The organism is Sphingomonas sp. (assembly GCF_036388435.1).
Lineage (GTDB): Bacteria > Pseudomonadota > Alphaproteobacteria > Sphingomonadales > Sphingomonadaceae > Sphingomonas.
The window spans coordinates 1-110015 of the sequence record NZ_DASVRV010000053.1 but is presented as its reverse complement, the minus strand read 5'-3'; the positions used below and the strand labels follow the sequence as shown (position 1 = coordinate 110015).

Sequence of the window (110015 nt, the reverse complement as noted above, 5' to 3'; positions counted from 1 at the left end):
GCGAGCCGCAGCAGGTTTCGGTGCACGTCCGACCGGATGTCGGCGACCGTCCGCTCGCCGAGCCAGGACACGAAATAGAATCGAACCGCGGTCGCTATCGCCAGCACCACGACGACCGCGATCAGCCCTTCGAAATAGGGCGCGATGCGATCGGCGTCCGCGCCCGCCGCGAAGCCGTTATCGACCACCTGCTTGAAGGTATAGGGAATGAACAGGGTCGCTCCCGCTGCGACGGTCAGCGCGGTCAGCGCCGACGCGATCTGGAGCGGGTAGCGCGTCGCATAACGCCATACCGTGGCGAGGTTGCCCAGCCGGCGGCGGGGTTCGCGTGGGACACTGGCTTTGGCTGACATTGGACAGGCCTAGCAGGGTGGGCGAGGGGGCTCAACGGCATGGCGGCGCGGGTGCGCTGTTGCCCGGCGTGACATTTGCGTTACGGCTTTCGCAACCCATGTTGGGGCAAAGGATCCCGAATGCTCTACAACGCCTATGAAATGCAGCGCTCGCTGATGACCACCGCCGGGATGATGGCCGGTTGGGGCGCGGAAATGTGGCGGCATCCCGCCTATATGGGCGGCGGCGATGTCATGGCGTCGGCGCTCGAAGTGTTCGCCCATTCCGCCGCGCCGCGCGGCAAGCCCGAATTCGGGATCGATCGGGTGACGGTCGACGGACGCGAGGTCGCGGTCACGGAGGAAATCGTGCTCCGCAAGCCGTTCGGACAGCTCAAGCGCTTCCGGCGCGACGGCGTGGAGGGGGCGCCCAAACTGCTGATCGTGGCGCCGATGTCGGGCCATTACGCGACCCTGCTGCGCGGCACCGTCGCCCGGATGCTCCAGAGCGCCGATGTCTACATCACCGACTGGCGCGACGCCAAGCTCGTGCCGCTGGCGGACGGACGCTTCGATCTGGACGACTATATCGATTATCTCACTGCCTTTTTGGAGGCGATCGGGCCGGGCGCGCATATGCTGGCCGTGTGCCAACCTTCGGTCCCCTGCCTGGCGGCGACGGCGCTGATGAGCGCGGACCAGCATCCCTGCCGGCCCAGGACGCTGACGATGATGGGTGGCCCTATCGACACGCGCGAGGCGCCGACCGCGGTCAATACGCTCGCCACCGAACGTCCCCATGCCTGGTTCGAGCAGAGCGTGATCGCGACGGTTCCCGCCGGTCATCCGGGCGCGGGACGACGCGTCTATCCGGGCTTTCTCCAGCTCGCAGGCTTCATGTCGATGAACTTAGGCGACCACATGGTCAGCCATTTCGAGATGTACAAACATCTGGTGCGTGGCGACGGCGAAAGCGCGGACGCGAGCAAGGCGTTTTACGAGGAATATCGCTCCGTCTGCGACATGACCGCGGAATTTTATCTTCAGACGATCGACGTGGTCTTCCAGTCGCACGCGTTGCCCAAGGGCGAGATGCTCCACCGCGGGCGCCGGGTCGATGTCGGCGCGATCACCGACGTGGCGATCCTCGCGATCGAGGGGGAGCGCGACGACATCTCCGGACTAGGTCAGACGAAAGCGGCGCTGACGCTGGCCACCAACCTGCCCGACGATCGCAAGCGTTACATGATGGCGGAGGGTGCCGGCCATTACGGCATCTTCAACGGCTCGCGCTGGCGCGACAAGATAGCGCCGGTCGTAGAAGAATGGATCGTGACGCACGGATAACGGGAGGGGCGGCCTGAACGCCGCCCCTCCCGTTCGACGATCAGGCGATCGAGCCGACCTTGGCATGGCTCGACGACTCGTCGGGCTTGATCGTGCCGCCGAACAGCATCTTCACGCGGCCCGAGAGCGACACGTCGGTCTCCCACAGCTCGGCCGACTCCACGTCGAAGCGGAGCAGGGTGGCGTCAGCCTTGCCGTTCGGGAACCATGCCTCGACATGATTGTCCCAGAGCTTGTCGACCTGGGCCGGATCGTTGTCCTGGCTGACGGTGCCCGCCAGGCAGGCGAAGAAGTCGTGCCCTTTGCCGACGAACTGCACCATGGCGTCGCCGCCCTTGGCCGCGCGGTTGTCCCTGCCTGCGAAGACGAACAGGGTGTTGGGCTGGTCGTCGTCGATCTTGACGTTCATCGGCTCCGAATGCTCGCCGTTCGTCAGGCCGAGCATGATGAAGGGGCTTTCCTTCAGCTTGGTGATGAACTTGGCGGCGATTTCGCTCGGGCTGTCGTGATCGGCCATGGTCTAGCTCCCTTGATGAGGTCGGTTCGGGAGGAGAACGACGCGCGCGGGGGTTGGTTGCGCGGCGCAGGGGCGGACGGCATGGACGCGGATGGCGGCAATCCCGCCGCCAGCACGAGGTATGATCATGGATATCACGACCTTGTGTCTGATCTTGGGCGTACTCTTCGCCTTTGGGACCTTGGTCCTGAAGATAATCGAAGTGGCGCGTCACAAGTCAGGCGCAGAGTAGGAGCCCGGCCTGGCAGCCGGGCTCCGAAACGCGAAAGAGCCCCGGCTGCTGGCACAGCCGAGGCTCCACAAGGCGATATGGATATCGCGGTACATTTTGTATCGCAGCAATCCTAAGATTTCAAGATCACAGCACCTCGAACAGCCCCGCCGCGCCCATGCCGCCGCCGACGCACATCGTCACCACGACATGCTTGGCGCCCCGACGCTTGCCCTCGATCAGCGCGTGGCCGGTCATGCGCGCGCCCGACATGCCATAGGGGTGGCCGATCGAGATCGCGCCGCCGTTGACGTTCAGCAGCTCGTCGGGGATGCCGAGCTTGTCGCGGCAATAGAGCACCTGCACCGCGAACGCCTCGTTCAGCTCCCACAAGCCGATATCCTCCATCTTCAGGCCGAAACGCTCGAGCAGCTTGGGGATCGCGAAGACGGGGCCGATGCCCATCTCGTCGGGGGCGGTGCCCGCGACCGCCATGCCGATATAGCGACCGAGCGGGGTCAGGCCGCGCTGCTCCGCCAGCTTCTCCTCCATCAGCACCGACGCCGAGGCGCCGTCCGACAGCTGGCTGGCGTTGCCGGCGGTGATCGTGCCTTCGGGCAGGACTTCCTTGAGCGACTTCAGCCCTTCCAGCGTCGTGTCGGCGCGGTTGCCCTCGTCCTTGGAGAGAGTCACCTCCTTGTGGGAGACCTCCTTGGTCTCCTTGTTCACGATCGCCATGGTCGCGGTGACCGGGACGATCTCGTCGTCGAACTTGCCTGCGGCCTGGGCGGCGGCGGTACGCTGCTGCGAGCGCAGGCCGTACTCGTCCATCGTGTCGCGGTCGATGCCGTAGCGCTTGGCGACGATCTCGGCGGTTTGGAGCATCGGCATATAGATGTCGGCGTGCATCGCCAGCAGCTCGGGATCGGGGGCGACGCGCATCTGCGGGGTCTGGACCAGGCTGATCGAGTCCACGCCGCCGCCGACGCACACGTCCATGTGATCGACCACGACCTGCTTGGCGGCGGTGGCGATCGCCATCAGGCCCGACGCGCATTGCCGGTCGAGGGACATGCCCGACACGGTCGTAGGCAGACCGGCGCGGAGCAGCGAGGTGCGGGCGATGTTGCCGGCCTGGTGCCCCTGCTGGAGCGCGGAGCCGAAGACCACGTCGTCGACCTCCGCGCCTTCGATCCCGGCGCGCTCTACGGCGGCCTTGATCGCGTGGCTGGCGAGGGTGGGGGAGGGCAGGTTGTTGAACGCGCCGCGATAGGCGCGGCCGATGGGCGTGCGGGCGGTGGAGACGATGACGGCTGAGCGCATATGAGGGTCCTTTCAGATCGGTCTGAGGTCATTGAAGATCACGCCGAGGACTCCCGGCGTGGTGATGTCAGGCGAAGACCTGGGCGATCCATTCGGCGATCAGGGCGGGCTTGTCCGCGCCCTCGATATCGACGGTGAACTCGTTGGCTTGTTGGAACTGGCCAGGCTTTTTTTCCTCGAAGCTCAACAACTTGAAGCGGCCCCTTACCTTGCTGCCGGAACGTACGGGGGTGATGAAGCGGACCTTGTTGCCCCCATAGTTCACGCCCATCTTCGCGCCCGCGAGCTGCGGCGCGTCGGGAACTTTGGACGACAGCAGCGGCATGAGCGACAGCGTCAGGAAACCGTGCGCGACGGTGCCGCCGAACGGCGTCAGCGCGGCGCGTTCGGGGTCGATGTGGATGAACTGGTGATCGCCCGTCGCGTCGGCAAACTTGTCGATCATAGCCTGCGTCACCTCGACCCAGTCGGACACGGTCTCGGTGCCGATGCGGGCGGTCATCTCGGCGGGCGTGAATGTCGCCACGGGGTCCCCTTTCGCAAAGTTCGTCGCTAGATAGCGGCGCTTCTCTAGGCCGCGCGGGCGCCGTCCCGCAAGCCTCACCCGACCGGAAACACGAACATGGCCGATACCCTAGCGTCCGACCCTCGCCAGCACATGCGCGCCTTGCACCGCGCCGCCGAACCCGATGTTCTAAAACCGCTGCTGGAGCGCGCGCGGCTGTCGCCGGACGGCCGCGAGCGGGTGATGGCGACGGCGCGCGCGATGCTGGTCGACCTGCGCGCGGCCCAGGCCAAGGGGTGGGTGAACCGCTTCCTCCAGCAATATCGCCTCAACTCGTCGGAAGGCGTGGCGCTGCTGAGCCTCGCGGAAGCGTTCCTGCGCGTCCCCGATCCCGAGACCGCCGACCTGCTGATCGCCGACAAGATCGGCGACGCCGACTGGCGCGCGCATACGGGCAAGTCGAGCTCGGCCCTGGTCAATTCGGCGACCTGGGGGCTGGTCGTCGGCCGCGCGCTGGTCGGCGAGGGCGAGAGCGGGCCGCTGCGCCGCCTGATGAGCCGCGCGGGCGAACCGTTCGTGCGTCAGGCGGTCGGCGCGGCGATGAAGATGATGGGCGAGATCTTCGTCATGGGGCGCACGATCGACGAAGCGTCGAAGCGGATGCGCAGGCCCGAGCATCGCGGCTTCACCGCCAGTTTCGACATGCTGGGCGAGGCGGCGCGCACCAGGAAGGACGCCGGACGCTATTTTGACTCCTATACCCGCGCGGTCGAGGCGGTGGGGCGCGACGCGGGCGCGGGTCACTCGATCTCTGTCAAGCTGTCCGCGCTCCACCCGCGCTACGAGGTCGCGCGCTGGGACGAATGCGTGCCCGAGCTGACCGACATGCTCGAACAGCTCGCGGTCCAGGCGGCGGGATTGGGCATCGCGCTGACGGTCGACGCGGAAGAGTCCGAGCGGCTGGAGATGAGCTTGGACATCATCGGCGCGGTCGCCCGGTCGCCCAGGCTCGCGGGCTGGGACGGGTTCGGCATGGCGGTGCAGGCCTATAGCAAGCGCGCGCGGCCGGTGATCGCCTGGGCGAACGCGCTCGACCGGGTGATGAACGTCCGGCTCGTCAAGGGCGCGTATTGGGACAGCGAGATCAAGCGCACCCAGGTCGAGGGACTGGCGGACTATCCGCTGTTCACCCGCAAAGCCTCGACCGACGTGTCCTATCTGGCGGTCGCGCGCGACATGCTCGACGCGGAGAATATCCGTCCCGCCTTCGCCAGCCACAATGCGCTGACGGTGGCGACGATCGTGGAGTGGGCGGGCAATCGCCGGGACTTCGAGTTTCAGCGGCTGCACGGAATGGGAGAGGGGCTGTACGAGCGACTGGTCGCCGAGCATGGCTATCATTGCCGAATCTACGCGCCTGTCGGCGGGCATCGCGACCTGCTGGCCTATCTCGTGCGGCGACTGCTGGAGAATGGGGCCAATTCCTCCTTCGTGCACCAGCTGGCGGACGAGGGGCTTAGCGAGGAGGAGATACTGGCCGACCCGGTCGTACGCATCGCGGCGGTCGGCGGCACGCGGCATCCCTCGATCCCGCTGCCGGGCGCGCTGTTCGGGTTGGAGCGGCGGAACAGCGCGGGGCTGGACCTGAACGATCCGGCGGTGCTGGCGCGCGCGGTGAGGGAGGTGACAGAACCACATTCCGATATGATCGCGCGCACGATCGAGATGCCGGCCGATCAGATCCGCGACGCGATCGGCCGCGCGCAGGCCGCCTTTCCCGACTGGTCGACGACGCCGATCGAGGCGCGAGCGGCGGTGCTCGATCGGCTGGCCGACCTGATCGAGGCGCACCGCGACGAGCTGATGGCGCTGCTCGTCCAGGAAGCCCGGAAGACGATGGCGGACGCGGTCGGCGAGGTGCGCGAGGCCGCCGATTTCTGCCGCTATTATGCGGCCGAGGCCCGCACCGGGCTGCGACCGGTGGAGCTGCCGGGGCCGACGGGCGAGCGCAACACGCTACACCTGGAGGGTCGGGGCGTGTGGGCGACGATCGCGCCGTGGAACTTCCCGCTGGCGATCTTCTTGGGCCAGGCCGTCGCGGCCTTGGTGACGGGCAATGCGGTCTGCGCCAAGCCCGCGCCGCAGACCCCGCTGGTCGGACTGCGCGCGGTCGAGCTGGCCTGGGAGGCGGGGGTGCCCCGCGCGGTGCTGCAGTTCACGCCGGGCGGGCCCGAGGTCGGGCAGGCGCTCACCGCCGATCCGCGCGTTGCCGGGGTCGCCTTCACCGGATCGACCGCGACGGCCAAGCGCATTGCGCGGACCCTGGTCGAGGACGATGATCGCCCGATAGTGCCGCTGATCGCGGAGACTGGCGGGATCAACTGCATGATCGTCGATTCGACCGCGCTGCCGGAACAGGTGGTGGCCGATGTCGTGACCTCGGCCTTCCGGTCGGCGGGGCAGCGTTGCTCGGCGCTGCGGCTGCTGCTGGTGCAGGAGGACGTGGCGGAGGGGGTGCTCCACATGCTTTCGGGCGCGATGGATACGCTGCGCGTCGGCGATCCCGGCGATCCGGCGACCGATGTCGGGCCGGTGATCGACCGGGCGGCCTATGACCGGCTGATGACCTATCGCGAGCAGTCACGCGGGCGCCGGGTCAAGACGGTGGACGTGCCCGCCGATGGCCTGTTCGTGCCGCCCACCCTGATCCGGCTCGACCGTGTGGAGGACCTGACCCGGGAATGGTTCGGCCCGCTGCTCCATGTCGCGACGTGGAAGGCGGGTGCGCTGGAGGAGACGATCGCGCGCGTCAACGCCAAGGGGTACGGCCTGACCATGGGGCTGCACAGCCGCATCGCGCGCGCGGCCGAGCTGGTCGAGCGCGAAGCACGGGTCGGGAATCTGTACATCAACCGGTCGATGATCGGCGCCGTGGTCGGCTCGCAGCCCTTCGGAGGCGAGGGGCTGTCGGGGACGGGGCCCAAGGCGGGCGGACCGCATTATCTGTACCGGTTCTGCCTGGAGCGGGCGGTGTCGGTGGACACCACCAGCGCGGGCGGAAACGCGACGCTGTTGTCGCTGGACGAGGGCGGGGTCTGACTAGCCGCTCCCCCCTCCCTGGAACAGGGAGGGGTCGGGGGTGGGTGGACGGCATGCGGTCGGTGCGAATGACCGGTGTCGCGTGACGGCGGGTGGTTTCACGTCCACCCACCCCCTCCCAGCCCCTCCCTGTTCCAGGGAGGGGAGCGGTCAGTTGGCGTCCGTCGTCGCAGGCGCGGACTCGGGCTGAAACGGCGAGCCTCGGGCAGCGTCGAAGCGCACTTCCTGGATCGGATAGGGCAGGGCGATCCCTTCCTCCGCGAAGCGGCGGAGGATCGCCAGGCCTATGCGGTGGCGGGTGTCGTAATGCGCCTGGAAGTCGGAGGAGCCGCTGTCGAATTCGAGCTCGAAATTGAGCGCGGACGCGCCGAAGCCAACTAGCCCGGCGCGGTTGAAAGTGTCGCCCGCTCCTTCGACGATCTCGCGCAGGATCGTCGGAACGCGCTCCAGCAATTCGACCGGCGTCTCATAGGCGAGGCCCAGTACCCATTTGACGTGGTGACGTTCGCGGCGGGTGTTGTTGCGCAACTCCTTATCGAGCAGCACCTTGTTGGCGATCACCCGCAGCTCGCCGTCGACGCCGCGGACGCGGGTGGATTTCAGGCCGATCTCCTCGACGGTGCCGACCGTCTGGTCATAGGCGATCGCGTCGCCGCGCCGGAACGGGCGGTCGAAGATGATCGCCAGCGCCGCGAACAGGTCGCCGAAGATGCCCTGCGCCGCCAGGCCGATCGCGATGCCGCCGACGCCGAGACCCGCGACGAGGCCGGTGACGTTGACCCCGACATTGTCGAGCACCACGATCAGCGCGATCGCGAAGAGCACCACCGTCACGAGCAGGCGGATCAGCCCCATCGCGGAGCCGATCGCCTCGCCGTGATGCTCGCTTTCGGTGCGGCGTTCGACCGCGCCCAGGATCAGCTCGCGCGCCCAGATCGCCCCCTGGAAAACCACGGCCACGGTGAACAGGAAACCGACCAGCTCGGCGACCTGGGGCGGGGCGCCGCCATAGCGGGTGACCAGGCGCACCGCGACCATGACGATGAAGAAATTGTTGGTGCGCGCGAGCACCCGCCCGCCGATCCGGCCCCAGCCCCGCAGGCTGTCCTCGCGCGCGCAGAGCCGCTTGCCGAGGCCGCGCACCGCCTGGAGCGCGAGCACGATCAGCAGGCCGAACCCCGTCGCGATCAGCAGCTGGAGCCAATGCCCCTCCACCCAGGCGCCGATCTGGACGAAGAAGTCGCGGGTCTCGGCATAGCCGGCGCGGGCGTCGAGCGCCTTGGGCTTGGGCGTGCTCATCAGGCCGCGGCGCGCGCGTCGTCGGCGGCTTCCTCCAGCGCGGGCACGACATCGCGTTCGAGGAAGTGGATGAGCCCGCGTTCGGTGCGGCTGAGATACTTGGCGGTGCGCGGCAGGCGCAGCGCGGCGCGGAATTCGCGCTGGCCCTGCTTGACCAGGTCGATCAAATGCGGGTGGACATAGGAGCGGCGCGCGACCGCCGGGGTGTTGCCCAGCTTCTCGACCACGGGCGCGAGCAGGGTCTTTAGCGTCATGTCCTCCCGCGCTTCCGCCAGCGCCTCGAAGGCGATCAGGCTGGCGGCCCAGGTGCGGAAGTTCTTGGCGGTGAAATCCTCGCCCGTCGCCTCCTTGATATAGGCGTTCACGTCCGACGAACTGACGGGGTGGGCCGCGCCATGCTCGTCCAGATAGCCGAACAGATGTTGGTCGGGCAGGTCCTGGCACTTCTTGACGACGCTGGACAGCGACCGGTCGGTGATGCGCAGCGCGCGCATCTTGCCCGATTTGGCCTTGAACTGGAGTTTCAGCGTCGAGCCGCGCAGCTCGGCATGGCGCTTGCGCAAGGTGGTCGCGCCGTAGGAGGCGTTGGTCTTGGCGTAATCCTCGTTCCCGACGCGCAGATTGCCCCGGTCGAGCAGCCGCACCACGGCCGCGACGGCGCGGTCCTTGGTCAGCGAGCGCTTGGCGAGATCCGCCTCCACCTTGCGGCGCAGCTTGGGCAGCGCGCGGCCGAAAGCGGCGGTGCGCTCATATTTGGCGGCCTCCTGCGCTTCGCGGAAGCCGGTGTGGTAGCGATATTGCTTGCGGCCCTTCTCGTCCCAGCCGATCGCCTGGATATGGCCGTTGGGCTTGGGGCAGAACCAGGCGTCGCGATAGGCGGGGGGCAGGCCGATCTTGTTCAGGCGGTCGATCTCCGCCTCGTCGGTGATCCGCTTGCCCTTGGCGTCGGTATAGACCCAGTGGTCGCCGTGCTTCGCGCGGGTGATGCCGGGGGCGCTGTCGTCGGAGTAGACGATCTGGTCGGGGAGGGTGCTCATGTCGCGGTGGGAATGATCGACCCCGCTTCGGTGTTCCGGGCCGGATCGGTCGGTGCGCGCATCGGGCGAAAGCGTTCCGCGGCGCGCAGGCGCTCTAGATAGGTGTCGAGCCCGATCTGCGTGCCGACCAGCATGAACACGAACGGCTGAAAGGCGATCCCGACGAACACCGCCCCGAACAGGTAGATGGCGTGCGCGCCCTGGAGCGCGGTGGCGAGTTCGCCCGCCCAACGCCGATCGGCCGCGCGGTAGCGGCGGCGGAGCACTTCCATGCGGACCAGGCCGGTGAGGTTGATCGCGAGCCAGAGCAGCAGGCCGGGATAGCCCTGTTCGCCCAGCATCTCGAAATAGGCGGAGTGAAAGGCGCGTCCCTGGTCGACCTCCTGCCGCGCCTTGACGACGTTACCCGAGGTGTCGGCGGTGACGGTGTCGAAGCGCAGCGTGTTCTGGAGATACGAGTCGAACCCGCCGCCGAACGGATGCTCGCGCGCATAGTCGATCGTCCAGCGCCAGACGGCGAGCCGGGTCGAGGCGGAGCTGTCGGCCTGATAACCCTGGATGGTGCTCATCCGCTCGGTGAAGGCGGAGGGGAGGAAGGGCACCGCGAGCAGCCCCGCCGTGCCGACGAGCCCGAGATACAGCAATTTGCGCCTGGCGTCGCGAAGCATGAGCAGCGCGAGCAGGCCGATGCACAGGAGGCCGGTTCGTGCCGACGTGCCGATCGGGATTAGCAGGCACGAAAAGGCCAACGCCCAGGCGAACGCCTTCACCCGCCAGTCGGGGCGGAACACGGTGCCGTGACGGGTGAACCACAGGATCACGGGCACGACCGCGACCGCGATCGTGGCGATGGTGCTCGATTCGTACAGGCCGCTATTATTGTCGACCATCAGGTTGAGCTGGCCATAGCCGCCCCCCGACGCCAGCGTCTTGATACCCCCGACGATGATGATCGACGCGGCGGACAGCACCATGAACAGCAGCAGCGACTCGATCCGCAGACGGGTGCGCAGCGTCAGCGGGAGAAAGGCGGCAAAGGCGAGCGCCTTCCATACCCAACCCCATTTGTCGCGGGCTTCGACGGGGAAATCGGCATAGCTCGTCGTCACCCAGCAATAGAGCAGCAGCGCCACGATCAGCAGCTGGCGCGGCGCGACGCGGGTGTCGCGTTTGTCGTCCGCCAGCAGCCAGCCGCCGAACGCTAAGGCCACCGCGATCGCGGAGATCTGGATCGAGTTGAGCAGATAATAGGTCAGCCGCTGGGGCGAGACGATGTCGATATAGACATAGGCCAGCACGAACAGGAACGGGCGGCGAAACCCCATGCCGAACAGCGCCGCCAGGAAGCCGATAAAGGCGAGGTCACGCATCGGGCCCGGCTTTCGGCGGGCAAGGGTCGCGCACACCCTGCTCCCGGTCGAGATCGGGGCGGCGAAGAAGGCGCCAGGCGGCCAGTATCAGCAGCCCATGGGTCAGGCCGAGCGCGAAATTGTCGATCATGCGGCGCGGTCCTTCCCTTTCACCGGCCTAGGGCGACGCGGTTGACGCGGCGTTAAGCGCGGGCATGACAATAGCGATCCCGATGCGCATCCTCCACGTCCTCGATCACGGTCTGCCGCTGCAGAGCGGTTATACCTTTCGCACCCGCGCCATCCTGAAGGCGCAGGAGGCCATGGGCTGGACGGTCGCGGGGGTCACGGGGCCGCGACACACACGGGGCGGAGCATCGCCCGAGACGGTCGACGGGCTGGACTTCTACAGGACGCCCATTGCCGGTGGCGTGCGCCGCGGCGGCGTGATCGGCGAGGCGGCGGGGCTCGTCGCCTTTGCGCGCGCGATCGAAACGGCGGCCGACGCGTTCCGGCCGGACCTGCTCCACGCGCACTCGCCCGCGCTGGGCGCCTTGGCGGCCCGGTGGGTGGCGCGACGCCGCGGCCTACCGCTGGTCTATGAGATCAGGGCGTTCTGGGAAGACGCGGCGGTGGGCAACGGCACGGGGCGCGAGGGATCGGCGCGATACCACGCGACGCGGGCGCTGGAAAATCTCGCTGTGGCGCGCGCCGATGCGGTGGCGGTGATCTGCGACGGGCTGCGCCGCGATCTGCTCGCGCGCGGCGTGCCGGCCGACAAGGTGATGGTCTCGCCGAACGGGGTCGATCTTCGCCTGTTCGGCACGCCCGCGCCGCGCGACGAGGCGCTGGCGGCGGAGCTGGGTTTGCCGGGCGCGGAGGTGATCGGCTTTATTGGCAGCTTCTACGACTATGAGGGGCTGGACGACCTGATCGCGGCGATGCCGGCGCTCGTCGCCGACCGGCCGCTCGTTCGTCTGTTGCTGGTGGGCGGCGGACCGACGGAGCAGGCGTTGCGCGCCCAGGCGGCGGCATCGCCGGTCGCGGACGCGATCCGCTTCGTCGGGCGGGTGCCCCATGACCGGGTGGAACGATATTATGGGCTGGTCGACATCCTCGCCTATCCGCGCAAGGCGATGCGGCTGACCGAACTCGTCACCCCCTTGAAGCCGCTCGAGGCGATGGCGCAGGGACGACTGGTCGCCGCGTCGGACGTGGGCGGGCACCGCGAGCTGATCCGCGACGGCGAGACGGGCACCCTGTTCGCCCCAGACGATTCTGCCGCGATCGCGCGGGCGCTGGGCGGCCTGCTCGCCGATCGCAGCGGCTGGGCGGCTCGCCGTGAAAAAGCGCGGACGTTCGTCGAGCGCGAACGTAACTGGTCGTTGAACATTCGACACTATCAACCCGTTTACCAGCGGCTGATCGGGGCCGCGTCTAAGGTCAATCCATGGTCGCCACGCATTTTCGCCTGAACATGATCCCGCCCATCGGCGGCGCGGCGACCGGCGTGATCCTCGCGCTGGTCACCGCGCTGATGCCGGCCGCGACGGTCGACGCGCTCGTCGTCGGCAGCGGGTTGTCGGGACTCGCCGCAGCCGCCGGGCCGCCGATCGGAGCGACGGGGCGGCTGCTGCTCGCGATCGCGCTGGGCGGCATGGCCGGCGCGATCGCCTGGGCGGCGTTGTTCCTGCTGTTCGGGGCGGGCGGCCTGTTCGCCCGCGAAGGCGGTCGGGACGGGATGCCCCAGGTCCGCCGCGCGGACGCCCATCCCGACGCCCCGCCGCGCAAGCCGCTATCGGCTGCGGACCTGTCGCGCCCCGCCGCCCCTGATCACGACGTCGACGCGAGCGACGCAGACGGAGGCGGAGACGGAGATGGGGGCCCGTTGCCGATCGCCGGGCCCGCCGCGCCGATCGAGCGGCCCATCCCTGCCGATCTCGACCAGCCGCTCGCCGAGTTCGACCCGCGTGCGATCCCCGCCCAGCCCATGGCGCCCTCGCGGCCCGTGCCCCCGCTGGCGGTGCCCGCGGCGACGGTGCCGATCGGAAGCGCCAAGCCGGCGCCGCTCGCGCCGGGGGAGCGGATCGACAGTTTCGAGATCACGCCGCGCCATGCGGCCGAGGTGGGTGCTCCGTCGATCGAGGCGCTGCTCGCGCGGCTCGAGCGCGGGACGATGTTGCGCCAGCGCCAGATGAGCCGGGCCGGCTGAGCCCGGTCGCCGAGCCGTGTCCGCTGGTCAGGCGTCGCGGATCAGCAGCGCCTCGACCCGTACCGTCGCCGCGTTCATCGGTCGCGCGACGAGGTCGGCCACCAGATAGCCCCGTACGTCCAGGCCGGCCTCGCCCAGCGACGCGGTCCAGGCCGGATCGGCGCCCTGCGCGGATAGTTCGACCCGCTCACCCTCGAACGTCGCGCTCGCCCAAGGTCTCGCGCGGATGTCGGCGAGCGTGATCGCGTGCCCCAGGCCCTGCACATGGGCTTTCAGCGCGCGCCCGAACAGGGCCGCGGCGTCGCGCTTCGGTCGGGCGGTCAAGTGCCGTTCCGTTCGATGAACCGCTTCACGCGCGACTCGATCGACCGGCCGGGACAACGCCCGCGCGCCAGGTCGCCGACGAGGCGCGGGTCGTTGACCGACAGCCGCCCGAACCGGGTGGGCGGCATGTTCGTCCGCCGACAGTAAAGGTTGATCTCCGCCAAAAGCGACATCCCGCGACTCCTTGCTCGATACTGTTCATGATCTGTTCTGCAGAATCCAACTTGTCTAGGATATTTCCTAGAGGTAACGGGCGGGGATGATCGACGACGATCCCAGAACCGCGCTCATGCGGGCGGCGGCATCGGCGGGGCTGAGCCTGTCGACCTTGTCGGGCGCGATCCGGCGCAATGCGGCCTATCTCCAGCAATATGTGACGCGGGGCAGCCCGCGCGTGCTGGCCGAAGCCGATCGGCGGACGCTCGCGGCGATGCTGGGCGTATCGGAGGCGGCGCTGGGTGGACCGGCGAAGACCGATGCGCCGTTCGCGCTACCCCGGCTGGACGTCCAGGCGTCGGCGGGGCCGGGGGCCTATGCCGATGGCGAGCTGGTGTTGGGGATCGATGGGGTGGACGCGCGGCTGGCGCGCGCGCTGCGACTGAGGCCCGGCATGGCGGGGCTGATCACGGCGCGCGGGGATTCGATGGAGCCCGGACTGTATGACGGCGACCAGTTGATCGTCGACACGGCCGACCGGACGCCGATCGCGAGCGCGCGCGTCTATGTGATCCGGGTGGACGGCGCGGTGATGGTCAAGCGCGTGGCGGCGGGCCGGAAGAAGCTGGTCGCCACCAGCGACAATCCGGCCGCCGCGCCGGTCCCGGCCGGCGAGATAGAGGTGGTGGGACGCGTCGTCTGGCGGATGGGGGCGCCGCGTTAGGCGAACGGAGTTCGGGTCAGCGCGCCCGGTCGCGCAGCCAGATCGCGACCGCGAGCGCCGCCCCGGTGGCGATGCCGATGATCAGCCCGAGCGTCGGTTGCTGGCGAGCAACGCCGACCGCCGTACCGACGATCGCGCCGATCGCGATCAGGACGCCACCGGCGGCGGAAGGACGGGAACGGGCCATGCGCCGCTCCTGCCACGTCCCGTCGCGGGACGCCAGCCGGCCCGGCGCGGGACGGTCGGAACAGCGGTGGAGCGGGCATTTACCGTCGCGACCCGCGGCGCGCGGCGTTTCCGCCGATCGGGCATGGGACGTGCGAAGGAACCGGCGATGCCGATCTTGCCCCATATCACCGACGCCCGCGCGCTCGCCGACGCGGATCACCTCATCGCCACCTTCGGATCGGAGGCCGGGGCCCAGGCCGCCGAGCGCGCCGAGCGGAGCCGCGATGTCGGCAACAGCGTCCGCTTCTGCCACTGGCGGCAGATCGAGCGGCTGATCGATTTGCTGGCCGCGGAGCGGCCGGTCGGGATGGTGCACTGACCTCGTTATCCGTCCGACCGGCTGTGGCGCCGCAGCAGGTCGGATCGGGGCAACGATCGGCGGCCTTGTACGATCGCCGCCGTCACCGCGGAAAAGCGATGCTGCCGTTGACATGATGGTTTCAGCCGATCACGTCCCCAATGGCCGGTCGCCGGGCGCGGTCGAACAGGGCGACCGCCGCCGCGCCATGCCCCGCATCAACGCAGGAGCGGCCGCCTGAACGGCGGCCAGCGCGAACAACCCGATCACGCCGGCAGGCCGACCACCGTCTTTACCTCCATGAAGTCGGTCAGGCCGTAGCGACCATTTTCGCGGCCATTGCCCGACTGCTTGTAGCCGCCGAAGGGCGCCGCGATGTCGGGGCTCCAAGAGTTGATCGTGACCAGCCCGGCGCGGAGCTTCGGCGCGACCTCCGCCGCCCTGGCCGGGTCGCCCGAGATGGTGGCGGACAGGCCGTAGGGCGTGTCGTTGGCGATGCGGACCGCCTCGGCCTCGTCCGCATAGCTGGTGATCGTCGCGACGGGGCCGAACACCTCCTCCTGCGCGATGCGCATGTCGGGACGGACATCGGCGAACAGGGTGGGGCGGATATAATAGCCGACATCGCGCCCGTCGGGGCGGCCGACGCCGCCGGTGACGAGCGTCGCGCCCTCCTCGATCGCGGACTGGATCAGCCCCTGGATCTTGTCGAACTGCGCCTTGTTGACGACGGGGCCGATATGCTGGCCCAGCTTCGCCGGATCGCCGACGGGGGTCTGCTCCATCATGCCCTTGATGAACTGGGTCGCCTCGGTCACCTGACTTTGGTGGACGAGGAGGCGGGTCGGGGCGATGCAGCTCTGCCCCGAATTGGCGAGAACGCCCGTGACGGTGCCGGGCAGCACGGCCGCCAGGTCGGCGCCTTGGAGCACCAGGTTCGCGGCCTTGCCGCCCAGTTCCTGATGGACGCGCTTGACGGTGGCGGCGGCGGCCTGCGCGACGGCGATGCCGGCGCGGGTGGAGCCGGTGAAGCTCACCATGTCGACGTCCGGGTGCGCCGACAGCGTCGCCCCGACGCCGGGGCCGTCGCCGTTGACCAGGTTGAACACGCCCGGCGGCACGCCCGCCGCGTCCATGATCTCCGCCAGGATGATCGCGCAGCTCGGCGCTTCCTCCGACGGCTTCAGGACCATCGTGTCGCCGGCCGCGAGCGCGGGGGCGACCTTGGCGCAGATCTGGTTGAGCGGCCAGTTCCAGGGTGTGATCATCGCGACCACGCCCAACGGCTCGTGGACGACCTTGGCGCGGCCGACCTGCTCCTCGAACTTGAATTCGGACAGGGCCTTGAGCGTCGCCGCGAAATGGCCGAGCCCCGTCGGCGCCTGGGCGGCGGTGGCGAGGCCCATGGGAGCCCCCATCTCCTGGCTCATCGCCTTGGCGAGGTCAGGCAGCCGCTTCTTATATTCCTCGATGATGCGACCCAGCAGCGCCTGGCGATCGGCGACGGTCGATTGCGACCATGTCTCGAACGCGCGCCGGGCCGCGGTGACGGCCCGGTCGGCATCGGCGGGGCTGCCCAGCGTGATCTCGGTCACGGGCTGCTCGGTCGAGGGGTCGATCACCTGATAGGTGCGGCCGCCGTCGGAGGCGACCCAGCGGCCGTCGATATAATGATCGGGGTAGCTCTTCATCACCGCTCTCCAGCTTTCGTCGTTGGCGCGAGCTTTGCGACCGGCCGGGGTGGGTTGCAACGGGAAACGTGATCGGGCGACACTTGACAGAAAGATGGTACAACGTAACATACCTGTCACTCGGATCGGCCAAGTCGACCGGGCATGAGCAGGAGAGATGCCATGGCATATGCAGACCAGAAGCAGAATCTTGGCGTCGCGATCGGCTCCGTCGTCCTCGTCCACGCCGCGCTCGGCGCCGCGTTGCTGTCCGGGTTGGCGGTGACGATCTTCGAGCCGGTCGATCCGCCGTTGATCACGAAGAACATACCCATCGAGGTTCCGCCCGAGCCCGTCGAACCGCCACCGCCGCAGCCGCGCACCGAGCGGGAGCAGCCGCGCGAGACCATCAATACGCCGATCAACGTACCCGTGCCCGAGATACCGACGCCGAGCCCGATCGACCTGACGACCTCCACCATCATCTATCCGCCGCAGCCGCCGGTCCGGGATGTCGTCGCGCCGCCCCAGCCTCCGGTGCCGCCGCCCAGCGTCGACCTGGCGCGTGCGCTGCGGCCGCGCGGCGACCAGGGCGGGTGGTTCCCGCAGGACAGTTATCCGCCGGCCGCGCGGCGGGCGGGCGCGGAGGGGCGGGTCAGCGTGTCGGTCGATGTCGGCACCGACGGGCGCGTGACCGCTTGCCGCGTCACCTCCTCGAGCGGCAACACCGATCTCGACAACGCGACCTGCCGCCTGGCGACGCGCAACGGCCGGTTCGAGCCCGCGCGCGACGCGAGCGGGGCGCCGACCACCTCCACCACGGCGCTACGCAACGTCCGCTGGGCGCTGGAATAGCGGCGCTAGCCCGAGGTCAGCGCGTCGATCGCTCCCTGGAGGATATAGGCGGCGGCCATCTTGTCGACGAGCTCGGCCCGCCGCGCACGGCTCGCATCCTGTTCCAGCAGGGTGCGGGTCACCGCCTGGGTCGACCAGCGCTCGTCCCACAGCAGCACCGGGCCGAGATCCTCGACATTGCGGGCGAAGGCGCGGGTGGATTGCGAGCGGGGGCTTTCGCTGCCGTCGAGGTTGATCGGCAGGCCGATCACGAGCCCGGCGACCGACTGGCCGCGCATCAGGCCGACCAGCGCGGCCTTGTCCTGCTGGAACTTGGTGCGCCGGATCAGCAGGGCCGGGCTGGCGAAGCTCCACCCGGCGTCGCAAAAGGCGGTCCCTATCGTTTTCGTGCCGACGTCGAGCCCGAGCAGCCGCCCGCCGCCCGGCAGGGCCTCGCGATAGGTGTAGCGGTCCGTCGTGATCATCGGGCCTCGAACGCCGCCAGCCGCCGCGCGGCATCGGCTCGGACGTTCGACCAGAACAGGCTGTAATCATATACGTGGTAGTTGTTGCCCGGGAGGACATACTGCCCGACCTCGGGCGGGTCGCCGATGAGCAGGACGCCGCGCGCGCGGTCGCAACGGGCGGGCACCGCGTTCGGGACGAGACTGGCGGTGCTCAGGTCCGTGGAGGGCACCAGCGTTCCGAGATTGGCCGTGACGGGGGCGGCGGCATCGGGCGTGCCCGTCAGGGGATTGGTGCACACCATCGGCGTGCCGCGACGCGACCGGCCGTCGAAGCCCGTCGTCGCGTCATAGGTGTCGACCACCAGCGACGGATCGGCGGGCTCGCCGAAGCTCTGCCAGGACAGGACGCACCCCGCCTGCGCGGCGGCGCGGCATTCGGGCAGGCCGAGCGCGGTCAGGTCGGTGGTGCGCGAGACCGGCCAGCCGACGACATAAGCGGCGACGACCCGACGGCGTAGCGCGGGATCGGTCGCGACCTTCTCGCGCAGCAAGGTAGTCAGGTGAAGCGCGCCCTGGCTGTGGCCGGCCAGGATGATCGGGCGATCGGGCGCGACCTGGGCGAGGAACGCGTCGAACGCTGCAGCCACGTCCCGGTACGCCAGCGCGAGCGCGCGCTGCGCGTCCGCCTCGCTCGTCAGGAAGGCGCCGAAGGTCGCCTGGCGATAGCGCGGTGCGTAGATGTCGGCGACCGCGTTGAACGCGCTCGCCTGGCCGCGCACGAACACGTTCGTGCGGAAGTTCGTCTCCGCGTCGCCCGCGACCGTGCCGTTCCACGCGTCGCGTGAGACGTAGGAGGTGGGGTGGATGAAGAACATGCTCGCGCGCGGACGGGAAGCGGGCATCGAGTATCCGGGCGGAAGCCAGAGCGCGGGATTGCCGGGCAGGTCCGGGCGGGCGACCCACATCTTCGGGTCGGCATAGGCGCGCGCTTCCATGCCCGGCTGCGCCCGGAACGCCCCGCCGGGGACGAGCGCGGCACGGATGATGTCGTTGCCGAACAGGCGGTAGGCGAAGGCGCTCGCGATCGCGAGCACGATCAGGGTCGCCACGACGTACAGGAACTTGCGGGCCATAAGCCGGGCCCCGTGCCCGAACGCGCCCGCGCTTGCAACGCCGCCACCCGCGCGGTAGCCGCCGCGCCATGTCAGTCGACCAAGCAACCGTGAAACGCGTGGCCAAGCTCGCCCGCATCGCGATCACCGACGAGGACGCGGCCAGGCTCGTGCCCGAACTCAACAACATCCTGGGCTGGATCGAGCAATTGGGCGAGGTCGACACGAGCGGCGTCGAGCCGATGACGGCGGTGATCGCCAACTCGCTACGCCTGCGCGACGACGTGGTGACCGATGGCGGCGTGCGCGACGCGGTGCTCGCCAACGCCCCTCAGGCGGAGCATGGCTTCTTCACCGTGCCCAAGGTGATCGATTGATGAGCGACCTCACCGATCTGGGCGTCGCCGCCTTGCGCGACGGTATCCGCCTGGGGCGTTTCTCGGCGCGCGAGGTGGCGGACGCGTTCATCGTCAAGGTGAGCCGGGCCAAGCCGCTCAACGCGTTCCTGGTCGAGACGCCCGATCATGCGGTCGCCGCCGCCAAGGCCGCCGACGCCGCGCGCGCGGCGGGCGATACCCTGCGCCCGCTCGCGGGGGTGCCGCTGGGCATCAAGGACCTGTTCTGCACGGAGGGCGTAGCGACCACCGCCGCCAGCCACATCCTCGAAGGCTTCGTCCCGCCCTACGAATCCAGCGTGACGCGCAACCTATGGGACGCGGGCGCGGGGATGCTCGGCAAGCTGAACATGGACCAGTTCGCGATGGGCTCGTCGAACGAAACCAGTGCGTTCGGCGACGTGATCTCGCCCTGGCGGCGCTCCGACGGCGGGAACGCGCCGCTGGCACCCGGCGGATCGTCGGGCGGGTCGTCCACGGCGGTCGCGGCGCGGCTCTGTCCCGGCGCGACCGGCACCGACACCGGCGGCTCGATCCGCCAGCCCGCCGCCTTCACCGGCATCGCCGGAATCAAGCCGACCTATGGCCGCTGCTCGCGCTGGGGCACGATCGCCTTTGCCTCGTCGCTCGACCAGGCGGGCCCGATGGCGGCGGACGTGCGCGATTGCGCCATCCTGCTGGAGGCGATGAGCGGCTACGACGCCAAGGACGCGACCTCGCTCCGGCTCGACGTGCCGCGCTGGGAGGCGGGGCTGTCCGCGAGCATGGCGGGCAAGCGCGTGGGTATTCCCAGGGAGTACCGCGTCGACGGGATGCCCGAGGAGATCGAGGCCTTGTGGCAGGCCGGCATCGGCTGGCTGCGCGATGCGGGCGCCGAGATCGTCGAGGTGTCGCTCCCGCACACGAAATATGCGCTTCCCGCCTATTACATCATCGCCCCCGCCGAGGCGTCGTCCAACCTCGCCCGCTATGACGGCGTCCGCTACGGCCTGCGCGACCTGCCCGAGGGCGCGGGGCTCCAGGACATGTACGCGGCGACGCGCGCCGACGGTTTCGGCGCGGAGGTCAAGCGGCGCATCATGATCGGCACCTATGTGCTGTCGGCCGGCTTCTACGACGCCTATTACACCCAGGCGCAGAAGGTCCGCGCGCTGATCGCGCGCGACTTCGACCAGGCGTTCGAGCGCTGCGACGTGCTCCTGACCCCGACCGCTCCCTCGGCCGCCTTCGCGCTGGGCGAGAAATCGGCCGACCCGATCGCCATGTACCTCAACGACGTGTTCACCGTACCGTCGAGCCTGGCGGGGTTGCCCGCCATGTCCGTGCCCGGCGGGCTGGACAAGCAGGGCCTGCCGCTCGGCCTCCAGATCATCGGCCGCGCGCTCGACGAGCAGGGCGTGCTGAACGCGGGGCTGGCGATCGAGGAGCGGGCGGGGTTCCGGGCGCGGCCGGCGGCGTGGTGGTAGACAGGTTTTACCGTGGTGAGTAATACCGGTTCATGGGCAAGCTGACCAACATGACCGTCAAGGGACAGGTCACGATCCCCAAGGACGTTCGTGACGCCTTGGGCATGAAGCCTAACCAGCCAGTCGAGGTGAATTGGGCAGGCGGCGACGAGGTGGTGATCCGCAAGCCGCGCAATGTCGCGCTGGACCACGAGGCCGCGTTCGAGGCGGAGTTGCTGCGTCTTAAAGCGCTGGCCCACAAATGGCGCCACCTTAGGACCGGTCAGTCCACCGACGAGTATATGGCCGAAATACGAGAACCGGTTCCGACTCCACATCCAGACGACGTGTGATTCTACTCGACAGCAATATCGTCATCGATCTCATCCAAGATGAAGGCGAATGGTCCGAGTGGTCGCAGTCCACACTTGCGCGCCTACGTCTTGACCGGATGATGATCGTGAATGCGGTGGTGCTCGCCGAAACCGCTGACCGTTTCGCATCGGTGGCGACGCAAATGGCGTATATGCGGGAGTTGGGCGCGGTCCACCGGGATATCGACGCATCGGCCGCCTACCGGGCGGGTCTCGCCCATCGCGCCTACCGCAGGGCGGGCGGTACTCGCGCGGCCATACTGGCCGACTTCCTGATCGGCGGGCATTCGAGCATCCTCGGGGCAACGCTGCTCACCCGTGACCGGCAACGCTTCGCAAGCTATTTCCCCGAACTGTCCCTCATCACGCCCGAGACGCATCCATGACCGACACCAGCTATCGCATCCAGGGCGCCACCGGCGAGTGGGAGGTGGTGATCGGCCTGGAGGTCCACGCCCAGGTCACCTCCAACGCCAAGCTCTTCTCGGGCGCGGCGACCGCGTTCGGCGCGGAGCCGAACACCCAGGTGTCGCTGGTCGACGCGGCGATGCCCGGCATGTTGCCGGTGCCCAACCGCGAATGCATCCGCCAGGCGGTACGGACGGGCATGGCGATCGACGCGCGGATCAACCGCTGGTCGCGTTTCGACCGCAAGAATTATTTCTACGCCGACCTGCCGCAGGGCTATCAGATCAGCCAGCTCTATCACCCGTTGGTCGGCGAGGGCGCGATCGACATCGCGCTCGACGACAAGGACCCGGACGGCGCGAGCAAGCGCATCGGCGTGGAGCGCATCCATGTCGAGCAGGATGCGGGCAAGCTGATGCACGACCAGCATCCGACGCGCTCCTATGTCGACCTCAACCGCTCGGGCGTCGCGCTGATGGAGATCGTGTCACGACCCGACATGGCGTCGCCGGCCGAGGCCGGCGCCTATCTGCGCAAGCTGCGCGCGATCCTGCGCTATGTCGGGTCGTGCGACGGCAACATGGAGGAGGGCTCTATGCGCGCCGACGTCAATGTCAGCGTGCGCAAGAAGGGCGAGCCTTTGGGCACGCGCACCGAAACCAAGAACGTCAACTCGGTGCGCTTCGTCATGGCGGTGGTCGAGCAGGAAGCCAGGCGCCAGGTCGACGTGCTGGAGGAGGGCGGCGCGATCGTCCAGGAGACCCGCCTTTATGATCCCGACCGCAACGAGACGCGGTCGATGCGCTCCAAGGAGGACGCGCATGATTATCGCTACTTTCCCGATCCCGATCTGTTGCCCCTCGAACTCGACCAGGCGTTTCTGGACGAGTGCCGTGCGTCGCTGCCCGAGCTCCCGGACGCCAAGCGCAGGCGGTACGAGGCGGCAGGGGTGCCGCCCTATAACGCCGGCGTGCTGACCGCCGAGGTCGAGACCGCGCGCTGGTTCGACGCGCTGCTGGATGCGGGCGCCGAGCCCAGGGCGGCGGCGAACTGGGTCGCGGGCGAGCTGTTCGGCGCGCTCAACAGGCTGGGGCTCGACATCGAGAACAGTCCGGTATCGCCCGTCCAGGCCGCCGAACTGCTCGGGCTGATCGCGGACGGCACCTTATCGGGCAGCTTGGCGAAGCAGGTGTTCGAGGTGATGCTCGAGACCCGCCAGGACGCGGGCGCCGTGGTGGAGGAGCGCGGGCTGAAGCAGACGAGCGACACCGGCGCGATCGAAGCGGTGATCGCCGAGGTCATGGCGGGGAACGAGGCGAAGGTCGCCGAATACCGGTCGGGCAAGGACAAGTTGTTCGGCTTCTTCGTCGGCCAGACGATGAAGGCGATGGGCGGCAAGGCCAATCCCGGCGTCGTCAACGAGCTGCTGAAAAAGGCGCTTGCCTGAACGCGTTAGCTGCGTTTAGCCTCGTCGTCGAGATCGGCTTGGGAGTCGGTTCGAGGGGGATCGCAGGATGACGAGAGGGGGTTGGCCGCTGCTCGCGGCCGCGTTGTGCATGGGCGCCGCGCCCGCGCAGGCGGGAGGACAGGCCGCAGGGCCCGTGCCGGGCACGGGGCAGGCCAAGACGCCGGAGCGGGACGACGATCCCAGCAAATTCTTCTGGTTCAACAAGGCCGGTGCCGACCCGACGGTGGTTCGGACCGACATCGAATATTGCATCGCCCAGACCAGCGGCATGGCCGGACGCGTCCAACAGAATGCCGGGGCCGGCGCCGGGCTGATCGGCGCGCTGGTCGGCGGGATCATCAACGGCATCACCCAGGGTGTGGAGACGCGCCGGATGCGCGACGCCGGCCTGCGCAAATGCATGTCGCTTTACGGCTATGCGCGCTACCGCGTCGCGGAGCCCGCCTGGAACGAGTTGATGCGCGGCGACGGCGCCCTCGACCGGCTGGTCGCGTTCGCCACGGGCCCGGTGCCCGCGACCGAAAGGCTCGACGCATGAGCATCGCACGTCTTCTCGCCGCGCTGCTCGTCGCGGCCGTTCCCCTCGCCGCGCCCGTCCACGCGGCCAAGCGGATCAAGCCGGGCCCCGTCTCGCTCGATCCGAAGCTCGGCTATGTGCTCGTCCGGCTCGGGCCGACCCAGGGCAAGAAGGGCAAGGCCGCCGAAGTCCATCTCTGGCGTTACGACGTGGCGCGCGGCGATATCCGTTTCGCCAAGAAGAAGGATCCCAACCCGGTTCCCAAGGGCGAAGATGCGAGCGTCGCGATCGGCGATCGCCCGTTCGCCCCCGGCCTGGACAACAGCAGTTTCCTGGTGTCGCTGACACCGGGCGATTGGGTTATCCATGGCACCGCCACCACCTGCTTCTGTCTGGGCAGCTATCGCTTCGCGGTCAGGCCGGGCGAGATCACCGATATCGGCACGGTCCTGACCGCGCGTGACGATGGAAGCGCGACGGACGCCACGCTGAACCGGCATCCCGTGTCGGCGGATATCACAAGCGAGCGCGGATATCTGGTGAACGACCAGATGCTCGTCCGCGCGGCTACGGAGGCGGACCGGGTGCCGGCGGAACTGGCGGGCAAGCCGCTGACCCGCGCCGCATTGGTGCCCGATGCGCGTTTCCTGAACCGGGGCGTCACGCGTTTCGGCTATGCCGGCGGTCTGCTCCTCGCCCGCGCGGCCAACCTGGAGGATCCGGTGCCGGGCGACGGCGCGCGAGCGGTGGCGCTGGTCAAGGCGGGCGACGAACTCAGGACCAGGCCGCCCGTCGAGAAGGCGGACGCCGCGAAGGGGACCCCCGCCAAACCCGCCGGCTGAGCGCGGCTATTGCTGCGTCAGGTCCTGGTTCTTGACCACGCCGCCATCGCCGCTGACGCCGGAATAGTCGCCGGGCGAAGTCATCGGTCCGGGCTCCACGCCGCCTTCGCCACGGTCGACCGCGTCGGAGCGGGATCGGACGATCTGTTCGATGTCGGAGCGGTCGTCCCTGTCCGTGCCAGCGATGCTGTCCGGGTGCGGATCGGCATCGGGAAGGTTGTCGGGGTTGCGTTCGGTGTCGGTCATGGGAATTCCTCGATCGGTCAGCGGCTGGTGCCGGCGAGTCCGCCGGTGCTGGCGGTCATGCCGTCGGTCGAGCCGATATCGCCCGTGTCGCCGGTATCGCGGTGGCCGACGATGCTCGACGCGGCGGCCCCGAGGGGCGCGTCGCCGCCCGGGGCCGCGCCGCCGTCCTCCAGCGGGTCCATGTCGCCCGGGTCGGGTTCGGAGCCGGGGAGCGGCTCGCCGGGGTCGCCGCCGGGTTGGGCCGTGCCCTCGCCGGAGCCAGTGCCGATCCCGGCGAACAGGTCGGGGCTGGTGTCGTCGCGGGTGGTCATGGGGTGCTCCTCAGACTTCGGGCGGCTGCGCGGTGCCGGGGTCGCCTGCCGGAATCCCGGGCGAGGGCTGGTCGTAGTCGGGGCCGGGCGTGGTGAATTCCGGCGGCGGGGCGATCGGCTGGACCGGCTGCGGGGAGGGGGTCGGCGATTCGGGCGGGGGCTGGGTAGCCATGGCGTGATGCTCCTTGTCCCCCTTCAACGCGCGCCGCGCCGCGGGGTTGCCTCGGCCACGCGTCCGCGGCGCTTGCCGACCGGGCCCGCGTTGGTATAGGGCCGCGCGCTACGGCGGGTCCAACGATGCGGGCGTGGCGGAACTGGTAGACGCGCTTGGTTTAGGTCCAAGTATCGCAAGATGTGGGGGTTCGAGTCCCTTCGCCCGCACCAGTCCCGCCCGGCGAAGCGGGAACGATCCCCGAACGGTTCACACGCAATCAGAAGGCCCGAGATGCAGACTGTCGAGACGTTGAACGAGGGGCTCCGCCGCGCCTATCGCCTGACCATCACGGCCAAGGACATCGACGCGCGCGTCGATGCCGAGCTGAAGCGCATGGCGCCGCAGATGAAGATGCCCGGCTTTCGCCCCGGCAAGGTGCCCGCCAATCTCGTCCGCAAGATGCATGGCCCCGCACTGATGCAGGACGCGCTCCAGGGCTCGGTCCAGGACGGCGTCCAGGCGCTGCTCACCGAAAAGCAGCTCCGCCCGGCCATGCAGCCCTCCGTCGAACTGGGCGAGGGCTATCAGCCCGGTCAGGACGCCGAGGTCACCGTCTCGCTGGAGGTGCTGCCCCAGGTGCCCGCACCCGCGATCGATGGGATAAAGCTGGAGCGGCTGACGGTCGCCGTCCCCGACGAGGCGATCGACGCGCAGCTCGCGAAATTCGCCGACGGCCAAAAGAAATGGGACGATGCCGGCGACAAGGCGGCCGAGCAGGGCGACCTGGTCACGGTCGATTTCGTCGGCAAGACCATGGATGGCGTCGCCTTCGAGGGCGGCACGGGCACCGACATGGGCGTGGAGATCGGCGCGGGCCGGCTCATTCCCGGCTTCGAGGACCAGGTGGTCGGCGCCAAGGCGGGCGAGGAGCGCCGGATCAGCGTGACCTTCCCGGCCGATTACCAGGCCAAGGAACTGGCCGGCAAGGACGCGACCTTCGACCTCGTCATCAAGTCGGTGCAGACCGCGGGCGAGAGCGCGATCGACGAGGACCTCGCCAAGAATCTGGGCTTAGAGAGCCTGGAGCAGCTGCGTGGACTGGTGCGCGGACAGATCGAACAGGAGCATAACGGGCTCACGCGCACCCATATGAAGCGCAAGCTGCTCGACCAGCTCGCCGAGGGGCATGATTTCGAGGTGCCGCCGTCGATGGTCGACGCCGAGTTCGACCAGATCTGGCGCCAGCTGGAGCATGAGACCACGCACGAGGCCGACCCCGAGGCCGCGCGCGCGGAGATGGAGTCCGAGCGCGAGGATTATCGCCGCATCGCCGAGCGCCGCGTGCGCCTGGGGCTGCTCCTGTCCGAGATCGGCCAGGCGAACGGCGTGGAGATCACCGCCCAAGAGATGAATCGCCTGATCGCCCAGGCCGCCCAGCAATATGGGCCGGAGGATCGCCAACGCTTCATCCAATATGTTCAGCAGGAGCCGATGGCGGCCGCCCAACTGCGCGCGCCGCTGTACGAGGACAAGGTCGTCGATTTCCTGTTCGAGCGCGCCGAGATCACCGACCGCGAAGCGACCCGCGAGGAGCTTGAAGCCGCGATCGAGAGCGAGGACGGCTTCGCGACGGGCACGCATGTCCATCATCACGACGACGATCACGGACACGATCATGGCCATGATCACGGGCACGACCACGGCACCGAGATCGTGACCGCCTATGAAGAGGCCGCTCCCGAGGCGACCGAGCAGCCCGCCAAGCCGGCCAGGAAGCCGCGCGCCAAAAAGGGTGCACCGGTCGAGGCGGAGACGCAGCTGCTCGAGTCGAGCCCGGTCGCCGCGGAAGCGGCCGAGGGCACGACCGCTGCGGACGCGCCCGCCGCCAAGAAGCCCCGCGCCCCGCGCAAGCCCAAGACGGCCGAAGCGTAACGCTTCCTTTCCCCGCCCGCCATTAGGTGGGCGGGGAGAGGAGAAGGGGGCAGCATGACCGAACCGCGTATCGCCGTGCTGCTGCCCTGCTATAACGAGGAGGCGGCGATCGCGCAGACGGTGGCCGGCTTTCGTGCGGCGCTGCCGGGCGCGACGATCTACGTCTACGACAATAACAGCCGCGATCGCACGATGGAGATCGCGCGGGGCGCCGGCGCGGTCGTGCGGTGCGAACGCCTCCAGGGCAAGGGTGCGGTGGTGCGGCGGATGTTCGCCGATATCGATGCCGATGTATACGTCATGGCCGATGGCGACGCGACCTATGACGCGGCATCGGCCCCCCGGCTGGTGGCGAGCCTGCTCGACGAACAGCTCGACATGATCGTCGGCAGCCGCATCGGTGAGGCGGCGGCGGCCTATCGCCGCGGTCACCGGCTCGGCAACGCGCTGTTGACGGGGATGCTGGCCCGGCTGTTCGGGCGCAGCTTCACCGACATCCTGTCGGGCTATCGCGTCTTCTCGCGCCGCTTCGTGAAGAGTTTTCCCTCGCTGTCGGCGGGGTTCGAGATCGAGACGGAGATCAGCGTGCATGCGCTCGAACTTAAAATGCCCTGCGCCGAGATCGAGACGCCCTATTTTGCGCGGCCCGAGGGGTCGACGTCCAAGCTCAGCACCTGGCGCGACGGCTGGCGTATCCTTCGGACGATCGCTACGCTGTACCGTATCGAGCGGCCCCTATGGTTCTTCGGCGCCGTCGGGCTGCTGCTGATGGCGCTGGCGGTCGTGCTCGCCATCCCGCTCGGCGTCACCTATGCCCAGACGGGGCTGGTGCCGCGTTTCCCCACCGCCATCCTGGTGACCGGCCTGACGATCCTCGCCGCGCTCAACCTGTTCGCGGGTCTGATCCTCGACACGGTGGTGCGCGGGCGGCGCGAGGTGCGCCGGCTGGCCTATCTGACCTATCCGGCGCCCGGTCGCGGGGCTTGAACTCCCTGACCGCCCGCGCGATGTATGGGGCCTTCCCGCGCTTCAGAGAGTTTTTCCATGCACAATCCGTTCGAGACCGGTGATTTCGCGAGCCCGTTGGCGTCCGCCGGCCTCGGCCTGGCGCGGACCCAGGCCGGGCTCGTGCCTATCGTCATCGAGCAGTCGAACCGGGGCGAGCGCTCGTTCGACATCTTCTCGCGCTTGTTGCGCGAGCGGATCGTGTTCGTGACGGGCGGGGTCGAGGACGGCATGGCCTCGCTCATCACCGCCCAGCTGTTGTTCCTGGAATCGGAGAATCCGAAAAAGGACATCTTCATGTACATCAACTCGCCCGGCGGCGTGGTGACGGCGGGCATGGCGATCCACGACACGATGCAATATATCCGCCCGCGCGTCGGCACGGTGTGCATCGGCCAGGCCGCGTCGATGGGCAGCTTCCTGCTCGCGTCGGGCGAGAAGGGGATGCGCGTCGCGCTGACTAATTCGCGGATCATGATCCACCAGCCCAGCGGCGGCGCCCAGGGCATGGCGTCGGATATCGAAATCCAGGCGCGCGAGATCCTGCGCATCCGGGCACGGATGAACGAGCTCTACGCCCAATATACCGGCCAGCCGATCGAGGAGATCGAGCGTCGTATGGACCGCGACACCTTCCTCCAGGCGGACGAGGCCAAGGCGTTCGGGCTGATCGACGAGGTGTTCGACAAGCGCCCCGCGCCGACCGAGGACATGGGAACCACGAGCTGAACCGGGTCTTTAAGACCTCTCATCCCAGAGAAGCGGCGTATTTCGTTTGTGTGGCTGGGGAGGAGCGTTACATTGCCCTCCCCGTATGTGAAGCGCGTTTCCCCCGACGCGCCAGAGGTGATTGAATGACCAAGCTGAGCGGCGGCGACTCGAAGAGCACCCTTTATTGCTCCTTTTGCGGCAAGTCGCAGCACGAGGTGCGCAAGCTGATCGCGGGTCCCACCGTGTTCATCTGCGACGAGTGCGTGGAGCTGTGCAACGACATCATCCGCGAGGAGACCAAGTCGTCGCTCGTGTCCAAGAAGGATGGCGGGGTGCCGACGCCGCAGGAAATCTGCGACGTCCTGGACGATTATGTGATCGGGCAGAAGCGCGCCAAGCGCGTATTGTCGGTGGCGGTGCACAACCATTACAAGCGGCTCAACCACGGCGCCAAGGGTGCCGATGTCGAACTCAGCAAGTCGAACATCCTGCTCGTCGGGCCGACCGGCTGCGGCAAGACGCTGCTCGCGCAGACGCTGGCCCGCATCCTCGACGTGCCCTTCACCATGGCGGACGCGACGACGCTGACCGAGGCGGGCTATGTCGGCGAGGATGTCGAGAACATCATCCTGAAGCTGCTTCAGGCCAGCGACTATAATGTCGAACGGGCGCAGCGCGGCATCGTGTACATCGACGAGATCGACAAGATCAGCCGCAAGGCCGAGAATCCGTCCATCACCCGCGACGTGTCGGGCGAGGGCGTCCAGCAGGCTTTGCTCAAGCTGATGGAGGGCACCACCGCCTCCGTGCCGCCGCAGGGCGGGCGCAAGCATCCGCAGCAGGAATTCCTGCAGGTCGACACGACCAACATCCTGTTCATCTGCGGGGGCGCGTTTTCGGGTCTCGAGAAGATCATCGGCGACCGGCTGCAGGGCAAGTCGATCGGCTTCGGCGCCTATGTGGCGTCGCCCGAGGAGAAGCGCACCGGCGAGGTGCTCCGCTCGACCGAGCCGGAAGATCTGCTGAAATTCGGCCTGATCCCCGAGTTCGTCGGCCGCCTGCCGGTGATCGCGACGCTGGAGGACCTCGACGTCGACGCGCTGGTCAAAATCCTGACCCAGCCCAAGAACGCGCTGGTCAAGCAGTATCAGAAGCTGTTCGAGATGGAGGATGTCGAGCTCGGCTTCACCGACGACGCGCTGGTGACGGTCGCCAAGAAGGGCATCGAGCGCAAGACGGGCGCCCGCGGATTGCGGTCGATCCTGGAGTCGATCCTGCTGGACACGATGTTCGACCTGCCCGGCATGAACGGCGTCGACGAGGTGATGATCGACAAGGACGTGATCGAGGGCCGCAAAGAGCCGATCCGCGTTTATGCCGAAAAGAAGAAGACCGGCGACGCGGCGTGATCCGGCGCTGATGTGACGCCGATCGGGGCGGGCATGGCGTAGGCTATGTCCGCCCTTCTCGCGTCAGGGGCCGACCGGACGGATGGAACCGCCGCGAGCGCCGCGCGTCCACCGACGATGATCGCTCGCCTGTTCCTCGCCTGCGCGATGCTGCTTACGCCTGGCGCGGCCTTGGCCTGCACCTTGTGTCACAGCGACACGGCCGAGCGGGTGCGCGCGGCACTGTTCGGGCCGGACCTGCTCACAAACGCCATGCTGGCGTTCGCTCCGGTGCCGGCTCTTCTGGCGGCGGTCTGGCTGGTGCCCGGAGCGCATCGTGACCGCTGATCCGTGCCGCGCGGTGGTGCGCGCGGGGGTCGCGATCGGCATCGGCATGGGCGGGTTCGTGGACGGCGTCCTGTTTCACCAGATCCTCCAGATCCACAACATGCTCTCCGCACGCATCTCGCCCGACACGCTGGTCGGGGCGAAGGTGAACATGGTGTGGGACGGCCTGTTCCACGCGTTCGTGTGGGGCATGACCGCGCTCGGCATCGGCCTTCTCTGGCGCGCGCGGGGCGTAAGCGCGGGGGTGCCCGGCCGCGTGTTCGGCGGCGCGCTGCTGCTCGGCTGGGGGTTGTTCAACCTGATCGAGGGAGTGATCGACCATCACCTGCTCGGGCTGCACCATGTCGTCGAGCGGCTCGGGCCGTCGGTGTGGGACTGGGTGTTCCTGGCGTCGGGCGTCGCCCTCGCCGCGACCGGGTGGATGCTGACGCGGCGGACGAAGGATTAGGGGCGCCCCCGCATCGCCTCGACCGCCGCCGACCGACGCAGGATCCGGGCGTGCGGGTCGATCACGATGTGCGCGCCCTCGGGCACGGCGAGGCTGCCCCGGCCAGCGGTCATCGCGACGCGCTCCAGTCGGTCGCCGACCTGCACCTCGACCGGCATGGGGAAGGGACCAGCGCCCGGCACGCGCCATTCGAGCAGCAGCCTTCCGCCCTCGCGCCGTTGCACCAGTTCGGGCAGCTTGGCCTGGCGCAGATACATGTCGAAGAACCAGCCGAGATCGCGCCCGGTCGCGTCGCGGACATACCCCTCGAATTCGCGCGTGGTGCCGAAGCGCGGGCGGAAGTTGCCGGGCTTCGGATCGGGGCGGCCATAGACCAGCCGCCGCGTCGCCTCGAAGAACGCCTTGTCGCCGATCAGATTGCGGAGCGTGTGGAGCATCCACGACGCCTTGAAGTAGATGTCGCTCCCCGGCCCGCCCTTGCTCGGCTCGTACACCTCCTCCGAGGTGCGGACTTGCCCGCTGACGATCGGCGCGTCGTTCAGGATGCGCGGGCGCTGAAGGTCCATCATCGCGGCATAGCGGGCCTCGCCTTCGCGCCAGCGGCCGTAGAGCGGCTGCATATAGGTGGCGAACCCCTCGTGCAGCCAGAAATCGTCCCAGTCCGCCGCGGTCAGCTGATTGGCGAACCATTCGTGGCTGAGTTCGTGATGGAACAGCCAGTCGAAGCCCTCCGTCGCCTTTTTATACTCGTTGCCGTAAGCGTTGATCGTCTGGTGCTCCATGCCGAGATGCGGCGTCTCGACCACGCCCAATTTCTCGTCCGCGAAGGGGTAGGGGCCGATCACCGCCTCGAAGAAGTCGAGCGTCGGTGCGAACTCGGCGAACAGCCCGCGCGCCTGCGCCGCGCGCGCGGGAAGGTGCCAGAAATGCAGGGGGACCGCGTTGCCGTAGCGGCTCCGATACGGCGCGCTCAACTCCTCATAGGGCCCGACGTTGAGCGCTACGCCATAGGTGTTGGGGTTGCTGACACGCCAGTTCCACCGTGTCCGCCCGTCCGCCAGCCGATCGACGCCGAGCAGCCTGCCGTTAGACGGTGCCTTGAGCCCGACCGGGACGGTGATGCGGAGCGTGACGACCGACGGCTCGGCGGTCGGGAAGTCGAGGCACGGCCAGAACAGGTCGCACCCGTAACCCTGCGCGGTGGTCGCGAACCAGGTCTCGCCCTTGGCGGCGGTCGACCAGACCACCCCGTCGTCCCACGGCGCGCGCACCGCGATGTGCGGGGTGCCTCCATAGGTGATCCGGGCCGTGAAGGCGCGTCCCGCCGCGATCGGGCGAGGGAGGGTGATGCGCAACCGCCCGTCCGGATTCGACCAGCCACCGGGGGCGAGCGGCACCCCGTCGATCGCGACCGCGCCGACGGGCAGGTTGCGGTCGAGGTCGATGCGCAATTCCCGCAATTCCGCCCGCGCGGTGAAGCGCAATGTCGCCACCCCCGCCAGCGCCCGCGTCGCGGGCAGCAGCTCGATCGCGAGATCGGCCTCGTCGAAGCGCAGCTTGGCCTGTTCGGGGTCGACCGCGCCACCCGACCGCTTGGTCCGTTCGGTCAGCTGCGGCTCGCCCTTTCCGGGCAGGATGTCGGCGGCGAGCAGGGCGAGCGGGAGGATGAACGGCGTCATGACGCGCATGTCGCATGCGCGGACGAACCGGGGAACATGCGATTGATGACGGTCCCGCGACGCCCCATATATCGGGGGCAAGGGCGCCTTACGGCCCCGTCGGAGTGTTCATGACCCAATCCCTTCCCGTTCTTCCGCTTCGCGATATCGTCGTTTTCCCCCACATGATCGTCCCGTTGTTCGTCGGCCGCGACAAGTCGGTCGCGGCGCTCGAATCGGCGATGGCGGCGGACAAGGAGATTTTCCTCGTCGCCCAACTCGACCCGGCCGAAGACGATCCCGGCCGCGCCGACCTGCACGAGCTGGGCGTCACCGCCACGGTGTTGCAGCTGCTGAAGCTGCCCGACGGCACGGTGCGCGTGCTCGTCGAGGGGAAAGCGCGTGCGCGGCTCGACCTGCTGGCGGAGGCCGAAGGCTTTCTGACCGCCGAGACCTCGCCGGTCGAGGACGCCGCGGTCGAGGGGCCGGCGGTCGAGGCGCTGATGCGCTCGGTCGTGTCGCAGTTCGAGAGCTATGCCAAGCTCAACCGCAAGCTGCCCGCCGAGACCGCCGTCCAGCTCGGCGAGATCGACGACGCGTCGCGCCTCGCCGATGCGATCGCGGCGAATATCCAGGTCAAAGTGCCCGAGAAGCAGCTGCTGCTGGCCGAACCCGATCCGGTGAAGCGGCTGGAGCGCGCCTTCGCGCTGATGGAAGGCGAGCTGGGCGTCCTGCAGGTCGAGAAGAAGATCAAGAGCCGCGTCAAGCGCCAGATGGAGAAGACCCAGCGCGAATATTACCTCAACGAACAGCTGAAAGCGATCCAGCGCGAGCTGGGCAACGAGGGCGAAGAGGGCGACGGCGACGAGATCGCCGAGCTGACCCAGAAGATCGCCACGCTGAAATTGTCCAAGGAAGCGCGGTCGAAGGCGACCGCCGAGCTCAAGAAGCTCAAGACCATGGCCCCGATGAGCGCCGAGGCAACGGTGGTGCGCAACTATCTCGACGTGCTGCTGGGGCTGCCCTGGGGCAAGAAGTCGAAGATCAAGCGTGACATCGCGGCGGCGCAGGTCGTGCTCGACGAGGACCATTACGCGCTCGACAAGGTCAAGGACCGGATCGTCGAATATCTGGGCGTCCAGGTCAGGACCAACAAGCTGAAGGGGCCGATCCTGTGCCTCGTCGGCCCGCCGGGCGTCGGCAAAACCTCGCTGGGCAAGTCCATCGCCAAGGCGACGGGGCGCGAGTTCATCCGCCAGTCGCTGGGCGGCGTGCGCGACGAGGCCGAGATCCGTGGCCACCGACGCACCTATATCGGCTCGCTGCCGGGCAAGATCGTGACCAACCTGAAAAAGGCGGGAGCGTCCAACCCGCTGTTCCTGCTCGACGAGATCGACAAGCTGGGCCAGGATTTCCGCGGCGATCCGGCGTCGGCGCTGCTTGAGGTGCTGGACCCGGAGCAGAACGGCAAGTTCAACGACCATTATCTGGAGATCGACATCGATCTGTCGGACGTGATGTTCGTGTGCACCGCGAACACGCTCAACCTGCCCCAGCCCCTGCTCGATCGGATGGAGATCATCCGGCTGGAGGGTTATACGGAGGACGAGAAGGTCGAGATCGCCGAGCGTCACCTCGTTGCCAAGCAGATGGAGGCGCATGGGTTCAAGCCGGGCGAGTTCGAGCTGACGCATGACGGGCTGCGCGCGTTGATCCAGCGCTATACGCGCGAAGCCGGCGTCCGCACGCTGGAGCGCGAGATCGCGAAGCTGTGCCGCAAGGCGCTCCGCCGCATCCTGGAGGGCAAGGCGACATCGGTGACGGTCACGCCCGACAACCTCCACGAGTTCGCGGGCGTCCAGAAATACCGGCACGGCCTGTCGGAGACCGAGCACCAGATCGGCGCGGTCACCGGGCTCGCCTGGACCGAGGTCGGCGGCGAGCTGCTGACGATCGAGTCGGTGACGGTGCCCGGCAAGGGCGCCGCCAAGATCACCGGCAAGCTGGGCGACGTGATGAAGGAGTCGATCGAGACCGGGTTCAGCTACATCAAGGCGCGCGCGCCCAGCTACGGCATCAAGCCCAGCCTGTTCGCGCGCAAGGATGTCCATATCCATCTGCCCGAGGGCGCGGTCCCCAAGGACGGGCCGTCAGCGGGCATCGGCATCGTCACCTCGATCGTGTCGACGCTGACCGGGGTTCCCGTGCGGCGCGAGGTCGCGATGACGGGCGAGGTGACGCTGCGCGGCCGGGTGCTGCCGATCGGCGGGCTGAAGGAGAAGCTGCTCGCGGCCCTGCGCGGGGGCATCGAGACGGTGCTGATCCCGCAGGAGAACGAGAAGGACCTGGCCGACGTGCCGGCGTCGATCAAGGACGGGCTGAAGATCATCCCCGTGTCCCATGTCGACGAGGTGCTCCGGCTCGCGCTGACGGAGCCGCTGGAGGCCATCGACTGGACGGACGCGGACGAGCTGGCCGCCATGCCGCCCGTGGGCGTCGCCCCGGTCGGGGGCGAATTGCACCACTAAGGCACAGGCCGCCGCCATTCACCCCGAATGGCGGCGGTTTCGTTTGACAGCAGCCGGACCCCCCGGCTTATTGAACCCTCGCCGCTGGGGAGATCGGTCCTCGCGCAACCGATACGACAGGGGTTTTCAGGCATGAACAAGCAGGAGTTGATCGCGGCTGTCGCCGACACCTCCGGGCTCACCAAGGGTGACGCCGTCAAGGCGGTCGAGTCGGTGTTCGACGCGATCTCGGGCGCGCTGAAAAAGGGCGACGAGGTGCGGCTGGTCGGATTCGGCACCTTCACCGTGTCCAAGCGCAAGGCGTCGACGGGCCGCAATCCGCGCACCGGCGAGCCGATGAGCATCAAGGCGTCGAACAGCCCCAAGTTCAAGGCCGGCAAGGGCCTGAAGGACTCGGTCAACTAGATGCTGGACAGGGGCGGGAGCCCCGTCTAGACGCGCCGCTTCCGAACGGGTTTCGGGCGCGTAGCTCAGCGGTAGAGCACACCCTTCACACGGGTGGGGTCACAGGTTCAATCCCTGTCGCGCCCACCATATCGGCCCGCCGCTCGCGAGATCGGCGGGCTTTTTCGTTTCTGATCGTCCCGCCGACGCATGGCCGGCGGGACGCGGACCGTGAAACCCAGGCCGGGGACGGCGGGGTTCCAAAATGGTCAACGCACGGCCGATTCAAAGGATTCACGGGGGCGGCGAGCGCCGCGGGGCAGGACCGATGTCGTGCCCGGTGCCGAGCCCGGGACAGCATCTGCACCGTCACACGTCCGTAACGGTCCCGTCACACGTCCGACGCCGAACTTGCACGGACCCGTCATGCGCGGGGCCTAGGCGACGGGGAGCGATCGATGGGGGCACAGCCGAGTCGATCCGGGGCACGCGCCCATACGCCAACGATCGACCGGGGAGTTACGACATGGCCAGCTTCAAGCGGATCAACCGCATCCTTCTGGCGGGGACCGCCTGCCTGGTTCTCGCCTCGTGCGACGGCTCCGACAGCGTGGCGTCGCCTGGCGAGGGCGTGGTGATCGTCCCCGCACCGGTCCCAAGCCCAAGCCCGAGCCCGACCGCCACCTCGACCCCGACCGGCGGACCCGCCGCCTCCTGCCCGGCCGGCACGACCGACGTGGGCGTCATCGCCGCCACCTATCGGAGCTGCCGCCTGCCGGTTTCGATCACCGGCAATCTGTCGCTCCCGCGCGCCACGGGCGTCGCTTATGAACTGAACGGCCGCGTGGACGTCGGCGTGGACATCGGTGGCGCGGGCACGACGCCCGGCGGCCAGAGCGCAACCCTGACGATCGCGCCGGGCGCGGTCATCTATGCCAACACCACCAATGCCGACAACGACTTCCTGGTCGTGAATCGCGGATCGCGCCTGGTCGCCGATGGAACGGAGACGCTGCCGATCATCTTCACGGCGCAGCAGAACCTCACCGGCCAGGCGACCGAGGACAGCCAGGGGCTGTGGGGCGGCATCATCGTGCTCGGCCGCGCGCCCATCTCCAACTGCAACAACACGACCGCGACGGGCGGTGCCGCCAATTGCGAGAACATCGCCGAGGGGCAGACCACCGCGCTCTACGGCGGCGCGGCCGCAACGGACAATTCCGGCGTGATCCGGTACGTCCAGGTGCGTTATTCGGGCACGGTCCTCAATTCGGGCAACGAACTGCAGGGCTTGACGCTGGCCGGGACCGGCTCGGGCACGACGGTCGATCACGTTCAAGTCCACAACAGCTCGGACGACGGCGTCGAGATCTTCGGAGGGCGCACCAACCTTCGTTACCTGGCGCTGACGGGCGCGGATGACGACGGTTTCGACACCGATGTGGGTTGGCAGGGGTTCGCGCAGTTCGTCCTGGCGATCCAGAAGCCGAGCAACACGCAGACCGACAATTATTCCACCGAAATCGACTCGAACGGCGCCGAGGACGCGCTGCCGCGCCAGCGCTACAATCTCGCCAATTTCACCTTCGTGCACACCAGCAGCGCGACCAATGCGGCGATCCGCCTGCGCGGCGGCGCCGATGCGCGCTTCATCAACGGTATCGTGACCAGCCCCGGCGCGTGCCTCAACATCGTCGCCAGCCAGACCAGCGCGACCGACAAGTCGACGGTTCGGCCCGCCAACGCGACGCTGGACGACCTGGGGCCGCCCGTCTTCAACTCGATCTTCTTCAACTGCGCGACGCCCTATTCCGAAACCGCCCAGGGCGGTGTCACCGTGACGGTGGCGGAGCAGCGCGCCGCCTTCACGACGGGGCCGAGCACCGGCAACAACGAAGCGGCCGGCGCGATCCTCACCACCGGCTATTTCCCGACGGGCGCGGCGGCGGCTGCGAACATCGCGTTCAATGCGTCCACCGTGAACAACTTCTTCGTGAACACGACCTTCGTCGGCGCGGTCAGCGGGCCGAACGACACCAGCTTCCAGGGCTGGACCTGCAACTCGAACCGCGCGACCTTTGCGACGGCCAGCCAGAGCTGCACGGCCGCGCCGCGTACCTGAGCGTGACCATATCCGGCGGGCGGTCACAGGGGCCGCCCGCCCCCTTCCCATATCTCGCGCCGGGGCAGCCATGAAGACCAAGATCATCTCCCTCCTTCTCGCGGGCACGATCTTCGCGCCCGCTTCCGCCTGGGGTCAGGCGAGCGGCGGAACGGCTGCGCCGACGCAAGGGGGCGGTGCGGGCAGCGTGCCGACCGGCACGGGCGCGCAGTCCGGAGCGCCCGGCGGGCAGGCGCTCGATCCGACGGCGGGCGACGCGCAGACGCCCGAGGAACAGGTCGAGGTATCCACCCCAGGCGGCGGCGCGCTTGCGGAGGACATCGTCGTCACCGGCTCGCGCATTCCCAACGTCCAGCGACGCTCGGCGGAGGTGGTCAGCATATTGTCCACCGCCGACATCGCGCGCACGGGCGAAGGCGACATCGCGGGCGCGCTGGGGCGTGTCACGGGATTGTCGGTCGTCGGCAACGGTTTCGTCTATGTCCGCGGGCTCGGCGACCGCTATTCGTCGTCGCTCCTGAACGGTTCTCCGCTCCCCAGCCCCGAACCACTTCGCCGCGTGGTGCCGCTCGACATCTTCCCGACCAACGTCATGGCATCGGCGCTGGTACAGAAGACTTATTCGGTCAACTACCCGGCCGAGTTCGGCGGCGGCGTCATCAATCTCACCACCCGCGCGGTGCCGGACGAGACCTTTCTCCAGGTCGGCGGCTCGCTTGGCGCCGACACGGTCACCACCAGCGAGCTGGGCTATGTCTATGACGGCGGCGATCATGACTGGACGGGCTTCGACGACGGCACGCGCAAGGTGCCCGGCGCGGTGCGGCGGGCGGGCACGGGCCTGACGGACGTCGCGACCGGCGACCTGATCGGATTGAACAACGCCCAGACCACCCTGCTGCTCCAGAACAACCAGCTGCCCGCCAATTTTTTCTATGAGGCGACCTTGGGGACCTCGGTCGACATCGGCGCCGTGCGCACCGGCGTCATCGCCGCCGCCGGCCTGTCCAACGGTTGGCGCACCCGCGGCATCCGTCAGCAGGTGGCGAACGACGACGCGGGCACGCTGACGGAGGATTTCCAGACGGTCCTGACCGACAACCGCGTGATCGTGAACGGCCTGCTCGGCTTCGGCCTCGAATCGGGTGATCAGCGCATCCGCTGGACCAACCTCTACATCCACGACACGCTGAAGCAGGGGCGTCTGGCTCGCGGCTCGATCGGCAACAGCAACCAGGGCGTGGTCGATCCCAATGCCGGCATCGCGCCGCTGATCGACCAGAATACCCGCTGGTTCGAGCGCGAGTTGATCGACACCCAGCTCGTCGGCGAGTTCAAATTCGGTGCCTTCTCGCTCGATGCGCGTGGCGCTTTCGCGAAAACAAAGCGAGACAGCCCATATGAGCGCGCATTCCGCTACGAGTACACCACGAACCTGACGCAGAATGGCGTCACCGTGCCGGTGAACGACTATGTCAACCGGCTGGGCCAGGTGACCTCCTTCGCCACGGTCGCGTTCAGCGAGTTGGACGAGGAGCTGATCACCGGCCAGGCGAACCTGACCTGGGCGGTGCCGTTCGAGACCGCGTTCAACCTATCGGTGGGCTATTTCTACAGCGACACCGACCGCAGCTCGTTTCGTTACGATTTCCGCGTCCGTGCGCCGAACAACGCAGCGCTCGCCGATCCCTATGCCCAGCTTCGTCCGGATTTCCTCCTGTCCGACTTCAACGTCCAGGTGAACGGGTTCTATCTCGACAACGAGTCCACGCTGAGCGGTGCAGCCGCCTATGATGCGGGGCTGCGGATCCATGCCGGTTACGCGCAGGTCGACGGAGAGATCACGACCGGGCTCCGCGCGCAGGTGGGTGTCCGTTACGAAGATGCCGACGAGTTCGTGCTACCGGTCGGGGGATTCGTGGCCACGCGGCTTCGGAACGATTACTGGTTGCCGGCGGTCACGGTGACCTGGAGCCCGGCGAGCGACATGCAGGTTCGCGGTCATCTTTCCAAGACGCTCGCCCGTCCGCAGTTTCGCGAGCTCGCGCCACAGATTTATCAGGATTTCGAATCGGATCGCCTGTTCTTCGGCAATCCCGCACTGGTCGACTCGCAACTGTACAATGCCGAGTTGCGTTACGAATGGTTCTTCGCGCGCGAGCAGCGTCTCGCTTTCTCCGGGTTCTACAAGCGCATCGACAATCCGATCGAGAATGTGGCCTTCTTCGCGGGTGAACGGCTACAGACAGGGTTCGCCAATGCGCCCCAGGCCACCCTGTTCGGCGGCGAGGCCGAGCTGCAGAAATATTTCAACCTCGACTCATTTGGCGACATGTTCGCCAACAAGCGCCTCGTCCTCATCGCCAACTATACCTATACCAAGTCCGAGCTGAAGATCGGGGACGAGCTCGTGGCCGATCCGTCGCAGGGTGGGAGCACCGTACGCCTGACTTCCGCGGCGGGCCTGTTTCCCGACGGAGCGCCGCTGACCGGGCAGTCCGAGCATCTGACGAACTTGCAGCTAGGCATCGAGGATCGCGAGCGGCTGTCGCAGTTCACCGTGTTGTTCAACTATGCGTCGGACCGGGCCACCAACCGCGGACCGGTGCAGTCCGGCGTCCGGTTGCCCGATTTTCGCGAGCGTCCCGGCCTGCGGCTCGACTTCGTCGCCCGCCAAGGGATCAAGCTTCCCTATGTCGGTAAGCAGATCGATCTGAAGTTCGAAGCGCGCAACCTGACCGGCACCGGTTATCGCGAGTTCCAGACGTTCGAGAACGGGGTCCGCGTCGACCTGAACCGCTATCGCTTGGGCCGCATCTTCTCGCTGGGCGCAAGCGTGACGCTGTAGGCGGAGGCGGCTTGGTCGCGGGTTGCCGTCGGGATGTGACGGCGCCGGGACGGAGCGACCTTGCTCCGATCGGCGTGCCGGTCCAGGGCGCATGGCTGGCGAGTTCGGGTCCTTCGTCCGCCAAGCGCATCCGTGCTTTGAAGCACGGCCGTAACATGGCACACGTAGCGCCGCAGGGGGCGGGACGGGATCACTAATGCGATTGCAACTCGACGCGCGCGCGCGCCGCTGGCTGAAGCGGCTGCCCGTCGTCAATCTCTATTCGCTGGCCGAACTGGCGCTGATGGCGGTGCTGGCGGCACAGCTCGCCCGGCTGTTCTGGGCGGTCGTCACCCCGGTCGACCCGCTGGGTGAGTGGCGCCCGGCGCCTATCGTCGTCCCCGCCTCGCCCGTCGACACGCTGACCGCCTTCGATCCCTTCTTCCGGCTGAGCGGCGCGCAGGCGGGGCCGGCGGTCGTCACCTCGCTCCAGCTCAAGCTGTTCGGCATCCGCATCGACGATGCGACCGGGCGCGGGGCCGCGATCCTCGCCGGTCCCGACGGCCTCCAGCGCAGCGTGTCCTTGGGCGAGGAGGTCGCGCCCGGCGTCCGTCTCACCGCGGTCGCGTTCGATCACGTCACGCTCGACCGGGGTGGTGCGAGCGAGGACCTGTTCCTCGACCAGTCCGGCCAGGTCGCGCCCGTTCAGCCGGGCGGGTCGGCCGCGGGGTCGACCGGCCAGGCCGGCGTGCCCATCGCCGATCTGCGCCAGGAGGTCGGCTTCATCCCGCGCATCGACGGGGGGCGGGTCAGCGGCCTCGTGCTGCGGTCGCAGGGAACGGGCGCGGTATTCGCGCAGGCCGGACTCCGCGACGGCGACGTGCTCACCTCGATCGGGGGGCGTCCGGTCAGCGGCCCCGATGATATCGACCGCGTCGCGCGCGACTTCGCCAGTGGCGGCAACCTTCCCATCAGCGTGGAGCGCGGCGGCCAGACGCTGCCCCTCGCCATCACGATCGCTCCGCCGCAATGACCAAGCTCCGCTCCTCGCTCCACGCCGTCGCGCTGGCCCTGACGATCCAGGCGGCCAGCCTGCCGGCGCAGACCACGCTCAACGTCCGCGACGCCGACATCCGCGCCTTCATCGCCGACGCGGCCAAGGTTACGGGCCGCACCTTCATCATCGACAGCCGCGTCCAGGGCAAGGTGACCGTCGTCACCGACCGCCCGCTCTCGCGCACGGAATATCTCGAGGTGTTCCTGTCGACGCTGCGCGCGAACAACCTGATCGCGGTGCCGACCGCGAACGGCGCGTTTCGCGTCCAGCCGCTCGACGGCGCCGCATCGCAGCCCACCCGCGTCGGATCAGCGGGCGCGTCGCGCAACAGCTTCGTGACCGAGATCGTCCGGCTGCGCTCGATCGACGCGCAATCGGCGCTCGACACGGTGCGCCCGCTCGTCAGCCAGCAGGGATCGGTCACCGCCAATCGCGCGGGCAATTCGATCGTGCTGGTCGACTTCGCCGACAATATCCGCCGCATCCGCGAGGTGCTGCGCCGCGTCGACACCGACAACGCGTCGACCCGCGTCGTCACGCTCCAGAATGCCGGCGCGGCCGAGATCGCCACCGCGCTCCAGGCATTGGGCCAGGCAGGCGGGCAGGGGAGCGCTCCCGGCGCGCAAAGCGCCTCGGTCGTCGCGATCGAGAGCGCCAATTCGATCGCGCTGCGCGGCGATGCGCCGACCGTGGCGCGGCTCGCCGCGATCGCCGCCGAGCTCGACCGCAAGGCGCGCAACGGCACCGAGATCAAGGTGGTGTTTCTGGAGAATGCCGACGCGGAACAGCTGCTCCCCGTGCTCCAGCAACTCGTCGGCCAGACGCCCGACCAGCCGACCCAGCAGACGCTCGGCCGCGGCAATTTCAGCAGCGGCGGCAATGCCGGCGCGAGCAACAATGCCGGGATCGCGCCGTCTTCCCCAGCGCCCGCGCCCGCCGCGGCAGGAGGCGGCGCGGCCGGCGGGCAGGCGGCGATCACGACCCAGGGCGGCCGGACCGCCGCCGTCGTGACCCGCTTCGCCGGGGCCAACGCGATCGTCATCGCCGCGCCCGCCGACATCCAGCGCCAATTGGCCGACGTCATCCGCCAGCTCGACACGCGCCGCGAACAGGTGCTGGTGGAGGCGATCATCGCCGAGGTGTCCGACGCGACGGCGCAACGGCTGGGCGCGCAGTTCCTGCTCGGCAATCTGTCGGGGGGGGCCTTCGCGGCCTCGACCTACGCCAACACCGCGCCCAATCTGCTGACCATCGCCGGCGCGATCGGCGCGCGCGAACTGGCGACGACCACCATCACGACGGGCAACGGCCAGACAGTCACGTCGACGAACAACGCCGCCAGCGACCAGCTCGCCCAGTCGGCGATCCAGTCGATCCTCGGCAGCACGGGCGGGTTCGCCGGCTTCGGGGGGACGATCGGCAACACGGTGTTCGGCGCGATCATCAACGCGGTGAAGAGCGATACCGCCTCCAACCTGCTCCAGGCGCCGCACCTCATCACGCTCGACAACCAGCAGGCGTCGATCCTGGTCGGGCAGGAGATCCCGATCACCACCGGCCAGGCGTTGTCGAACAATTTCGACAACGCCTTCCGCACCGTCCAGCGCGAGAATGTCGGCATCCAGCTGGACGTGCGCCCCCAGATCAACAGCTCGGGCGCGATCAAGCTGCAATTGCGCCAGGAGGTCAGCTCGATCGCCGGCCCCGTCTCGGCGGACAATAGCGAGCTGATCCTCAACAAGCGCGCGATCGAGAACACCTTCGTCGTCGATGACGGTCAGATCGTCGTCATCGGCGGACTGCTCGACGATTCCGAGCGTCGCACGATCGAGAAGATCCCGTTCCTCGGCGACCTGCCCGCGATCGGCAATCTGTTCCGCTCCAAGGCGCGCTCGCGGACCAAGACCAATTTGATGGTGTTCATCCGCCCGACCATCCTGCGCACCCCTGCCGACAGTCGCCGCATGACCGAACAGCGTTACGGCTATCTGCGCCAGCTCCAGGGCGGGGCGATGCCCAATGTCGAGCCCTCGATCGATCAGCTGGTGCGCGATTACATGGGCGCGGCACCGCCGATCCCGTCCGCGCCCATCCCCGGCAATATCGAGGACCCGGCCATCGCCGCGCCCGTGCGGCTCCAGCCGACCACCACCACGACGCGGGTGCGCCCGCGATGAGGGGCCGGGTTCGTGCCTTCGCGATGCGCGCGGAGGGGAGTAGGGTCCGCCCGTGACCGATCCCCGCAACCTGCCCGGTCCGGCCGGCTCGGACGGCGTCCTCGCATTCGGCGGGGCCGCGACCGAGCGCGATGTGCTGATCCGGCGCGGCGGCGACGGCGACGACGAGGCGTTGGCGATCCTTCCTGCGACCCCATCGGTCGCGCCGATCGTCCCCGTCCCGACCATTCCCTATCTGTTCGCCCGTCGCTTCGGCACCGTGCTGCGCCATACGGGCGTCGACGGTCCGCTCACCGTCGCGCTGCGCGAGGGGTCGGACCCGCGCGCGCTGATCGAGCTTCGCCGTCATCTGGCACGACCGTTCGACGTCGAGATCGTCGATCCCCCCGCCTTCGACCGGCTTCTGTCGGACGCCTATGCCATGGACGGCCAGGCCAATGCGCTCGCCGCGGTCGGAATGGGGGACGAGCTCGACCTGCTCGCGGGCGACCTGCCGACCGCGGAGGACCTGCTCGACACCGCCGATGATGCGCCCGCGATCCGCCTCATCAACGGGGTCATCGCGGATGCCGCGCGCAACGGCGTGTCGGACATCCACATCGAGCCTTATGAAAGCGGCCTCGTCGTCCGCATGCGGATCGACGGGGTGCTGCGCGAGACGCTCAGGATGCCGCCCCATGTCGCGCCGGTGGTCGTCAGCCGCATCAAGGTCATGTCGCGCCTCGACATCGCCGAGCGGCGCGTGCCGCAGGACGGGCGCATGGGGCTGACGCTCGGCGGCAAGCTCCTCGACGTGCGCGTCTCGACATTGCCCAGCCGCGCGGGTGAGCGCGTCGTGCTGCGCATCCTCGACAAGGACAATGCCGGCATCGACCTGGAGGCGCTGGGCCTTACTCCCGCGGTCGAGCGCGTGCTGGCCGATGTGCTCGCCGAGCCGAACGGCGTGCTGCTCGTCACCGGCCCGACCGGTTCGGGCAAGACGACGACGCTCTATTCCGCGCTGCGCCGCCTGAACGACGGCAGCCGCAACATCCTGACGGTCGAGGACCCCGTCGAATATGCCGTCGACGGTGTCGGCCAGACCCAGGTCAATCCCAAGGTCGGGCTGACCTTCGCGGCCGGCCTGCGCGCGATCCTGCGTCAGGACCCCGACGTCGTGATGGTCGGGGAGATCCGCGACCGGGAGACCGCCGAGATCGCGGTCCAGGCGTCGCTGACGGGCCACCTCGTGCTGTCGACCGTCCACACCAACGACGCCGTAGGCGCGATCACCCGGATGCGCGACATGAAGGTGGAGCCGTTCCTGCTCGCCTCGACGCTGCGCGCGGTCATCGCCCAGCGGCTGGTGCGGCGCCTTTGTCCCGAATGCCGCCGCGCCGTTCCCGCCCGCGACACGATCGCGCCGATGATCGGGTTCGAACCGGACGCCGTCGTCTATGAGCCCGCGGGCTGCACGGCCTGCAACCAGAGCGGCTACAAGGGCCGGGTCGGGGTGTTCGAGGTAGTGCGCGTCGACGACACGATCCGCCGCCTCATCAACGACACCGGTGACGAGGCCGCGATCGCCGCCCACGCCTTTGCGCGTTCGGACACGTTGGCGAGCGCGGCGCGCGACTTGGTGCGGCGAGGGGTGACCACGCCCGAGGAAGCCGTGCGCGTCACCCGCCGCGACGCTACCGACTTGCCCGAGCAGGCGTTGGCGCCCGTCGATGGCTGATTTCGACTATCTGGCCATCGATACGCGCGGGCAGGAGCGGCGGGGGCACCTCGCGGCCGATACGCTGGACGCCGCGCGTGCGGCGCTCGACGCCAAGCGGCTTTACGTCGTGCGGCTGGAGCCTGGTTCGGCGCCCCCGCCGACCAAGGGTCGCCCGCTCTTCGGCCTCCAGCTCGGCGCGGCCAGGATGTCGGGCAAGCAGCTCACCTTGTTCACCCGCCAGCTCGCGACGCTCAACAGCGTCTCCCCGCTCGAGGAATCCTTGCGCACCATCACCCGCCAGACCGAGCAGGAAAGCGTCCGCGCGATCGTCGCCCAGGTCCATGCCGGGGTCGTCGAGGGCCGCCGACTTGCCGACGCGATGGCGCGCGCGCCCAAATCCTTCCCGCCGCTCTACCGCGCGATGGTATCGGCGGGCGAGAGTTCGGGGACACTGCCGACGATCCTCGAACGCCTTTCCGGGCTCCTCGAACGCCAGGCGGAGATACGCGGCAAGATACTGACCGCGCTGGCTTATCCGATCATCCTGGCGGTGGTCGCGATGGGAGTCGTGATCGCGTTGATGATGTTCGTCGTGCCGCAGGTGGTCGAGCAGTTCGATACGGTGGGCCAGGAGCTTCCCCTGCTGACCCGATTGGTGATCGCCCTGTCCGATTTCCTGGTCGGCTGGTGGTGGCTCCTGATCCTTGGCGTGACCTTAGTGACCTTAGGCCTGTGGTACGCGCTCCGGAATCCGGCGATCCGGCTGTCCTTCGACACGCGGCTGCTCCGCTTGCCGCTGCTCGGGCGCCTGATCCGCGACCTACACGCCGCCCGGCTCGCGCGGACGCTCGGCACCATGGTCGCCAGCCGCCTGCCGCTGCTCGAAGGGCTGACCTTGACCGCGAGCACCATCCATAACCGGCGTCTGCGCGCGGCCTCCGACGAGATCGTTGACAATATCCGTAGCGGCGGCAGCCTGTCGGGCGCGATGCGCCGCACGGGCGTCTTTCCGCCCCTGCTCACCTATCTGGCGGCGAGCGGGGAAGCGGCGGGGCGGCTGGACGAGATGCTGGAGCGCTCCGCCGATTATCTGGAAAAGGAATTCGACCGCTTCACCGCGACGGCGCTCTCGCTGCTCGAACCCGCGATCATCGTGCTGATGGGCGGCATCGTCGCGACGATCGTGCTATCCATCCTGCTTCCCATCCTCCAGCTCAACACTCTAGCCGGTCAGTGAACATGCCCAAACGTCGATATCCGAAGAAGCGCTCCGCCGAACACGGCTTCACGCCTTTGCGGCGTTCCGCCGAACACGGCTTCACGCTTGTCGAGCTGATGGTCGTGGTCGTCATCATCGGCCTGCTCGCCACCATCGTGGCACTCAACGTCCTGCCCTCGGGTGACACGGCGCGCGTGCAGAAGGCCAAGGCCGACATCGCGACGATCGAGGACGCGCTGGAATTGTACAAGCTCCAGAACATCAACTACCCGACCACCTCGCAAGGGCTCGCCGCCCTTTCTGCCGCGCCCGCCGGGCTGGCCGATCCGTCGCGCTACCAGCCGGGCGGCTACCTCAAGCGCCTGCCCGCCGACCCTTGGGGCAAGCCCTATCTCTACGCCTCCCCCGGCCAGCACGGCCAGGCCGATGTCTGGAGCTTCGGTGCCGACGGGAAGGAAGGAGGCGAGGGGATCGATGCCGACATCACGAGCTGGCAGTAAGCGGGCTGGTTTCATACCCCGCAGGCGTTACGCCGAACACGGCTTCACCCGTTTGTGGCCTTCCGCCGAACACGGCTTCACGCTGATCGAGCTGATGGTCGTGGTGACGTTGATCGGGCTCGCCTCGGCGGTCGCGGTGCTCGCCATTCCCGATCCGCGCGGGCGTCTGCTCGATGAGGCGGAGAGGTTCGCCGCGCGCACCCGCGCCGCGCAGACGCAGGCGATCGTCGCCGCTGCGCCGGTCAGCGTCTGGATCACGCCGGGCGGCTATGGCTTCGACCAGCGGCGTGCGGGCGGCTGGACCCCGATCGCCGAGAAGCCGTTGCGGGTCGAGCGCTGGCGCGAGGGCACGCGCGCCGACCTGCCCGCCTCCGGGCGCGGGCGCGTGACCTTCGACGCGACGGGCCTGGCCGACCAGCCGCTCGACCTGCGCCTCACCCGCGACCGCGCCGCGGCGCTCGTCCGGGTCGACGCCAATGGCAGCGTTCGCGTCGATGCGGGCTGAGAAGAACCTTCGACCCGCGGGGCGTTCCGCCGAACACGGCTTTACGCTGATCGAGATCATGGTCGCTTTGGTCGTGTTCAGCCTGGCGGCGATGGCGCTGATCCGGCTGGAGGGCGCGACGATCCGCAGCGCGGGCGTGCTCGACCGCACGCTGCTGGCCCAGACCGTCGCGTGCAACGTCGCGATCGAGGCGGTGACCGAGGCGCAGGCGCCCGCATCCGGCGCGACGGGGGGCGCGGAGGTCAATGGCGGCGCGCGCTGGGCATGGACCAGAACCGTCACCCCGACCGGCGATCCCCGCATCGTACGGATCGAGGTGGCGGTCGCCGATCCGTCGGGGCAGGTGCTGGGCCGCCTGACCATGGTGCGACCGCCCACCCCGACGGTCTCGGTCGCCACATCGTGACGGACCGCCGCGAGCAGGGCTTCACCCTCGTCGAAGTGCTCGTCGCGCTGATAATCTTCGGGATGATCGCGGCCGCCGGCGTGGCGATGCTCAGTTTCAGCGTCCGCGCGCAGGGCGCGACCAAGGCCAAGCTCGACGATGTGGCCGCGCTGGGCCGTACCGCGTCGATCCTGTCGGCCGACCTCGCCCAGGCGATCGACCGACCGACGCGCGACGAGGCGGGCACGCGGCTTCCCGCCTTTCTGGGCGAGGAGGGCGGCGCCGTGCAACCGATGCTGCGGCTGGTACGCGGCGGCTGGAGCAACCTCGACGGCGCGGCGCGGCCGGGCGTCCAGAAGGTCGCCTATCGGCTCGCGAACGGCACGCTGGAACGGATCGCCTATCCGATGCTCGACGGGGCCGCGCCGCTCGCCCCCGCGGCGCTGCTGACCGGGCTCGCCGATGCGCGGCTGCGCTACCGGTATCGCGGCGCCTGGAGCGACCGCTGGGACGGCGCGAACGGCGCCGCGCTGCCCTCGGCGGTCGAGCTGCGGCTGACGCGTTCGGATCGCCGCGCGCATCGCCTGTTGTTCCTGGTCGGATCGGGCCATGTGCCCGCGCGGCGCGAACGCTCGCCGGCGGAGGCGCCCGGTGGTCCCATCTGAGCGCGAGCGCGGGGCCGCGCTGCTGACGGTGCTGCTGCTCGTCGCGATCGTCTCGATCCTGGCCGCGACCGCGCTCGAACGGCTGCGCCTGTCGACCCGGCTGATGGGCAATGCCGCCCTGATCGAGCAGGGCCGGGCTTATGCTAACGCCACCGAGACTCTGGCGCTGGTCCGCATCGGCCGCCTGCTCGGCGCCAGCCCCGATCGCGTCACGCTGGCGGGCGGGTGGAGCGATCGCCCGTTCGGCCTGCCCCTGCCCGGCGGCGGCAGCGCGACCGCGCGCGTGACCGATGGCGGCAATTGCTTCAACCTCAACGGCCTGGTCACGCGCGGACCCGGCGACGTGCTGGTCGTCGAGCCGGTGGCACGGACCCAGTTCGCGCGCCTGCTGCGCCTGACCGGCGTGCCCGCCCAGGTCGCCGAGCAGGTCGCGTCGGGGACGGCCGACTGGATCGACAGCGACGACCAGCCATTACCGCAGGGAGCGGAGGATCCGACCTATCTGCGCGGCGAGACGCCGTACCGGACGGCGGGAACGCTGATGGCCGATCCCAGCGAGTTGCGCGCGGTCGCGGGGGTGACTCCGGTACTCTATGCCGAGGTGCGGCGGTGGCTGTGCACGCTGCCGGTCGCCGAGCTGGCCACGCTGAACGTCAACACGCTGTCGCCCGAACAGGCACCCTTGATCGCGATGCTCTTTCCCGACACGCTCACGGTCGAGGCCGCGGGGCAGGCGCTGCTGCGCCGTCCGCCACAGGGATATGACAGCCCGACCCAGTTCCTCAACATGCTCAGCGCCAATGGCGGAGCCACGCCGGAGGATCAGCGGATGCTGGGCGTCACCTCTCGCTGGTTCGCGTTGCGCATCGACGTGGCGCTCGGCGACACGTCTGTGGAGGAACGTGCGCTGGTCGACGCGAACCGCTTGCCCGCGACGCTCGTATCGCGGCAATGGGGAGAGGCCTCATGACCGCGACCTATCTCTTTCTGCCCTCGGGCGAGCGCCCCTATCGCTGGGCGCGCGTCGAGGACGGCGCGCTCGTCGAGGGGGAGGGCGTGCCCGCCGACCTGGGCGACGTGATCGCGGTCGCGCCGGCCGATGCGGTCGCGCTCCACTGGGCCGAGCTGCCGACCCGGTCGACCGCCCAGGCGACCGCGGCCGCGCGGCTCCTGGCCGCCGATGCCAGCGCGGAGCCGGTGTCGGACCTGCACGTCGCGGTCGGGGACGAAGGCGAAGGCGACCGCCCGATCGGGGTGGTCGGCCTGGACGCGATCCGGCGATGGCTGGCCGACCTGGCGCGACTCGGCGTCGATCCCGTGGCGATCGTTCCCGCGCCGATGCTGATCCCCGCACCCGAACAGGGCTATAGCCGGGCGGAGCTGGGCGGGGAGGGCGTCGTGCGCGGTCGCGGCACCGGTTTCGCGGACGAGGCGCGGCTGACCGAACTCCTGACCGGCGGCGCCGCGCCCGCGACGCTGGGGCGCGGCGAGATCGCGGCGGCGCTCGCCCGATCGGGCTGGACGCTGGACCTGCGCCAGGGGCTGTTCGCGCGCCGCCGCCGAAGGGCGATCGACTGGCAACTGATCCGCCGGTTGGGCTGGTACATGCTGGCGATCCTGCTCGTCACGCTGTCGATCAACCTCGTCCGACTGACCCGCTACAGTTTCGGCGCCGACATGCTGGAGACACGCGCCGATACGATCGCCGCTCAAGGCCTGCCGCGCGGAAGCAGCGTCACCGACGCCTCGCGCCAACTCGACGAGCGGCTCGCCGCGTTGCGCGGCCCAGGCCAGGGGTTCAGCGCCACCTCCGCGGCCGTGTTCGCCGCGCTCCAGGCAGTGCCCGGGTCGGAGCTGACCAGCCTGTCGTTCGAGGCGAACGGCTCGCTGCGGCTCGGCATCGCCACCGCGACCGAGGCGGCCGTGACCGACCTGAAGAGCGCGATCGAGCGCGCGGGCTTTGCGGTCGTGGCCGGGACCTTCCAGTCGGCAGGCGGTCGCGTTTCGGGCGAGTTCACGGTGTCGCCGCGGTGACGGCACTCCGCACCTGGTTCGACGGGCGGTCGCTCCGTGAGCGAAGGCTGATCCTCGTCATGTTCGCGCTCGCCGCCCTGACCATCGCCTGGGCGGGCGTGATCCGGCCCGTCGGGGACGCGCTGGCCGGCGCGCGGGCCCGCCACGCCGACGCGGTGATCCGGCTGGGCGAGACGCGCGCGCGGGTCGACGCGGCGCGGCTGGCTCAACGCGGTGGCGCGGTTCGCCCGACCGCGCCGATCGCCGACGAGATACGCGCCCGCGCCGCCGAGGCGGGCTTCACCTTGCTCAGCGTCGACGCCGACGGCCCCGACCGCGTTCGTGTGGCGATCCCGTCGGCGCGGCCTGGCGCGCTCGCGGGGTGGCTCGCGCGGCTGGAGACGCGTGGGCTGCTCGTCGATTCGGCCGCCTTCACCCCCAATCCGGATCGCAGCGTCGGCGCGACGTTGACGCTGCGGGCGCGTGCCTCGTGAGGCGGATCGCGCTCCGCACCCGTCCGGCGGCGCTGATCGGCGCGATGCTGCTCGTCGCGCTGCTCGTCTTTCTGCCGATGCGCCTGGCGCTCGGCTGGTTCGGGCTGGGCGAACACGGGCTGATCGCGCGCCGGGTGTCGGGCAGCATCTGGGGCGCGACGCTGACGGAGGCGCGTTTGGGCGATCTCGTGCTCGGCGACGTGTCCGCGCGGCTGGCGCCGTTGCCGCTGCTCGTCGGCCGCGCGCGCGTCGCCTTAGCCGGACCGGACCCGGGCGGTGCCGCCCCGCTCCGGGCCGCGCTCACCGTCGGTCGCCACGTGGTCGGCCTCGACGACGCGACGGGCACTCTGCCGACCGGCATTATTTTCGCGCCGCTGCCCGTCACGACGCTGGCGCTCGATGATCTGACGGTGCGGTTCCGCGACGGGCGTTGCGAATCGGCTGAGGGACGCGTCCGCGCGATGCTGGCCGGGGAGGCGGCGGGCGTGCCGCTGCCCGCCAGCGTGTCGGGCGCGGCGCGCTGCGAGCGCGGTGCGCTGCTCCTGCCGCTCGCCAGCCAGGCGGGGACGGAAGCGATCGCGCTGCGTGTCGAAGGCGACGGCCGCTACCGCGCGGAGCTCACCGTCCGGTCGACCGATTCGGCGCTGGCGACCCGACTCGAGGGCGCGGGCTTCACCGCGACCGGCGCCGGCCACAGGCTTTCGATCGAAGGGCGTTTCTGAAAACTTGACGAGGGGGAGAGCCGCCCGCTAGGGGCGCACCTTCTCTCGCGGCGACCGTAGTTCAATTGGTTAGAGCGTCGGCTTGTGATGCCGGAAGTTGCGGGTTCAAGTCCCGTCGGTCGCCCCACCATCCTCTTCCGAGTTAACGGCGCATGACCATCGGCTGGAGCTTCCCCGATTTCGACGACCATGAGGGCGTTCACCTGTTCGCCGACCCCAAATCGGGTCTGCGCGCGGTGATCGCGATCCATTCAACCGAGCTGGGGCCCGCCGCGGGCGGCGTCCGGTTCTGGCACTACGCACAGGAGCAGGACGCGATCACCGACGCGCTGCGGCTGTCGCGCGGCATGAGCTTCAAGAACGCGATGGCCGGCCTGCCCATGGGCGGCGGCAAGGGCGTGATCCTGGCATCGGGCGACGGCGCCAAGACCAATGCGCTGCTGGAAGCGTTCGGACGCGCGATCCACTCGCTGTCGGGCAATTACGTCACCGCCGAGGATGTCGGCATGACCGACGACGACATGGTCACCATCGCCAGCGCGACCGAATATGTGTCGGGCCTGCCGGTCGAACAGGGCAAGGCCGGGGGCGACCCCGGACCCTATACCGCGCTAGGCGTCTATCTGGGCGTCAAGGCGGCGGCGCAGCGGGCGCTCGGCACGACCGACATGAAGGGCGTCCGCGTCGCGATCCAGGGTGTCGGGTCGGTCGGAGGCGGGCTCGCGCGGCTGCTGGCGGTGGACGGCGCCGTGCTGACGCTCGCCGATGTGAACGCCGCGCGCGCGGAGGCGCTGGCCGGCGAATTGGGCGCGACCACCGCCGCCGCCGACGCAGTCCTGGCCGCCGATGCGGACATCGTCAGCCCCAACGCGCTGGGCGCGATCCTGACCGAGCGGACGATCGGCGCGCTCCGGGCCAAGGTCGTCGCGGGCGGCGCCAACAACCAGCTCGCCGGGCCCGAGGATGGACGACGCCTGCACGAGCGCGGCATCCTCTACGCGCCGGATTATGTCATCAACGCCGGCGGCATCATCAATGTCGGCCTGGAATATCTGGGGCAGGGTGACGAGGCCGAGGTCAAGACACGCATCGCGCGCATCCCCGATCGCCTGGTCGAGGTGTGGGACGAGAGCGAGCGGACCGGCCTGCCGACCGCCGAGGTTGCGGACGGCATCGCCCGCCGCCTGATCGGCCGCTGATCCATATCGCGCTCCATCTCCGGCGAGGGTGACGGGCGGGCATCGTCGCCCTACATGATTTCCTGATCGTGCCCGTCCTTCATGCCCTTGCCAATCCGGCGCGCTTTCTAGGGATCGCGCGTCCGATCACGCCTTTGCTGTTCTGGGCAGGCGTGGCGCTGATCGTGCTCGGATGTCGGGCCGGACTGACGCAGACGCCGCCCGATTACCTTGAGGGTGGGACGGTCCGCGTCCTCTACATCCATGTACCGGCGGCCCGGTTGAGCGTAGGCGGGCGGACCGGTGTCGCGCTCGCTCGCGCAGATGAATACGGAGCTGGGAACGGCGCGGGTCGAGGTGCGGCTGCGCGGGGTGATCCGCGCATGAACCAGTGGAGGTCCGTGATCGCGGCCTATGCCTTGACGCTGGGCGGCGCGACCATGCTTGCGCCAGCGAGCCGGGCCGCGATGCGCGGAGCGGAGCGATGAAGGCCAAACACCAGCGGCTGACGCTCGCGTTGCTCGCGCTCGCCGCGATCGTCGGCGCGGCGTTGCTCGCCTTGTCGGCGCTCCGGGACCAAGCCTCGTTCTTCTACGCGCCTTCGGATGTCGAGCGTCGGGGCCTGCCGCTCGGCCGCGCGGTACGGCTGGGGGGCATGGTCGAGGCGGGGTCGATCGCGCGCGACGCCGATGGCGTGACGATCCGCTTCGCCGTCACCGACGGGCGCGCGACGACGCCCGTGCGTTTCGCGGGCATCGCCCCCGACCTTTTCCGCGAACGATCGGGTGTCGTCGCGGAAGGAGAGTTTCACGCCGACGGCTCGTTCCGCGCCACCAATCTGCTCGCCAAGCATGACGAGAGATACATGCCGCCCCAAGTAAAGGGCGCGATGCACGAAACCCGCAGTCTTGCGGGAGTGCCCGGCCGATGATGGCCGAAGCGGGTCTGGCGGCGCTGTGGCTGGCGGCCGCGCTGGCGGCGGCGCAATTCGCCCTGGCGGCGCTGGCGCTGGTCGGGCGGCGACGTGGGCCCGATCTGCTCGCCGCCGTCCGCCCGGTCGCGGTGGTCCAGGGCACGCTGGTCGCGATCGCGATGGCGATGCTCGTCGGGGTGTTTCTCGCCTCGGACATGTCCGTCGCCCTGGTCGTCCGCAATAGTCACTCGGCCAAGCCATGGTTGTATAAATTCGCCGGCGCCTGGGGCAATCACGAGGGCTCGATGCTGCTCTGGGTCGCGATCCTGGGCGTGGCGGGCGCGGCGGTCGCCTGGTTCGAGCGGCGGCTCGACGAGCGTGCGCTGGTGGCGACGCTCGGCGCCCAAGGGTTGATTGCGCTCGGTTTCTACGCCTTTCTGCTTTTCTCGTCGAACCCGTTCGCGCGCACAGCGACCCCACCCGGCGACGGACTGGGGCTCAATCCGGTGCTTCAGGACCCTGGCCTCGCCTTTCATCCGCCTACCCTCTACGCGGGCTATGTCGGGCTGTCGGTGGCGTTCTCGTTCGCGGTCGGTGCGCTGGTGACGCGCGATGTCGGCCCGGGCTTCGCGCGGGCGATGCGGCCCTGGGTGCTGGGCGCGTGGATCTTCCTGACGCTGGGGATCACGGCGGGCAGCTATTGGGCCTATTACGAGCTGGGCTGGGGTGGCTGGTGGTTCTGGGACCCGGTCGAGAACGCGTCGCTCATGCCCTGGCTCGCCGCGACCGCCTTGCTCCATTCGGTGACGGTGCTGGCGACGCGCGATGGGTTGCGCGCCTGGACGGTGATGCTGGCGGTGGTGGCCTTCAGCATGTCGATGCTGGGCACGTTCCTGGTGCGATCGGGCATCCTGACCAGCGTTCACGCCTTTGCGGTCGATCCCGAGCGCGGGGCGTTCATCCTGGCGCTGCTGGCGATCTATATCGGCGGCGCGCTGGCCCTGTTCGCGGCGCGGATCGGGACGGTGCGCGCCGGGACACCCTTTGATCTGGTCAGCCGTGAGGCGGGGCTGGTGGCCAATAATCTGCTCCTGTCGGTCATCCTGGGCATCGTGCTCATCGGAACGCTTTATCCCATTTTCGCGGCGGGGTTCGGCGTGCAGCTTTCGGTGGGACCACCCTTTTTCAACCGCACCGCCGGCGTCGTCGCGCTGGTGCTGGTCGCGTTGGTCGGCGTCGGCCCGGCGCTGCGCTGGCGACGCGACGACGGGGAAGCCGTGCTCGCCCGGCTGACCTGGCCGATCGCGGCGACCCTGTTCGCCGCCGCCGGCCTGTTCGCGTTCGGCGGATCGATCGGCCTGTTGCCCTTCGTCGCCCTCTCGCTCGCGGCGGGGCTGGCCGTTGCCAGCGTCGCGCCCTTGTGGGGCCGCAATCCGCGTCGCACGCCGCTCTTCACCTATGGCATGGTGCTCGCCCATCTGGGCGTGGCCGTCAGCATCGGCGGCATGGCGTCCGACGCCGCCTTCACCGCCGAACGTCTGGTCGCCGCCGGCGTGGGCGAGCCGATTTCGGTCGGGCCCTATGTGGCGACCCTGGACGGGGTGACGCCCCGGATCGGCGAGAATTGGACCGCGCTGGAGGGTCGCTTGACCCTCGTTCGGGGCGACGACATGCGGTTCCTGCGCCCGCAGACGCGCTTCTTCTCCGACCCGGCGACCACCACCAGCGAAAGCGCGATCCTGACCAGTGTCGACGGCCAGCTCTATGCCGTGCTCGGCCAGCCCGACGGCCGCGGGCGCTGGCAGTTGCGGCTGTGGTGGAAGCCTTATGTCACGTTGATCTGGCTGGGCGGGGTGCTGATCGCGCTCGGCGGGGCCTTGTCGCTCGTCGGGCGCGTCCGCCGCGAGCGCCGCGCCGCCACGCGAGCGGCCTTCGCATGAGGCCGGGGCTCGTCTGGGCGCCGCTGGCCGCCTTCGCGCTGCTGTTCGCGGTGGTCGCCTCCGGGCTCTTCCGCCCCGCGGATCGGACCATCCGGTCCGGGCTCGTCGGTAAGCCCGTGCCGGGCTTCGCGCTCGATCCGCTGCTGGCGGACAAGCCCGGCCTGTCCAGCGCGGACCTGCGCGGGACCGGTCCCCGCCTGGTCAACGTCTTTGCGAGCTGGTGTGCGCCGTGCATCGCCGAGGCCCCGCAATTATTGGCCCTGAAGCGAGCGGGCGTTCCGGTCGACGGCGTCGCCGTTCGCGACACCGCGCCTGCGATGCGTGGCTTCCTTGCTCGCAACGGCGATCCGTTCGGCCGCATCGGCGACGACCGGGCTAGCGCCGTGCAGCTCGCGCTCGGTGCCGCCGGGGTGCCCGAAAGCTTCGTCGTCGATGCGCGCGGGGTGATCACCTATCAGCATGTCGGCTACATCACCCCCGCCGACGTCCGGCTCATCCTCGCCGAGATCGAGAAGGCCCGGTGATCGCCTCGCTGCTGCTCGTCTGCCGATGGGTGGGGATGAACGGGAGGCTCGCTCCGGTATGCGACCCGCTGATCGCCTGGTACGACGACTATGTCGCCGATGATCCGCCGTTTCCCCCCATGAAGGCACCGCTGTGGATCGCGTCCTTGCTGCTGCTGGGCGTCGGTGCTTGGATCGTGTGTGGTAGCGTCCGGCGCCGGCGCCGCTGATGGGGCTGGTCTGGCTGCTGGCGCTCGGATCGGGCGCCATGATGCTGCTCGCGATGCTTCGTTTGGCGCGACCGCTCTGGCCGCTGCTGGGCGCGGCGTTGATGCTCGGCGCGACCGGCTACGCGCTTCAGGGCAACCCGGCCCAGCCTGGCCGTCCCGCAACCCCAAGGCAGATCGCGCAGTCGGAGGACGAGCGGCTGCTCGACCTGCGCGACTCCATGTTCGGCCGCTACACGCTCGACGCCGCCTATCTGACCGCCGCCGACGCCATGACGCGCACCGGTGATAGCGGGTCGGCGATACGGGTCCTGCTGGGTGGGCTGGACCGCATTCCCCGAAGCCTGGCGCTGTGGACGGCGCTCGGGGCCACGATGGCGGCGCATGACGGGAATACCGTTTCCCCGCCCGCGCGGTTCGCGTTCGAACAGGCTGTGCGCATCGCCCCGTCGCACCCCGCGCCGCCCTTCTTTCTAGGCCTGGCGCATATCCGGGCGGACGATTACGCCGCCGCCCGGCCCCTTTGGGCAAGGGCGGTGGCGTTATCACCCGCCGGCGCGTCCTATCGTCGCGACATCGCGCTCAGGCTGGCGCTGCTCGATCGACTTCTCGCCCGGCAGGGGCCGCGCCGACGCTGATCGCGTCGGACGCCTACTTGCCGCGCCCGGTCTTCTCCTGAAGTTCGTCGATTCGGAGCGAGGCATCGCCCTTGTTCAGCGAATTGTCGAACTCCTCATGCGCTTCCTCGCTCAACGTCTTGAGATAGCTCGCCTGCGCACCGGTCATGGGCTCGCCGCCGGTGGTCCAGTCATGGGGGTCCTTCTCCGCGTTGGAGAAAGGCTCGGTCTTCGGATTGGGATGGTCGGACATGGGACAAATTCCTTTCAGCCCGACCAACGCCGATGTTCCGTTTCCGTTCCTTCAGGCGGCGAAGTCGAGGTCCAGCGCGTCGGCGACCGCCCGATGCCGGACCTTGCCCGTCGATACGTTCAGCCCCGCCGCCAGATGCGGGTCGGCCTTCATCGCCGCCTCGGCACCCAGATTAGCGAGGCGGATGGCGAAGGGCAGGGTGGCGTTGTTGAGCGCGAAGGTCGATGTCCGCGCGACCGCGCCGGGCATGTTGGCGACGCAATAATGGATCACGCCGTCCACCTCGAACACCGGATCCTCGTGCGTCGTGGCGTGGCTCGTCTCGAAGCAGCCGCCCTGATCGATCGCGATGTCGACCAGCACCGACCCGCGCTTCATCGTCTTCAGCATCTCGCGCGTGACCAGCTTGGGCGCCGCCGCGCCGGGGACCAGGACCGCGCCGATTACGAGGTGCGCGTTGCGCACCGCGGCGGCGATCGCCGCCTTGGACGCATAGGCGGTCTTGATCTGGCTGGAGAAGAACATGTCCAGTTCGGCCAACCGGTCGTTGTTGATGTCGTAGATGGTGACGTCGGCGCGCATCCCGACCGCCATCTGCGCGGCGTTGATGCCCGACACCCCACCGCCTAGGATCGCGACCTTGGCGGGCGCGACGCCGGGCACCCCGCCCAGCAGCACGCCGCGCCCGCCCTGTTCCTTTTCCAGATAATGCGCGCCGACCTGGACCGACATCCGGCCCGCCACCTCCGACATCGGCTTGAGCAGCGGCAGCCCGCCGCGCGTCGCGGTCACGGTCTCGTAAGCGATGCAGGTCGCGCCGGACTTCATCAGCCCTTCCGCCTGCGGCTTGTCGGCGGCGAGGTGCAGATAGGTGAAGAGCAGGTGGCGCGGCTCCAGCAGCGCGATCTCGCTCGCCTGGGGCTCCTTGACCTTGACCACCATGTCGGCACCCGCGAACACCGCGCGCGCATCGGGCACGATGCCGGCGCCTGCAGCGATATAATCGGAATCCTCGAAATCGATGCTCGACCCCGCCTGTGTCTCGACCACGACCTGATGCCCGGCCGCGACCAGCTCGGCCACCGATGGTGGTGTCAGGCCGACGCGATATTCATGGTTCTTGATCTCCTTGGGAACTCCGACGCGCATTGAACTGGCTCCATGATCGACCCGTCCCGGACGGGCTTCATGCGCGCCGCTTAGCCGCTTGGCGGCCCGATGTCGAAGTGCTACCCGCGCGCTCCTATCGGCGGCCGGTCATTTGCCGCTCCGCACCGGAAAAGCTGGGAATTGCGCGTCGATGCCGTTGTTTGCGCATAATGTGGTTACCGAACGCGACTCCGATGAAGGTCATGCGGTCGGCGGTCGGGTGTCGACCCTGGCGCTCGGCGCGATCGGGGTGGTGTTCGGCGACATCGGCACGTCGCCGCTCTACGCGATGAAGGAGATGTTCATCGGACATCATCCCCTGCCGGTCGATATCCTCCACGTGTTCGGCGTGCTCAGCCTGATCTTCTGGTCGTTTCTGATCATCGTGACGTTCAAATACGTCACGATCGTCATGCGGGCCGACAACAAGGGTGAAGGCGGCAGTCTCGCGCTGCTCGCGCTTATCACGCGCAAGATTCCGGGCGAGCGTGGCTGGTTGCTCACCATGCTGGCGGTCCTCGCCACGGCGTTGTTCTTCGGGGACGCGATCATCACCCCGTCCATCTCTGTGCTGTCGGCGGTCGAGGGGCTGGTGGTCGTCGAGGCGAGCATGCAGCCGCTGGTGCTGCCGATCTCCATCGCGATCCTGGTCGGGCTGTTCATGGTCCAGTCGCGCGGGACCGCCGGACTGAGCCGCTATTTCGGGCCGATTGTGCTGTTCTACTTCCTCGTGCTCGCGGTGCTGGGGATCGTCCACATCGCGCCCGACCCGTCGATCCTCATGGCCCTGTCGCCGCACCATGCGGTCGCATTTTTCGTGCGCGACCCGATCCTGGCCTTCCTGTCGCTGGGCGCCGTCGTTCTCGCCGTCACCGGCGCGGAGGCACTGTTCGCCGATATGGGGCATTTCGGACGCAGACCCATCGCACTCGCCTGGCTGTTCGTGGTCTTTCCGGCGCTGATCATCAACTATCTGGGCCAGTGCGCGATGCTGCTGCGCGATCCGTCCACCGTCGAGAACCCGTTCTTCCTGATGGCGCCGGAGTCGCTGCGGCTGCCCCTCGTGGTCCTGGCGACCCTCGCCACCATCATCGCCAGCCAGGCGCTGATCACCGGCGCGTTCTCGGTCGTGCAACAGGCGGTGCAACTGGGGCTGATGCCCCGCGTGCGGATCGCGCACACCAGCGAGAGCGCACTCGGGCAGATCTACGTACCGTCCGTCAACTGGGGCCTGCTCGCGCTGGTGATCCTCGTCGTCCTGACCTTCCAGAGATCGGAGAACCTGCTCGCCGCCTATGGTCTGGCGGTGATCGGGACGATGTTCATCACGACCTGCCTCATCACCGTGTTGATGATCCGCGTGTGGAACTGGCCGGTGTGGCGGGTCGCGCTGGTCGCCGGGCTCTTCTTCATCGTCGACGGCGCCTATCTGGCCGCCAACATCATCAAGGTCCCGCAAGGCGGCTGGTTCCCGCTGCTCGTCGCGGTGGTCGCGTTTACGCTGTTGACGACCTGGGCACGCGGTCGCCATCTGATGATCGCGCGGATGCGGGAGGGGAGCATGCCGATGAAGATCTTCATCGATTCGGCCGCTTCCTCGGCCGCGCGCGTCCCCGGCACCGCGGTTTTCATGACATCGGCATCGGACGGCGTTCCGCCTGCGCTGCTCCACAATCTCAAGCACAACAAGGTGTTGCACGAGCGCATCATCCTGTTGACCGTGAAGATCGCGGATGTGCCATATGTGGAAGAGGACACGAATGCCCGCGTCGAGCCGCTCGGCGAGGGGTTCCACCGGCTGATCGTGCGTTACGGTTTCATGCAGGAGCCCGACGTCCCCTCCGCGCTCGCCAAGGTCACCGTATGCGGCCCGCCGATCAATATGGTGGACACCAGCTTCTTTCTGTCGCGCCAGACGCTGCTCGCCTCGGAGCGGCCGGGCATGGCGATATGGCGGGAGAAATTGTTCGCCTGGATGATGCAGAACGCGGAAAGCCCGATGCAGTTCTTCCGCTTGCCGACCAACCGCGTGGTCGAGCTGGGCAGCCAGGTGGAAATCTGAGCGAGCCCGTTCCGTTCCCTTCCGCGCCGATCATCGTGTCGGCGTTGTTCGCGCGCGGCGACCAGGGCTGGTTCGACGCAGAACGCCAGGCGCATTTTCCGCCTGAGCGGAACCAGCTTTCGGCGCACCTCACCCTGTTCCACCACCTGCCGCCGTCGGTCGCCGACGAGCTGAAGCACCGGCTCGCGAGTGAAACGCGTGGCATTGCGGCGCCGGACGCGCGGCTAGCGGGGCTGATCTCTCTGGGGCGCGGCGTCGCCTATCGCATCGAGTCGCCGGAGCTGGCCGCGATCCGCGCGCGGCTGGCGGAGGCGTTCGCCGGGCTGCTCACGCCGCAGGACGCCGGCGGCTGGCGTCCGCACGTCACGATCCAGAACAAGGTCGATCCGCGCGTGGCCAAGCTGTTGCTGGGCAGTCTGCAGCGCGATTTCCGCCCGCGCGCGGTCGAACTCGCGGGCCTCGCGACCTGGTGGTATCGGGGCGGTCCCTGGGAGCCGCTGTCGCGCCATATGTTCGCTTGACCGGTTCCGGACCGCTTTCTATAGCCCGCGCCTCGCGAGCGGGCATGGCCTGTCGGGGCGGAGTAGCTCAGCTGGTTAGAGCACGGGAATCATAATCCTGGGGTCGGGGGTTCAAGTCCCTCCTCCGCTACCACTCGCGACGCGGGCACCCCATATGGGGTTTGTTCGCAAGGGGCCGCCATCTCATGACCGTTCATACCACCCGCATGCTCATCCTGGGGTCGGGACCCGCCGGGCTGTCCGCCGCCATCTACGGCGCACGCGCGGGAATGGCGCCGATCGTCGTCCAGGGCATCCAGCCTGGCGGCCAGCTGACCACGACCACCGATGTCGAGAATTATCCCGGCTTCGCGGACGTGATCCAGGGCCCGTGGCTGATGGAGCAGATGCAGGCCCAGGCCGAGCATGTCGGCACGCGGATGATGTGGGACATGATCACGGAGGTGGACCTGACGCGGCGCCCGTTCCGGCTGACCGGCGACGGCGGCGACGTGTACGAGGGCGACGTGCTGGTCATCGCCACCGGGGCGCAGGCCAAGTGGCTGGGCATCGCCAGCGAGGGACCGATGAAGGGCAAGGGCGTCAGCGCCTGCGCGACCTGCGACGGCTTCTTTTATCGCGGCAAGAAGGTGGCGGTGATCGGCGGGGGCAACACCGCGGTCGAGGAGGCGCTGTACCTCACCAACCATTCGCCCGAGGTGACGCTGATCCACCGCCGCGACTCGCTGCGCGCCGAGCGCATCCTGCAGGAGCGGCTCCATGCGCATCCGGGCATCACCGTATTGTGGAACAAGGAGGTGCGTGCCTTTGTCGACGGGGGCGGGACTGCTGGGCTGGTCGGGCTCGACCTGCGCGACACGGTGACGGGCGAGGATAGCCGGCTGGCGACCGACGGCGCCTTCGTCGCGATCGGCCACCATCCGGCGACCGAGCTGTTCCAGGGTCACCTCGACCTCGACGCCGATGGCTATATCGCGGTGCAGCCGGGCACCACGCGCACCAGCGTGCCGGGCGTCTTCGCGTGCGGCGACGTGGCGGACAAGGTCTATCGCCAGGCGGTCACGGCGGCGGGCACCGGCTGCATGGCGGCGCTCGACGCGGAGCGCTTCCTGGCCGCGGCGGAGCATGAGTCGGACGCGGCCGCGATGCGCGAACCGCTGCGCGAGAAGGAGAACGCCGAAGCCACCTGGTAGCGTCGGGCGTCGGACCGCCAGGCCCGGCCGCAGCGACCGATCAGAGCAGCGCCTTCTTGCGCGCGAAATGGGCGAGCGCGCCGAAGCTTTCCATCATCTCACCGTCCACTTCGTCGTCCTCGATGACGATGGCGAGCCGATCCTCGAGTTCGGTGAGCACGCTGGCGACCGCCATCGAATCGAGTTCGGGGAGCGATCCGAAGAGCGGGGTCGCCTCGGTGAACGCATTCACGCGCTCCTGGGTAAGGCCGAGCACGTCGCGAAGCACCGCGCGGATCGCGTCATCGACTAGCTGCGCGCCTTCTTCGATCAAGTCTCTGCCCGCCCATGCTGGTTCGTCGTTGCGACGTGCGTTAGTCATCGGGGGTGATTTGGGCAACACCGGCGCGCTATGGCAGCCGGCGATGACATTCCCCGATCCCACGCCGCACCCGATCGATCATGTGCACCTGCGCGCGCGGTCAGATGATATCGCACTGATCGATCGGGCGGGATCGTGGACCTTCGCCGAGCTGGAAAGGGCGGTGGCGGCGGCGGCGGGATGGTTGGCGACCCAGGGTCTCGCGCCCGGCGACCGTGTCGCGAGTTGGCTGCCGAAGACGCGGGCCGCGTGCGTGCTGCCGCTAGCGGTCCCGCGGGCGGGGTTTGTCCACGTACCGGTCAATCCGCTGCTCAGGCGGGCGCAGGTCGCGCATATCCTGGCGGATTCGGGAGCCCGGCTGTTGGTTACGCAGAGCACGCGTGCCGGGACGCTGGAGCCGGGCGACGTGCCGGACCGGTGCGCGGTCGTGGAGGAAGAATGCCTTCCCGCAAGGGGTGGCGCGGAATTTTCGGCTGGCCCGTCCTCGGCCGATCCGAACATGCTCGCGGCGATCCTCTATACCTCCGGCTCGACCGGCCGGCCTAAGGGCGTGATGCTGTCCCATGCCAATCTCTGGCTCGGCGCGGTGTCGGTGGCCGGCTATCTGGAACTCGTGCCCGCCGACCGCGTGCTGGGGGTATTGCCGCTGTCCTTCGACTATGGGCAGAACCAGCTCTTCTCCAGCTGGTATGCGGGGGCGAGCGTCGCACCGCTCGATTATCTCGCGGCCAAGGACGTGGTGCGCGCGGTCGAGCGGGTCGGGGCGACGACGCTGGCCGGGGTGCCGCCGCTCTGGGTCCAGTTGTTGGAGGGGCACTGGCCCGACACGGTCGCGGCCGGCCTCCGGCGGCTGACCAATTCGGGCGGAGCGCTGACGCTGCGACTGGTGCGCGGCTTGCGCGCGCGGTTTCCGGCGGCGAGGATCTACGCGATGTACGGGCTGACCGAAGCCTTCCGGTCGACTTGGCTCGACCCGGCGCTGATCGACGCGCATCCCGACGCGATCGGCCGCGCGATTCCGTTCGCCGAAGTCATGGCGGTGCGCCCCGACGGGACCCGCGCGGCGGCGGGCGAGCCGGGCGAACTGGTCCATGCCGGGCCGCTGGTCGCTCAGGGCTATTGGCGCGATCCCGAGCGGACGGCGCAGCGGTTCCGGCCCGCGCCTGCCTGGTCCGAACAGGGTGGAACCGCCGTCTGGTCGGGCGATACCGTCGCCCAGGGCGCCGACGGGCTGTTCCGTTTCGTCGGGCGCGACGACGAGATGATCAAATCGGCAGGCAATCGCATCAGCCCGGCCGAAGTGGAGGAAGTGATAGTGCGCGGAGGGGAGGCGAGCGAGGCGGTGGCGGTGGGCATCGCTGACGACCGGCTGGGGCAGGCGATCGCGGTGATGCTGGCCGGCAAGGCGACCGGCGAGCCGTCGTTGCGGGCAAGGCTGCGCGGGGAGCTGCCGAGCTTCATGCAGCCGATGCGGTACGAATGGCGGGACGAACTCCCGCGCAATGCGAACGGAAAGCTCGACCGCGCGGCGATCGCGGCGGCGCTGCGGGAGCCGGCGGCATGAAGCCCATGGGCACGATCCCGCCCGAGTTCGGCGGGCGGCGCGGGATGCTGGCGATCGCCGGACGCCCGGCTGCGGAATGGGCGGCGCTGGCGGCCGACACCCCGCTGTTCGTTTACGATCCCGCCATCGCGGCGGCGCGGGTGGCGCGGTTCCGGGCGGCGTTTCCGGGTATCGAGCTCAGTTACGCGATCAAGGCCAATCCCTATCCGCCGCTTGTGGCGCGGATGGCGGCGCTGGTCGACGGGCTGGACGTGGCGTCGGTGGGCGAGCTGCGGCTGGCGCTCGGGTCGAAGGCGGCCGGCGCGGTCGGGTTCGCGGGACCCGGCAAGCGCGACACCGAACTGGCGGCGGCCATCGAGGCGCGGGCGACGATCAACCTGGAATCGGAGGGCGAAGCCGTACGCGCGCTCGCGATCGCGGAGCGGCTGGGCCTGGTCCCCCGACTGGCGGTGCGGGTCAATCCCGATATCGAGCTGCGCGGGTCGGGGATGCGGATGGGGGGACGACCATCCCCCTTCGGGGTCGACGCGGTCCGGGCGGCGGCGCTGGTCCGGCAGGTCATGGCGGCCGGCGCCGATTGGCGAGGGTTCCACATCTATGCGGGGAGCCAGGCGCTCGACCCGCAGGCGATCATCGACACGCAAGGCGCGACGCTCGCGCTCGCGGCCCGGCTGGCCGAGGAGGCGGGCGCGGCGCCGCCCGTCGTCAATCTGGGGGGCGGGTTCGGGGTGCCCTATTTCCCGAACGACCAGTCGCTGGACGTCGAGCGGGTCGGCGTCGCGCTGGCCGTGGCGCTGGCGCGGCGGGGCGATATTCTAGCCGATACGCAGTTCGCGATCGAGCTGGGGCGTTGGCTGGTCGCCGAATGCGGTGTGTATCTGACGCGCGTGATCGACCGCAAGGAAAGCGGGGGCGAGCTGTTCGTCGTGGTCGATGGCGGGCTCCACCACCAGCTTGCCGCCAGCGGCAATTTCGGCACGGTGGTTCGCCGCAACTATCCGCTCGCGGTCGCGAACCGGATGGGCGAGCCCGCGACCGAGACGGTATCGGTGGTCGGCTGCCTGTGCACCCCGCTGGACCGGCTGGGCGACCGCATCGCCCTACCGCACGCGGAGGTGGGCGATCTGATCGCGATCTTCATGGCAGGCGCTTATGGCGCGTCGGCGAGTCCGGCCGCGTTCCTGGGCCATCCACCCGCCGCGGAATTGCTCGCCTGACGGCTTTTACCGGCTTTCAGGGGGGCTTATCGACAGTCGAGACCCGAAGCGGGACGCTTTCCGCCCGCGACGGGTTTCGTTCCTAACGCTATGTTCACCTCCCACGAGCATAGCCGAGGTTCAAGCCGGACGATGTCGCGGGGTTCGCCTCGTGGGATCGCCTGGCCCGAGGAGGTTCCCGAATGCGTGTCGTGCCCCGTTCCATTCTCGCCAGCGCGCTCGTCGCGACCGCCCTGTCCGGCTGCGCCGGCGGCGGGGCCGATCGGCCCGTGCTGCCGCCCGCTTCCTATGTGGCCAGCAAGGAAACGCCGGGCGAGGAATATGTGATCGGACCGCTCGACCAGCTCCAGATCTTCGTGTGGCGCAATCCCGAGCTGTCCGCCAAGGTCCAGGTACGACCCGACGGCCGGATCACCACTCCGCTGGTCAGCGACATGCCCGCCGTGGGGAAGACGCCCGCCACCCTTGCCGACGATATGAAGAAGGCGTTGGCCGAGTATATCAAGGACCCGATCATATCGGTGATCGTGGAGAATTTCTCCGGCACCTTCAGTCAGCAGGTCCGCATCGTCGGCGCGACGGAAAAGCCCGCGTCGATCCCGTACCGCGCCAACATGACGCTGCTCGACGCGATGATCGCGGTGGGTGGCCTCAACCAGTTTGCGGCCGGGGACAAGGCCCGGCTCGTCCGGTACGAACGCGATACGGGCAAGCAGCGCGAATATGCGCTGCGCATCTCGCGCCTGCTCAAGAAGGGCGACTCCTCGGCGAACGTCCGGCTCGAGCCGGGCGACGTGATCATCATCCCCGAGTCGATGTTCTGAGCGGGCGGCTGGCATGAACGGCTTGCTCGACGAGGCGAGGCTCGCGCTGCACGCGATCTGGACGCGGCGCTGGCTGGGGCTGGCAGTAGCCTGGGGCGTGTGCGTCCTGGGCTGGCTGCTCGTGTCTCAGATCCCCAGCCGTTACGAGGCCAAGGCGCGGGTGTTCGTGCAGATGCAGTCCATCCTGCCCGCCGGGCTGGCGGGCCCGGCCAATGAAGAACAGCGCACCGTCGACCAGCTCCGCCAGACGTTGATCTCCAACATCAACCTGCAGAAAGTCGTGCGCGGGACCGATCTGGCGCAGACCGTCTCGAACGACCGCGAGGTCGCCGATCGCGCGGCCGGGTTGGCCCAGTCGATCAAGGTCACCGCGGCGCAGGACAATCTGTTCGAGATCACCACGTCGGCGGCCTCGCCCAAGCTGGCGCGCGACATCACCCAGAAGCTGATCGACATCTTCGTCGAGTCCAACCTGGCCGGCGACCGTACGCAGACGAGCCAGTCGCTGCGCTTCCTCGACGGGCAATTGGCCGAGCAGCAGAAACAGCTCGCCGATGCCGAGGCGAAGCGCGCTGACTTCCAGAACCGCTATCTCGGCTCGCTGCCAGGCACAGGCACGGTCGCCGACCGGATCAGCGCGGCGCGGGCGCAGATGGCGCAGGTCGACGGCGAACTGGCGGGCGCCGCTTCCAGCCTCGCTGCCGTCCAGGGACAGTTGGCGGGAACGCCCGCGACCATCGCGACGCCGGGCATGGCGGGCGGCGCCGGGCCGGCGCGGGCGCGGCTGGCGACCGTCCAGGGCCAGCTCGCCGATGCGCGGACACGCGGCTATACCGAGAGTCACCCCGACGTCGTGGCGCTCAAGGGGCAGCTCGCCGCCGCGACCGCCGCCGCGCGGGGCGAGCCGTTGACCGGCGGCACGGGCGGGGGCGGCACGCCCAACCCGCTTTATCTGTCGCTTCAGTCGATGCAGGCGGATCGCGGCGCGCAGGTCGCGGCGCTGCGGATGCGCAAAAGCCAGATCCAGGGCGATCTCGACGCACTCGCCGCCAAGCTGGCGATCGATCCCGAGGTCGCTGCGCAGCAGGGCGAGGTGGAACGGCGCTATCAGGTGCTGAAGGACCAATATGACCAGCTCTTCGCCCAGCGCGAGCAGTTGCGGCTGCGCGGGCAAGCGCAGAGCGAGGCGGCGCCGGTGCGCTTCTCGGTCATCGACCCACCGCGCGCGCCGTCGACGCCCAGCGCGCCCAACCGGCTGCTGCTGCTGACGGGTGTGCTGCTCGCCGGGGTGGCGGCGGGCGTCGGCGCTGCCTTCGCGCTGGCGCAGCTCCGCCAGACCTATCCCACGACGCAGCGACTGGAGCGGGCGAGCGGCATGACCGTGATCGGTTCGATCGGCGAGGTCGTGACGCGGCTTCAGGAGGACGAGCGGCGACGCCGGCTCAAATTGTTCGCGGGCGGCGCGGGGGGCCTGGCCGTCGCCTATGTGCTGTTGCTCGGGGTCGAGATGCTTCAACGAGGGCTGGCGGCATGACGAACGGCATCCCCAAGCCCGCGCCCGGCGGCTCGCTGCTCGAACGCGCGGCGCGGGTCTATGACTTCAACGCGCATCTGCGCGCGGCTGCACCCACCGTCGGGCTCGTATCGGAGCCGGTCGCCGTCGATCCGACGCTGGCGGCCATTCCGGCCGAGTATCTGGCGAGCGCGGATCATGACGATTTCACGCCGCCGCCGGTCGATTCAACGGTCGCGACGATCGACCGAACGATGCTGGCGGAACGCGGCATGATCGTGCCCGGCGCACCGGTCGGCCCGCTCGCCGAGGAGTTCCGGCTCGTCAAGCGCCACTTGCTGGGCCTCAAGCGGCTGATCGCGGAGGGGGACCACCCCGACCGGGCGCGCACGATCCTGGTGTGTTCGGCGCGGCCGGGCGACGGCAAGACCTTCTGCGCGATCAACCTCGCGCTTTCGATCGCGGCGGAACGGGACACGGAGGTGCTGCTGGTGGATGCCGACTTCGCCAAGCCCGATATATGTCGGCAATTGGGACTTCCCAATGGGCGCGGGCTGCTCGACGCGCTTGACGACGGCGCGGTGGACCCGGAGGGGCTGGTGATCCAGACCGACGTACCCGGACTCGCGGTGCTGTCGGCGGGAACGCAGACCTCGGCCGATACGGAATTGCTGGCGAGCGCGCGGACGCGCACGGTGATCGCGCGGCTGTTGGCGGCCAATCCGCGACGCGTGATACTGTTCGACTCGCCGCCGGCACTGGCGGCCTCGCCCGCCTCGGTGCTGGCGACGCAGGTGGGGCAGGTCATGCTTGTCGTGCGCGCCGATCGGACCGGCGACGGCGAGCTGCGCGAGGCGGTGTCGCTGCTCGACGGATGCGAACATATCGAACTGCTGCTGAACGCGGTGTCGTTCGTCCCGGGCGGGCGCCGTTTCGGCAGCTATTACGGGCAGGAGGACGCGACGTGAGCCGATTTTTCGCCTTGCTGGCCGGTGCGACCGCGCTGACCGCCGCCGGGTCCGCGACCGCGCAACAGCGCGGGCGCACCTATGTCCAACCCTATGTCGAGGCGAGCCAGATCCTGGCGGCGGATCTGGAGGACGGCGATGTCGTGACCTTCACGACGCTGTCGGCGGGTGTGGACGCAGGTGTCAGCACCGCGCGCGCCGAGGCGCAGATCGGCCTGCGCTATGACCGGCTATTCTCTTGGGACGACGACATCGGCGACAGCGACGTGCTGTCGGGGCTGGCGCGCGGATCGTACCTGGTCGCGCCCGGGCTCTCCATCGAGGGTGGGGCGATCGCCACGCGGGCGCGATCGGACAATCGCGGGTCGGCGCCGGGCGTGCTGATCGGCGATCCCGACAATATCACCCAGGTTTACTCGCTTTATACCGGCCCGACGCTGTCGCGCCCGATCGGGGCGGCGCGGCTCGATGCCGGATATCGGATCGGCTACACCAAGGTCGAGACGCCGGACTCGGTGCGGCTTGCCCCCGGATTGGGCCGGCGCGATTTCTACGACGATGCGATCAATCACCTCGCCACCGCCCGGCTGAGCGTCGCTCCCTTCGTCGTCCTGCCGGTCGGGCTCGCGCTCAGCGCCGGCTATGAGCGCGAGGATGCTGGGCAGCTCGACCAGCGTTACGAGGGCGTGCTGGTGCGCGGCGACGTGCTGGCGCCGATATCGGCGACCGTCGCGCTGGCGGCCGGGGCCGGTTACGAGAAGATCGAGACCAGCAGCCGCGCGCCGCTCCTGACCGCGGACAATGTTCCCGCGCTTGACGAGGACGGCCGTTTCCTCTCCGATCGCGGCCGGCCGCGGCGCGTCGACTATCGCACTGACGGCTTGTATTACGATGTCGGCGTGGTCTGGCGCCCCAACCGCCGGACCGAGGCGCGCGCTTCCGTCGGCGAGCGCTACGGATCGTTCAGCGGCACCGGATCGCTCAGCTACCAGGCATCGCAGTCGGTCGGTATCGCGGTGGGCGTCTATGACGGCGTCCAGACCTTCGGTCGGCAGTTGCGTCAGGGTATCTCCAACCTGCCGACCAGCTTCGTGTCCGCCCGCGACCAGTTCGTGCAGCAATACAATGGCTGCGTGTTCGGCACGTCGGGCAAGACGCCGGGCGGCTGCCTGAATTCCGTGTTCCAGTCGATCAACACCACCAGCTACCGCGCGCGCGGGATCGACGCGGTGATCACCGCCACGCGGGGGCAGCACCAGTTCGGGGCGGGGGTCGGATATGCCAATCGCCGCCTCCATACCGGGCGTCTGCCGGTCGGCGTGACGGTGTTCGGCGTGGAGGACGAGAGCGTCTATGGATCGTTATTCTACGGACGGTCCTTAACCCCGGTGTCGGGCTTCGACGCGCAGGCGTTCCTCAACTATTACAACACGGTGGGCCTCAGGGACGACGAGGTGCTGTCGGGCGGCGCGGTGGCGAGCTATTATCATCGGTTCGGCCGGTTGCAGACGACCGCGTCCGCAGGCCTATACAGTTTCCAGGTCGGCGATTTCGACGATCAATGGTCGGCCCAGGCGCTCCTCGGCGCGCGTTACAGCTTCTAAGGACAAGGCCCATGTACGATCAGCATTTCGGCCTGACCGGGCGGCCGTTCCAGCTCACGCCCGATCCGCGCTTCTGGTTCGAGACCGCGACCCACCGCAAGGCGATGGCTTATCTGGGCTATGGCTTGGCGCAAGGCGAGGGGTTCATCGTCGTCACCGGCGATATCGGTGCGGGCAAGACCACGCTGATGGGGCACCTGCTCGACGGGCTCGACCGCACGCGACTCAACCCGATCACCATCACCTCGACCGCGATCGAGGCGGACGACCTGCTGCGCATCGTCGCGACCGGGCTGGGTATCGATCCCGCGGGGCTGGCCAAGGCGCAGCTTCTGACGGCGATCGAGCGCGGGCTCCACGCGGTCGCGCGTACCGGGCGGCGGACGTTGCTGGTCGTCGACGAGGCCCAGGCGCTGCCCGTGTCGGCGCTGGAGGAGCTGCGGATGCTGTCCAACTTCCAGGCGAGCGGCGGTCACGCGCTTCTCCAGATCGTGCTGCTCGGCCAGCCCGAGTTCCGCGACCGATTGCAGGGTTCGGACCGGCTGGAGCAGCTGCGCCAGCGGGTGATCGCCATCCACCATCTCGACCCGATGACGGAGGACGAGGTGTCCGACTACATCGCGCACCGCTTGTCGGTGGTCGGTTGGAACGGACGACCGGATTTCGCGGTCGACGCCTTCCCGGCGTTGTTCCGCGCATCGGCGGGGGTGCCCAGGCGGCTGAACCAGCTTGCCGGACGCGTCATGCTCCACGCCGCCATGGACGGGCTGGAGGTGATCGACGCCCGCGCGGTCGAGGCGGTCGCCACCGATCTGCAGGCGGACATGAGTACGGCGTCCGCCATCGCGCCCCCAGCGGCGGCCGAACCGGCGACCGAGCTTCGCGAGGAGCTGTCGCGCGCCATTCCGATCCGGCCGGGTGCCTCCGATCCGGCCCTCGCACACCGCGTCGCCGCCTTGGAGAAGCGCGTCGAGATGCAGGACGCGGCGCTGCGGCGCGTGCTGACGCTGCTGGTCGACTGGATCGAATCGGACATGGCCCCGCCGCATCCCGACGCGCTCCACGAACGCGCGGCCTGATCGCGGTGCCGAACGGCCGCATTCTGAACGGCATGTCGGTCGACGTGGAGGAATGGTTCCAGGTCGGGGCGTTCGAGCGCGTCATCGCCAAGGGCGACTGGAACGGTCTCGAATCGCGGGTCGACCACAATACGGGTATGGTGCTCGACCTGTTCGCGGCGGCGGGGGTGCGCGCGACCTTCTTCACGCTGGGCTGGGTGGCGGAGCGGCATCCCGTGCTGATCCGGCGGATCGCCGAGGCGGGGCACGAGATCGCCAGCCACGGCTGGGACCATCGGCGCGTCTTCACCATGACGCCTGACGAGTTCCGCGCCGACATCATCCGCGCCCGCGCCGTGCTGGAGGACGCGGGCGGTGCCCCCGTCACCGGCTACCGCGCGCCGAGCTTCTCGATCGACGCGCGTACCCCCTGGGCGCATGAGGTGCTGGCGGAGCAGGGCTATGTCTATTCGTCCAGCGTGGCCCCTGTCCGACACGACCATTATGGCTGGCGCGACGCGCCGCGCTACGCCTTCCGGCCGCTCGCCGACGCCGAGCTGATCGAGGTGCCGGTGACCGTCGCGGAGATCGCCGGGCGCCGGCTGGCGACGGGCGGCGGCTTCTTCCGCCTGCTTCCCTCCGCGCTCACCGACTTCGCGACGCGCCAGGTGAACGCCCAGGGCCACGCGGCCATGTTCTATTTCCATCCTTGGGAAATCGACCCCGACCAGCCGCGCGTCGGCCACGCTCCGCTCCGGTCGCGGGTGCGGCATTATTCGCGGCTGGGCATCATGGCGGGCAAGCTGCGCGGGCTGCTCGGACGGCATGAATGGGGCCGGGTGGATGCGGTCGTCGCCGGGCTCGGGCGGATCGCCCCGCGGGCACCGACGCCAGGGGTCGGCGTCTCATGACCTTCCACGCCGTCACCGCGTCCGTCGGCGTTCGCGAGGTGAACCTGCGCGACGACCGCGAATGCGCGCGAATCGACGCGTTCGTGCGGGAACGAGTGGGCTCGCCCTTTCATCTCTCCGCCTGGAGCCGGGCCGTCGCGCGCGGCTGCGGGCGACGCGCGCGCTATCTGGTCGCGGAGCGCGGGGGCGGAGCGATCGCGGGCGTGCTGCCGCTGACCGAGATGCGGTCGCGCCTGTTCGGGCGGGCGCTGGTCTCGGCGGGGTTCGCGGTCGATGGCGGCATCCTCGGCGACGCAGTCGAAGCGCTCGCATCGGGCGCCTGGGAGCTGGCGGAACGATTGAACATCACCGAGGTCGAGCTGCGCGGCGGCGTCGTCCCAGCCGGCTGGGCGGTCGACGATGCGACGTATCTGGGCTTCGCGCGTGATATGGCGGGTAGCGACGAAGCCGAATTGCTCGCCATCCCGCGCAAGCAGCGCGCCGAGGTCCGCCGCGCGCTGGGCCATGATCTGGAGATTGCGATCGGACGCAGCGAGGCCGCGCTCGCCGAACATTACCGCGCCTATGGCGAATCGGTTCATAATCTCGGCACCCCGGTTTTTCCGCGCGCGCTGTTCCGCGCCGTGGTGGAGATGATGGACGCCGATGTGCTGACCGTCCTTCACGAGGGCGAGGCGGTCGCGAGCGTGCTGAGCCTTTATGCCGGCGATACCGTTTATCCTTATTGGGGCGGCGGCACGGCGCGCGCGCGGAGCTTGCGCGCCAATGATCGGATGTATTTCGCGCTGATGGCGCATGCGCGCGAGCGGGGCTGTACCCGGTTCGACTTCGGCCGGTCCAAGGCGGGCACGGGCGCGGCGGCGTTCAAGAAGAATTGGGGGTTCGATCCCGTGCCGCTCTCCTACGCCAAACGGAGCGCGGGGCCGGCGCGGACGGTCAACCCGCTCGACCCGAAATATGCGACGAAGATCGCGCTGTGGAAGCGGCTTCCCCTGCCGCTCGCGAATGCGGTCGGCCCCTGGATCAGCCGGGGTCTGGGGTGAAGGACATCCTGTTCCTGGCGCATCGCGCGCCGTTCCCGCCCGATCGCGGGGACAAGATCAGGAGCCATCACGTGCTGCGCCACCTGGCGGCCCGCGCGCGGGTGCATCTGGTCGCGTTCGGCGAGACCCCAGCCGACGCGGCGCCCCCGCCTGACCTAGCTGACCGCCTAGCGTCATGGACGATCGTACCGCGCGCCAAGTCGCGCGTCTGGGCGGGGGTGCAGGCACTGGCGACAGGCGAGCCGGTGTCGCTGCTCGCCTTTGCCGACCGGCGGCTGGCGGCTGCGGTGACACGGGTGCGGGCTGCGCACCCGATCGCCGCGACCTACATATTCTCCGGGCAGATGGCGCAATATGCCGGGCCGGAACGCACGATCATGGACTTCGTCGATGTCGACTCGGCCAAGTTCGCCGCGCTCGCCGATCGGAGCCGGGGACAATTGCGCTGGGTCCTCCGGCGCGAGGCGCGGCTGCTCGCAGCCCATGAGCGCGCCGTCGCGGCCCGGGTCGACGCCAGCCTATTCGTGACCGAGGCGGAGGCTGCGCTGTTCCACGCGGGCGGTGCGACGGGCCGGATATCGGCGGTGGAGAACGGCATCGACGCCATCTGGTACGACCCGGATGCCGGCTTCGCGCGGCTGGACGAGCGCGGGCCGCTGATCGTTTTCACGGGACAGATGGATTACGCGCCCAATATCGACGCGGTGACCTGGTTCGCCGACGACGTGATGCCGGCAGTCCGCGCGCGTCACCCGGCCGCGCGTTTCGCGATCGTCGGCCGCGCGCCCACCGGGGCGGTTCGGGCCTTGGCCGGGCGCGAGGGGGTGATCGTCACCGGCGCGGTCGAGGATGTCCGACCCTGGCTGGCGGCGGCCCACGTGGCGGTGGCGCCGCTCCGTGTCGCGCGCGGGGTGCAGAACAAGGTGCTCGAAGCCATGGCGATGGCGCGCGCCGTCGTCGCCAGCCCCGAGGCGGCGGACGGGATCGACCATGCGGGGACGATCCGCGTGGCGCCGTATGATTTCGCCGGCGCTGTGGGCGATCTGCTCGACCACCCTGACGATACGCGCGCGCTCGGGGAGGCGGCGCGGGCGCGAGTGCTGGCGCGCTATGCCTGGCCGGCGCGGCTCGCCCGGCTCGACGCGCTGCTCGGCCTGGAAGCGCCGCGATGAGCATCGCCCTGACCGCGCCGACCGACCGGACGTTGACCGGCTGGCGCCGCCACGGCCTCGCGCTCGTGCTGGTGGCGCTGGCGCTCGCCCTGCTGTTCCGCGGCGATGTCGGCGACCTCGTGCATCTGTGGTGGACCAGCACCACCTATGGCCATTGCCTGTTCGTCGCGCCCGTGATCGGCTGGCTGGTATGGCAGCGACGGTGCGAGCTGTCGGCGCTGACCCCTATCGCCTGGTGGCCGGGGCTGGCGATGGTCGCGGTGGGTGGCACGGCCTGGCTGCTCGGCGACGCGGGCGGAGTGGCGCTGGCGCGGCATGGCGGGCTGATCGTCATGCTCCAGGGGGTGGTGGTGGCGCTGCTCGGCCCGCAGGTCGCGCGCGGGCTGCTCTTTCCGCTCGGCTATGCGCTGTTCTTGGTGCCCTTCGGGCAGGAGCTTGAGTCCCCGCTCCAGCAGGTGACGGTCGCGACGGTCGTGCCGCTCCTCCATCTGGTCGGGGTCCCCGCCATTGTCGACGGGGTGCTGATCCATGCCGGGCGCTACTGGTTCGAGGTCGCCGAGGCGTGTTCGGGGTCGAAGTTCGTGCTGGCCATGCTGGCTTTCGGGGTGCTCGTCGCGGGCACCTGTTTCTGGTCGTGGCGCCGCCGCGCGCTGTTCCTGCTCGCCTGCGTAGTCGTGCCGGTGCTCGCCAATGGCGTGCGCGCCTTTGCGACGATCTGGGCCGCGGACCTGACCTCGGTAGAGGCTGCAGCGGGGTTCGACCATATCGTCTATGGCTGGATATTCTTCGCGCTGGTGATGGCGGGCGTGCTGGCGCTGGGCTGGCGCTGGTTCGACCGCGCGCCCGACGATCCCGCGTTCGATCCCGCGCGGCTGGCGGGGCCGGTCCGGCACCGGATCGACCTGCTACCCGCCATCCTGCTGTCGATCGTCACCGCTGCGGCCGCGCCCGCCTGGTCGGCGATGGTGGCAGCTCGTCCGGCGCCGTCGCCGGCCCGAATCGACCTGCCGATCCTGCGCGGCTGGGTACGCGCACCGTTGAGCACGGCCGCGCCCTGGCAGCCGCACCATCCCGGCGCGGATCACCGGCTGTTCGGCCGCTATGTCGACGGGCAGGGCCATGCGGTCGACATGGCGATCGCCCTTTATGCTCGGCAGTCCGAGGGGCGAGAGCTTGTCGCGTTCGGGGTCGGCGCGCTTCGCGAGGATGATCGGTGGGTGCGCGTCGCCGACGTCGCGCCGATCGCGGGCGGCTCCGCGATGCGGATCGTCGCGTCCGAAACGGACGGGCGCTCCGTGGGGCGCACCGTCGCGACCTGGTATCGCATCGGTGCAGTGACCACCGCCGACCCCATCCGCGTCAAGATCGAGACCGCGCGCGCGCGCCTGACCGGCGGCGACCAGCGTGCCGTCGCGCTGCACCTGTCCGCCGAAGGGCCGACCGCCCCGGATGCGATCGCGCGGTTCGCCGCAGCATTGGGTCCGATCGGCCCCGCGATCGACCGCATCGCCCGGCCGCGCTGATGTGCGGCATCGCGGGCGTCTTCCACCACGTCACCCCCAAGCCCGTCGACCCCGCCCGCATCGGCGCGATGATCGCCGCCATGCCGCATCGTGGCCCGGACGGGGAAGGCGTCTGGACCGCGCCCGGCGTCGGCTTCGGCCACCGGCGCCTGTCGATCATCGATCTGGAGGGCTCGCCCCAGCCCATGTCCGACGGGCATCTGACGGTCACCTATAATGGCGAGATCTACAATTTCGCCGAGCTTCGCGCCGAGCTGACGGCCCTCGGCGCGCGCTTCTGGACGGGGGGCGATACCGAGGTTCTGCTCCATGGCTGGCGGGCCTGGGGGCCGGCGATGCTCGACCGGCTGAACGGCATGTTCGCCTTCGCGCTCCACGATGCGGAGACGCGGACGCTGTTCCTCGCGCGCGACCGCGTCGGGGTGAAGCCGCTTCATTACGCCGAGCTCGCCGACGGCTCGATCGCCTTCGCGTCCGAGCTCAAGGGCCTGCTCGCCCACCCGCTGCTCCGCCGCGAGCCGAACCTGCGCGCGGTCGAAGATTATCTGGGGCTCGGCTATGTCCCCGACGACAGCTGCATGGTCGCGGAGGTGCGTAAGCTGCCCGCCGGCCATTTCCTGCTCGTCCGGCGCGGCGAGGCCGTGCCCGAGTCTCGGCAATGGTGGGACCTCGACTTCTCCAACCGGGCGAGCGGATCGGCCGAGGCGCTGGGCGAGGAGTTGCTCGACCGGATGCGCGCGGCGGTGCGCAGCCGGATGGTCGCCGACGTGCCGCTGGGCGCCTTCCTGTCGGGGGGCGTCGACAGCTCGGCGGTCGTGGCGCTGATGGCGGAAGCCGATCGCCGCGCGGTCCTCACCTGCACGATCGGCTTCGACGAGGCGGGGCATGACGAACGCGCCCATGCCCAGACCGTCGCCGACCGCTTCCGTACCGATCACCGCGTCCGTGTCGTCTCACCCGACGATTTCGCGCTGATCGACACGCTTGTCCGTGCCTTTGACGAACCGTTTGCGGACGCCTCCGCGCTCGCCACCTATCAGGTGTCGGCGCTCGCCCGCGAGAGCGTGACGGTGGCGCTGTCGGGCGACGGTGCGGACGAGGCGCTGGCCGGCTACCGCCGCCACCGCTTTCACGCGGGCGAGGAACGGCTGCGCGGTCTTCTGCCCGCCGATGCGCGCGGCAAGTTGTTCGGTACGCTCGGGCGCTATTACCCCAAGGCCGACTGGGCGCCCCGCCCGCTCCGCGCCAAGTCGACCCTGGTCGCGCTCGCCGGATCGGGGGAGGAGGGCTATGCCCGCGCCGTGGGTGTCACGACGCCCGAGCTGCGCGCGCGGTTATTCTCGGCCGACGCGCGTCGCGCGCTGGGCGGCCACCGCGCCGAGGACCGATACATCGCCACCATGCGCGCCGCCCCCGCGCGCGACGGCCTCGACCGCGCGCAATATGCCGATATCAAGCACTGGCTGCCCGGCGACATCCTGACCAAGGTCGACCGCACCAGCATGGCGGTCTCGCTGGAAGCGCGCGAGCCGCTGCTCGATCACCGCCTGCTCGAATTCTGCGCGACCCTGCCGCCTTCGATGCGGCTCCGGCGAGGCGAGGGCAAATGGCTGATGAAGCGCAGCCTGGAGCGCCACCTCCCGCGCGAGATCCTCTACCGCCCGAAGATGGGCTTCGTCACGCCCGTGTCGGCCTGGTTTCGCGGCCCGCTTGCCGACACCGCCGCGGGCCTCGTCCATTCGCGCCTGCTGAACGACACGGGATGGTTCGACCTCGACACCCTGGCGACGCTCGCGGCCGACCACCGCGCGGGTCGCGCCGAGCATGGCCGGACGTTGTGGCAGTTCCTGATGCTGGAGCGCGGCCTGCAACGGCTGTTCGGGTAATCGTTCAGCGCAGCTTCGCGATCGACAGCCCATCCTGTTTCGCGCGGTCCTTGGTCGACTCCTCCGACCGCTTGAGCGCCTTGGAGATGGCCTTCAGCGCCATGCCCTTCTTGGCGAACTGGTGCAGCTTCTGCAGCTCGTCGGGCGTCCAGGGCTGGCGGTGGCGCTCGAAGGCTTCCTTGTCCTTGGCCATCAGAAGACCGCGATCGCCGCGTGGAGCGTGAGCGCGATCAGCGCCAGGCTCGACAGCGCGAACAGGGCGAAGCGGAAGCGGATGATGTTGGCGGTCGCCTGGACGATGCTGTGGCCGATCCGCAGCAGCACATAGGCCCAGGCGATCATCGCGTTCAGGCCATCGCCCGCGCCGATCAGCGCCAGCGTCAGCGCGACCGCGTAGAACAGGGTCGGCTGCTCCATCAGGTGCATGTAGTTGTGCGCCGGCCATTGCGCCTCGTCGGGCACCACGCCGTCGAGCGCGCCGGGCTTGCCGCCGCGCGCCTTGCCGAGGTCGATCCCTGCCTTCCTCATCGCCGGCAGCCGCACCACGACCATCCAGACGAGCATCACCAGCGACCAGGCGATCAGCACTACCACCGGCCGCAGAATCTCGCTGTTCATGAAAAAGCCTCCCCCGATCGCTCGGGAGAGGCTGCCTCACTTGGCCGTCCGGCGCAATCCGCCGACCGGTTTACTTGCTGAAGATCGCGCCCCAGCGGCGCTTGACGCGATCCTTCCAGTGGCCGCGGTGGTAGGCGTCCGACGCCAGCAGCGGCATCACGCTGCCCGCCTCGGCGAACACCATCTGCTCGATGCCCGTGTTGACCTTGCCCCAGCTCGCCGCTTCCTGAAGCGTCGACGAGGAGCAGGCGCCGTCGCGCACGTCGGCGACGGTGATCTGCACCGCGTATTTGTGCACCTGAACGTCGTCATGGCCCAGGATTTCGGCGCAGACCACGGTGTCCTGGATGAAGTTCTTGGGCACGCCGCCGCCGATCATCAGCAGGCCGGTGACGCCGGCCTTGATCTTGATGTCGGTCAATTCGCGGAAGTCAGCGATCGCATCGAGCACCATGTACGGCTTGCCCGCCTTCATGCTGTCGACCTGGTGCTTGACCAGCCCGAACCCGGCCGAGCTGTCGACGAAGGCCGGGCAGAAGATCGGAACGTCATGCTCATAAGCGAGCTTGACGAGGCTGTTGTCCTTCTTGCCATGCTCGACGAGATACTTGCCCATTTCGCGGATGAACTCGCGGCTCGAATAGGGGCGGGGTTCCAGCGTCTCGGCGATCTCGAAGATCGTGTGGTCGACGTGCTGGAGCTGCTCCTCGTCGATATAGGTGTCGTAGATCCGGTCGATCAGCAGCGAGCGCAGCGTGTCGTCATCGGGCACGTCGAGCGCCTGGTAATGTTTATGGCCCAGCCCTTCGAAGAAATCCATGTCGACGATCGACGCGCCGGTCGCGACGATGCCGTCGATCATGTTGTTGCGCAGCAGCTCGGCGTACAGGTCCATGCACCCGCCCGCCGAGGTCGACCCGGCGATGACGAGGAAGATGGTGCAATCCTTGTCGGCGAGCATCTGGTTGTAGATGTTCGTCGCGCGGCCGAGATCGCGGCTGGTGAAGCTCATATCGGCCATTGCATCGACGATCGGGCGCGCGTCGAAGCTGGTGATGTCGATATGCTTGACCTGCTTCGAAAGCAGCTCCGCCTTGCGGGTATCGTTGGGGGTAAGGTCGTTCATTGTCAGGTCCGTTCGTTCAAGACCCGCCGTCGTTTATGGGGACGCGGAAACCCAGCCCGTCGTCCGGGCGCTTGCCGGGACGACGGGGATTAGGCGCGGGCCGTTACAGCTTGACGACGTTGCTCGCCACGCGGGGCAGCTCGTCATCGTACATCGACACCATCGGTTCGTCCGCGACGGTCACCGTCTCGTCCGATCCGAAGCCGTTAAAGGCGGTCCGCATCGCCGCGCCGTACGCGCCGAGCATCCCGACCTCGATATAGTCGCCGGCCTGGACATCGGCCGGCAGCAGGAACGGGCCCGCCATCCGGTCGAGATCGTCGCAGGTCGGCCCGTAGAAGCTGAACGCCAGGTCCTTGGCCCGGCTGTCCGGCTCGCGCAGCAGGGTGACGGGAAACCGCCAGCCCAGATGCGCCGCGTCGAACAGCGCGCCATAAGCGCCGTCGTTGATGTACAGCTCGGTCCCGCGACGACGCTCCACGCGCACCACGATCGAGCTGTATTCGGCGCACAGCGCGCGACCCGGCTCGGCCCAGAGTTCGGCCGAATAGGAGATGGGCAGGCTCTCGAACGCGCGGTGGATCGTGTCGAAATAGCGCTGGAGCGGCGGCGGCTCCATGCCGGGATAGGAGGAGGGGAAACCTCCGCCCACATCGACGACATCGACCGTGACGCCCGCATCGACGATCGCCGCGCGCACCCGCTCCATCGCGAAGCTGTACGCGTCGGGCGTCATGGCCTGGCTGCCGACATGGAAGCAGATGCCCAGCGCGTCCGCCGCCTGCCGCGTTGCCATCAGCAACGGGCGGACCTCGGCGCCCGACGCTCCGAACTTCGCCCCCAGGCTCAGCTTCGAATAGTCAGACGACACCTGTAACCGGACGCACAGCGTCAGGTCGTCGGCGCCGTTCGTGGCCCGGACGATCTTGTCGAGCTCCTCGACCGAATCGAGCGAGAAGGTGCGGACGCCGTGCTGGTGATACGCTTCCCCGATCACCTCCTCGGCCTTGACCGGGTGCATGAAGCACAGGGTCGCGCCCGGCAGCGTGCGTCGCACCAGCCGCACCTCGACGATCGAGGCGACGTCGTAATGCGTCACGCCGCTATCCCACAGGATGCGGAGCAGATCGGGAGACGGGTTCGCCTTGACCGCGTAGATCGAGCGTCCCGGAAACCTCTCCACGAAGAACCGGGCCGCGCGAGCGGCGGCATGCGGACGGACAAGCGTGACCGGCTGGACCGGCTGGCGCTTGGCGATGTCGATACCGTCCCGGTGAGCGGAAACGGCGGTCGAATGGGTCGTCGCTAACCCCAGCGCGCTATGATGCTTGTGCAAATCAAGGGACCTCCAATTGCCTTGCGGCATACGGTGAGAAGCTGCCTTGCGGTTGGAAGTCCCATGGGGCAGCGAGGCGCGATCTATGGTGGGTGACCCCCCATGTAAAGTGGCGATTATACGAGAAAGCCGGATAGTGACGTTTTTGCGACAACCGACCCGCGCCGGGGTGCGCGACGCCGCCGCCAAGCTCGCGGCGATCCTACCCGCGACACCGCTTTTCACGTGCGACCTCAAGGGCGTGACCGTGGCGTTCAAGGCCGAATCGCTCCAGCCGATCGGCGCGTTCAAGATACGCGGGGCGTGGCACCGCCTGACCGCGCTCGACGATGCCGCGCGGGGGCGGGGGGTCGTCGCCTTTTCGTCGGGCAATCATGCGCAAGGGATCGCCTGGGCCGCGCGCAAGCTGGGCATCGCGGCGACCATCGTCATGCCCCACGACGCGCCCCCGGTGAAGCGCGACGCGACGCTCGCGCTCGGGGCGGAAGTGGTGGGCTACGACCGCGCTACCGAGAGCCGCGAGCAGATCGCGGCGCGACTGGCGGAGGCGCGGGGGGCCACGCTGGTGCCGAGCTTCGACGATCCCTGGATCATCGAGGGCCAGGGATCGGCCGGGATCGAGGCGGCGGCGCAGATGGCGCGCGCCGGGCTGCCGGCTCCCACGCTGGTCGTCGTGCCCTGCGGCGGGGGCGGGCTCGCGGCCGGGCTGGCGCTCGCCTTGCCCGACGCGCGGATCACCGTGGTCGAGCCGGAGGGTTGGGACGACATGCGCCGCTCGCTCGAGGCGAGCTGGATCGAGCCGGTCGACCCCAATCCTCCGCCCACCGCCTGCGATTCGCTCCAGACGCAGCGCGTCTCAGCGCTGACCTTCGACGTGCTCTCGCGCCGCGACGCGCAAGGGGTGGCGGTGTCGGAGAGTGAGACCGCCGCCGCGCAACGCTGGGCGGCGGAACGGCTGCGGCTGGTGATCGAGCCGGGCGGCGCCGTCGCGCTCGCGGCGCTGCTCGCGGGGCGGGTAGCGCCCGAGCCGGGGATGCTGGTGCTGCTGTCGGGCGGCAATGTCGACCCGGCTGCCTATGCGCGGGTGCTGGCGGGATGACCGACGCCCTTACCGGCATCGGCGCGGCCGCGCCCGCCATCGCCATGCTGGGCTGCTTCGCGTGCCTGATCGGCGGCGGGGTGCTGGTCGCCAAGCGCCGCGACGTGCGCAAGGGCGTATTGATGCTGGTGATGGCGGGCGTGCTGTTCGCCAACGTGCTTATCTGGACGCTTTGAGCGGCGCGGGCGGGCATGGGCGAAGCCCATGCCGTCGGACGGTGCTTGAGAGCACCGCCGGCCGCTCGCGCCGAGCTCAGGTGTCGTGCGACACTCAGCGGATCGGGCTGTCCGGCGCCAGCCTCATGTCCAGATATTTGTCCACGCTCCCCATCAACTGCGGCATCTCCTGCTCGAAGAAATGGTTCGCCTTGGGGATGGTGTCGTGATGGATCGTGATGTGCCGCTGGGTGCGCAGCTTGTCGACGAGCTTCTGCACCGGCCCCGACGTGACCACCTCGTCCGCCTCGCCCTGGATGATGATGCCCGATGCGGGGCAGGGCGCGAGGAAGGTGAAATCGAACATGTTGGCGGGCGGCGCGATCGAGATGAAGCCGCGGATCTCCGGGCGGCGCATCAACAGCTGCATCCCGATCCACGCGCCGAAGCCGAATCCCGCCACCCAGGTCGTTTGCGCCTCGGGATGGAAGCTCTGCACCCAATCGAGCGCGGAGGCGGCGTCGGACAGCTCGCCCACGCCATTGTCGAACACGCCCTGGCTCTTGCCTACGCCTCGGAAGTTGAACCGCAGGGTCGCGAAGCCGCGTCGCTGGAAGGTCTTGTACAGTTCCTGGACGATGCGGTTGTTCATCGTCCCCCCGGATGAGGGATGCGGGTGAAGGATCATCGCGACGGGCGCGCGCGGGCGGGGGGCGGGGGCGAAACGCCCTTCCAGGCGGCCTTCGGGACCGGGAAAGATGACTTCGGGCATGGCGGAAACCTGACTATATCGGAAAGGGGCGGGTGAACCGCCGCGACTGGTGCGCTATATAGTCGCCGCCCGGCATTTTGGAACCACAGGCTTGCCCATCCGCCTCTATCTCGATCACGCGGCGACCACGCCCACGCGCCCCGACGCGATCCGCGCCGTCGCCGAGGGCCTGACGCGCTGGGCCAATCCCAGTTCGCCGCACGCCGAGGGCAGGGCGGCCCGGCGCGCGCTGGAGGATGCGCGCGCTTCGGTAGCAGGCGCCTATGGCTGGCGTGGGGCGACCCTGTTCACCAGCGGCGCGAGCGAGTCGCTGGCCATCGCGCTCGGCCGATCGGTCGCCGATCGCGTCGTGATCAGCGCGGTGGAGCACGACGCCGTGTTCCGCGGCGCAGGGCAGGCGCAGGTGCTGCCGGTCGGCCAATCGGGCGAACTCGCTCGTGACGGGCTGGCCGACATGCTCGCCGAGCCCGGCCGCGCGCTGGTCGCGGTGCAATGGGCGAACAGCGAGACCGGGGTCCGCCAGCCGATCGCCGCGATCGCCGACCAGGTTCATGCCGCCGGCCAGCTGCTGCTGGTCGACGCCGCGCAGATGCCGGCGGGCGTCGCCCCGGAAGTGGCCGACCACGCCGATTTCGTCGCGCTGTCCGCTCACAAGCGCGGCGGCCCGCCCGGCATTGGCGCCCTGCTCGTCCGCGACCTGGGGCTGCTGTCGCCGAGCGGCGGGCAGGAGTTCGGCTACCGCGCCGGAACCGAGAATCTTCCCGGCGCGCTCGGCTACGCCGCCGCGCTCGCCGAGCCCGAGCCGGTCGCGCGCTGGGCGGGGATGCGCGAACGGCTCGACGACGCGATCCGCCGGTCGGGTGGGGAGATCGTGGCCGGAGGCTCGCCGCGCCACCCCGCGATCGGCAGCTACCGGATGCCCGGCGTCGCGAGCGCGGCGCAGCTCATCCGTTTCGACCTGGCGGGTATCGCAGTATCGGCGGGAAGCGCCTGTTCGAGCGGGAGCATGAAGCCCAGCCACGTCCTCGGCGCGATGGGTTGGCCCGAGCAGGTGGGGCGCGAGGTGGTGCGCATCAGCTTCGGCCGCGACACGACCGATGACGAGGTCGATGCCGCCATCGCGGTCTGGCGCGACATCGCCCGCGCGGCGCGGCGGATCGCGGCATGACCTATCTCGACTATCAGGCGACGACCCCGCTCGCGCCGGAAGCGCTGGAGGCGATACTCCCCTGGCTGCGCGACCAGTATGCGAACCCGCATTCGGCCCATCGCGAGGGCCGCCGCGCCCGTGCCGCCGTCGAGGTCGCGCGCGACCAGGTCGCGGCGTTGCTTCCACCCGGCGGCAGGCTCGCCTTCACGAGCGGCGCGACCGAGGCGCTCAACTGGGCGATCAAGGGCACGACCGGCCCTATCGTCACGCTCGCGACCGAGCACGCCGCCGTGCTCGACACCGTCGCCGCGACCGGGCGGTCGGTGACGATCCTGCCCGTCGGGGCGGACGGGCTGGTCGATTTGGCCCGGGCGGCGGCGGCGATCCGCCCCGGCACCGGCCTGGTTGCGGCGATGCTCGTCAACAACGAGATCGGGGCGATCCAGCCCGTCGCCGAACTCGTGAAGCTCGCGCATGATGCCGGCGCCTTGTTCCTGTGCGACGCGGTCCAGGGCTATGGACGGGTGCCGATCCCCGACGGGTGCGACCTGGTCGCGATCTCCGCGCACAAGGTCCACGGTCCCAAAGGCGTCGGGGCGCTCTGGATCGGGAACGGGGTCACGCTCGCCCCGCTGCTCCATGGCGGCGGGCAGGAGGAACCCGGCCGCTCGGGCACGCTCAGCCCGGCCTTATGCGCGGGCTTCGGGGCGGCGGCGCGGCTTGCGGCCGGGCGGCACGACATCGATACTCTGCACGCCCAGGGTCTGTTCGACTTGGCGAGCTCGCGGCTCGGCGCCGACTGGACGGTCAACGGATCGGTCGAGCATCGCTATCCCGGCAATCTCAACATCCGTCGCCCCGGTCTCGACGTGGCACGTCTCATGTCCGACCTGCGCGACCTGTCCTTCTCGGCCGGATCGGCCTGCGCCAGCGGATCGGGTCGCCCCAGTCACGTGCTCCGCGCGATCGGCTTGTCGGACGCCGAGGCACGGTCGAGCCTGCGCCTCGGCTTCGGTCGCTATACGACCCAAGACGAGCTGACCGCCGCGATCGGGCGCATCGAGACAGCCACCTGGTCGCAGCAGGTCGTCGCATGATCCGCGTCCGTTTCGTCGCGCGAGACGGCTCGGTCCGCGAGGCCTCGGGCATCGCGGGCGCACGGCTGCTCGACGTGGCGCAGGCGGACGGTCAGCCGCTCGAGGGCACCTGCGACGGCGACATGGCCTGCGCGACCTGCCACGTGATCGTCGACCCCGCCGATTTCGCGCGCCTCCGGCCCGCGACCGAGGAAGAGGAGGAACTGCTCGACCTGGCGTACCACGCCACGCGAACGAGTCGGCTGGCGTGTCAGATCAGGCTGACGGCCGCGCTCGACGGGATGAGCGTGCGTGTGCCCTGAGGGGGTCAAAAGCCGCTGAGCAGCATGTCCAGGGCACCGACGATCGCGATATGCTCGCTTCGCAGATCGCAGACCTGCTCGCCTAACTCGCTTAGCGGGACCGCCGATGCTAACTGCGGCGCCAGCATGTAAGACCCGGCCTCGCTCTCGAATATCGGGTTCAGGCGAGCGATCGGCTTCGGCGCTTCGTAGCGAGGCGATAAAGGTAGCACGAAGCGCGTCGGCAGGTAGACGTTGGTGGGCCTGCGCGCTTGAACGCCTGCGGATTCGCCGGTTCCGCCCCGTTTCGCGGCGGTCGCCATGTTCCACCCTCCATCAATCCTATGCATGATTTATGTGCGTCGAGACGCCTATCAACCCCGATCTTGCCTTTTCGCGGACCGCCGGTCATATCGCCCCCGGGAGTCGGGCGGACGTGGTCGTCGCCAACCCGGTCAGGTCCGGAAGGAAGCAGCCGCAACGATTTCGCCGCGGGTCGTTCCGGCTCCCACCGCGCAGGGCGGGTTGCGCCATGCCGGCGCAAGACTCGCCCCAGCGCGGCCGACGGGGCAAAGCCCCGTTCGACGACGCGGCTTCGACGCGGCGCGGGGCGTAGCACCCCAGCTGCCGCTTACATCCCTGCCGACTTCGCTCTACATCCCGTCCGAATGTCCGACTCCCTCGACCTCGGTGAGCCTGCCCAGCCCGCCACCTCCCCCTATCGCGTGCTCGCGCGCAAATATCGCCCGCAGACCTTTTCCGAGCTGATCGGCCAGGACGCGATGGTGCGCACGCTGGGCAACGCGATCAAGCGCGGCCGGCTCGCCCATGCGTTCCTGATGACGGGGGTGCGCGGGGTGGGGAAGACCTCCACCGCCCGGCTGATCGCCAAGGCGCTCAACTGCGTCGGCCCGGACGGGCAGGGCGGTCCCACCATCGACCCTTGCGGCAGCTGCGAGCCCTGCCGCGCGATCGCCGAGGGGCGCCATATCGATGTGATCGAGATGGACGCCGCCTCGCACACCGGCGTCGACGACGTGCGCGAGATCATCGAGGCGTCGCGCTATGCGGCGGTGACCGCGCGCTACAAGATCTACATCGTGGACGAGGTCCACATGCTGTCCAAGAACGCCTTCAACGCGCTGCTGAAAACGCTCGAGGAGCCGCCCGCGCACGTCAAGTTCCTGTTCGCCACGACCGAGGTGAACAAGGTTCCGATCACCGTCCTGTCGCGCTGCCAGCGCTTCGACCTGCGCCGCATCTCGGCCGAACTGCTGGCGGCGCACTTCGCCGAAGTCTGCCGCCACGAAGGGGTGGAGGCCGATGCAGAGGCGCTCGCGCTGATCGCCCGCGCGGCGGAAGGCTCGGCGCGCGACGGGCTGTCGATCCTGGACCAGGCGATCGCCCATGCCGATCTGGAGGGCAGCATCGTCACCGCCGACGCGGTGCGCGAGATGCTGGGCCTGTCGGACCGGGGCGCGGTGCGGGACCTGCTCGGACTGGTGCTCGGCGGCGACGGCCCCGGCGCGCTCGCGCTGCTCCGCCGCCAATATGATCTGGGCGTCGATCCGCAAGGCGTGCTCCGCTCGCTGCTGGAGACCGTCCACGGCGTGACCCTTGCCAAGGTCGGCGCCGCGCCCGATCTCGCCCAGCCGGCCGAGGAGGCTGCGGCCTATGCCGACTGGGCGGCGCGACTGTCCTTTCCTGCGCTTCATCGCCTGTGGCAGCTCATGCTGAAGGGTCACGACGAGGTCGCGCGCGCGATCCTGCCGATCGAGGCGGCGGAGATGGCGCTGCTCCGCGTCATCCACGCCTCGACGCTCCCCGATCCGGGCGAGCTCGCGCGCCGGATGACCGCGGCACCGGAGCCGCCTGCCGAGAAAATCGAAGCCGCTCCGAGTTTGTCGACCGCAGCGCCCGTCAGCCCGTCGCCGGCTGATTTTGCCGGGCTGGTCGCGACCCTTGAGGCGGGGGGGCAGCACGCGCTCGCCGCCCGGCTGACGCACAGCGCCAGCGTGGTCCGCTACGCTCCGCCCGAACTGGTGCTGAGCAACGCCCGCCCGCTTCCGCCCGATCTCGCCAAGGAGCTGGCCGAGGCGCTTCGCCGCATCACCGACCAGAATTGGCGCGTGCTGGTGGAAGACGCGTCGGGAGCGCCTACCTTGCGCGAACAGGCCAAGGCACGCGAAGAAGCGGAGCGCCAGGCGGTACTCGACAGCCCCCTCGTCAAGGCGGCGTTCGACGCATTTCCCGAGGCCGAACTGGTCGAATGGACGAACAGCAGGAGCAAGATGTGAACAATCTCGACGAGATCATGGCCATGGCGCAGAACGTCCAGGCCGAACTGACCAAGGCGCAGGAGAATCTCGACACGATCGAGGTCGAGGGTCAGTCCGGCGGCGGGCTGGTCAAGGTCCGCGCCTCGGCCAAGGGCCGGATCATCGCGATCGACATCGACCCGTCATTGCTCCAGCCTTCGGAAAAGCAGATGCTGGAGGATCTGGTCGTCGCCGCTTTCAACGACGCCCGCGCCAAGGCTGATGCGAAATCGGGCGAGGAGATGAGCAAGATGAGCGCGGGCATCCCGCTCCCGCCGGGGTTCAAGCTGCCATTTTAGGCGCAGCACGGCCCGCGGTGCCTCGGCGCGGGACTCGCGCAAGCCCGGCCGGCGTCGCCTGCCGACGACCGAAGACGCGGCTTTGCCGCGGCGCGCTCACGCCGGCCGATCGTCATGACGGCGAAGGGAGTGGCTACTCCCGAAGGCACCGGTCCAGCCCGTCGCGCCGGACCACGCCCACCTGTCGGGCCAGCCGGTCGCCGTGCCGCCGGGTGAACCCGCCCGGCGCGATCGCAGCGCGCTTCTTGGGCAGCGGCAGCACCGCGGCGATCCGCCCCGCCTCGGTCGGCGACAGGGTCGCGGCCGAATGCCGGAAGTAACGCCGCGCACCCGCCTCAGCGCCATAGGTGCCGATCCCGGTCTCGGCGATGTTGAGGTACACCTCCATGATCCGGCGCTTGGGCCACAGCGCCTCGATCAGCACGGTGAACCAAGCCTCGAACGCCTTGCGGACATAGCCGCCGCCCTGCCACAGGAACGCGTTCTTGGCGGTCTGCTGGCTGATCGTCGACCCGCCGCGGATGCGCCCGCCCCGGACATTGGCCGCCGCCGCCCCGGCGATTGCGCGGAAGTCGAAGCCGTTATGGAGGCAGAAGCGCGAATCCTCGCCTGCGATCGCGGCCCGCGCTATGTCGGGGTCGATCCGGTCGATCGGGGTCCAATCCTTGACGACGCTCCGGCCCGCGAACAGGTCGCCCGCCATCGTCGCGGTGAACGGCACCGGCACGAAGCGATAGGCGAGTACCCATAGAAGCGACAGCGCGACGAACCAGAGCGCGGCTTTGACGACGAGGCGAAGGACCGAGAACATCGATCTTCCCTAAGACGCCCCGCCGGCAATTCAATGAAACATCCGTTCCGGATCAGGTCGGGCGTGTCCCTCGCCACGGCTTCGCTAGCCTGCGGTCGCGGTGCGGTGAAGGACGACGAATGAGCGAGACGGTGGATTTCGAGTCCTTTCGGACGTCGTGGCTGGAAAGCGTCCAGTCGGGCTCGCCGAGCACCGTGGAACTGGGCCGACGTTTCGCGCTCAAGCTGGTGAGCCAGTGGATCGACGCGTCGGAGGCGACCGCCGACTTCGTCTATTGCGACGGGTCGGGGGACGGCGGCATCGACGTCGCGGTGCTCGATGTCGGCATGGACGCGTCGAGCGACGCCCCCGAGGAGTCGGGCGACGCCTGGTACCTGGTGCAGAGCAAATACGGCTCCGCCTTCGCGGGCAGCGGCACGCTGATGGCCGAAGGCCAGAAGGTGATCGAGACGTTGGACGGGCGCCGCCCCCGCCTCAACTCGCTCGCGGAAGGATTGCTCGAACGCCTGAACAACTTCCGCAACGCGGCCGGACCCTCAGACCGGCTGGTGCTGGTGTTCGCGACGGAGCGACCGCTGAACGAGAACGAGCGTCTGGCGCTCGACGACCTCCGCAAGATCGGACGCGAGCGGCTGGGCCCGATCTTCGACGTCGAGGCGCTGTCGATCGAGACCATCCACAAACGGTTGCAGGACGAGGCGTCGGCGACGGCCCGGCTCCGCTTGCCGCTGGAAGGCAATCTGGTCGATGCGGGCAATGGGCTGCTCGTCGGTTCGGTGCCGCTCGTTTCGCTGTACGATTTCCTGAAGCGCTATCGCGACAAGACCAGTGACCTCGACCAGATTTACGAGAAGAACGTCCGCCGCTTCCTGGGCGGGCGCGGCAAGGTCAACCGCGGGATGCAGACCACGCTGCGTGACGCGCCCGAGCGTTTCGGCCTGTACAATAACGGCATCACCCTGGTCGTGTCCGATTATGCCGACGCGGACGGCGCGTTCCAGCTCACCGATCCTTACGTCGTCAACGGCTGCCAGACTTCTCGGACGATCTGGGAGGTGTTCCAGCGCCGTTACGCGGCCGGGGGCACGGGAGTCGACCCGGAGATGGAAGAATGGAAGCAGCGCGCGGCCAGCGCCGTGGTGGTCGTCAAGGTGGTGAAGGTGGGAACCGCCGGCGAGGCGCTCCTCCAGGCCATCACTCGCTACACCAACAGTCAGAACGCCGTTCGCGAGAAGGACTTCCTGGCGCTCACGAGCGACTTCCACGCGTGGCAGCAACAGCTCAGCGAGCGCTATGGCCTGTATCTCGAAATCCAGCGCGGCGGCTGGGACTCGCAAAAGGCGCTCCAGTACAGCAACCCGTCGACCCGCCAATATTCCCGGACTGCGAACGCCGCCGATCTGATCAAGGCATTCGGCGCGGGCTGGCTCAACGAGGCGGGCAATGCGTTCGGGAAAAATCCGCCCTTCCTGCCCGAAGGCGCGATCTTCAAGCGCATCGTCAACGATGTCGACGAATCCACGGGCGAACCCTTCGGCGCGGACGATCTCTATGCCGCCTACCTCCTCCAGGCCGGAGCGGACGAGTTAAAATTCGGACGCGGGGCGCAGACTTCGCGCCGCCAGACCCGCTTCCTCTTCTACATGGTCGCGGTGGACCTGCTGCGCGACGTGCTGACGCGCACGGGCAAGAACCCGTCGTTGCGCGACCTGTCGGCGGCGATGATCAAGACCTTCGGCAACCCGGAAGCACGCGCGGCGCTGCTCGACCAGGCGGTCGAGGTGATCGACGGCTATATGACGCAATCGTCGGACGATTCGGTGTTCAAGGAACCCGCCTATTCGGGAACCTTCAACACCGATCTCAACGGCTTTCTGAAGTGGGAAAAATTCGGTCGGTCCGAACTCGACACGCCGCGCCTGCGCAGTGCCCTGGCCATGGCCAAGTCGCTGATGGGGCGCGGGTCGCCGGGCAGCGCCGCCCCGACGCCGCGCGCGCTCATCCAGCAGGTGGCGGTCTGAGGATCAGGCCAGCGACAGCATCCGCTTCTCGCCCGCCAGCCGCATCATCGCCTTTTGCAGCTTCTCGAACGCGCGCACCTCGATCTGGCGGACGCGTTCGCGGCTGACGCCGTAGACCTGGCTCAGTTCCTCCAGCGTCTTGGGGTCATCGGTCAGGCGGCGCTCGGTCAGGATATGCTTCTCGCGGTCGTTCAGGTCGCTCATCGCGTCGACGAGCATGTCGTGGCGGACATCGGCCTCCTGCGCGTCGGCGACGACCTTGTCCTGAAGCGGTGCGTCGTCCTGCAGCCAATCCTGCCACTGGCCCTCGCCGTCCTCGCGCATCGAGACGTTGAGAGACGTGTCGCCCCCCATCGCCATGCGGCGGTTCATCGACACCACGTCGCCCTCGCTCACGCCCAGATCGGTCGCGATCTTGGTCACGTCCTCGGGACGCAGGTCGCCGTCCTCGAACGCGTCGAGCTTGGACTTCATCCGGCGCAGGTTGAAGAACAGCTTCTTCTGCGCCGCCGTGGTGCCCATCTTCACCAGTGACCAGGAGCGCAGGATATATTCCTGGATCGAGGCACGGATCCACCACATGGCATAGGTCGCCAGGCGGAACCCGCGATCGGGTTCGAACTTCTTCACGCCCTGCATCAAACCGATATTGCCCTCCGAGATGAGCTCGGACGTGGGCAGGCCATAGCCGCGATAGCCCATCGCGATCTTGGCCACGAGCCGCAGGTGCGAGGTGACGAGCTGCGCCGCCGCATCGGTATCGCCATGCTCCGAGAAGCGCTTGGCGAGCATATATTCCTGCTCGGGTTGCAGGATCGGGAATTTCTTGATCTCGGCCAGATAGCGGTTGAGGCTCTGTTCACCGCCCAGCGCCGGAATCGTCGCCGGTACGTTGCTTCGTGCTGCCATGATCCTATCTCCCGCCTCTGGAGGAACGTCGCGCATACCCTGCGCGGCGATCGTTAATCTATACGTGAAGGTGGCTGAACAGTTCCTGCATGTCATCGGGCCAGCTGCTTTCCCAGCCCATAGTGGCGCTTGTCACGGGATGTTCGAACCCCAGAAAAGCAGCGTGCAGTGCCTGTCGTCGAAACCCAAGTTGCTCCGTGACCGTCCCTGTAGCACCTTTGGATCGTCCATAAACGAGGTCGCCGAGCAATGCATGTCCTATCGACGCGAAATGTACGCGAACCTGGTGCGTGCGACCCGTTTCGAGCCGACATTCGACCAAAGCCGCATCGCGCAGCCGTTGCAGCGTGCGATAATGGGTGACCGCGCGCTTGCCGCCCCGGACGACCGCGATCTTCTTGCGGTTGGTCGTCGAGCGCGCGAGCGGCGCGTCGATGGTCCCTTCCGCCGGGCGTGGGATGCCCCAGACGATCGCGCGATAGCGTCGGTCGATGCTGTGCGCCGCGAACTGCCGCGCCAGCCCCTCATGCGCACGGTCGGTCTTGGCCGCGACCATCAGCCCCGACGTGTCCTTGTCGATGCGGTGGACGATGCCGGGCCGCGCAACCCCGCCGATCCCCGACAATTGCCCGGCACAGTGGTGGAGCAGCGCGTTGACGAGCGTGCCGTCGAGATTGCCCGCTGCCGGATGGACGACGAGACCGGCGGGCTTGTCGACCACGATCAGATGCTCGTCCTCATGGACGACGACCAGCGGGATGTCCTGCGCCGCCGCGGTCGCGGGAACGGCGCCGGGCACCGCCACGGTGAACTCGTCCCCCTCGCGAACCTTGCTCGACGCATCGGAGACGCGCGCCCCGCGCCGGCTCACCGCGCCCTCCAAAATCAGCGCCTTGAGTCGCTCGCGCGACAGCGAGGGTATGGCATCGGCCAGCGCCCGGTCGAGCCGTACGCCCGCTCCTTGCGCGCCGATGCGCGCCTCCATGATGGCAACCCCCCGGTCCATGAGGGTGGAATATGAGGTCGATCGCGCGGATATCAACGGCGCTGCTCGCCGCGATCGAGGCCGAAGCGCACGCGTCGCCTGGATTGGAGATATGCGGGCTGCTGCTCGGAACGTCCGACCGGATCACCGGCCGCGAGCCGGGGCGCAACGTCGCGGCCGACCCTCGTTCAACCTTCGAAGTCGACCCCGCAACGCTCCTGGCCACGCATCGCCGGGCGCGCGCGGGCGGGCCGGGGATCGTCGGCTGCTATCATTCGCACCCCTCGGGCGGCACCGATCCTTCGGCGCGCGACGCGACCGACGCGGCGCCGAACGGCTGGCTCTGGCTGATCGTCGGGGCGGCGGAGGCACGGCTGTGGCGCGCGGTGGCCGACGGCGTGCGTCACGGGCGCTTCGACCCGGTGACGCTCACTTGCGTCGATGCCCCCCCTCCGCCAGAGAACCTCGTCGTTTCAAGGATGTGTCGATGAGCGTTACGCCGGTTGATCTCGCGAGCCTGCTCTGTTCGCGGCTGTGCCATGACCTGCTGTCGCCGGTGGGGGCCCTCAACAACGGGCTGGAACTGCTCGCCGACGAGACCGATCCCGCGATGCGCGAGCGGTGCATGGACCTGCTGGGGGAAAGCGCGCGGGTGTCGGCGAACAAGCTCAAATTCTTTCGCCTGGCGTTCGGGGCCGGCGGCGGGTTCGGCGACGCGATCGACGCGCGCGAGACCCAGGCGGCGGTGCGCGGGCTCGTCGCCGATAACAAGCGGCTCGAGCTCGGTTGGTATGTCGAGGAGCCCACGCTCTCGAAACCCGCGACCAAGGTGCTCCTCAATCTCGTGCTGGTCGCCGCCGACGCGCTGGTCCGTGGCGGCAGCCTGGATGTCGGCGCCGAGGAGAATGAGCAGGGCGCCGAGATCGTGATCAAGCTGGAAGGGCAGCGGATCATTCTCGACCCCGCGCTCCGCCGGATGCTTGTCGAGGGCGAAGGTCCCGGCGAGGAGGAGCGCGTCACGGCCCGCTCCGCGCCGGCCTATGTCACCCATGATCTGGTCGCCCGTACCGGCGGCGCCATTCTGGTGTCGGAGCCCGCCGAAGGGGTAATGATCCTGGGCGCGACGATCCGGGGCGGCTGAACCGGGCGATCAGGTAAACCTGCATTTAACCCGACGCGTTCATGACGGGCCCTGGAAACGGGGAGCGCATGGACGAGCTGCTGCAGGAATTCATCGCCGAAACCCGCGAAACGCTGGAAGCGCTCGCGGGCGAGGTGGTCGCGTGGGAAGCCAACCCGACCGACCGCGCGCGGTTGGACGCGATCTTCCGCTTCGTTCACACGGTCAAGGGGAGCTGCGGCTTCCTGGACCTGCCGCGTCTCGCCCGGTTGAGCCATGCGGCCGAGGACGTGCTCGCGGCCGTGCGCGACGGCAAGCGCCAGCCGGATACCCGGCTGGTCAACGCGGTGCTGGCCATCGTCGACCGCATAGGCGAGATCGTCGAGGCGATCGACGCCGGCCACGCGCTCGACGACTCGGCGGAGGACCTGCTCGTCGCGGCCTTGGCAGAGGACGCCCAGCCCGTCGCTCCCAGCGCGGCGCCCGCGGCGCAGCGTGCGCCGACGCGCAGCGTGCGGCTCAATGTCGATCTGCTCGATCGGATGATGAGCGGCATGTCGGACATGGTGTTGGCGCGCAACGAACTCGCCCGGCGGATGCGCGACGGCGATGCCGATCCCCAGGCCGAGGCCGCGCTGGAGCGGCTGTCCGCGACCGTCGCCGAGATGCGCGACACCGTGACACGTACCCGGATGCAGCGGATCGAGACCTTGTTCTCCGCCCTGCCGCGCATGGTCCGCGACACCGCGGCCTCGCTCGGCAAGGCGGTGACGCTCCATATCGAGGGATCGGACGTCGAACTCGACCGCGAGATGATCGAGATGATGCGGGACCCACTGGTCCACATCATCCGCAACGCGATCGATCACGGCGTCGAGGCCCCATCCGTCCGTCGCGCCGCCGGCAAGCGTGAGACCGGCCGGTTATCGGTGTCCGCGCGCCAGTCGGGGAACCGCATCATCATCGAGGTCGGCGACGACGGCGCCGGTATAGACGTGGCCCGCCTGGTGACCAAGGCGCGCGCGCTCGGGCTGCACGACCCGCAGGCGCTGGCCGTCATGGACGACGCGGCCCGGCTCGACCTGATGTTCGTGCCCGGCCTGTCGAGTCGCGACACCGTGTCCGACATATCGGGCCGGGGCGTCGGCATGGACGTGGTCCGCGCCAATGTGGAACAGATCGGCGGTCGGGTGTCGCTGCTCAACGCGCCGGGCGCCGGCCTGACGGTCGTCGTGGAGGTGCCGCTTACCCTGTCCATCCTGTCCACGATCGTCGTCGGCGCGGGCGATCAGCGATTCGCGCTGCCGCGCCAGTCGGTCGAGGAGATCGTCACGCTGCGCGGCGACGCCGCCCGGGTCGACCTGCTCGGCGACTCGCCGATCATCACGGTGCGCGGAGTCAGGCTGCCGCTGGTCGACCTGGCCGCGCTTCTCGGCCTGCGCGCCGCATCGTTCTTCGACCTGCATACCGTCGTGATCGTCTCGACCCGCGACGGCTCCTTCGCACTGGCGGTCGACACGGTGATCGACACGGAAGAACTCGTCGTGAAGCCTGCGGCCCCGGCGATCATGGCGACGGGCCTTTATGCGGGTCAAACGCTCCCCGACTCGGGACTGCCGATGCTGCTTCTCGACGGGGCGGGGATCGCGACCACCGCAGGGCTGTGCTTCGACGACCGCGAAACGACGCGGGACCAAGAGGAAGGGGAGATGGCGGGCATCTCGGCGCTTCTTTTCGAAGACCTGGACGGTTGCCGCCGCGCGATCGCGCTCGCCTGTGTCGACCGGGTCGAGACGGTCCCCGCTGATGCGATCCGGCTCACCGCAGGCCGTTTGAGGCTCGCGATCGGCGGCCATATCATCCCGCTTTACGCCGTGACCAACGATGTTCAGGGCGAAAGCGCCACGATATTGCGGCTGGCCGATGACGGAACGGAGGTCGGATACCGCATCCGTGAGCCGATCGACATCATCCAGCTGCCGCTCGATCTCGCGCCCGCCGATCGGGGCCGTTACCTCGGAGTCGCGGTGATCGGCGAGGAACAGGTCGAGATCATCGACCCGCTGACTCTATTCTCGGAAGCGGGGAGCGCGGCGTCGCCGGGACCGATCTGCCTGCTGGATGCCGAACAGGGGGGCTGGATGGGCATCTTCCTGAAACCGACGCTGGAGGCGGCGGGATATCGGTGCGTCACCCGCCTGCGCGGGGGAGAGCAGGCCGCCGTCATGCTGACCTTTGGAGACGAAGGGGAGGGCGCCACACCCCTTGTGCGGCTTACTACCGATCGCGCCGATGCCGACGGCGTGGGCGTCATTCACCGCTACGACCGTGACGGCCTGATTTCCGCCATCGCCGCGCGTGTCGCCTCGCCACCACGCACAACCAGGATCGCATCATGACCGAATTGTTCCTGGTCGCCCGGATCGCCGGCCGCGGCGTCGCCATTCCCGCGACCCAGGTCGATTCGGTCGTCGACATCGGCGAGATCGTCGCGGTTCCTCGTGCCGAAGACTGCATAAAGGGGCTCGCCGCACTTCGCAGCCGGGTGGTGACCGTGATCGACACGGGCCTCGCTCTCGGCCTGGCGCCGCTGGGCCGAACCGTGCGCGCGGTGATCATCTCGGTCGACGGGCATCATTACGCGGTGCTGGTCGATGCGCTCGAGGATGTCGCCACCTTCGAGCGGCGTCCCCTGTCGTTCGGGCTCTCCCTTGGGCCGGGCTGGCGCGCGGCGGCAACCGGCGTGGTCGAGCGCGACGGAGAACCGTTGCTGGTCATCGATCCGGCCGCACTGATCCCGGCGACGCTGCAGCAGGCGGCTTAACGCGCCCGTTACCTATGCTCGGCTAAGGCTTCGGGCGACTAGTGGAAGGTTCCCGATGAAGACGTGCCTCGTCGTCGACGACTCGAAGGTGATCCGCAAGGTTGCGCGTCACATCCTCGAAACGCTAAACTTCACCGTGACCGAGGCGGCGGACGGTCGCGAGGCGCTCGACCGCTGCCTTGCCTCGCCGCCGGACGTGATCCTCCTCGATTGGAACATGCCGGTGATGAGCGGGATGGACTTTCTCCGCGCGTTACGGGCGTCGGACGTTCCTACCCGCCCCAAGGTCGTGTTCTGCACGACCGAGAACGGCATGGCCTATATCCGCGCCGCGATCGAAGCGGGGGCGGACGAATATGTCATGAAGCCGTTCGACCGCGACACCCTCGAATCCAAGCTCCAGATCGTCGGCGTCGCCTGAACGTCAGCTCGGACGGGGAACCGAGCGCGTGCGCGCCATCACCGATAGCGAGACCCGCCTCCGGCCGGGGCGCGTCCTGATCGTCGACGATTCGGCGGTCGCGCGGGCGGTGCTCGGACGGGCCGTTACGGCGTCCGATCGGCTCGTCATAGCCGCGGCCGTGTCCGCCGCCTCGGGCGCGCTGGCGTTCCTCGGGGCCAACGAAGTCGATATCATCATCCTCGACATCCAGATGCCGGGCGTCGACGGGCTGACCGCCCTTCCCGAACTGCTGGCCGCGGGACGGGGCGCGAAGGTGCTGATCGTCTCCGCCGAAGCGGGGGAGGGCGCGACGGCGACGCTTCGTGCCCTTGCGCTCGGCGCTGCCGACACGCTGGTCAAGCCTGCGCCGGGCGAACGCTCGCACCAGTTCGACAGGGAATTGGTGGAGAAGCTGGAGCGGCTGCTCGATGTCGGGCGGCAGCCTTTCGTCCTTCCCCATGCGGTCAGGCCATCGTCGGCGCCGACGCCGGGCGCGACCGAGCAGCCGTTCGACGTGGTCGCGATCGGCGCCTCGACCGGCGGCATCCATGCGCTTTCCCTGCTGCTTCGCGCGTTGCCCGCCAGCTTCGTCACGCCGATCCTGGTCACCCAGCATCTCCCCGCATCGTTCATGCCCTATTTCGCCGCCCAGCTCGCGATCCTGGGGAACCGGCCTTGCGAGGTCGCGACGGATCGCCTGCGCCTGCGGCCCGGACGTATCGTCGTCGCGCCGGGCGACGCGCATCTTCGGATGGTCGCGCTCCCCGACGGTGGCGGCGCGATCCGGCTGTCGGTCGATCCGGCGGCCAGCGGGTGCCTGCCTTCGGTCGACCCGATGTTCGCATCGATCGCCGACTGCTTCGGCGCGCGCGCGTTGGGCGTGGTGCTCAGCGGGATGGGCCGCGACGGCGTCGACGGTGCCCGAAGGCTAGCCGCCGCCGGTGGCTGCGTCATCGTACAGGACGAGGCCAGCTCAGCCGTCTGGGGCATGCCCGGCGCCGTCGCGAGCGCCGGGATCGCCAGCGCGATTCTCGCGCCCGGCGCGTTGGGTGAGCTGATCGCTTCACGAAGGCGACCGATTTGACCAATGGCTCCCGCCTGACGCGCGCCCCCGGCTCCGCTCCCGGCGTTCTGGCCGCGCTGTTGGAGGCGCGAACGGGCCAGCAGCTCGCGGCCGACCGGGCGTGGCGCCTCGACACCACCTTGAACCCGCTGCTGCGCGAGCTCGGCCTCGACGATCTCGACCAGCTCGTTCGCGCGATGCTGGACGGCAAGCACCCGTCGCTCGCCGATCGGATCGTCGATGGCCTGCTCAACCAGGAATCCTCGTTCTTTCGCGATCCTGCCATCTTCGACCTGATGGCGGAGGCGCTCGCGGCGTCGACGCCCGGGCGGGTCGCGCGGATTTGGAGCGCGGGCTGTTCGACGGGACAGGAGCCGTTGTCGCTCGCCATGATGCTGGCCGAGCGGGCGAACGACGACGGGTTCGACATCGTCGCCAGCGACGTGTCCGATGGGGCGCTCGCTCGCGCGCGAGCGGGCCGCTTCTCACAGTTCGAGATCCAGCGTGGGTTGCCCATCCGGCGGATGATACGCTGGTTCGACGCGGTCGACGCGGACTGGGCCGCCAAGCCCGAACTCATGCGGCGGATCGCGTTTCACCGCGTCAATCTCGTGGCGGATCGGCCGCCCCCCGGCCGCTTCGATCTGGTGCTGTGCCGCAATGTGCTGCTCTACCTCGCGCCGGCCGAGCGCGGGGCGGTGTTCGAACGGCTCGCGCGATCGCTGCGGCCCGGCGGGCTGCTCGTGCTCGGCGCGGGGGAGACGGTGATCGGGCAGACCGACGCGTTCAGACCCAGCGCGCGCTTTCGCGGACTCTACGAGGTGGTGAGCGCCGCCGGCGGTCGCGGAGCGGGCTGACGGTTTACAACGCGGCGCGGCCCGGCCAAGCCTATGTGCGCCATGACCATCATCGACACGCCCTCGCCCAATCACGACGAGCGCCTGGGCCCGATCACCATGATCGTGCTCCATTATACGGGCATGGTGGACGCGGAGTCCGCGATCGCGCGGCTGCGCGACCCCGTCGCCAAGGTCTCCGCCCATTACCTGGTGGCAGAGGACGGCACGGTGCTGCGGATGGTCGACGAAAGCCGCCGCGCCTGGCACGCCGGTGCTTCTCACTGGCGCGACGTGGACGATGTGAATTCGGCGAGCGTCGGGATCGAGATCGTCAATCCCGGTCATGAATTCGGCTATCGGCCGTTTCCCGACGAGCAGATCGCCGCCGTCGTTCGACTCGTTTCGGCCATCAAGGATCGGTACGGGATCACGCGCGGCAATATCGTCGGCCATTCGGACGTGGCCCCCGCCCGCAAGCGCGATCCGGGGGAATTATTTCCGTGGCACAGTCTGGCGCGGCTGCGGCTGGCGCTGCCCCGCCCGACCAAGAACCTGATGGATCCGGGCTGGACGCAGGGCGGGTTCCTGCTCGCGCTCGAACGCTTCGGCTATGACGTGACCGACCCGATGGCGGCGATCATGGCGTTTCAGCGCCGTTTCCGGCCCGAGATGCTCGACGGCGAGATCGATGCCGAATGCCGCATGATCCTGCTGGCGCTCCTCCTTCCCAAACCGCAGGGCGACGAGTAGGGCCGTAAGCGTCAGAGGGTCGGGCGGCCGCGTCGCATCGCAAGGTGCGTCGAGGAAAGTCCGGGCTCCGTGGAATAACGGTGCCGGGTAACGCCCGGCGGGGGCGACCCCAGGGAAAGTGCCACAGAAAGCAGAAGGCGACGGCTTCGGCCACGTCAGATTGAAAGGGTGCGGTAAGAGCGCACCGCGTTTCCGGTAACGGCGACGGCACGGCAAACCCCACCGGGAGCAAGACCGAATAGGGGTGGCATGGCGTCCGCAAGGGCGCCGGGGCGTGTTCCCGCCCGCCGCCCGGGTTGGTCGCTGGAGGCGGCGCGCAAGCGTCGTCCGAGAGGAATGGTCGCCCAATCCCTTCGGGGAGGGACAGAACCCGGCTTACAGACCCTCTGGCACTCGGTCCGAAAACTCGGCACAACCTCCGGAAACAACGGGGTCGCATCCATGTCGAATCATCACGCGCGCATCGGGGCGGCCGTCGCGCTGCTCCTCGCCTCGACCGGCTATGCGCAACCAGGACCGACCACACAGCAGGCGTTTGACGCCGCGACCGCGCTGGACGCGGGGACCGACCGGGCCGCCGCGCTCGCCGCCTGGGAACGCCTGGAGGTCAGGCCGGGCCTGAGCAAGCGTACCCGTGCGATCGTGCGGGTGCGCAAAAGCCGTGCCCTGTACGCGCTCGGCCGCACCGACCAGGCGATCGCCGCGGCACGCGCCGGTCTCGTCGATCTCCCCGCGACCGACCCCAGCCTGCGGGAGGATCGTCAGCAGACCCATTTGGCGCTCGGGCGCATGGCCGAGGAAGCGATCGATTTCGCCAGCGCCGCCGACGACTTCGCCCGCGCCGAGGCCCTGGCCGTCACGCCCGCGGAGAAGGTGGCGTCGCTGGACGGGCTGGCGGCGACGCAGACCTTCATCGATCCGGCGGCAGCCGGGGCCGCGCTCGACCGTGCCGACGCCATCCTGGCCGGCGTGAAGGCCGAGCCCGCGGTCATGGCCGCCTTCGCACGACGTCGCGGCATTCTCGCGCTCAATCGGGGGGACTTCGCGGCCGCGCGCCAGCACAGCAGCCGCGCGGTCAAGTTGCTCGGCGGTCTCACGCTCCGCCTCGACAGCAACGACGTCTCAGCCCGCAACGATGCCGCGCTCGCCTATCTGCTCGGCGGCGACCCGGACAAGGCGCGCGAATATTTGGCGTATACGGGTGCGGGGCGGATGCCGAAGGGCAAATTCGATGCAGGCACCCAGATGACCGTTCCCGATTGCGGCGCGGAGGCGGGACTGAAGCCCGCCGACATGGCGGTGATCGAGTTCACGGTCGGCGACGACGGCCAGGTCCTGCTCGCCACGCCCATCTACGCCGCGGGTGGCCCCGAGGTCGCGCTGGCGTTCGCGCGAGAGGCGCGGGGCTGGTCCTGGTCGGCCGAGCAGGTTGCGGCGATGCCGAGATTCCTCCGATACCGCGCCCGAGTCGAGATGCGCTGTTCGACCGGGTTCGAGCGTCCTTCGGTGAATAGCCTGCTCGCGACCGATCTCGGTTCGTGGCTCGCCACCAAGGGCGCCCCGATCACTCCGGCCCAAGGCTCGGACGCGGCCAATCTCGAGCGCCAGCGCGCGCTTCTCGGCGCGGCGGCTCCGAATGGTCCGCAGATGCTCGCCGCCCTTGCCGGCCTCCTTGACAACAGCGCCCTGCCCCAGCACGAGCGGCACGGGCATGCCACCCGCGCGCTGGCGCTCGCCGTCGCGCAGGGCGCCCCCGCCACGGCTCGGCTCGCGCTGCACTTAAAGGAGCGCGCCTCCTCGGCCACCGAGACCTGGCGGGCAGGAACCTATCGTCGCCTGCTCGGCCCCCTTATGTCCGACCCGGTCTATGCCGCCGATCCGCGAGCACGGGCGGCGCTGCGGCTGCTCATCGCCGATGGCGAGGAGCCGCGGGAAGCCAGGACCTTCCTCGCCCAGGTGAGCGGCGACCCGGCGCTGCCCGTCAACGAGCCGCTCAGGGTCGGCGCGCTCGTCCGGCTCGCCTCGATCGAACACGCCGCCGGCAACGCCGCCGCGGCGAAAACCGCGTTCGAATCATCGGGCCTGGCCGCGAGCCAATGCGCCATCATTGACAAGCCACCCAGGATGCTGCGCGTCGGTGGTACCTTTCCCCTGGAGGCGCAGCGCTGGGGTTTCGAGGGTTGGACGCAGACCCAGTTCGACATCGGCGCCGACGGCAGGGTCCTCAACGAGCGCGCTATCCTGGCCTATCCACCGTTCGTCTTCTCCAAGGCGGGGGCGCAGACCATCGCGGGCGCGCGGTTCGATAAGTCGTTCCGGCCGGACGGCGGCCTGGGCTGCGGCGCCCAGACCACGCGGGTCCGCTTCGCCCTCCCGGAGTAGGTTGCCGGATTAGGCCGCGTCCAGCTCCGCGGTCGGCACCAATACGCGGTCGGGCCGCCCGATCTCGTCGAGCGTCGTCCCCCGGTCGATCTCCATCAGCGGTTTGAGCAGGCCGTCGCGGATGTCGTAGACCCAGCCGTGAAGCACCAGCTCGCGCCCGCGTGCAAAGGCGCCCTGGACGGTCGCGGTCCGCGCGAGGTTCAGAAGCTGGTCGCGCACATTGACCTCCACGAAGCGGTTCACCCGTGCCTCGCCTTCGGGCAGCGCCTCGATCTCATCGGCATGGGCGTGCCGCACCGCGCGCGCGGTGTCGAGCCAGCGATCGACGGGCCCCGTCGCCCCGCCGTCCAGCGTCGCCTTGATCCCGCCACAGCCATGATGGCCGCACAGCACGATATTGGGAACCTCCAGTACGTCCACCGCGAACTGGATCACCGACATCAGGTTCAGGTCTTCGGGATTGACCAGATTGGCGATGTTGCGGTGGATGAACATGCCGCCGGGCTGGGTCTGGGTCATCTGCTCGGGGCTGACGCGGCTGTCCGAACAGCCGATCCACAGGAATTTGGGCCGCTGCCCGGCAACCTGGCGGGTGAAATATTCCGCATCCTCGTCGAGAAGCTCGGCCGCCCATGCCTTGTTGGCGAGCAGGATCTGCCGATGGTCCTTCATGCGTAGCTCACTTCCGACGAGGGGGCCTGGATCAATGGTGCGGTGCGCCGGCCGATGTCGCCGCGCACCATGACCGTTATGTTCCGGTACTGCGCGCCCTTGATGAAGGAATTGATGATGTCGACATTGTCCAGGTCTACATAGCTGGTCGAGGACAGGTCGATCAGCAGGTCGGCCCCATCGGGTACCTGCGCCAGTTCCCGCTGCAGTTCGTATTTGTGGATGAAATACAGGTTGCGCCGCGCCCGGATCAGGCAGTCGTTGCCGTCGCAGGCAAAGGTGATCGCGGTGCGGAAGTTGCGCGCGATCACGAAGGCGAAGCCGACCGCCAGCCCGATGCCGATCCCGATCAGCAGATCGGTGAACAGGATCGCCAGGATCGTGATCACGAACGGCACGAACTGCGTCCAGCCCTGCTTGTAGCGTTGCAGGAACAACGCCGGCTTGGTCAGCTTATACCCCGTCGCGATCAAGACCGCCGCGAGTGCCGCCAGCGGAATGAGGTTGAGGAGCGCAGGGATCAGCGCGACGCTCAGCAGCAGCCACGCGCCGTGCATCATCGTCGACAGCTTCGACTCGGCTCCCGAATCGACGTTCGCCGACGAGCGCACGATGACCGAGGTGACCGGCAAGCCGCCTAGCAGACCCGAGACGATGTTACCGCCGCCCTGCGCGAACAATTCACGGTTCTTGTCGGTGGTGCGCCGCTTCGGGTCGAGCTCGTCGATCGCCTTGACGCTCAGCAGCGATTCCAGGCTGGCGACGATGGCCAGCGTCACCGCCGTCGTCCACACCGCCATGTTGCCGATCTGCCCGAAATCCGGAAGCGAGAACAGGCCGGTGAACTCGCCGAAACTGCCCGCGATCGGCACCTGCACCAGATGATCGCGCCCGAGCTGGCTGCCCGGCGCGACGAGCCCGATCAGCATATTCCCGATCACGCCGATCAGCACCACGACCAGCGGCCCCGGTAGGAAGCGCAGCGGCCCGGTCTTGGGCCGCGCCTTGTCCCACCAGAACAGGAAGGCGAGCCCGGCCAGCGCGATCAGCACCGCGCCGGTCGCCGTGCTCTCGCGCGCCGCGCGCCATATCGACGAGAAAGTATTATACCCATCCGCCTGCATGAACTCAAAGTCGCCTTCGAAGTCGCCGTCATAGCCCAGCGCGTGGGGCACCTGTTTCAGGATCAGGATCAGCCCGATCGCCGCCAGCATTCCCGTGATCACCGAGGAGGGGACGAACTCGGCGAGCACGCCGCCGCGCGTCAGCCCGAACGCGACCTGGAGGATGCCCGCCAGCATCACCGCGAGCAGGAACGCCTCGAAGCTCGGTAGCCGCTCGATCGCGGCGAACACGATCACCGTCAGCCCGGCGGCGGGACCGCTGACCGACAATGGCGACTTGGACAGCGCGCCGACGACGACCCCGCCGACGATGCCCGCGATCAGCCCGGAAAAGAGCGGGGCACCGGATGCGAGCGCGACGCCCAGGCACAAGGGTAAGGCGACCAGCGCGACGACGATCGACGCCGGCAGATCCGCGCGCCAGGTGCCGAGGGACAAGGTGGGTTTCTGCATCGGGGCTCCAGAGTCCGAACCGGTGGCGGGGCCGGGCGACGCCATCGCCGGACGAGTTCGCGAATAAGAGCCGCCCATGCCGCACCCACCCAATGTGTACGTATCACATTCGACGAACCGTGCACGACCAGCGCCGTCGCGAGTTATTCGAACCCGCGGAAACGACCTTGGTTGCGCCGGTCGCCTGCGGGCCTATGTCGGGCGCGATGAGGCGCAGCACCGGCAGATCGAACGATTGGGGCTTTCCCCGCTGGCGGGGCTATGGCTCCGAACGCGGCGCCACGCAGGTGCGTCTATGCGATCGGCATGGCTGTACAGAGCCGGGCGACCGCCCCGCGCCCAAATCGCCCAACAGCCCCGACCGCTGGTATTTCTGCGAAACTCATGCCGGCGAATATAATCGCGGCTGGAATTACTTCGAAGGCCTGAGCGCCGAGGACGCCGCCGCGCGCGAGAAGCAGGAAAGCGGGGAGGGCGCGGCCTTCAAGCAGGCCGATCATTATAGCTGGGGCGGGTCGGGAGACGGCAGCCGCTCGCGCGACGAGATGCGCGCGCTGGGTGTGCTCGGGCTGGACCCGGATGCCGATTTCGAGGCGATCCGCGCGGCGTGGCGCCGCCTCGCCAAGGCAAGCCATCCCGACGTCAAGCCCGGCGACGAGGAGGCCGCGACGCGTTTCCGTCAGATCCAGGCCTCCTACGAGGTGCTGCGCGCCGCGGAGGATCGCCGCCAATGGAAGCCGACGGCGTGAAGCGGGCCGTGCGATCAAATTGGGAACGCGCGGTGCTGGTCTGCGGCAAATGTTCGACCAAGCTCGACGGCGGCTTCGGGTCGAAGGGCCACACCCCGCTCGTCAAGGCGCTGCGTCGGGAACTCGGCGTCGGCAAGGGCCGCAAGGCGCGGATCGGCGTGGTGGAGGTGAAGTGCCTGGGCGTCTGCCCCAAGCGTGCCGTCGTGGCGATCGATGGAGGCGACCTGCGCCACTGGCACGTGATCCCGGCCGGCGCCGATATCGGCCACGTCGCGCGGACCCTGCTCGGCGACGCGGTCGATCCCGATCCGCCCGTCCAGTTCGACCTGGCCGTGACCGAGGTCACCGAAGTGGTGATCCTCCCCGATCAGCCTTCCCTGGCGTAGCGCTCGGCCGTTTCGCGCACGAGCGCGATCATGTTGGGCACGCCCTGCGTCCGACTGGAGCTGAGCTGGCGCTTGAGGTCGAACGGCGCGAGCGTCTCGGCGATGTCGGTGCCCAGGATGGCGCGGGCGGGGCGGTCCTGCACCGCCAATAGGATCAGCGCGATGATGCCCTTGGTGATCGACGCGTTCGAATCGGCCAGGAAGTGCAGCGTCCCGTCCTCGCGCGGCATCGGATAGACCCATACCGATGCGGAGCATCCCCGCACCAGGGTCGCGTCGGTCTTGAGCGCGGCGGGCATCGGCTCCAGTTGCCGCCCCAGATCGATCAGGAGGCGGTAGCGGTCGTCCGCGTCGAGGAACTCATATTCTTCGCGAACGTCGTCGAGGTTGGACATGACGGGCAGGTAGGTGGGGCGGACGAGGCGAGCAAGCCGCGTCTACAGATCCACCCCCGCCGCGATCGCCTCCAGCTTCCTGATCCGCTCGCGCAGGTCTGCCATCTCAATCCGCGCGCCGGCGTTGCGGCCCGGCTCGGCGACGGGCTGGACCCGCGCCTCGATCTCGCGCCGCTTCAGCGCCACCCAATCGCGCCAGCCCGACAGGCCGGCGCTCACCACCATGCCCAATCCGGCCAGCCCCGAAACCGCCAGGGTCACATACAGGTTCATCTCGTTCATCGCCGCCTCCTCTAGCGGTCGCGCAGCCGCTCGATCTCGCGATCGAGGCCGAGGCTGCCGTGATTATCGGTGATCACCCGCTCCAGTACCTGGATGCGGTCCTTCATCTGCCGGACCTCGTCGCGCAGCCGCAGCGTCTCCGCGTCGTCCGTGCCCACTCGCCCCCGACGCTCCTGCCGATGCCGGTTCTTGATGATCCCGCCCACGACCCCGATCAGCACGATCAGGACCACCATCCATTGTCCGCCGCTCATCGTCTTCTCCCCTCGTCCTCGGTTCTAGTTCAACGGCCGCTCGTCGCGCAGCCGCTCGATCTCGCCGGCCAGGTCGGTGCCGCGGTCGGTGACGATCCGCTCCAGCACGCGCACCCGCTGCTCCAGCCGTTCGGTCCGCGCGGCATATTGCGCCGCCTTCTCGGCGACCATCGTCGCCTCCAGTTCCATCTTGCGCTCGCGCAGCCGGATCATCGGCTTGATCACCACATTGGCGATGATCGCGACGATCGGGATCAGCAGGGCGAAGATCGGTATCAGCACGGGGTTCATCGGCCTGGTCCTCAGTTCGCGCGGTCGCGCAGGGCGCTGATCTCGCGGTCCAGCTGGTGCGATCCGTCGGTGACGATCCGCTCCACATTGGCCAGCCGGTCCTTGACCGACCCCAGCTCGGCGCGGAGCTGCCCGTTCTCCTGGCTGAGGAGCCTGACGCGCTCCACCGTCTCGTCGTTCTTCTTCGGATACACCGCCTGCCCCCAGGCGCCGTCGAGCGGATAGCCGTTCTTGATTCGCATCCACGTGGTCAACACCCAACCGGCGACCGCCGCCATTCCCACCATCGCCGCGACCGGCGCGAAGCTCTCGAACGGAAACATCACGAATTCCCCCTTTTCGACCCGCGTCTAGCGCAGGCTCTCGATCTCGTTGGCCAGCTGCGTGTTGCGGCTGGTGTAATAGGTCTCCATGTCCGCCAGGCGACGGTCGATCTCGCGCAGCTTGGAACGGACCTCGGTCGTCGAGCGCGTCGGGTTGGTGCGGACGCCCTGCCAGAACTTCGCGTCCTCCGGCGTGTCGTACAGTCCGCTCGGTCGCTCGTTCGCCATCCAGGCGATCAGGAGATAGGCGATCAGCGTCCAGGGAAAGCCCCCGGCCAGGGTCAGCAGGATCACGCCGATGCGGACCCACATGACCTCCAGGCCCGTATAGTCGGCCATCCCGGCGCAGACGCCCTTCCATTTGCGGTTCTGCCGGTCGAGGTAGAACTTGGTACGGCTCGCGGACATCTCAGTTCCTCCGATCGATCTGATAGGGTTGCTGGGGAGCGCTCAGGCCGGGCTTCCAGTCGGGATTGTCGGCGGCGACGATCCGCTCGACCGTGTTGAGCCGATCCTCAAGCCGGCGGGCGAGCATGTGCATCTCGTCGAGCAGCTTCTCGTCTTCGTCGGTGATGCGCGGCGCCTGCTTCCATTTCGTGATGTAGTGCAGGATCAGCCAGGGCAGCGCGACGAACAGGAAGCCGACGACCACGATCGGTACGAGTATATCCTCCATCGGTCAGCCCTCCCGATTGCCGCTGGTGTTCAGGCGACGCTTCAGCTCGGCGAGCTCGGCGTCGACCCGGTCGGAGGCGCGCAGGTCGGCGATCTCCTCTTCCAGCGTCTTCTGGACGCCCAGCCCCATCGCCTCGGCGCGGCCCTCCGCGTCGTCGACCCGCCGCTCCAGCACGTCGAAGCGGCTGAACGCGTCCTCGGTCTTCGCGCCCGCATACATCTGGCGCAGCCGCACCCGGTTATTGGCGCTTTCCAGCCGGGTCTGGACCGAGCTTTGCTTGGCCCGCGCCTCGCGCAGTCGCGTCTGGAGCTTGGCGATGTCCTCCTCCGACGCCCGGAGCGCGTCGTCGAGCACGCCCACCTCGGCGCGCAGCTGGTCGGCCATGTCGGCCGCCTTCTGCCGCTCGACCAGCGCCGCCTTGGCCAAGTCCTCGCGGTCCTTGCTCAGCGCCAGCTCGGCCTTCTCGGTCCAGCTCGCCTGGAGACCGTCCAGCTTGCCGATATGTCGGCGCATCTCCTTCTGGTCGGCGATCGTCCGGGCGGCGGAGGCGCGGACCTCGACCAATGTCTCCTCCATTTCCAGGATGATCATGCGGATCATCTTGGCGGGGTCTTCGGCCTTCTCGACCAGGTCGGCGAAGTTGGCGGCGACGATGTCGCGGGTGCGGGAGAATATGCCCATGAAAATCTTACTCCGGTGAAATCGTTCAGGCGGTCAGGACGATCGGCGCGGGCACCGTGTCGATGCCGGCGCCGAAGTCCGCCTGGGCGGGGCCGACCGCGCCGATGATGCAGGTGGCGCTCATCAGCACGGTGCAGAGGACGGCGGCGAAGCGGCGGGCGAAGTCGGTGTTGAACATGATGGAGGCTCCTTTTGATCGGCGCTCTGTGCGCCGTTGTTGCGGTATGCCGACATCGTTGCACGGCCCGTGCCAGTTTCGTGTTGCGTGTATATTCAATTACTTGGGCGGAAATGCCGGTCCGGCCTGATCTGTCGCCTTGCCAAGTCTTGGGAATTCGCGCCAAACGGATGGCGTGGAACGCGCATCGCAAGTCATCGGTCAATCGAGTGCCTTTCTCGACGTGCTCGAACGCGCCAGCCGCGCGGCCGCGCTCGACCGGCCCGTGCTCGTCATCGGCGAGCGCGGCACCGGCAAGGAACTCGTCGCCGAACGCCTGCACCGGCTGAGCCCGCGTTGGGACCAGCCGCTCGTCATCATGAACTGCGCCGCGCTGCCCGAGACGCTGATCGAGGCCGAGCTGTTCGGCCACGAAGCCGGCTCGTTCACCGGCGCGACCAAGGCGCGTGCCGGGCGGTTCGAGGAAGCCGATGGCGGCACCCTGTTCCTCGACGAGCTGGGCACCTTGTCGATGGCCGCGCAGGACCGGCTGCTCCGCGCGGTCGAATATGGCGAGATCAACCGCATCGGCTCCTCGCGCGCGATCCGCGTCGACGTGCGCATCGTGGCGGCGACCAACGAACATCTGCCCGACAAGGTGGCCGCGCATGAATTCCGCGCCGACCTGCTCGACCGCCTGTCGTTCGAGGTGGTGACGCTTCCCCCCTTGCGCGCGCGGGCGGGCGACATCCTGGTCCTCGCCGATCATTTCGGGCGTCGGATGGCGGCCGAGCTCGGCTGGAGCAAGTGGCCCGGCTTCGGTCCTTCCGCGATCGCGACGCTGAGCGGGCATGACTGGCCGGGCAATGTGCGCGAGCTCCGCAACGTCGTCGAGCGCGGCGTGTATCGCTGGGATCGCGAGGAACCCGTCGACCGGATCGAGATCGACCCGTTCGACTCGCCCTATCGCCCGCGGACCAGATC

118 protein-coding genes, 4 tRNA genes, 2 other RNA genes and 1 pseudogene (1 of these 125 running past the window's edge) are annotated in these 110015 nt (G+C 68.8%); 84 read left to right on the top strand and 41 right to left on the bottom strand.

Annotation, left to right across the window (positions count from 1 at the left end; genetic code table 11):
- Positions 1-353, bottom strand: partial view of an ABC transporter transmembrane domain-containing protein gene (locus VF592_RS13480; protein WP_331006144.1) — the start only. The gene continues 1429 nt to the left of window position 1, outside the view; the window shows 353 of its 1782 coding nt (coding positions 1-353); it begins with the start codon at positions 351-353; the stop codon falls past the left edge of the window.
- A gap of 120 nt (positions 354-473) precedes the next feature.
- Here VF592_RS13480 and VF592_RS13475 point away from each other — a divergent pair, with 120 nt between their 5' ends.
- A complete protein-coding gene (locus VF592_RS13475; protein ID WP_331006143.1) occupies positions 474-1679 on the top strand; it encodes a polyhydroxyalkanoate depolymerase in 1206 nt (401 codons plus the stop codon).
- Positions 1680-1719: 40 nt separating this feature from the next.
- Here the strand turns inward: VF592_RS13475 and VF592_RS13470 are convergent, their stop codons facing one another.
- The 3 genes from VF592_RS13470 to VF592_RS13460 all read right to left on the bottom strand — a co-directional run bounded on the left by VF592_RS13470 (position 1720) and on the right by VF592_RS13460 (position 4232).
- Positions 1720-2196 (bottom strand): pyridoxamine 5'-phosphate oxidase family protein, encoded by a 477-nt coding sequence (locus tag VF592_RS13470; RefSeq protein ID WP_331006142.1) that lies wholly within the window; start codon positions 2194-2196, stop codon positions 1720-1722.
- A 358-nt stretch (positions 2197-2554) separates the two neighbouring features.
- Positions 2555-3730 (bottom strand): acetyl-CoA C-acyltransferase, encoded by a 1176-nt coding sequence (locus VF592_RS13465; protein WP_331006141.1) that lies wholly within the window; start codon positions 3728-3730, stop codon positions 2555-2557.
- Between the two features lie 67 nt (positions 3731-3797).
- Entirely contained in the window at positions 3798-4232 is a 435-nt protein-coding gene (locus VF592_RS13460) for a MaoC family dehydratase (RefSeq protein WP_331006248.1), read from the bottom strand.
- A gap of 156 nt (positions 4233-4388) precedes the next feature.
- Between VF592_RS13460 and putA the strand changes: the two genes are divergently transcribed.
- Complete coding sequence (putA, locus tag VF592_RS13455) at positions 4389-7334, top strand: bifunctional proline dehydrogenase/L-glutamate gamma-semialdehyde dehydrogenase PutA (RefSeq protein WP_414714223.1); 2946 nt, start codon at positions 4389-4391, stop codon at positions 7332-7334.
- Between the two features lie 150 nt (positions 7335-7484).
- On the opposite strand, the gene VF592_RS13450 is transcribed toward putA, so the two are convergent.
- Genes VF592_RS13450 through VF592_RS13435 form a run of 4 tightly spaced genes read right to left on the bottom strand, consistent with a single transcriptional unit; the run spans position 7485 to position 11170 of the window.
- A complete protein-coding gene (locus VF592_RS13450) occupies positions 7485-8633 on the bottom strand; it encodes a mechanosensitive ion channel family protein (protein WP_331006139.1) in 1149 nt (382 codons plus the stop codon).
- A complete protein-coding gene (locus VF592_RS13445; RefSeq protein ID WP_331006138.1) occupies positions 8633-9670 on the bottom strand; it encodes a DNA topoisomerase IB in 1038 nt (345 codons plus the stop codon). The genes VF592_RS13450 and VF592_RS13445 overlap by 1 nt, the downstream gene beginning before the upstream one ends.
- Positions 9667-11040 carry a DUF5935 domain-containing protein gene (locus tag VF592_RS13440; RefSeq protein ID WP_331006137.1) on the bottom strand — a complete coding sequence of 458 codons (1374 nt, stop codon included), beginning with the start codon at positions 11038-11040 and terminating at the stop codon, positions 9667-9669. Before VF592_RS13440 ends, VF592_RS13445 begins: the two co-directional genes overlap by 4 nt.
- Positions 11033-11170 carry a hypothetical protein gene (locus VF592_RS13435; protein WP_331006136.1) on the bottom strand — a complete coding sequence of 46 codons (138 nt, stop codon included), beginning with the start codon at positions 11168-11170 and terminating at the stop codon, positions 11033-11035. The genes VF592_RS13440 and VF592_RS13435 overlap by 8 nt, the downstream gene beginning before the upstream one ends.
- Before the next feature lie 82 nt (positions 11171-11252).
- Between VF592_RS13435 and VF592_RS13430 the strand changes: the two genes are divergently transcribed.
- Positions 11253-12494 (top strand): TIGR04063 family PEP-CTERM/XrtA system glycosyltransferase, encoded by a 1242-nt coding sequence (locus VF592_RS13430; RefSeq protein ID WP_331006247.1) that lies wholly within the window; start codon positions 11253-11255, stop codon positions 12492-12494.
- Positions 12470-13231 (top strand): hypothetical protein, encoded by a 762-nt coding sequence (locus VF592_RS13425; RefSeq protein WP_331006135.1) that lies wholly within the window; start codon positions 12470-12472, stop codon positions 13229-13231. Before VF592_RS13430 ends, VF592_RS13425 begins: the two co-directional genes overlap by 25 nt.
- Before the next feature lie 27 nt (positions 13232-13258).
- Here VF592_RS13425 and VF592_RS13420 read toward each other — a convergent pair whose 3' ends face one another.
- Both VF592_RS13420 and VF592_RS13415 read right to left on the bottom strand, forming a co-directional pair.
- Positions 13259-13555, bottom strand: coding sequence for a hypothetical protein (locus VF592_RS13420; protein ID WP_331006134.1), 297 nt, complete (start codon positions 13553-13555; stop codon positions 13259-13261).
- Entirely contained in the window at positions 13552-13728 is a 177-nt protein-coding gene (locus VF592_RS13415) for a hypothetical protein (RefSeq protein ID WP_331006133.1), read from the bottom strand. Before VF592_RS13415 ends, VF592_RS13420 begins: the two co-directional genes overlap by 4 nt.
- Before the next feature lie 86 nt (positions 13729-13814).
- On the opposite strand from VF592_RS13415, the gene VF592_RS13410 reads away from it, so the two are divergent.
- Complete coding sequence (locus tag VF592_RS13410; RefSeq protein ID WP_331006132.1) at positions 13815-14435, top strand: S24 family peptidase; 621 nt, start codon at positions 13815-13817, stop codon at positions 14433-14435.
- A gap of 16 nt (positions 14436-14451) precedes the next feature.
- On the opposite strand, the gene VF592_RS13405 is transcribed toward VF592_RS13410, so the two are convergent.
- Positions 14452-14622 (bottom strand): hypothetical protein, encoded by a 171-nt coding sequence (locus tag VF592_RS13405; RefSeq protein WP_331006131.1) that lies wholly within the window; start codon positions 14620-14622, stop codon positions 14452-14454.
- Between the two features lie 147 nt (positions 14623-14769).
- On the opposite strand from VF592_RS13405, the gene VF592_RS13400 reads away from it, so the two are divergent.
- Positions 14770-14982, top strand: coding sequence for a hypothetical protein (locus VF592_RS13400; protein ID WP_331006130.1), 213 nt, complete (start codon positions 14770-14772; stop codon positions 14980-14982).
- Between the two features lie 245 nt (positions 14983-15227).
- Here the strand turns inward: VF592_RS13400 and VF592_RS13395 are convergent, their stop codons facing one another.
- A complete protein-coding gene (locus VF592_RS13395; RefSeq protein WP_331006129.1) occupies positions 15228-16652 on the bottom strand; it encodes an aldehyde dehydrogenase family protein in 1425 nt (474 codons plus the stop codon).
- A 162-nt stretch (positions 16653-16814) separates the two neighbouring features.
- On the opposite strand from VF592_RS13395, the gene VF592_RS13390 reads away from it, so the two are divergent.
- Complete coding sequence (locus VF592_RS13390; protein ID WP_331006128.1) at positions 16815-17486, top strand: TonB family protein; 672 nt, start codon at positions 16815-16817, stop codon at positions 17484-17486.
- Positions 17487-17491: 5 nt separating this feature from the next.
- Here the strand turns inward: VF592_RS13390 and ruvX are convergent, their stop codons facing one another.
- Positions 17492-17950, bottom strand: a complete 459-nt coding sequence (gene ruvX, locus VF592_RS13385) for a Holliday junction resolvase RuvX (RefSeq protein ID WP_331006127.1) — start codon at positions 17948-17950, stop codon at positions 17492-17494.
- Positions 17947-19065, bottom strand: a complete 1119-nt coding sequence (locus VF592_RS13380; protein WP_331006126.1) for a DUF3089 domain-containing protein — start codon at positions 19063-19065, stop codon at positions 17947-17949. The genes ruvX and VF592_RS13380 overlap by 4 nt, the downstream gene beginning before the upstream one ends.
- 68 nt (positions 19066-19133) lie before the next feature.
- Here VF592_RS13380 and gatC point away from each other — a divergent pair, with 68 nt between their 5' ends.
- The 7 genes from gatC (at position 19134) to VF592_RS13345 (ending at position 24493) form a co-directional block, all read left to right on the top strand.
- Positions 19134-19421, top strand: a complete 288-nt coding sequence (gatC, locus tag VF592_RS13375; protein ID WP_331006125.1) for an Asp-tRNA(Asn)/Glu-tRNA(Gln) amidotransferase subunit GatC — start codon at positions 19134-19136, stop codon at positions 19419-19421.
- Entirely contained in the window at positions 19421-20905 is a 1485-nt protein-coding gene (gene gatA / locus VF592_RS13370; RefSeq protein WP_331006124.1) for an Asp-tRNA(Asn)/Glu-tRNA(Gln) amidotransferase subunit GatA, read from the top strand. Before gatC ends, gatA begins: the two co-directional genes overlap by 1 nt.
- Before the next feature lie 32 nt (positions 20906-20937).
- Positions 20938-21237, top strand: a complete 300-nt coding sequence (locus VF592_RS13365; protein WP_331006123.1) for an AbrB/MazE/SpoVT family DNA-binding domain-containing protein — start codon at positions 20938-20940, stop codon at positions 21235-21237.
- Positions 21234-21644: a type II toxin-antitoxin system VapC family toxin gene (locus VF592_RS13360; RefSeq protein WP_331006122.1), complete on the top strand. Its 411-nt coding sequence runs from the start codon at positions 21234-21236 to the stop codon at positions 21642-21644. Before VF592_RS13365 ends, VF592_RS13360 begins: the two co-directional genes overlap by 4 nt.
- Positions 21641-23113: an Asp-tRNA(Asn)/Glu-tRNA(Gln) amidotransferase subunit GatB gene (gatB, locus tag VF592_RS13355; protein WP_331006121.1), complete on the top strand. Its 1473-nt coding sequence runs from the start codon at positions 21641-21643 to the stop codon at positions 23111-23113. Before VF592_RS13360 ends, gatB begins: the two co-directional genes overlap by 4 nt.
- Before the next feature lie 67 nt (positions 23114-23180).
- Complete coding sequence (locus VF592_RS13350; RefSeq protein WP_331006120.1) at positions 23181-23672, top strand: hypothetical protein; 492 nt, start codon at positions 23181-23183, stop codon at positions 23670-23672.
- On the top strand, positions 23669-24493 hold the full coding sequence (locus tag VF592_RS13345; protein ID WP_331006119.1) for a hypothetical protein: 825 nt from the start codon (positions 23669-23671) through the stop codon (positions 24491-24493). The genes VF592_RS13350 and VF592_RS13345 overlap by 4 nt, the downstream gene beginning before the upstream one ends.
- 6 nt (positions 24494-24499) lie before the next feature.
- Here VF592_RS13345 and VF592_RS13340 read toward each other — a convergent pair whose 3' ends face one another.
- Genes VF592_RS13340 through VF592_RS13330 form a run of 3 tightly spaced genes read right to left on the bottom strand, consistent with a single transcriptional unit; the run spans position 24500 to position 25222 of the window.
- Positions 24500-24739: a hypothetical protein gene (locus VF592_RS13340; RefSeq protein ID WP_331006118.1), complete on the bottom strand. Its 240-nt coding sequence runs from the start codon at positions 24737-24739 to the stop codon at positions 24500-24502.
- Between the two features lie 17 nt (positions 24740-24756).
- Complete coding sequence (locus VF592_RS13335) at positions 24757-25050, bottom strand: hypothetical protein (RefSeq protein ID WP_331006117.1); 294 nt, start codon at positions 25048-25050, stop codon at positions 24757-24759.
- A gap of 10 nt (positions 25051-25060) precedes the next feature.
- On the bottom strand, positions 25061-25222 hold the full coding sequence (locus VF592_RS13330; protein ID WP_331006116.1) for a hypothetical protein: 162 nt from the start codon (positions 25220-25222) through the stop codon (positions 25061-25063).
- 127 nt (positions 25223-25349) lie between these two features.
- Here VF592_RS13330 and VF592_RS13325 point away from each other — a divergent pair.
- From VF592_RS13325 to VF592_RS13295, 7 genes are all read left to right on the top strand, one after another.
- Positions 25350-25434: transfer RNA gene (locus tag VF592_RS13325), tRNA-Leu, on the top strand.
- Positions 25435-25495: 61 nt separating this feature from the next.
- Complete coding sequence (gene tig, locus VF592_RS13320; RefSeq protein WP_331006115.1) at positions 25496-27136, top strand: trigger factor; 1641 nt, start codon at positions 25496-25498, stop codon at positions 27134-27136.
- Positions 27137-27190: 54 nt separating this feature from the next.
- Positions 27191-28123 carry a glycosyltransferase family 2 protein gene (locus VF592_RS13315; RefSeq protein WP_331006114.1) on the top strand — a complete coding sequence of 311 codons (933 nt, stop codon included), beginning with the start codon at positions 27191-27193 and terminating at the stop codon, positions 28121-28123.
- 57 nt (positions 28124-28180) lie between these two features.
- Positions 28181-28870, top strand: coding sequence for an ATP-dependent Clp endopeptidase proteolytic subunit ClpP (gene clpP / locus VF592_RS13310; RefSeq protein WP_331006113.1), 690 nt, complete (start codon positions 28181-28183; stop codon positions 28868-28870).
- Positions 28871-28995: 125 nt separating this feature from the next.
- Positions 28996-30261: an ATP-dependent Clp protease ATP-binding subunit ClpX gene (clpX, locus tag VF592_RS13305; RefSeq protein ID WP_331006112.1), complete on the top strand. Its 1266-nt coding sequence runs from the start codon at positions 28996-28998 to the stop codon at positions 30259-30261.
- A gap of 45 nt (positions 30262-30306) precedes the next feature.
- A complete protein-coding gene (locus VF592_RS13300; protein ID WP_331006111.1) occupies positions 30307-30588 on the top strand; it encodes a hypothetical protein in 282 nt (93 codons plus the stop codon).
- The gene (locus VF592_RS13295; RefSeq protein ID WP_331006110.1) at positions 30578-31036 is read left to right on the top strand and encodes a DUF2243 domain-containing protein; all 459 of its coding nucleotides are present in this window, start codon (positions 30578-30580) and stop codon (positions 31034-31036) included. The genes VF592_RS13300 and VF592_RS13295 overlap by 11 nt, the downstream gene beginning before the upstream one ends.
- Here VF592_RS13295 and VF592_RS13290 read toward each other — a convergent pair.
- Positions 31033-32715: a M1 family metallopeptidase gene (locus VF592_RS13290; protein ID WP_331006109.1), complete on the bottom strand. Its 1683-nt coding sequence runs from the start codon at positions 32713-32715 to the stop codon at positions 31033-31035. The genes VF592_RS13295 and VF592_RS13290 overlap by 4 nt on opposite strands.
- Positions 32716-32825: 110 nt before the next feature.
- Here VF592_RS13290 and lon point away from each other — a divergent pair, with 110 nt between their 5' ends.
- From lon to VF592_RS13165, 25 genes and pseudogenes are all read left to right on the top strand, one after another.
- Positions 32826-35222 (top strand): endopeptidase La, encoded by a 2397-nt coding sequence (gene lon / locus VF592_RS13285; RefSeq protein WP_331006108.1) that lies wholly within the window; start codon positions 32826-32828, stop codon positions 35220-35222.
- 132 nt (positions 35223-35354) lie between these two features.
- A complete protein-coding gene (locus VF592_RS13280; protein ID WP_331006107.1) occupies positions 35355-35627 on the top strand; it encodes an HU family DNA-binding protein in 273 nt (90 codons plus the stop codon).
- Positions 35628-35681: 54 nt separating this feature from the next.
- Positions 35682-35756: transfer RNA gene (locus VF592_RS13275), tRNA-Val, on the top strand.
- Between the two features lie 376 nt (positions 35757-36132).
- The gene (locus VF592_RS13270) at positions 36133-37728 is read left to right on the top strand and encodes a hypothetical protein (protein WP_331006106.1); all 1596 of its coding nucleotides are present in this window, start codon (positions 36133-36135) and stop codon (positions 37726-37728) included.
- Between the two features lie 70 nt (positions 37729-37798).
- Positions 37799-40576: an outer membrane beta-barrel protein gene (locus VF592_RS13265; protein WP_331006105.1), complete on the top strand. Its 2778-nt coding sequence runs from the start codon at positions 37799-37801 to the stop codon at positions 40574-40576.
- A gap of 196 nt (positions 40577-40772) precedes the next feature.
- Positions 40773-41588, top strand: coding sequence for a type II secretion system protein N (locus tag VF592_RS13260; protein WP_331006104.1), 816 nt, complete (start codon positions 40773-40775; stop codon positions 41586-41588).
- Positions 41585-43789 carry a type II secretion system secretin GspD gene (gspD, locus tag VF592_RS13255; protein ID WP_331006103.1) on the top strand — a complete coding sequence of 735 codons (2205 nt, stop codon included), beginning with the start codon at positions 41585-41587 and terminating at the stop codon, positions 43787-43789. Before VF592_RS13260 ends, gspD begins: the two co-directional genes overlap by 4 nt.
- A 172-nt stretch (positions 43790-43961) precedes the next feature.
- A complete protein-coding gene (locus VF592_RS13250; protein WP_331006246.1) occupies positions 43962-45506 on the top strand; it encodes a GspE/PulE family protein in 1545 nt (514 codons plus the stop codon).
- On the top strand, positions 45499-46725 hold the full coding sequence (gspF, locus tag VF592_RS13245) for a type II secretion system inner membrane protein GspF (RefSeq protein ID WP_331006102.1): 1227 nt from the start codon (positions 45499-45501) through the stop codon (positions 46723-46725). Before VF592_RS13250 ends, gspF begins: the two co-directional genes overlap by 8 nt.
- A gap of 2 nt (positions 46726-46727) precedes the next feature.
- Positions 46728-47207 carry a type II secretion system major pseudopilin GspG gene (gspG, locus tag VF592_RS13240; protein ID WP_331006101.1) on the top strand — a complete coding sequence of 160 codons (480 nt, stop codon included), beginning with the start codon at positions 46728-46730 and terminating at the stop codon, positions 47205-47207.
- Positions 47208-47259: 52 nt separating this feature from the next.
- A complete protein-coding gene (locus tag VF592_RS13235) occupies positions 47260-47712 on the top strand; it encodes a GspH/FimT family pseudopilin (RefSeq protein WP_331006100.1) in 453 nt (150 codons plus the stop codon).
- Complete coding sequence (gspI, locus tag VF592_RS13230; RefSeq protein WP_331006099.1) at positions 47702-48118, top strand: type II secretion system minor pseudopilin GspI; 417 nt, start codon at positions 47702-47704, stop codon at positions 48116-48118. The genes VF592_RS13235 and gspI overlap by 11 nt, the downstream gene beginning before the upstream one ends.
- A complete protein-coding gene (gene gspJ / locus VF592_RS13225; RefSeq protein ID WP_331006098.1) occupies positions 48115-48762 on the top strand; it encodes a type II secretion system minor pseudopilin GspJ in 648 nt (215 codons plus the stop codon). The genes gspI and gspJ overlap by 4 nt, the downstream gene beginning before the upstream one ends.
- Positions 48749-49732 carry a type II secretion system minor pseudopilin GspK gene (gene gspK, locus VF592_RS13220; RefSeq protein ID WP_331006097.1) on the top strand — a complete coding sequence of 328 codons (984 nt, stop codon included), beginning with the start codon at positions 48749-48751 and terminating at the stop codon, positions 49730-49732. The genes gspJ and gspK overlap by 14 nt, the downstream gene beginning before the upstream one ends.
- On the top strand, positions 49729-50796 hold the full coding sequence (gene gspL, locus VF592_RS13215; RefSeq protein ID WP_331006096.1) for a type II secretion system protein GspL: 1068 nt from the start codon (positions 49729-49731) through the stop codon (positions 50794-50796). The genes gspK and gspL overlap by 4 nt, the downstream gene beginning before the upstream one ends.
- Positions 50793-51269 (top strand): type II secretion system protein GspM, encoded by a 477-nt coding sequence (gene gspM / locus VF592_RS13210; protein ID WP_331006095.1) that lies wholly within the window; start codon positions 50793-50795, stop codon positions 51267-51269. The genes gspL and gspM overlap by 4 nt, the downstream gene beginning before the upstream one ends.
- On the top strand, positions 51266-51991 hold the full coding sequence (gene gspN / locus VF592_RS13205; protein ID WP_331006094.1) for a type II secretion system protein N: 726 nt from the start codon (positions 51266-51268) through the stop codon (positions 51989-51991). The genes gspM and gspN overlap by 4 nt, the downstream gene beginning before the upstream one ends.
- Before the next feature lie 50 nt (positions 51992-52041).
- Positions 52042-52118, top strand: a tRNA-His gene (locus VF592_RS13200).
- Positions 52119-52143: 25 nt separating this feature from the next.
- A complete protein-coding gene (locus VF592_RS13195) occupies positions 52144-53190 on the top strand; it encodes a Glu/Leu/Phe/Val family dehydrogenase (RefSeq protein WP_331006093.1) in 1047 nt (348 codons plus the stop codon).
- Positions 53191-53258: 68 nt separating this feature from the next.
- Positions 53259-53486 (top strand): annotated as a pseudogene (locus VF592_RS13190) (heme ABC transporter permease); the annotation flags it as partial.
- Positions 53487-53653: 167 nt separating this feature from the next.
- The gene (ccmE, locus tag VF592_RS13185) at positions 53654-54100 is read left to right on the top strand and encodes a cytochrome c maturation protein CcmE (RefSeq protein ID WP_331006092.1); all 447 of its coding nucleotides are present in this window, start codon (positions 53654-53656) and stop codon (positions 54098-54100) included.
- Positions 54097-56022 (top strand): heme lyase CcmF/NrfE family subunit, encoded by a 1926-nt coding sequence (locus VF592_RS13180; protein WP_331006091.1) that lies wholly within the window; start codon positions 54097-54099, stop codon positions 56020-56022. Before ccmE ends, VF592_RS13180 begins: the two co-directional genes overlap by 4 nt.
- Complete coding sequence (locus VF592_RS13175; protein WP_331006090.1) at positions 56019-56546, top strand: redoxin family protein; 528 nt, start codon at positions 56019-56021, stop codon at positions 56544-56546. The genes VF592_RS13180 and VF592_RS13175 overlap by 4 nt, the downstream gene beginning before the upstream one ends.
- Positions 56543-56755 carry a cytochrome c-type biogenesis protein CcmH gene (locus VF592_RS13170; protein WP_331006089.1) on the top strand — a complete coding sequence of 71 codons (213 nt, stop codon included), beginning with the start codon at positions 56543-56545 and terminating at the stop codon, positions 56753-56755. The genes VF592_RS13175 and VF592_RS13170 overlap by 4 nt, the downstream gene beginning before the upstream one ends.
- Complete coding sequence (locus tag VF592_RS13165) at positions 56755-57390, top strand: hypothetical protein (protein ID WP_331006088.1); 636 nt, start codon at positions 56755-56757, stop codon at positions 57388-57390. The genes VF592_RS13170 and VF592_RS13165 overlap by 1 nt, the downstream gene beginning before the upstream one ends.
- Positions 57391-57403: 13 nt before the next feature.
- On the opposite strand, the gene VF592_RS13160 is transcribed toward VF592_RS13165, so the two are convergent.
- Positions 57404-57622, bottom strand: coding sequence for a DUF3072 domain-containing protein (locus VF592_RS13160; protein WP_331006087.1), 219 nt, complete (start codon positions 57620-57622; stop codon positions 57404-57406).
- 51 nt (positions 57623-57673) lie between these two features.
- On the bottom strand, positions 57674-58771 hold the full coding sequence (gene ald, locus VF592_RS13155; RefSeq protein WP_331006086.1) for an alanine dehydrogenase: 1098 nt from the start codon (positions 58769-58771) through the stop codon (positions 57674-57676).
- A gap of 151 nt (positions 58772-58922) precedes the next feature.
- Between ald and VF592_RS13150 the strand changes: the two genes are divergently transcribed.
- The 4 genes from VF592_RS13150 (at position 58923) to trxB (ending at position 62547) form a co-directional block, all read left to right on the top strand.
- The gene (locus tag VF592_RS13150) at positions 58923-60833 is read left to right on the top strand and encodes a potassium transporter Kup (RefSeq protein WP_331006085.1); all 1911 of its coding nucleotides are present in this window, start codon (positions 58923-58925) and stop codon (positions 60831-60833) included.
- Positions 60834-60868: 35 nt separating this feature from the next.
- Positions 60869-61354: a 2'-5' RNA ligase family protein gene (locus tag VF592_RS13145; protein WP_331006084.1), complete on the top strand. Its 486-nt coding sequence runs from the start codon at positions 60869-60871 to the stop codon at positions 61352-61354.
- Positions 61355-61410: 56 nt separating this feature from the next.
- Positions 61411-61487, top strand: a tRNA-Met gene (locus VF592_RS13140).
- A gap of 52 nt (positions 61488-61539) precedes the next feature.
- The gene (gene trxB, locus VF592_RS13135) at positions 61540-62547 is read left to right on the top strand and encodes a thioredoxin-disulfide reductase (protein WP_331006083.1); all 1008 of its coding nucleotides are present in this window, start codon (positions 61540-61542) and stop codon (positions 62545-62547) included.
- Positions 62548-62587: 40 nt separating this feature from the next.
- On the opposite strand, the gene VF592_RS13130 is transcribed toward trxB, so the two are convergent.
- Positions 62588-62860: an acyl carrier protein gene (locus tag VF592_RS13130; RefSeq protein ID WP_331006082.1), complete on the bottom strand. Its 273-nt coding sequence runs from the start codon at positions 62858-62860 to the stop codon at positions 62588-62590.
- Positions 62861-62951: 91 nt separating this feature from the next.
- On the opposite strand from VF592_RS13130, the gene VF592_RS13125 reads away from it, so the two are divergent.
- From VF592_RS13125 to VF592_RS13070, 12 genes are all read left to right on the top strand, one after another.
- A complete protein-coding gene (locus tag VF592_RS13125) occupies positions 62952-64472 on the top strand; it encodes an AMP-binding protein (RefSeq protein WP_331006081.1) in 1521 nt (506 codons plus the stop codon).
- Positions 64469-65689 carry a pyridoxal-dependent decarboxylase, exosortase A system-associated gene (locus VF592_RS13120; protein ID WP_331006080.1) on the top strand — a complete coding sequence of 407 codons (1221 nt, stop codon included), beginning with the start codon at positions 64469-64471 and terminating at the stop codon, positions 65687-65689. Before VF592_RS13125 ends, VF592_RS13120 begins: the two co-directional genes overlap by 4 nt.
- Positions 65690-65871: 182 nt before the next feature.
- Positions 65872-66513 (top strand): XrtA/PEP-CTERM system exopolysaccharide export protein, encoded by a 642-nt coding sequence (locus VF592_RS13115; protein WP_331006079.1) that lies wholly within the window; start codon positions 65872-65874, stop codon positions 66511-66513.
- 13 nt (positions 66514-66526) lie between these two features.
- Positions 66527-68047: an XrtA system polysaccharide chain length determinant gene (locus VF592_RS13110; protein ID WP_331006078.1), complete on the top strand. Its 1521-nt coding sequence runs from the start codon at positions 66527-66529 to the stop codon at positions 68045-68047.
- On the top strand, positions 68044-68994 hold the full coding sequence (locus tag VF592_RS13105; protein WP_331006077.1) for an AAA family ATPase: 951 nt from the start codon (positions 68044-68046) through the stop codon (positions 68992-68994). The genes VF592_RS13110 and VF592_RS13105 overlap by 4 nt, the downstream gene beginning before the upstream one ends.
- Positions 68991-70598 carry a hypothetical protein gene (locus VF592_RS13100; RefSeq protein ID WP_331006076.1) on the top strand — a complete coding sequence of 536 codons (1608 nt, stop codon included), beginning with the start codon at positions 68991-68993 and terminating at the stop codon, positions 70596-70598. Before VF592_RS13105 ends, VF592_RS13100 begins: the two co-directional genes overlap by 4 nt.
- A gap of 11 nt (positions 70599-70609) precedes the next feature.
- On the top strand, positions 70610-71677 hold the full coding sequence (locus VF592_RS13095) for an ExeA family protein (protein WP_331006075.1): 1068 nt from the start codon (positions 70610-70612) through the stop codon (positions 71675-71677).
- A gap of 32 nt (positions 71678-71709) precedes the next feature.
- Positions 71710-72567: an XrtA system polysaccharide deacetylase gene (locus VF592_RS13090; RefSeq protein ID WP_331006245.1), complete on the top strand. Its 858-nt coding sequence runs from the start codon at positions 71710-71712 to the stop codon at positions 72565-72567.
- On the top strand, positions 72564-73610 hold the full coding sequence (locus VF592_RS13085) for a FemAB family XrtA/PEP-CTERM system-associated protein (RefSeq protein WP_331006074.1): 1047 nt from the start codon (positions 72564-72566) through the stop codon (positions 73608-73610). Before VF592_RS13090 ends, VF592_RS13085 begins: the two co-directional genes overlap by 4 nt.
- Positions 73607-74782, top strand: a complete 1176-nt coding sequence (locus VF592_RS13080) for a TIGR03087 family PEP-CTERM/XrtA system glycosyltransferase (RefSeq protein ID WP_331006073.1) — start codon at positions 73607-73609, stop codon at positions 74780-74782. Before VF592_RS13085 ends, VF592_RS13080 begins: the two co-directional genes overlap by 4 nt.
- Positions 74779-76305, top strand: a complete 1527-nt coding sequence (gene xrtA / locus VF592_RS13075; RefSeq protein ID WP_331006072.1) for an exosortase A — start codon at positions 74779-74781, stop codon at positions 76303-76305. Before VF592_RS13080 ends, xrtA begins: the two co-directional genes overlap by 4 nt.
- Complete coding sequence (locus VF592_RS13070) at positions 76305-78191, top strand: XrtA/PEP-CTERM system amidotransferase (RefSeq protein ID WP_331006071.1); 1887 nt, start codon at positions 76305-76307, stop codon at positions 78189-78191. Before xrtA ends, VF592_RS13070 begins: the two co-directional genes overlap by 1 nt.
- A 4-nt stretch (positions 78192-78195) precedes the next feature.
- Here the strand turns inward: VF592_RS13070 and VF592_RS13065 are convergent, their stop codons facing one another.
- From VF592_RS13065 to VF592_RS13050, 4 genes are all read right to left on the bottom strand, one after another.
- Positions 78196-78384, bottom strand: a complete 189-nt coding sequence (locus VF592_RS13065) for a hypothetical protein (protein ID WP_331006070.1) — start codon at positions 78382-78384, stop codon at positions 78196-78198.
- Positions 78384-78809 (bottom strand): MAPEG family protein, encoded by a 426-nt coding sequence (locus VF592_RS13060; protein WP_331006069.1) that lies wholly within the window; start codon positions 78807-78809, stop codon positions 78384-78386. The genes VF592_RS13065 and VF592_RS13060 overlap by 1 nt, the downstream gene beginning before the upstream one ends.
- 70 nt (positions 78810-78879) lie before the next feature.
- Positions 78880-79935 carry a 1,9-bis(guanidino)-5-aza-nonane synthase gene (locus tag VF592_RS13055; RefSeq protein ID WP_331006068.1) on the bottom strand — a complete coding sequence of 352 codons (1056 nt, stop codon included), beginning with the start codon at positions 79933-79935 and terminating at the stop codon, positions 78880-78882.
- A gap of 103 nt (positions 79936-80038) precedes the next feature.
- Positions 80039-81271, bottom strand: a complete 1233-nt coding sequence (locus tag VF592_RS13050; protein WP_331006067.1) for a type III PLP-dependent enzyme — start codon at positions 81269-81271, stop codon at positions 80039-80041.
- A gap of 136 nt (positions 81272-81407) precedes the next feature.
- On the opposite strand from VF592_RS13050, the gene VF592_RS13045 reads away from it, so the two are divergent.
- Together VF592_RS13045 and VF592_RS13040 are read left to right on the top strand one after the other, a co-directional pair.
- Positions 81408-82370, top strand: coding sequence for a threonine/serine dehydratase (locus VF592_RS13045; RefSeq protein WP_331006066.1), 963 nt, complete (start codon positions 81408-81410; stop codon positions 82368-82370).
- The gene (locus VF592_RS13040) at positions 82367-82546 is read left to right on the top strand and encodes a hypothetical protein (protein WP_331006065.1); all 180 of its coding nucleotides are present in this window, start codon (positions 82367-82369) and stop codon (positions 82544-82546) included. Before VF592_RS13045 ends, VF592_RS13040 begins: the two co-directional genes overlap by 4 nt.
- Before the next feature lie 94 nt (positions 82547-82640).
- Here VF592_RS13040 and VF592_RS13035 read toward each other — a convergent pair whose 3' ends face one another.
- A complete protein-coding gene (locus VF592_RS13035) occupies positions 82641-83297 on the bottom strand; it encodes an alpha/beta hydrolase (RefSeq protein WP_331006064.1) in 657 nt (218 codons plus the stop codon).
- 91 nt (positions 83298-83388) lie between these two features.
- On the opposite strand from VF592_RS13035, the gene VF592_RS13030 reads away from it, so the two are divergent.
- Genes VF592_RS13030 through VF592_RS13020 form a run of 3 tightly spaced genes read left to right on the top strand, consistent with a single transcriptional unit; the run spans position 83389 to position 85846 of the window.
- Positions 83389-84465, top strand: a complete 1077-nt coding sequence (locus VF592_RS13030) for a cysteine desulfurase family protein (RefSeq protein WP_331006063.1) — start codon at positions 83389-83391, stop codon at positions 84463-84465.
- On the top strand, positions 84462-85544 hold the full coding sequence (locus tag VF592_RS13025; protein ID WP_331006062.1) for a cysteine desulfurase family protein: 1083 nt from the start codon (positions 84462-84464) through the stop codon (positions 85542-85544). Before VF592_RS13030 ends, VF592_RS13025 begins: the two co-directional genes overlap by 4 nt.
- Positions 85541-85846: a 2Fe-2S iron-sulfur cluster-binding protein gene (locus tag VF592_RS13020; protein WP_331006061.1), complete on the top strand. Its 306-nt coding sequence runs from the start codon at positions 85541-85543 to the stop codon at positions 85844-85846. Before VF592_RS13025 ends, VF592_RS13020 begins: the two co-directional genes overlap by 4 nt.
- Before the next feature lie 5 nt (positions 85847-85851).
- On the opposite strand, the gene VF592_RS13015 is transcribed toward VF592_RS13020, so the two are convergent.
- The gene (locus VF592_RS13015; protein WP_331006060.1) at positions 85852-86148 is read right to left on the bottom strand and encodes a CcdB family protein; all 297 of its coding nucleotides are present in this window, start codon (positions 86146-86148) and stop codon (positions 85852-85854) included.
- 95 nt (positions 86149-86243) lie between these two features.
- Here VF592_RS13015 and ffs point away from each other — a divergent pair.
- The 3 genes from ffs (at position 86244) to VF592_RS13000 (ending at position 88442) form a co-directional block, all read left to right on the top strand.
- An RNA gene (gene ffs / locus VF592_RS13010) (signal recognition particle sRNA small type) lies at positions 86244-86341 on the top strand.
- Positions 86342-86493: 152 nt separating this feature from the next.
- On the top strand, positions 86494-88122 hold the full coding sequence (locus tag VF592_RS13005) for a DNA polymerase III subunit gamma/tau (protein ID WP_331006059.1): 1629 nt from the start codon (positions 86494-86496) through the stop codon (positions 88120-88122).
- Positions 88119-88442, top strand: a complete 324-nt coding sequence (locus VF592_RS13000; protein ID WP_331006058.1) for a YbaB/EbfC family nucleoid-associated protein — start codon at positions 88119-88121, stop codon at positions 88440-88442. The genes VF592_RS13005 and VF592_RS13000 overlap by 4 nt, the downstream gene beginning before the upstream one ends.
- 133 nt (positions 88443-88575) lie before the next feature.
- Here VF592_RS13000 and mtgA read toward each other — a convergent pair whose 3' ends face one another.
- The gene (gene mtgA / locus VF592_RS12995; protein ID WP_331006057.1) at positions 88576-89253 is read right to left on the bottom strand and encodes a monofunctional biosynthetic peptidoglycan transglycosylase; all 678 of its coding nucleotides are present in this window, start codon (positions 89251-89253) and stop codon (positions 88576-88578) included.
- Between the two features lie 119 nt (positions 89254-89372).
- Here mtgA and VF592_RS12990 point away from each other — a divergent pair, with 119 nt between their 5' ends.
- Positions 89373-91274, top strand: coding sequence for an AIPR family protein (locus tag VF592_RS12990; protein WP_331006056.1), 1902 nt, complete (start codon positions 89373-89375; stop codon positions 91272-91274).
- Positions 91275-91277: 3 nt separating this feature from the next.
- Here the strand turns inward: VF592_RS12990 and rpoH are convergent, their stop codons facing one another.
- Both rpoH and VF592_RS12980 read right to left on the bottom strand, forming a co-directional pair.
- On the bottom strand, positions 91278-92183 hold the full coding sequence (gene rpoH / locus VF592_RS12985) for an RNA polymerase sigma factor RpoH (protein WP_331006055.1): 906 nt from the start codon (positions 92181-92183) through the stop codon (positions 91278-91280).
- Between the two features lie 58 nt (positions 92184-92241).
- Complete coding sequence (locus VF592_RS12980) at positions 92242-93189, bottom strand: RluA family pseudouridine synthase (RefSeq protein WP_331006054.1); 948 nt, start codon at positions 93187-93189, stop codon at positions 92242-92244.
- Between the two features lie 11 nt (positions 93190-93200).
- Between VF592_RS12980 and VF592_RS12975 the strand changes: the two genes are divergently transcribed.
- From VF592_RS12975 to VF592_RS12930, 10 genes are all read left to right on the top strand, one after another.
- Positions 93201-93659, top strand: coding sequence for a M67 family metallopeptidase (locus tag VF592_RS12975; RefSeq protein ID WP_331006053.1), 459 nt, complete (start codon positions 93201-93203; stop codon positions 93657-93659).
- Positions 93656-94309, top strand: a complete 654-nt coding sequence (locus VF592_RS12970) for a histidine phosphotransferase family protein (protein ID WP_331006052.1) — start codon at positions 93656-93658, stop codon at positions 94307-94309. Before VF592_RS12975 ends, VF592_RS12970 begins: the two co-directional genes overlap by 4 nt.
- Positions 94310-94377: 68 nt before the next feature.
- On the top strand, positions 94378-96687 hold the full coding sequence (locus tag VF592_RS12965) for a chemotaxis protein CheA (protein ID WP_331006051.1): 2310 nt from the start codon (positions 94378-94380) through the stop codon (positions 96685-96687).
- A complete protein-coding gene (locus VF592_RS12960) occupies positions 96684-97112 on the top strand; it encodes a chemotaxis protein CheW (RefSeq protein WP_331006050.1) in 429 nt (142 codons plus the stop codon). The genes VF592_RS12965 and VF592_RS12960 overlap by 4 nt, the downstream gene beginning before the upstream one ends.
- 55 nt (positions 97113-97167) lie before the next feature.
- The gene (locus VF592_RS12955) at positions 97168-97533 is read left to right on the top strand and encodes a response regulator (RefSeq protein ID WP_331006049.1); all 366 of its coding nucleotides are present in this window, start codon (positions 97168-97170) and stop codon (positions 97531-97533) included.
- Between the two features lie 28 nt (positions 97534-97561).
- Positions 97562-98638: a chemotaxis protein CheB gene (locus VF592_RS12950; protein ID WP_414714222.1), complete on the top strand. Its 1077-nt coding sequence runs from the start codon at positions 97562-97564 to the stop codon at positions 98636-98638.
- Positions 98635-99474: a CheR family methyltransferase gene (locus VF592_RS12945; RefSeq protein ID WP_331006048.1), complete on the top strand. Its 840-nt coding sequence runs from the start codon at positions 98635-98637 to the stop codon at positions 99472-99474. The genes VF592_RS12950 and VF592_RS12945 overlap by 4 nt, the downstream gene beginning before the upstream one ends.
- Positions 99475-99516: 42 nt before the next feature.
- Positions 99517-100206: an N-acetylmuramoyl-L-alanine amidase gene (locus tag VF592_RS12940; RefSeq protein WP_331006047.1), complete on the top strand. Its 690-nt coding sequence runs from the start codon at positions 99517-99519 to the stop codon at positions 100204-100206.
- An 11-nt stretch (positions 100207-100217) separates the two neighbouring features.
- An RNA gene (rnpB, locus tag VF592_RS12935) (RNase P RNA component class A) lies at positions 100218-100600 on the top strand.
- Between the two features lie 47 nt (positions 100601-100647).
- Positions 100648-102588, top strand: a complete 1941-nt coding sequence (locus tag VF592_RS12930) for a hypothetical protein (protein ID WP_331006046.1) — start codon at positions 100648-100650, stop codon at positions 102586-102588.
- 9 nt (positions 102589-102597) lie between these two features.
- Here VF592_RS12930 and VF592_RS12925 read toward each other — a convergent pair whose 3' ends face one another.
- Positions 102598-103260 carry a carbonic anhydrase gene (locus tag VF592_RS12925; protein WP_331006045.1) on the bottom strand — a complete coding sequence of 221 codons (663 nt, stop codon included), beginning with the start codon at positions 103258-103260 and terminating at the stop codon, positions 102598-102600.
- Entirely contained in the window at positions 103257-104837 is a 1581-nt protein-coding gene (locus VF592_RS12920; RefSeq protein ID WP_331006044.1) for a SulP family inorganic anion transporter, read from the bottom strand. Before VF592_RS12920 ends, VF592_RS12925 begins: the two co-directional genes overlap by 4 nt.
- A 206-nt stretch (positions 104838-105043) precedes the next feature.
- Between VF592_RS12920 and VF592_RS12915 the strand changes: the two genes are divergently transcribed.
- Together VF592_RS12915 and VF592_RS12910 are read left to right on the top strand one after the other, a co-directional pair.
- A complete protein-coding gene (locus VF592_RS12915) occupies positions 105044-105586 on the top strand; it encodes a J domain-containing protein (RefSeq protein ID WP_331006043.1) in 543 nt (180 codons plus the stop codon).
- The gene (locus VF592_RS12910; protein ID WP_331006042.1) at positions 105568-105972 is read left to right on the top strand and encodes a (2Fe-2S) ferredoxin domain-containing protein; all 405 of its coding nucleotides are present in this window, start codon (positions 105568-105570) and stop codon (positions 105970-105972) included. Before VF592_RS12915 ends, VF592_RS12910 begins: the two co-directional genes overlap by 19 nt.
- Here VF592_RS12910 and VF592_RS12905 read toward each other — a convergent pair.
- The 9 genes from VF592_RS12905 to VF592_RS12865 are packed head-to-tail and all read right to left on the bottom strand — an operon-like array spanning position 105954 to position 109052.
- Positions 105954-106367: a SufE family protein gene (locus VF592_RS12905; protein WP_331006041.1), complete on the bottom strand. Its 414-nt coding sequence runs from the start codon at positions 106365-106367 to the stop codon at positions 105954-105956. The genes VF592_RS12910 and VF592_RS12905 overlap by 19 nt on opposite strands.
- A gap of 42 nt (positions 106368-106409) precedes the next feature.
- Positions 106410-106649 carry a hypothetical protein gene (locus VF592_RS12900; protein WP_331006040.1) on the bottom strand — a complete coding sequence of 80 codons (240 nt, stop codon included), beginning with the start codon at positions 106647-106649 and terminating at the stop codon, positions 106410-106412.
- An 11-nt stretch (positions 106650-106660) separates the two neighbouring features.
- Positions 106661-106903 (bottom strand): hypothetical protein, encoded by a 243-nt coding sequence (locus VF592_RS12895; RefSeq protein WP_331006039.1) that lies wholly within the window; start codon positions 106901-106903, stop codon positions 106661-106663.
- Between the two features lie 24 nt (positions 106904-106927).
- Positions 106928-107194: a hypothetical protein gene (locus tag VF592_RS12890; protein ID WP_331006038.1), complete on the bottom strand. Its 267-nt coding sequence runs from the start codon at positions 107192-107194 to the stop codon at positions 106928-106930.
- An 11-nt stretch (positions 107195-107205) separates the two neighbouring features.
- Positions 107206-107517 carry a hypothetical protein gene (locus tag VF592_RS12885; RefSeq protein ID WP_331006243.1) on the bottom strand — a complete coding sequence of 104 codons (312 nt, stop codon included), beginning with the start codon at positions 107515-107517 and terminating at the stop codon, positions 107206-107208.
- Positions 107518-107544: 27 nt separating this feature from the next.
- A complete protein-coding gene (pspC, locus tag VF592_RS12880) occupies positions 107545-107925 on the bottom strand; it encodes an envelope stress response membrane protein PspC (protein ID WP_331006037.1) in 381 nt (126 codons plus the stop codon).
- A gap of 1 nt (position 107926) precedes the next feature.
- Positions 107927-108193: an envelope stress response membrane protein PspB gene (gene pspB, locus VF592_RS12875; protein ID WP_331006036.1), complete on the bottom strand. Its 267-nt coding sequence runs from the start codon at positions 108191-108193 to the stop codon at positions 107927-107929.
- 3 nt (positions 108194-108196) lie between these two features.
- Entirely contained in the window at positions 108197-108874 is a 678-nt protein-coding gene (gene pspA / locus VF592_RS12870) for a phage shock protein PspA (RefSeq protein ID WP_331006035.1), read from the bottom strand.
- A gap of 25 nt (positions 108875-108899) precedes the next feature.
- Positions 108900-109052: a hypothetical protein gene (locus VF592_RS12865; RefSeq protein WP_331006034.1), complete on the bottom strand. Its 153-nt coding sequence runs from the start codon at positions 109050-109052 to the stop codon at positions 108900-108902.
- A gap of 175 nt (positions 109053-109227) precedes the next feature.
- Between VF592_RS12865 and VF592_RS12860 the strand changes: the two genes are divergently transcribed.
- Positions 109228-110015: sigma 54-interacting transcriptional regulator (locus VF592_RS12860; protein ID WP_331006033.1), on the top strand; the 788-nt coding region annotated here is incomplete at its 3' end.

What these genes read in the sequence shown, in the direction of transcription:
- VF592_RS13475 (WP_331006143.1), top strand. Translation starts at nt 474, where the DNA reads ATGCTCTACAACGCCTATGAAATGCAGCGCTCGCTGATGACCACCGCC.
- VF592_RS13470 (WP_331006142.1), bottom strand. Translation starts at nt 2,196, where the DNA reads ATGGCCGATCACGACAGCCCGAGCGAAATCGCCGCCAAGTTCATCACC.
- VF592_RS13465 (WP_331006141.1), bottom strand. Translation starts at nt 3,730, where the DNA reads ATGCGCTCAGCCGTCATCGTCTCCACCGCCCGCACGCCCATCGGCCGC.
- VF592_RS13460 (WP_331006248.1), bottom strand. Translation starts at nt 4,232, where the DNA reads ATGACCGCCCGCATCGGCACCGAGACCGTGTCCGACTGGGTCGAGGTG.
- putA (WP_414714223.1), top strand. Translation starts at nt 4,389, where the DNA reads ATGCGCGCCTTGCACCGCGCCGCCGAACCCGATGTTCTAAAACCGCTG.
- VF592_RS13450 (WP_331006139.1), bottom strand. Translation starts at nt 8,633, where the DNA reads ATGAGCACGCCCAAGCCCAAGGCGCTCGACGCCCGCGCCGGCTATGCC.
- VF592_RS13445 (WP_331006138.1), bottom strand. Translation starts at nt 9,670, where the DNA reads ATGAGCACCCTCCCCGACCAGATCGTCTACTCCGACGACAGCGCCCCC.
- VF592_RS13440 (WP_331006137.1), bottom strand. Translation starts at nt 11,040, where the DNA reads ATGCGTGACCTCGCCTTTATCGGCTTCCTGGCGGCGCTGTTCGGCATG.
- VF592_RS13435 (WP_331006136.1), bottom strand. Translation starts at nt 11,170, where the DNA reads ATGATCGACAATTTCGCGCTCGGCCTGACCCATGGGCTGCTGATACTG.
- VF592_RS13430 (WP_331006247.1), top strand. Translation starts at nt 11,253, where the DNA reads ATGCGCATCCTCCACGTCCTCGATCACGGTCTGCCGCTGCAGAGCGGT.
- VF592_RS13425 (WP_331006135.1), top strand. Translation starts at nt 12,470, where the DNA reads ATGGTCGCCACGCATTTTCGCCTGAACATGATCCCGCCCATCGGCGGC.
- VF592_RS13415 (WP_331006133.1), bottom strand. Translation starts at nt 13,728, where the DNA reads ATGTCGCTTTTGGCGGAGATCAACCTTTACTGTCGGCGGACGAACATG.
- VF592_RS13410 (WP_331006132.1), top strand. Translation starts at nt 13,815, where the DNA reads ATGATCGACGACGATCCCAGAACCGCGCTCATGCGGGCGGCGGCATCG.
- VF592_RS13405 (WP_331006131.1), bottom strand. Translation starts at nt 14,622, where the DNA reads ATGGCCCGTTCCCGTCCTTCCGCCGCCGGTGGCGTCCTGATCGCGATC.
- VF592_RS13400 (WP_331006130.1), top strand. Translation starts at nt 14,770, where the DNA reads ATGCCGATCTTGCCCCATATCACCGACGCCCGCGCGCTCGCCGACGCG.
- VF592_RS13395 (WP_331006129.1), bottom strand. Translation starts at nt 16,652, where the DNA reads ATGAAGAGCTACCCCGATCATTATATCGACGGCCGCTGGGTCGCCTCC.
- VF592_RS13390 (WP_331006128.1), top strand. Translation starts at nt 16,815, where the DNA reads ATGGCATATGCAGACCAGAAGCAGAATCTTGGCGTCGCGATCGGCTCC.
- ruvX (WP_331006127.1), bottom strand. Translation starts at nt 17,950, where the DNA reads ATGATCACGACGGACCGCTACACCTATCGCGAGGCCCTGCCGGGCGGC.
- VF592_RS13380 (WP_331006126.1), bottom strand. Translation starts at nt 19,065, where the DNA reads ATGGCCCGCAAGTTCCTGTACGTCGTGGCGACCCTGATCGTGCTCGCG.
- gatC (WP_331006125.1), top strand. Translation starts at nt 19,134, where the DNA reads ATGTCAGTCGACCAAGCAACCGTGAAACGCGTGGCCAAGCTCGCCCGC.
- gatA (WP_331006124.1), top strand. Translation starts at nt 19,421, where the DNA reads ATGAGCGACCTCACCGATCTGGGCGTCGCCGCCTTGCGCGACGGTATC.
- VF592_RS13365 (WP_331006123.1), top strand. Translation starts at nt 20,938, where the DNA reads ATGGGCAAGCTGACCAACATGACCGTCAAGGGACAGGTCACGATCCCC.
- gatB (WP_331006121.1), top strand. Translation starts at nt 21,641, where the DNA reads ATGACCGACACCAGCTATCGCATCCAGGGCGCCACCGGCGAGTGGGAG.
- VF592_RS13350 (WP_331006120.1), top strand. Translation starts at nt 23,181, where the DNA reads ATGACGAGAGGGGGTTGGCCGCTGCTCGCGGCCGCGTTGTGCATGGGC.
- VF592_RS13345 (WP_331006119.1), top strand. Translation starts at nt 23,669, where the DNA reads ATGAGCATCGCACGTCTTCTCGCCGCGCTGCTCGTCGCGGCCGTTCCC.
- VF592_RS13340 (WP_331006118.1), bottom strand. Translation starts at nt 24,739, where the DNA reads ATGACCGACACCGAACGCAACCCCGACAACCTTCCCGATGCCGATCCG.
- VF592_RS13335 (WP_331006117.1), bottom strand. Translation starts at nt 25,050, where the DNA reads ATGACCACCCGCGACGACACCAGCCCCGACCTGTTCGCCGGGATCGGC.
- VF592_RS13330 (WP_331006116.1), bottom strand. Translation starts at nt 25,222, where the DNA reads ATGGCTACCCAGCCCCCGCCCGAATCGCCGACCCCCTCCCCGCAGCCG.
- tig (WP_331006115.1), top strand. Translation starts at nt 25,496, where the DNA reads ATGCAGACTGTCGAGACGTTGAACGAGGGGCTCCGCCGCGCCTATCGC.
- VF592_RS13315 (WP_331006114.1), top strand. Translation starts at nt 27,191, where the DNA reads ATGACCGAACCGCGTATCGCCGTGCTGCTGCCCTGCTATAACGAGGAG.
- clpP (WP_331006113.1), top strand. Translation starts at nt 28,181, where the DNA reads ATGCACAATCCGTTCGAGACCGGTGATTTCGCGAGCCCGTTGGCGTCC.
- clpX (WP_331006112.1), top strand. Translation starts at nt 28,996, where the DNA reads ATGACCAAGCTGAGCGGCGGCGACTCGAAGAGCACCCTTTATTGCTCC.
- VF592_RS13300 (WP_331006111.1), top strand. Translation starts at nt 30,307, where the DNA reads ATGTCCGCCCTTCTCGCGTCAGGGGCCGACCGGACGGATGGAACCGCC.
- VF592_RS13290 (WP_331006109.1), bottom strand. Translation starts at nt 32,715, where the DNA reads ATGACGCCGTTCATCCTCCCGCTCGCCCTGCTCGCCGCCGACATCCTG.
- lon (WP_331006108.1), top strand. Translation starts at nt 32,826, where the DNA reads ATGACCCAATCCCTTCCCGTTCTTCCGCTTCGCGATATCGTCGTTTTC.
- VF592_RS13280 (WP_331006107.1), top strand. Translation starts at nt 35,355, where the DNA reads ATGAACAAGCAGGAGTTGATCGCGGCTGTCGCCGACACCTCCGGGCTC.
- VF592_RS13270 (WP_331006106.1), top strand. Translation starts at nt 36,133, where the DNA reads ATGGCCAGCTTCAAGCGGATCAACCGCATCCTTCTGGCGGGGACCGCC.
- VF592_RS13265 (WP_331006105.1), top strand. Translation starts at nt 37,799, where the DNA reads ATGAAGACCAAGATCATCTCCCTCCTTCTCGCGGGCACGATCTTCGCG.
- VF592_RS13260 (WP_331006104.1), top strand. Translation starts at nt 40,773, where the DNA reads ATGCGATTGCAACTCGACGCGCGCGCGCGCCGCTGGCTGAAGCGGCTG.
- gspD (WP_331006103.1), top strand. Translation starts at nt 41,585, where the DNA reads ATGACCAAGCTCCGCTCCTCGCTCCACGCCGTCGCGCTGGCCCTGACG.
- gspF (WP_331006102.1), top strand. Translation starts at nt 45,499, where the DNA reads ATGGCTGATTTCGACTATCTGGCCATCGATACGCGCGGGCAGGAGCGG.
- gspG (WP_331006101.1), top strand. Translation starts at nt 46,728, where the DNA reads ATGCCCAAACGTCGATATCCGAAGAAGCGCTCCGCCGAACACGGCTTC.
- gspI (WP_331006099.1), top strand. Translation starts at nt 47,702, where the DNA reads ATGCGGGCTGAGAAGAACCTTCGACCCGCGGGGCGTTCCGCCGAACAC.
- gspL (WP_331006096.1), top strand. Translation starts at nt 49,729, where the DNA reads ATGACCGCGACCTATCTCTTTCTGCCCTCGGGCGAGCGCCCCTATCGC.
- VF592_RS13195 (WP_331006093.1), top strand. Translation starts at nt 52,144, where the DNA reads ATGACCATCGGCTGGAGCTTCCCCGATTTCGACGACCATGAGGGCGTT.
- ccmE (WP_331006092.1), top strand. Translation starts at nt 53,654, where the DNA reads ATGAAGGCCAAACACCAGCGGCTGACGCTCGCGTTGCTCGCGCTCGCC.
- VF592_RS13180 (WP_331006091.1), top strand. Translation starts at nt 54,097, where the DNA reads ATGATGGCCGAAGCGGGTCTGGCGGCGCTGTGGCTGGCGGCCGCGCTG.
- VF592_RS13175 (WP_331006090.1), top strand. Translation starts at nt 56,019, where the DNA reads ATGAGGCCGGGGCTCGTCTGGGCGCCGCTGGCCGCCTTCGCGCTGCTG.
- VF592_RS13165 (WP_331006088.1), top strand. Translation starts at nt 56,755, where the DNA reads ATGGGGCTGGTCTGGCTGCTGGCGCTCGGATCGGGCGCCATGATGCTG.
- VF592_RS13160 (WP_331006087.1), bottom strand. Translation starts at nt 57,622, where the DNA reads ATGTCCGACCATCCCAATCCGAAGACCGAGCCTTTCTCCAACGCGGAG.
- ald (WP_331006086.1), bottom strand. Translation starts at nt 58,771, where the DNA reads ATGCGCGTCGGAGTTCCCAAGGAGATCAAGAACCATGAATATCGCGTC.
- VF592_RS13150 (WP_331006085.1), top strand. Translation starts at nt 58,923, where the DNA reads ATGCCGTTGTTTGCGCATAATGTGGTTACCGAACGCGACTCCGATGAA.
- trxB (WP_331006083.1), top strand. Translation starts at nt 61,540, where the DNA reads ATGACCGTTCATACCACCCGCATGCTCATCCTGGGGTCGGGACCCGCC.
- VF592_RS13125 (WP_331006081.1), top strand. Translation starts at nt 62,952, where the DNA reads ATGACATTCCCCGATCCCACGCCGCACCCGATCGATCATGTGCACCTG.
- VF592_RS13120 (WP_331006080.1), top strand. Translation starts at nt 64,469, where the DNA reads ATGAAGCCCATGGGCACGATCCCGCCCGAGTTCGGCGGGCGGCGCGGG.
- VF592_RS13115 (WP_331006079.1), top strand. Translation starts at nt 65,872, where the DNA reads ATGCGTGTCGTGCCCCGTTCCATTCTCGCCAGCGCGCTCGTCGCGACC.
- VF592_RS13110 (WP_331006078.1), top strand. Translation starts at nt 66,527, where the DNA reads ATGAACGGCTTGCTCGACGAGGCGAGGCTCGCGCTGCACGCGATCTGG.
- VF592_RS13105 (WP_331006077.1), top strand. Translation starts at nt 68,044, where the DNA reads ATGACGAACGGCATCCCCAAGCCCGCGCCCGGCGGCTCGCTGCTCGAA.
- VF592_RS13095 (WP_331006075.1), top strand. Translation starts at nt 70,610, where the DNA reads ATGTACGATCAGCATTTCGGCCTGACCGGGCGGCCGTTCCAGCTCACG.
- VF592_RS13090 (WP_331006245.1), top strand. Translation starts at nt 71,710, where the DNA reads ATGTCGGTCGACGTGGAGGAATGGTTCCAGGTCGGGGCGTTCGAGCGC.
- VF592_RS13085 (WP_331006074.1), top strand. Translation starts at nt 72,564, where the DNA reads ATGACCTTCCACGCCGTCACCGCGTCCGTCGGCGTTCGCGAGGTGAAC.
- xrtA (WP_331006072.1), top strand. Translation starts at nt 74,779, where the DNA reads ATGAGCATCGCCCTGACCGCGCCGACCGACCGGACGTTGACCGGCTGG.
- VF592_RS13070 (WP_331006071.1), top strand. Translation starts at nt 76,305, where the DNA reads ATGTGCGGCATCGCGGGCGTCTTCCACCACGTCACCCCCAAGCCCGTC.
- VF592_RS13065 (WP_331006070.1), bottom strand. Translation starts at nt 78,384, where the DNA reads ATGGCCAAGGACAAGGAAGCCTTCGAGCGCCACCGCCAGCCCTGGACG.
- VF592_RS13060 (WP_331006069.1), bottom strand. Translation starts at nt 78,809, where the DNA reads ATGAACAGCGAGATTCTGCGGCCGGTGGTAGTGCTGATCGCCTGGTCG.
- VF592_RS13055 (WP_331006068.1), bottom strand. Translation starts at nt 79,935, where the DNA reads ATGAACGACCTTACCCCCAACGATACCCGCAAGGCGGAGCTGCTTTCG.
- VF592_RS13040 (WP_331006065.1), top strand. Translation starts at nt 82,367, where the DNA reads ATGACCGACGCCCTTACCGGCATCGGCGCGGCCGCGCCCGCCATCGCC.
- VF592_RS13035 (WP_331006064.1), bottom strand. Translation starts at nt 83,297, where the DNA reads ATGCCCGAAGTCATCTTTCCCGGTCCCGAAGGCCGCCTGGAAGGGCGT.
- VF592_RS13025 (WP_331006062.1), top strand. Translation starts at nt 84,462, where the DNA reads ATGACCTATCTCGACTATCAGGCGACGACCCCGCTCGCGCCGGAAGCG.
- VF592_RS13020 (WP_331006061.1), top strand. Translation starts at nt 85,541, where the DNA reads ATGATCCGCGTCCGTTTCGTCGCGCGAGACGGCTCGGTCCGCGAGGCC.
- VF592_RS13015 (WP_331006060.1), bottom strand. Translation starts at nt 86,148, where the DNA reads ATGGCGACCGCCGCGAAACGGGGCGGAACCGGCGAATCCGCAGGCGTT.
- VF592_RS13005 (WP_331006059.1), top strand. Translation starts at nt 86,494, where the DNA reads ATGTCCGACTCCCTCGACCTCGGTGAGCCTGCCCAGCCCGCCACCTCC.
- mtgA (WP_331006057.1), bottom strand. Translation starts at nt 89,253, where the DNA reads ATGTTCTCGGTCCTTCGCCTCGTCGTCAAAGCCGCGCTCTGGTTCGTC.
- VF592_RS12990 (WP_331006056.1), top strand. Translation starts at nt 89,373, where the DNA reads ATGAGCGAGACGGTGGATTTCGAGTCCTTTCGGACGTCGTGGCTGGAA.
- rpoH (WP_331006055.1), bottom strand. Translation starts at nt 92,183, where the DNA reads ATGGCAGCACGAAGCAACGTACCGGCGACGATTCCGGCGCTGGGCGGT.
- VF592_RS12980 (WP_331006054.1), bottom strand. Translation starts at nt 93,189, where the DNA reads ATGGACCGGGGGGTTGCCATCATGGAGGCGCGCATCGGCGCGCAAGGA.
- VF592_RS12975 (WP_331006053.1), top strand. Translation starts at nt 93,201, where the DNA reads ATGAGGTCGATCGCGCGGATATCAACGGCGCTGCTCGCCGCGATCGAG.
- VF592_RS12970 (WP_331006052.1), top strand. Translation starts at nt 93,656, where the DNA reads ATGAGCGTTACGCCGGTTGATCTCGCGAGCCTGCTCTGTTCGCGGCTG.
- VF592_RS12965 (WP_331006051.1), top strand. Translation starts at nt 94,378, where the DNA reads ATGGACGAGCTGCTGCAGGAATTCATCGCCGAAACCCGCGAAACGCTG.
- VF592_RS12960 (WP_331006050.1), top strand. Translation starts at nt 96,684, where the DNA reads ATGACCGAATTGTTCCTGGTCGCCCGGATCGCCGGCCGCGGCGTCGCC.
- VF592_RS12955 (WP_331006049.1), top strand. Translation starts at nt 97,168, where the DNA reads ATGAAGACGTGCCTCGTCGTCGACGACTCGAAGGTGATCCGCAAGGTT.
- VF592_RS12940 (WP_331006047.1), top strand. Translation starts at nt 99,517, where the DNA reads ATGACCATCATCGACACGCCCTCGCCCAATCACGACGAGCGCCTGGGC.
- VF592_RS12930 (WP_331006046.1), top strand. Translation starts at nt 100,648, where the DNA reads ATGTCGAATCATCACGCGCGCATCGGGGCGGCCGTCGCGCTGCTCCTC.
- VF592_RS12925 (WP_331006045.1), bottom strand. Translation starts at nt 103,260, where the DNA reads ATGAAGGACCATCGGCAGATCCTGCTCGCCAACAAGGCATGGGCGGCC.
- VF592_RS12920 (WP_331006044.1), bottom strand. Translation starts at nt 104,837, where the DNA reads ATGCAGAAACCCACCTTGTCCCTCGGCACCTGGCGCGCGGATCTGCCG.
- VF592_RS12915 (WP_331006043.1), top strand. Translation starts at nt 105,044, where the DNA reads ATGAGGCGCAGCACCGGCAGATCGAACGATTGGGGCTTTCCCCGCTGG.
- VF592_RS12910 (WP_331006042.1), top strand. Translation starts at nt 105,568, where the DNA reads ATGGAAGCCGACGGCGTGAAGCGGGCCGTGCGATCAAATTGGGAACGC.
- VF592_RS12905 (WP_331006041.1), bottom strand. Translation starts at nt 106,367, where the DNA reads ATGTCCAACCTCGACGACGTTCGCGAAGAATATGAGTTCCTCGACGCG.
- VF592_RS12900 (WP_331006040.1), bottom strand. Translation starts at nt 106,649, where the DNA reads ATGAACGAGATGAACCTGTATGTGACCCTGGCGGTTTCGGGGCTGGCC.
- VF592_RS12895 (WP_331006039.1), bottom strand. Translation starts at nt 106,903, where the DNA reads ATGAGCGGCGGACAATGGATGGTGGTCCTGATCGTGCTGATCGGGGTC.
- VF592_RS12890 (WP_331006038.1), bottom strand. Translation starts at nt 107,194, where the DNA reads ATGAACCCCGTGCTGATACCGATCTTCGCCCTGCTGATCCCGATCGTC.
- VF592_RS12885 (WP_331006243.1), bottom strand. Translation starts at nt 107,517, where the DNA reads ATGTTTCCGTTCGAGAGCTTCGCGCCGGTCGCGGCGATGGTGGGAATG.
- pspC (WP_331006037.1), bottom strand. Translation starts at nt 107,925, where the DNA reads ATGTCCGCGAGCCGTACCAAGTTCTACCTCGACCGGCAGAACCGCAAA.
- pspB (WP_331006036.1), bottom strand. Translation starts at nt 108,193, where the DNA reads ATGGAGGATATACTCGTACCGATCGTGGTCGTCGGCTTCCTGTTCGTC.
- pspA (WP_331006035.1), bottom strand. Translation starts at nt 108,874, where the DNA reads ATGGGCATATTCTCCCGCACCCGCGACATCGTCGCCGCCAACTTCGCC.
- VF592_RS12865 (WP_331006034.1), bottom strand. Translation starts at nt 109,052, where the DNA reads ATGTTCAACACCGACTTCGCCCGCCGCTTCGCCGCCGTCCTCTGCACC.